A 114,936-nucleotide genomic window follows, 5' to 3' on the forward strand; every position below is an offset into this window, starting at 1 on the left:
CCATCCCCCCGACCGGCATGCTGTGGGTGAGGTCGCGCTGGGGCGCGCGCGCCCGCCGGGGTGCGAGCGCGACGAAGGGCAGGCAGCGCAGCGCCCAGGTGACGGCGGCGGATATGGCGACGGCGGCGGCGACGTAGCCCGTGTTGTCAGGCACGGGCCGCCTCCCCTCGCGAGGCTACGGCGCGGCGGGCCAGGAGAGCGGTGGTGAACAGACCCAGTGCGGCGAGCAGCATCTGTCCCGGCAGCAGGAAACGGGCAACCAGTGCGCACACCAGAGCCAGGACGGGGGTGGGGATGTCACGCCGGGCGAGGAAGGCATCGACGGCCAGGACGATGAACAAGGCGGTCAGCGCGAAGTCCAGACCGGCCAATTGTGCGGGGACCAGGGCACCGAAGAACGCGCCGAGGGTCGCGCCGGCTACCCAGTAGATCTGGCAGAGCCCTTGCAGCCAGACGATCCGTCGGCCGCTCCAGGACTGGGCGGCCTCACCGGTGGTCAGGGCGTAGGCCTCGTCGGTCATCGTGTAGGTGCTGTAGGCCTTGCCGAACCGGCTGCCGACTCGGTGCAGGGGGAAGGACAGGGCGTAGAAGACGTGCCGGAAGTTCACCAGGAACGCCGTGAGCGCGATCTGGGCCAGTGGCGTCGCCGCGGTGACGAGGCCGACGAGGAGGAATTCCAGCGAGCCCGCGTACACGAAAGCGGTGATCACCGGCGCCCACCACCAGGCCAGCCCTGCGTGGACGACGAGCACACCGAAGGCTATCCCCAGCGGGAACAGGGCCAGACCCACGGAGCTGGAGTCTTTGAGAGCTGCCCGGAAATCGGACCCGGCGGGAGGCGGAGCGGGAGGGACAGCGGGTGCGGTGGTGCCCTGGTGACGGCGTTCCAGGACCGCATCTGACGCGGTGTTCATGCAGCAATTTTAGGTGTTTCGTCGCGTAATTTGGTTTCCGATCATTCCTCCTACCATGCAGTATGGGATACTTTGTTACATGGATGACGTCGATCGTGAAATTTTGTTTCATCTGCGTCAGGACGGGCGCCTGAGCAACGTCGAACTGGCCAAACGCGTCGGCCTGACACCGCCACCGTGCCTGCGCCGGGTCAAACGTTTGGAAGACGAAGGAATCATCACCGGCTACCGGGCCCGCATAGACCCCACCGCGACCGGCCGGAACTTCGAAGTCATGGCTGCCGTGGAGATCGGCGTCAACGACCTCCAGACCGTCGAAGAACTGGAAACCGCCATCGCCTCCTACGACGAGGTCATCGAGTTCCACCGCCTCTTCGGCCGCCCCGACTACTTCATCCGCATCGCCGTCACCGACCATGCCGCCTACGAGACGTTCCTGACCAACAAACTCATCGGACTACGCGCCGTCACCCGCGTCGACTCCCACCTCGTCATGAAGAAAATCAAGACGGACGACTGAACGCCCGGGGTGCCGCCGGAGCAAGGACGCAGGGCCTCGGAACGCCTGGTGCGTCATCCGTGCCCGGCGGGAACCTCGCCGGCGCGGTCGGCCGCAGCCTTGGCGAGGACTGCGGAGGTGCCGACAACCGTCCCGGCCGGGCCCGCCTCCCCTGCTTCGGTGAGGACCGTACGTTCACCGAGGAACGCGTACGTGCTCCGGTCGAAGACCCACTGCGTCTGCCGCCCGTGCGTCGTACGGGCGACGGCGATGCCCTCACGACCCGTCGCGTCGGTCGCCGAACGGACCACCGTGACCCCGGGGATCTTCGCGGCGGCCTTGTAGAGCGCGGCGCTGACCTGCGGTGGCGCCCATGTCTCGGCCAGCAGGTCACCGATCGCGGCGAATGCCCGCTGATCGGGGTCCGAGCCCGGGCTCCATCCTTGTCCGCGGGTCTCGCCCCGGACCAGCTCCAGCAGGGCGACAGGGTCGGTGGGCAGCGATGCGACGTACTGGTGGGTCGGGTCGCTGATCGACGGGCCCTTGCTCAGAGTGGTCGGCCGGGGTGTCGCCCCTGGACCGTCCAACGCGTAGACAGGTGCGTCGTCGGCACCGAGCGGTGTGTCCGGCCGGCCCTCCTCGCGCAGCAGGCCCGGACGGCTGCCGTCGGCGGACAGCCATACCTGCCGTGTGTGCACGGGAGCCAGGGCCAGGGAACCTCCTGCGGCGCTCTGTGCGGCGTAGGCGACCTTGCTCTCGACGTACACGTATTGGTCGGCGCGGACCGCCGGCTGCCTCTGTGCCGCGGCGGCGAGGGCGATGCGGTCGAGGAGCCCGGCCGCTTCAGGTGCGCGGGCGGCGTCGTCACCGGGGGCCGCAGGGGCCTGGTGCCCGGGCGTGTCCACGAGATTCTCCGCCACGATACCGCCGATCGCCAGGGCGCAGGCGGCCGCCGGGGCCATGACCCGCAAGACCAGGCGCCGCCGCGCATGCGGGCGTGAGGCACGAGGGGCGAGGCTCCCCCGCGGTTCGGGGAAGTCGGCCTTGTGCAGCAGTGCTTCCTTCAGGAGCATTTCACGGTCGGGATCCAGGCCGGGGACCGGCGGTGGGGGCAGCAGGGCGGCGAGACCGAGGCGTTCGGCCTCCTCGGGCTCGGCCCCGTGGAGCGGACGGCGCCGCGGGGTGGTGTTCATCCGTGGTTCTCCTGGGTCAAGGGCCGCGCCACGGTGAGGCGGCCCGGTCCGGGCTCGTCGAGAGGCTGGGTGAAGGGCTTGGCGGCGGGCTCAGTGAAGGGCTTGGCACGGGGCTTGCCGAGGGGATCGCCCGCACGGGGCTTGCCGAGGGGATCTTCCTTCGCACGCGGCCTGCCGAGGGGATCGTCCAGCGTCTCGACGCGGGTGGCGGGACCTTCCCCGGACGCCGGGCGAGTCCGCTCGGCTCCCGTCCGCGGATTCTGCGAGCGCGCGGCGCGGGCTTCGGCGTCCGCGAGTTCACGCAACCGGGTACGGGCGCGGGAAAGGCGCGAGCGGACCGTGCCGACGGGCACGCCGAGCGCCTCGGCCGCGGCCGCGTAGTCCAGGCCCGCCCACACCACGAGGGTGAAGACCTCCCGGTCGCGGCGGCGCAGGCGGGCGAGTGCGGCGTGCGCGGCGCGCAGTTGCTCGGTGTCCGCGAGGTGGGCGACGAGATCGTCGGCGAAGTCGGGAATCGAGCCGCGTTCCGGGAGGCGGGCGAGCGCGATGTCCCGGCGGCGGCGCGCGCGGGCGTTGCGGCGCATGATGTTGGTGGCGATTCCCAGCAGCCACGGGCGCAGGCTGTCCCCGTCGGGCCGCACGCCTTCCCGGCCGCGCCATGCCTCCAGGAAGGTTGCCGAGACCACGTCTTCAGCCTCCGCCCAGTCGCCCGTCACCCGCAGGGCGTAGCGGTACAGCACTTGGGCGTGCTCGTCGTACAGCTCCGCCAAGGCGTCGCGGTCTCCGCGGCGGAAGCGGTGCCTCATCAGTGATTCCACGTTCTGCTCTGTCACGTCCGCCGCGCGGGTTCCGGTGATGTGCACCACACGATTGATGTGCACCACACGACCCGTGCAGGCCGCGGACTCGCGTTCCGAGTGACGCAGCCCACAGGAACTCCCGTGCCCTGCGGCGCAGTGCAGATCATGACCACTTCTTCCGTACCCCGCCGGAGCGTCCTGCGGGTCCTGACCGTCGCTGCCGCCCTGGTCGGCTGCGCGACTCCTGCCCTGGACGCCACGGCCCCGGGCGCCGCGGCCTTCGCCGCGGCGCCGAAGACGTACAGTCTCACGATCCGTCACCTCGACCGCGCCGGCAGCTCGACGGGGGCGTACGACACCACCGTCACCGGCATCTCGGGCCCCGGCGCCGGCGAGTCCGTCAATCCGCACGACGCCTCCGGCACGACCACCGTGCGCCTGCCCAAGGGCCGCTACCTGCTCGACAGTTACCTGACCACCGGCAACGCCGCGGACGGCACGGACTGGATCGTCCAACCGCGCCTCGATCTCGACCGCGACACCACCGTGACCGTCGACGCGCGCACCACAGCACCCGTCGATGTGCGGCCACCCGACCGCTCCGCGACGTTCCTGCACGGCATGATGGCCACCGAGGTCAAGCACAACGGCACCACCCGCCTCATCAACCGGATGATCGCCGCACCGAGCCTGCGCGTCGCCCATCTGGGCCCCGATGCTGAGCCCGGGGCGGTGAAACAGTGGTACGACGCGTACTGGACGACCAAGTCCGCCGACTACGCACTCGGATACGTCTTCACCGGGCCCCGCGCCCTGACCGGGCTCACCCGGCACCCCTCCACGACGGACCGGGCCACCGTGGAGGTCCGCGGTGGTGCCCGGCCGGGCACCACCGGGACCGCGACCGTCGACCTGCAGCCGAGCGCCGGACCGACGGTGGGCCTCACCGGGCGCCTGACGGTCCCCGGCACGGCCACCTACTTCGTCACGCCGGAACGCGGCACGTGGGACATCACCTACTGGGCCCCCACCGCTCCCGGTGCGCCCGCGAAGCGCTACAGCGCCGACAACGTCGCCGTGCGCGCCGGAACCACAACCACCCACACCTTCGACAACGCCCCCACCAGCCCCGCTCGCACCAGCCGGCCGCTCGCTACCCCTGCCACCGCTGGAACTTCAACACGCGGGACGTGACAAGGAAGCGGCCGGAACAGCCAGGACGGCTGGGGTGGCCGCCAGGGCCACCCCGCGGTCAGCGAGTGTCGGTACGTTTTTCGAGGCGGGTGCCATGGCGAAGGGTGATCGACATCAGGTCACTGGGAGCGTCCAGCTCCAGCCGGTGCCAGCGGCCACGGGGGACGATCGCGGCGGTGCCCGGCTGCAACTGCACCATGTCCTCGCCGTCGTCGGGCCTGACGGGACGGAAGTAGAGGCGGACACCGCCGGTCAGGCAGCAGACCGCCTCCTCGGCCTGCGGGTGCATCTCCCAGTGGTCGGCGTGAACGTCGGCGTCGGTCTCCACGTGGAACGTGGCGATCTGCCAGGCGCCGGAGTCGCCGTTCGTCATCCGGCGTTCGGCGGCTCGGACACCGCCGTCGGGGTGGATGTGCAGCGCGGCGGCGAACAGGTCGATGGGCGAGAGAGGTGTCGTCGTCATGACGGCGTTCCTTCCAGTTGATTCCTTGCGGTAGCGGCGTGTTGCGGTGCATGCGTTACGGCCTGGCGGCGGGGCAGCACGCTGATCGCCACGAGGGCCGCGAGAACGAAAAGGACGGCGGCGATGGCAAGGCCCAGGGTGTAGCCGTCGTTGATCGCGGCGGGGTCGGTTGCCGTGCCGGTGCGGTGTGCGGCGATGGTGGCCAGGGCGGCCAGGCCGATACAGCCGCCGAGCTGGCGGGAGCTGTTCATGAGGCCGGAGGCCATGCCGGCCTCATGGGGAGCGACGCCGGTGGTTGCGGCGACGACGATCGGGGCGATGACCAGTCCGACACCGAGGCCGGTGATGATGCACGGGCCGAGCACGTCGGTGAGGAAGCCGCCGTCGGGGCTGCTGAAGGCGAACCAGGTCAGGCCCGCGGCGGCCAGCAGAGCGCCGGGCACCAGGGACGTACGAGGAGTACGTGCCGCAGTGACGCGGGTCGCAACGAGGGTGCCCGCGACCAGGCTTACGGAGAAGGGCAGGAAGGCGGCACCGGTTGCTGCGGCTCCCATGCCCAGAACCTGCTGCATGTACAGGGACACGAAGTAGAACGACGCGAACTGCCCGGCCGTGGAGAAGAAGACCAGCACGTTGGCGCCGGCAACCCAGCGGCTGCGCAGCAGGCCGAGACGCAACAGCGGTGCGGTGGCCCTGGATTCCGTGACGACGAAGCCGGCCAGGAGAACGGCCCCTGCGACGAGCATTGTCCATGTGGCCGAGGAGTCCCATCCTTGGGCGTCGGTACGCACGATACCGGTGACCAGCAGCCCGACTCCCCCGGTGGCCAGGACGGCACCGAGCGCATCCAGTCTCTCGCGCCGGGCGGGGCGTGCTTCGGCGGGCATACCTGCACGGACCAGCGCGAGAGCCACCGCGACGATGGGCAGATTGATCAGCATCACCCAGCGCCAGCCCGCGTACTGGGTCAGCAGCCCGCCCGCCAGCACGCCCAGTGCTCCGCCTGCGGCGTTCACCCCGCTCCACACTCCGAGTGCGCGCACGCGCTGCGGGCCCTCGGGGAAGGTGGTGGTGAGCATCGCCAGCGCGGCCGGGGTGGCCGCGGCGGCCCCCAGGCCCTGGCCGGCGCGCGCGGCGATCAGCTGCCAGGGCGCCTGAGCGACCCCGCCCGCCAGTGAGCACAGCCCGAAGACGGCCAAGCCCAGTACGAACAGCCGTCGTCGGCCGTAGAGGTCACACGCGCGGCCTCCCAGGAGCAGAAATCCGCCGAGCGTGAGCGCGTAGACATGCACGATCCACGACAGGTCGCGCGGCGCGAACCCCAGCGCGGCGCGGATCGCGGGCAGGGCGACGTTGACCACGGATAAGTCCAGGGCGACGGCGAACTGGGCGACAGCCACGGCTGCCAGCACCACTTCAGGGCGCCCTCGCGAGTTTTTATACATGTATGGAAACTAGCGCCAGGGAACCGATCTTGTCCACACCTGAGGGATGATGAAGGCATGCCGCAAACGTCAGCACCGCGCAAAACCCTCGGCCGGCCTCCCCGCATCTCCCGAGAGGAGGTCGTCACAACAGCCCGCCGGATCGTGGACACGGAAGGCGTGCACCGACTGACCATGCGACGGCTGGCCACGGAGATCGGCAGTACGCCCATGGCGCTCTACCACCACGTCCGCAACAAGGAAGAACTACTCGTCCTCCTGCTGGACGACTACGCCGCGCGAACGCTGCACCGACCCGAACTACCCGCTCAGCCCCGCGAGCAGGTCATCGCCGCCGCTGCCACGATCCACGAGGTGCTCGCCGCCTGCCCGTGGATCGTGGAAGTACTGACCGCCGACGACCTCATGGCCGCCTCCGCCCTCTGGTTCGTCGAGCAGATCGTTGACGGCCTGATCGGATGCGGCCTGTCCTCCGAGCGCGCAGTACACGGCTACCGCGCAATCTGGTACTACACCGCCGGAGAGATCGTGGTCCGCGCGACAGCGGCCCGGCGGCGCACGGACGACACCCGCCCCACCTACCGGGAACAAGTCTTCACCGATCTCGACCCGACCGAGCTGCCCCGCTTGGCACAGGTCGCGGACCACTGGTCATCACTGACCGCAGAAGACACCTACCTCGACGGGCTCCGAGCCCTGGTGGACGGCCTCCTGGCCCCCCGTTAACCCCATTGCCGAACTGGACGCCCACCGTCAGCCGGGAGTCGCTCCCGCCGGACAGTGCGAACCGGATCCAACTCGGCTACGAACGGCGGGAGTTCCGAGGCTCGTACGATGGTGTCCGACGTGCCGTCCATCGTGCACTCGGTCTCGCCCACGAATCCCTCCCGAGCCGGACCGCTCTCCGACCCGCCCGGCTCCCCCAACTCCCCGGGAGGACCGACGCGTGCCCGAATCGGTCGATACCCCGTCTCCGGTCTCTCGGACAGAAGACGCTCGGGCCGACCGCCGGCGAGAGGGTCGATCATGGCGGTCCTTGGGCGAACCGGCAACCCGCAGGCCCAGTCGTTGCGGGACATGACGTTGGTGACACAAGCCGATGCCGGTGAAACCGCAATGCGTTCGACGCGTATCGGTCGGGTAGCATGCAGATCATGTCGAGTCCTGAGTCAGACGAGGCGGGGGCTTTCGGTCACGCCGTCAGCCCCCTGAACCACTGAGCTCATAGCCTTCCGTCGGGCCGCATTCTGCGGTCGGACGAGTGGTCCTTCAGGGGCTGGTCGCGGTGACGAGATGATCTTCTCGCGCTTCTCCTCGCCTCGGAGCCACTCGATGCCTCTTCCGCTGTACCTGCTTGCCGTGGCGGTCTTCGCCATGAGCACCTCGGAATTCATGCTCGCCGGCCTCCTGCCGGACATCGCCTCGGATCTCGACGTCAGCGTCGGGACAACAGGAGCACTCACCTCGGCCTTCGCGATCGGTATGATCGTCGGCGCCCCCCTTGTCGCCGCACTTGCCCGCAACTGGCCCAGGCGCTCCAGCCTGCTCGGGTTCATCCTCGCTTTCGCAGCAGCTCACGCCGTGGGCTCCATCACCACGAGCTTCCCACTCCTGTTCGCTACCCGGGTCGTTGCCGCGCTCGCGAACGCAGGGTTCCTCGCTGTCGCTCTGACGGCTGCCGCCGCGTTGGTCTCGCCCGACAAGAAGGGACGTGCGCCGGCCGTGCTGCTGTCAGGCACGACGGTGGCCACGATCGCCGGTGTCCCTGGTGGTTCTGTGCTCGGCGCCTTGCTCGGATGGCGGGCCACATTCTGGGCTGTTGCCGCTCTCTGTCTGCCCGCAGCTCTCGGCATCCTGCAGGGCATCCCGGCAGAACACGTAAAGGAACAGGCGACTCGCGGGCCGGCCTTGCGAGCGGAGCTCGCCCAGTTGGCAATGCCGCGGTTGATCCTGGTGATGTTGCTGGGCACGCTGGTGAATGCAGCCACCTTCGCCCGTTTCACTTTCCTCGCCCCCGTCGTGACCGGCACCGCCGGGCTGAGTGAGCTGTGGGTCTCTATCGCCTTGGTGCTCTTCGGTATCGGTTCTTTCGTCGGAGTCACCGTCGCCGGTCGCTTGTCCGACAAGAACCCCGGCGCGGTCATCGCGGTCAGTGGTCCGCTGCTGCTGATCGGGTGGCCGGCCCTGGCCGTGCCGGCCGATGAGCCGGTTGCTCTGCTTGCCCTCGTGTTCGTCCAGGGTGTCCTGTCGTTCGCGCTGGGCAGCACCCTGATCACGCGGGTCCTTTACGAGGCCGCGGGAGCCTCCACCATGGCCGGTTCGTATGCGACCGCGGCACTCAACGTCGGCGCCTCCGTCGGCCCCCTCATCGCCGCGACCACCCTCAATTCCGGAGCCGGGAACCTCGGGCCGCTGTGGTCGAGCGGATTCCTGATCGCCATTGCGCTCCTCATCGCATTCCCCTTCCGCGCGGTGATCACGGCCTGCTCGAGCACCGAGGTGCTCCAATGACGCACACGAACGCGCCCTTGAACATCGACGGACACCGAAGGCTCGTCGAACAATGCCGTACCCGTCCCATTCCCACGTCGCCGCCGAGGCCGGCGTCTCCCGCGCCTGCCTCCCAAAGGAAAGAACCACTACGACCAGTACGGCGAAGCCGGGCTGTGAGATCGTCCCAGCGTTCCGCACTCCTCACCGACTCACGTCGGTCAGCCAGGACTCGCAGGGCTCCAGGTGCCACCAGGTGGTGTGCTCCAGTGCCCCGGACGCGAGGTCGAAGGACAGCAGGCTCGCGGGGGCCCGCAGTTGGACGCCGTGGCACGGGGTCTCGATGCCGGCGGGTGTTTCGATGTCCGGCATCTCGGGACGGGCGGCGAGCGGGGCCTGGCCGTAGCCATTCGGGGTGGTGACGTCGGACGCGAACGCGAGTCGGCGCCCTCCCAAGCGCTGGACCGGCTGGACTTCGGGCGCAGCCGCTCCACCCCGTCGATCGATGCCAGGAAGGTTCGACGGCCTCGGCGTCAAGCGCCGCTCGGTTACCCGGGCTGCCGGGCGGGCCGGGGCCGCAGCTCATGTGGTCCCGGCCCGCCGGACTCAGGGGCGCCAGACAGGTGCCGGCCTCAGGGGCGCCAGGAAGGGACCGACAGAGTCTTGCCCGTTTCGATGTACGACTTGAGGTTGGACAGGACGAAGTTCCAGCCGCCCGTGATCTGGCGCAGCTCCTGCTCGTCGCACAGGTTGACGTGCGTCACGGTGAGCTGGACGGTCTCGCCGTACGGCTTGAGTTCGAAGGTGACCCGGGACGGGCCGTGGGGGCGTTCCTCGTCGGGGCCGGTCCAGGTCAGTACCAGGCGGCGCAGCGCCTCGATCTCGACGACGGTGCCGATGACGTCGTCGATGCCGGACTCGTCCAGGCGGCGGTGGGCCCAGGCGGAACCGGGCTGCCAGTCGGAGACGGAGATCTCGTCGAAGCGGTACCAGCTCAGGCCGCCACCCGCACGAACTCCCAACACATGACGGTCCATCAGCCGACTACACTCAAAAACAGGCTCCTGACCAGCAGCGATAGCGATCTGCAACTGGAGCGCTAGGCAGCGAAGTCGACGTTGGCGCAGTACTCGTAAGCAGCCTGCCGACTGCCCAGGTCCACGATCGTTTCGTCCCAGGCAAAGTCAAGGACCTGATAGTCGCCAACCGCCCAGGAGCCGACGATGCGGTCCCAGCGGCGCACGTGTTCATCGACCGGTAGTCCACCACCCGCCGCAACGGCCTCGGCGCCTGGGGCTGATCGAGAGGGTGGGGCTCCACCCGGGTCTCGCGGCCCTCACGGTTCAGACGCCCCACCGGCCGCAGCTTCCACCTCACCGCGTGAAGATGAAGCCGCTCCCCGACCTGTCCAGCCTGAAGCCGAAGGTGCCCACAGCCATTGATGGACACTCTTATATTTCACTAAGAACCACCCCCTAGCGTCTCGTTCATGATGACGCAACGTGGTGCAGTCGGATCTGTTGTCCTCACGGCCGTCGCCCTGACGGCCGGCGCCGGGGTCGCCGCCGCGGCTCCCGCCCCCGCCAAGGCCGCCGCCGTGTCCGATGGCAAGGTCACGGACAATCTGTACATGTCGCTCGGCGATTTCGAGGATGCCGCGTCCGGCGAGAACCCGAAGGTCAAGGCCATGATTGACCGTTCGGACATCGGCGGCGTGCAGGTGGTGGTGCCCTGGAAGGCCCTTGAGGGGAAGAAGGGTGAGTACAAGTGGTCGCGGCTGGACAATGCCCTGACGTATCTCCAGGAACGTCACAAGAAGCTGTTCGTCCAGGTCCAGGACCGGTTCTTCGACGTAGCCATGAAGGACGCCAATGTCCCCCAGTATGTGAAGGATGAGGGTGGGGTCGCGCCGACGATCGATGAAAACCCTGACAACCCCACCACCCGCGGCGCCATGGTCGCGCAGTGGAACAAGGAGGTGCGAGCAGACTTCCAGGCCATGCTGAAGGCGATGGCGCAGAAGTTCGACGGCAAGCTCGCCGGCGTGAACCTTCCGGAGACCGCGGTCGAGGTGGACACCAAGACGGATCGGACCAAGTACACCTCGAAGTCCTACATCGATGCCGAGATCGACAACATGCGCTACGGCAAGAAGGTCTTCGCCAAGACGCAGTTCATCCAGTACATCAACTTCCTGCCGGATGACGACGACCACAAGCGCATGAAGGAGATGTTCGACCTCGCCAGGGACAAGAAGATCGGCATCGGAGGACCGGACACCCTGCCGGACCGGAAGTACCAGATGGAGAACTCCTACAAGTTCCTCCACGAATACAAGGACACCCTCCCCCTCGTCGCGATGGCCGTCCAGGAACCCGACATCAACGCCAAGGACCCCAAAACAGATAAGCCGTACACCCGCGAACGGTTCACGGACTTCGCCCACGACTACCTCGGTGCGCGCCAGATGTTCTGGACCACCGAAGCAGACTGGCTGCAGAAGCCCGCGGCATGACACGTACACGAGTGCGGCTGCTCAAACCCGTGTGAGTGACCGAGCGCTCCCGGAGTGACACAGTCTCACCGTGCGATCCGCAGATGATCAACGGGAATTGCGCAGCAGAGTCGCTCCCGGACTCATAGCAGCCCCGGCCGCTCTCCTTCGTGGAGGGCGGCCGGGGCCTGCTGTCCCCGGCACGGCCACAGCCCACAGCGCTTCGAAGTTGCTGGGGACGAGCAGGGCGTCGTGAGTGACACGGTTCTTCAGCTGCTGGTGCGGGATGATGTCGCGGCTCCCCAGGAGCATGAGGTAGTCGGGGACGGCCGCGCGGCAGACGGGCGTCGGCGGCGTCCTTGTTCTGCCGCGCATCGGCCGGATCCGTCACCGCCGGAGCATTGTGCCGGGCCATGTCGTCCACCTGCCGAGGTCGTCGACAGTGGTGTCGGCGTCGCGTTCCCGATCGGCTTCGACCAGCCCGGTGAGGGCGTCACGTACCGACGTCAGGCCGCGTCCGTGTACCCCTTGTGCCGCATGGCGGTAGAGCTCGCGGCCACGGTCTTGGTCGAGCTCATGTGCGCAGCACCTTCTCGGCACACGCTCTTGGACACACACGCTCTTGCCGGTTCAGCTCTTCAGCTGCCGGTTCAGGTCTTCAGCGCGGCCAGGCAGAACTGGACCAGCCCGGCGTCGACGTCCTTGATGATTCTCTTCATCTCCGCCCACGGCGGGTGGAAGCTCGCGGCCTCCGAAGCGGGGTCCTCCTTGCCCCACTCGATGGTGAAGGCAAGGACCTTGCCCTTGCTGTCGTCGACGATGTGCCGGGAATACGCGTAGTCGTCGCTGGTCCCACAGGTCGCGTACAGGTGGAAGCCGGACATCGGCTTGTATGTGGCGGCACGGACGCGGTGCAGCCCCGCGCAGAATTCCTTGGCCAGTTCGAGGGCGGTCTCCTCGTCGTTCTTCGGGATGTACTCCGCGTACGCGGTGTCGTGGGGCAGGCCGCGCTTCCCGTTGTAGTGGGGGTTGCGGAAGTTCTGGTCGGGGTCGACCGACTGGTTCTCGTCGTCGCCCCAGATGTAGAGCATGTCCTCGGAGTAGCTGTGCACGTCGACGAACCACCGGGTACCCGGGTAGGTGTCCAGCAGCCAGCGGACGTTGCGCGTCTCGGGTTCGGAGAACGGGTGCGGGCCCTGGTACGTCTGATAGTCGCACGGGTCGTCGGAGACCCGGAGAACGGCGGCCGGGGCGAACGCGGTGGCGAAATCGAAAAGGAAGTCGAAGTTGCGGTTGATGTCGACGCCGATGCAGGCCGGACCGCCGCTCGCGTGGGCCCGGTTGCGGTTCTTCCGCCACATCGGGTCGGCGGTCTGGCTGTAGTGGCGGCCGTCGGGGTTGACGAGCGGGAAGACGACGACAGACAGCCCGTCCAGCAGGGACCGGACCTGCGCCGCGTCGAACCGCGCGCCGCCGTAGGCGAGCCCGGTGCCGCGGTCGTACGCCTCCAGGAGATCGGCCGCCAAGTGGATGAGGACTTCGCAGCTGCCCCATTCACGAGCATGCACCCCGCCCGTCAGGACGACACAGTCCTTGCCTCCGTCAGGGGTGGAACCGACTTCGAGGGCGTGACACGTCACGCCCTCGACCGACCGCTCAGGGAGCGTGACGAGCCGGCTCAGCTCCGGGTACGCGCCTGCCAGGCGGACCACGGCCGAATCGACCTCGGTAGTGTTGAAGTACTTCGTGTTGGCCGGCATGGGAACCTCACCGGATCAGTCCTCGACCTTGTCGCCGAGCCCGCGCGGAACGGCCGACGGGTCGGCGAACCGGTCGCCCTCCCCGACCTCGGCCTGGCGGGCCTTGCCCACGGCGGTGGCGTCGCCCACCACCGTCACGGTCACTCCCGGCTGCTCCAGCGCCTCGGCCTTCCGCGCGCTCACGTAGGCGTCGATGCCGACACTGCCGTCCGCATGGGTGCGGGGGCGGCCCCCGACATCGGGGCGCTCGTCGCGGAGGACGGCGCGGAGCGTCTCCTCATCCTTCGCGTTCACGCGGACACGAAGGATTTTGTCTTGGTAGTTCTTGTCGTGGTGGTTCTCGTCGGAGGGCATGGCCTCACACCCCTCGCTGGGTCTCTGCTCTCATGGTGCGCCCTGTGACGGGAGTGGTGTCAAGCGAGGCGGGATTCGGTTATCGCCCGCAACAAAACGGAGTTGCGCGCGCCGCGGGCTCCGGCGCGCGGAACAACGGAACAGTTGTTACTGCAGGTCGTCTTCCTGACGGCCTGAGAGCGGCACGACGTCGTCCGCAGAAGCCGGTGCCCAGGAACGGGTCCCCTTCAATGCCCGATTCAATGCCCGATTCAATGCCCGAGGTGTGGCTCAGCAGCTGCTGGACGGTGATCGCAGCGGCGGCCGCCATCTCTCACGCGGAAGCCGGGCAAAATACCGGCGCACCGGAGCGTCGAGCTCCACAAGCCCGTGTCCACGAGCTGGAGCACCGACGTCGCGGTCCTTGCCAGGGTGATCCGACCGATCTGGAACACCGAGTCGGCCGGGTCACCACCTGGCCACTCGTACTGAGCACACCGGCCGCCGCCTCGGTGATCTCGCGGTCGGCGAGAACCGCCACTTCGTCACTTGTACGCCCGGCACCACGTGTTCGGCTGCCAGGTCGGCCGGACGGCCTGTCAGTTCTCCCCCTCAGGGCGCACGCTCTCCCTGACCTTCTCGATGCCTTTCCACTTCCCTCACCGTACGGACGAGTTCGAAACCGAGGTCTACTCGCGGAGTAGAGGCGATGGATAGGCTCAGACCCCTTGTCGCGTGCGGTCATGGTTGCCGCGGCCGCCTTCCCGGCCCGTTCCCAGCAGCAGGCCATCAAGGATCCGCTCGTACATGAGGCGTGCAGCCTTTCCCGTAAGACCGTCGAAAAATCGGGGCACTCCACGCAAGCGCACATCGGCGGACCACACGACGCGGCACCATCGTGCGCCCGCCTCTCCGGTAACTGGCCGCAGTGCGATCTCGGCCCAGCCCTGGACCACACGCCCTCGCTTCTCCACCCGGCAGTAGCCGGGAACGGCGCGGGACCGGGGCGGCTCCCATCGCACGACCTCCATGGGGTCGTCGAAGGCGACGGGGCCGAGACGGGTGCGGGCGACGAACCGCGTTCCCGAACGGGCGGATGGCGGAGTGATCACCTCGACGGTGGTGAACGGCACGTGGGCGGCGTGCCCCTCCCAGTGTGTGAGTCGTTCCCAGGCGGTCCCGGCCGGCAGCGGGACCTCTCGTACGATCCGGAAGAAGGCCACGCCCCTACCCAGCCGCCGGTCGTCCTCAGCGGAGGCCGCGCGCGAGCGGGTGTCGCGGCTCGTACAGACGTAGCTCGCCCCCACCCGGGAGGCGGAGGGTGGTGAGCAGCCCCCACCCTTCGTCGCTGACCGGCTGGGTGAAGTCCACACCCCGCGCGGACAGCTCTTCCACGGTCCGCCGGATGTCGTCGCACATCAGGAACAGCTCGTGGCCACCGGATGCGTCGGACGGGTGTACCGCGGCCTCGGCGGGCGGCAGCTCGAAGATCAGCCACCCGCGGCCGGCGTCGACGCACAGGAAGCCGAGCACGTCCCGGAGGAAGGCCCGGTCGGCCTCGGCATCCTGGCTGAACACGACGACGTGCGCGCCACTGATCATGTCTCCGCCCTCGCTGCCGGCTCGGGAAGCCTCAAGCCTTCGGCCCTCACCGTAAGGAGCAGGACGGGCTGGCGCCACCGGGGAGTGCTCCGGATGCGGCGGCCGCGCAAGGTCCCACCTGTCACCCCACATCGCCAGTGGCTGGATACGTGTCGCGTGTTGGTGTCGCGTACCGGTGCCGCGTGTCGGTGGATCACCGCGACACGCGAGGCGTTCGCCGTCTCCGTGACCACCCACGTGTTCGTGCCCCGGCCGTGCCATGGCCAGGCGCCCGGGCTCGGCTACGGTCGTCACCGACCCCACCACCGGCATGTTCGCTGCCGCCGGCGGTGAAGCCCTCAATGGCAAGAACGCCCACCTCACTCCGGCACTCGCTACACCGATCGGCTCTCCTGCCACACCTCCGGACCAGGCCCGCAGCATGACGTCGCCGATCTTGGACCGGCCGCCGCTTTCCACAGCCACGCTTACGCGGGCCCCGATGTCGCGTCCAGGGCGCCGGCCTCACCACCGCCGTCCAAGACCTCTGCCGGGTACGTGGTCGCTGTCCGGCGACTGTGAGGGTGGCATCCCACGCGGCCGGTCAGAACATGGTGCGGTCAGATGGCGCGGGGCAGCTACCCGGCCCGGGGCAGGCTCGAACACCGGCGTCCACAGGGCGGTCAGCGCACTGTCGGCTGTCAGCTGTCGGCATCGGGAGTCCGGCTCGGTTCACCGGTGGCACCGTGCCACTCGCTTCCGACCACACGCTCAGCTTGCAGCGCGCGTTTTCCGGGAGGGCGCAGAAGCCTGCGCCGTCCCGGTCCACTCTTCAAGCGACGCCCACACGGAGCAAAGCGATCCGTGACGTGCGCGAGGGACCGGCCGGCGGCGGGCCGTCCGGTCGCCCACCCCACCTTGGCTCAGGAATCGGAGGACGGCTTCGGCACGTAGAAGTCCGTGGTGGCGGATGTCATCGCCGCGACGGTTCCGGCGGGCGTGCCGTAGTCCGCGTTCGCCTTTCCCCAGGCCTCGCTGCTGGCGGCCAGGAACAAGCGTGCCTCCTCGGACTCGCTCCATGCCTGCGTCGCCTCGCGGTCGAACGCTTCGCCCTCGGTGAGGTACATCGAGAGGCTGACGAGGCCCAGGTCCCAGCCGACACCGGTGGCGCCGGGCCCGTAGGTGTCCCAGAACGCAGGGTCGACGATGGCCGTGTGCTCCAGTTCGAGGAGAGTGCGCTCCTCGCCCTCGGGCGTCAGGCGCACCTCGACCTCGCTGAGGTCGCCCTCCTTGGGCTCTCCGAAGATCCAGCTGACCCGCAGCAGCCGGGGTGGCTCGCAGCGCAGCACCTCGCCGCCCGCGTTCCCCTCCAACTGGTACCGGCCGCCGGGCTTGAGCTCACCCGTGACGGGCAGGAACCAGCGTCCGAGGCGCTCCGGGTCGGTGCATGCCTCCCAGACGTCGTGGACGGCGGCGTCGTAGGTGCGCCGCATGACGATGCTGCGGCCTGTGCCCTTGGGGGTCTCGGTGTCCCGCACCTGGCGGTGCATGGCGTTGATCAGGTCGATGACGTCAGCCATCTAGGGTCTCCTCTTTCTCTTTTCCGGCAGTTTTCTCTTTTCCGGCAGTACGATCCCCCGCACTGCGATCGCCGCCCCCTTGTGTGCCGTCATGCGGCCGCCGGGCCCGCTTACCCCTGGCGAGTTCGGAGCCGAGCGCGTCGAGGCGCTGTTCCCAGAAACCGCGGAAGCGCTCAAGCCAGACGTCCACCTCGCGCAGCGGCGCTGCATCGATCGTGTAGAGCCGACGCGCACCCTCAGCGCGTACTGTCGTGAACCCGCTCTCACGCAGGACCCGCAGATGCTGGGAGACGGCCGGCTGGGATATCGCGAACTCTTCCCGGATCGAAGCGGTCACCGCCCCGGAGGTCCGCTCGCCTTCGGCCAGCAGTTCCAGGATGCGACGCCGGATCGGGTCCCCCAGCACATCAAATGCCTGCATGACTCATATCATGCAAGCCATTTCTTATATAAGACAACGCTTATTTAAAGGGGTCACCGGCCGGCGCGAGAAGGGCGGAGTGGCTGCTGTCCCGGCTCCTCACCACTCCCGCCCCGTCCCGATACTCCCCCCTACTCCCCTACTCCCCCAAAGGCCCTCCTCCAGCACCCTGATCCACCCGCCCGCTCGAAGGGGCACCTGCCGCGCCACGTGGCGCAAGGCGATCCTTGACGCAGTCCCGGGCCTGGTCAATCGCGTGATCGCTGAACCACCATCAGTTCGCTTTCGCAGGTCAGCGGTGGTGCCGGTGCAACCCTGAACCGGTGTAACCCGCGGTGCACGCCTCAGCGCCCCCTCCGTACCCGCGGCTCTGGTTGCGCCACGCTGACCGACCGCAAGGCTCCGGTTCGACGCCGCATCGCAGAACCGCCGTGGAATCGCAGAATCAGTGGCACCCTCCCCTGCCGCGACCTTCTTGTCACCGCGGCCGTCACCACACGGACTGTTGCGAGCGCCCGGCCGGCCCCCGGCGCCTCGCCTGACGCATCGCTGGAGTGCCGGCGATCGCCTCATCGCTGTCGTGGTGAAGTAATCGAACAGACACCGAGTGGGCCGGACCCGGCTACCACTCACACAGCTCCATCGGCCATACTGCCCGCCGTGGACCACCGCATAGGCCAGAACACCCCACCCGCGTACGCCGCCGGAACCGATCCGGCGTTCATCCCCGGCCTGACGCCGCCGCGCCCTGCCGAAGCGAAGGAGCGTCTGCCGGTACCGGCAGACGCCGTACCAGGTGCCGGCACCGCACCAGAGCCGCAAGCAGAAACGGAGGCACCCGAAGCAGCGGAGGCGACTGCCGCCGAAGAGGAACCCCGGCCGGCGGCCGACGGTCCGGCCTTCGAGGTGTCCGACCGACGCGGCTCGATCACCGTCGACAGCACCGGCGTCACGCTCCAGTTGGACGGGGAAACGGCCGAGTTCGACTGGGCGGAGATCGGCGCGGTGGAGACGAACACCCCCCGGTTCGGCCGGCAGATCACCGTCACCGTCCACACCACCAACCACCACAGCTACAACGTCCGCATCGAGGCACCCAACCGGAACCTGCTCAAGCAGTGGGTGACGGAACTGGACACTGTGCTCGACTCCTACTTCGAAGCAGAGAGCAAGTCCGCCGACTGACCAACAGCGCAACCGCGCCTCACCGTCCGCCGCGGCGCGAGCGCCGCACCCCAGACCGGCATGGCCGTGCCTGGCAAACCCGTCCGATGTGCCCGGGCTCGGCACGACCGCTCCGGGATGTCTCGCGACAGATCCGGCACTGTCGCGGAGGGGCATCAGGCGTCCAGGACCGGGGGGGGGGGGGGGAAAAAAGACTGGACCGCCACGCGGGTGGAACCGAAGCCGACCTCCCTCCGGTCTGTGGGCCACCGCAGCTCCGCCCAAGACGGCAACGCGGAACGCTCGCGACGAACCAGGGGCCGGACCGTATGGCCCGCGTGCCGGCCAGTGCACCGCCTGCGCCGCGGCACCCGCCCACCATCGTCGCCGATTCGTCGCTTCCCACAACCAGCAACGGAACGCGCGTACTGCATGTCGGGCGCGCCCACGACCGGCCGGCTGTGCCGCGGCCTGATCAGCACCCTCCAGGCTGCCCTGCGGACACGGCAAGGGGCGCGACCGACCATGACGTCTACGCGTTCGAGGAGGGTGATCTGCCTCGTCGCCTGTGGCGCATCACCCAGAGCCTGTGTCGATGAGCGCCGCCCGATGCCGAGGCCGACCTCACCGTCGACGGCACCGGACTGCCGTGCGTCACGCTCTTGCTCCGCTGCCCCAGTCGGCGGTTCTCGTCCCGTCACGCCTCCTCAAGGACGTACAAGGCAATGTCGGCCAGCAGGGCGCGGACCGGTGAGCCCCAAGCGGTTCCCGCCCCCCTTGTCGCGGAGGTAACCCTGCCCTCCAGCACTCCCCTCCGCAGCCAGGCCCGGATCAGCTGCGCCCGGCACTGGGCCGGCCCACGAGCGCCTCGTGACTGCCGGACCACCCAGACCAGACACCCGCCCAGCCCGGCGCCCCATCACGGTCCCCCGTGACAGGCCCGAATCCCGCCGGTCCAGGCACTGCTACAGCGAGCAGCCACCGCGAGCAGTGCCGTAGCGCAATGAACGAGACCCTCAACCACTCCAACCCCGTGATCGAGGGCGGACCGGCCCAGCACGCACCCCCTGTTTCGGCCAAGATGCAGTGCAACACGAGCGCCGGTACGGGACGGGCGCTGCCCCTTGCCCCTTGCCCCTTGCCCCTGCCGAGGGCCACCTCCCGCAAGATGACTGGTATTACTGATACATGCAGGAAGAGACCGCACAGGGCGCGATCGACACGTTCATCTCCTCGTTCAACGCCTCGGACGACAAGTACGTGACCAGTCTGCTGGCCCAGGCCCTGACCTCGGACGTGATCCTTTGGGGGCCGCTGGGACGCAGTGAAGGCATCGCGGCAGTCGAGCGCTTCGTCCTGGACATCCGGCGCCATCCAGCAGGAACCGGCACGATGACTCGCTGCTCAGAAGTGGACATGCCCGATGAGTGGGCTCGGTACCAGTGGGCCTTCACCACCCCTGACGGCGGCCCCCGCCTCGCCGGAACCGACGTCGTCCACCTGCGGCGCAACCTCATCGACCAGATCATCGTCTTCGCAGGGGACACCCGGCCTCTCCCCTGAACCCCCACGCGCTTGCTCCGTCGTCGCGACCACCGGCGCAACAGCGCCGCCGGCTGGTCAGGCCATGACCTGGGACCGGACATTCGTGGAGCCGGAGCGCGCATGCGATGACCGTCTCTTGGCGGCGGTGCCGGCCGCGGCCGGCACCGCTGGACACACGGCGTCACACCCGGGGGCGGGAACCTGACGCTGATTAGGTACCTCATCGGTTCCACGGGAGCAACTGACCTCAGCCGCCGTCACCTGCTCAGGCAGGGCACCCCGCCTGGCGAAGATCCACGGGCAAGGCCGCAGCAGCAAGGCCCGGGCCCGGTCGGCAAACTGACGGCGGGTAGGGTCGCAGCTGTTTGGCCAGGACTCGACAGCCGGAGCCGTAGTGAACCACCCGCAGCAGCCTGCGACGCCGCCGCCCTACCGCCCCTCGGCGTTCGACCCGGACGCGACCGAGGTCCTCTCCCCGGGAGCCTGGCAGCAGTACGGCCACGTGCCGCCCGAGGACCTGGCCGGCACGACCAAGCCGTTGCCGCGCATCGACCCCGGACCGGCGCAGCCCCGCGAGCCCGGCCAGCCGGCTCGCCGGCCCCGACGAGTGTGGATACCCGTCGCAGCCATCGCGGCTTGCGCGGCCGCCGGTCTCGCGGTCGGCGCACTGGTACTCGGCGATGAAGAACAGGGGGCGGCTCCCGCGGCGCGGTCACCAGAACCCGCCGTCCCGGCCACGCCCGGCTCCGCCGCTCCCTCCCCGTCGAACGCTCCTTCGGCAGCCCCCAGCCCGCCCGCCGCCGTACTCCTGGGCGGGCCGTACATGCTGATCAGCGACACCGGCAAGGCCGCGGACGTCACGGCGGCCTCCCGCGACAACGGCGCGGTAGTCATCGCCTACCAGCCCACCGGCAACCCCAACCAGCGATGGACCCTCACCGAAGCAGGTGGCGGCTACGTCCGTATCACGGCCGTCCACTCCGCCAAATGCCTCCAGGCCGACGCCACCTCACCCGCGGGCGGGATCACCCAACAGCCGTGCGCCGGAACCGATACCCAGCAGTGGCGGGTGGCTGCCGACGGCAGCACCTACACACTGACTCTCAAGGCCTCCGGACAGACCCTGGACATCGGCCCCGGGGACATCCTGCGCCTTCAGCGGCCAGGAGCCGGACCAGCGCGGAAATGGTCCGTCAGGAATCCCTGAGCGAGCCGACGCGAGAGCCTTCAGCGGTCGTACCGCGCAGCCCCCAGTGAAGAAGGGTCTCCACACATCGGCGTACGGCACCGCGCCATCGCGTCCCTCAAGACCGGCCGGGTACCGCACCTCGTGCGAACAGGATCGTCACGTCGAAGACGATGCAGTGCGCGGGCAGGGGTTCCGCGAGCGAGCCGGGGCACGTCGCGTCGGCCAGCGACCGCGCCGACCGCGCGGCCTTGCAGCGCCTCGAAGGACAGTGCGCCAGCGACCCACACCACCAGTTCCCCGTCCGCGGCCAGGGCCTGGGGCAGCTACTGGGTTGCGGCGACCAGGTCGGGGAAGCGGGACTGGATGAGCGCACCGCAGCGCGCCGCGACTGCAGCAGTACGGCGCCGCCGGCCTGGCGAAGGGTGAAGACGAGGCACCCGTATCCGCCGAGTGCAGGCTCGAAAGCCGGGCCACCCGGCGGCACACCGGGCCCCGGACGCTCGTCGCGCGCCTGGGCGAGCATCGGTTCCACCGGAGGTGTCAGCGCCACCATGTCGTCCTGGTCGCACCCGAGGGCAAGCCGAGGTGTCCCACCTGGATAAGGGCTTGCCAAAGAACGAGGTGTGGTTTCCGGTCCTGCGGTTCGTTGATCTGATATTGGCATATCAAGTGCGGTCTTGGATCAACTCGCCGCGAAGTTCGCGGTGTTGTTTGCGCACCTGGACGAGCGGCAGCGGCGTCTGCTGGTGGGAGCCGAGGCCCGGTTGCTGGGACGCGGCGGGATCCGGGTCGTCGCATCCGCGGCCGGGATGAGTGAAGCCACGGCCCGCAAGGGCATGCGCAAGCTGGTTGAACCGGATATGTGGGGCGACCTGATGTCACCGTCGTGCTGGACGGCGAAGTCCACCGGGAAGCTCGCCGAAGAGCTGACCCGGCAGGGACGCCCGGATAGGTGCCGACGTCGCCGGTGACCTGCTACGTAAGGAGGGCTTCAGTCTGCAGGCCCCTCCAATGTCCTCGAGGGCGCCCTACACGTGGACCGGGACGCCCAGGTCCGCTACATCAACAACCCGGCCAAGGACCACATCACCGCCGGCGACCCGGTGATCAGCGTGGACACCGAGAAGAAGGAGTTGGTCGGCGACTACAAAAACGGCGGCCGCGAATGGCGGCCCGCAGGCCAGCCGGTCGAGGTCAGAACCCATGACTTCCTCGACCGGCAGGGGCCGGGCTGGGCAAATCCCGTACAGCTTCCACGACATCGCCGCCAACACCGGCTGGGTCATCGTGAACAGCATCGCCGCGACCACCGCCCGCACTGGCCTGGCCTGGCCTGGCCTGGCCTGGCCATCGAGCGGGCCTTCGCACGAGCGCATCCGGTGCGCGCCGGGCGTCTACCGCCGCCCACGGCTGTGCCGCACGGGCCCGCGCCTATGCGGCACAGCGGCTTCCTCACGACTTCCTCAAGGGCTTGAGAAGACCCCGAGAAGGCTCTTCTCGGCCTTTCATGGCCAAAAATACTCTCCACAAGACCTTCACACAGGCCATTGAATGCCCGTGACCAACACTGATCACTCATCAACGCATCAGTGCACTCTTCACATTTGGGAGACACCCCATGAGACGACTCCGCACCGCGGGTCTGGCACTTCTCGGCGCGACGCTCGTCGCCTCCGTCACGGCGAGCCCGGCCCAGGCGTCGCCGGGCGAGACCCGCACGGTGTGCGCCGATTCGATGACCCCGGACGGCTGGGTCGATGTGAACTGGGGCACCAGCGCCTCGTGCCGCGTGATGGGCGGCTCGAACATCAAGATGATCAAGCAATTGGACGGTCTCCCCGTCGGCACCCAGGTCAACGCCTGCGCCAGCGCGCAACCGCCGAAGGGCTGGACCAAGGTCCAGACCTACTACAGCGGCGGCTGCGTCGTCTTCGTCAACTCCTCCTTCACGCCGAACGCTTGGCTGCTGCAGAAGACCTCCTGACCGGAGGGCGGGAAGGGTGTGGCGCTCAGTCAAGCAGCCGTCACCGACGAGCTCACCCGGTCCGGGCGCGGGCGTGCGACCTGGTCGTACGGGTCGGAGCGGATACGGGCGCGCAGCACGTCGTCTGGCGACGTATCGGCGGGCACGACATCCTCACCAGCCCGTGACGCGCCCACGAACGGTGACTGCCGGACCCCCTCCCCTGGATGGGGGGGTCCGGCAGTCGCTCGTCAGCCTGGGAACGGCCAAGTCGCTCCGCTTCGGAAGGCTGAGCGGCACGGCTCTGTCGAAGCGGCGTACCCGCGCCGCGGACAGTTCCTGAGCGTCCCCGATCGAGGTTATCCACAGGCCGGGACGTGATCGGCGGTTCCTTCGTACCCTGTTACTCAAGTCGATCACATGGGGGGTGTGCGGGGTGCGATACGGCGTGGTGGAGGAGCTCGAAGTCGAGGTCGTGGCGCAGTTGCCCGGCGACGAGGCCCGATGGGGAGTCATAGCGCTCGTGGAGGCCGTCCGGATGGATCCTCGAGCCGGGCCGGCGTCACCCGGTCACCGCGCGGCTGTGCGCCGGATCGTTCGCGCTGGAGGCCCTCGGACCCGCCCCGCCGGCCCGTACGGCAGACTCGGCAGACTCCTGCCGCGACCACAGCCCGGCCGCCTTGCACCCTCGGCCAAGGACTTCGCACCCTCATCACCCCCACCACCGAGCCACCCGGGGCCGCATCGGGCGTGGAGGAACACTCCGATGCCGCGGCGGAGGCGGCTTGCCGTTTCACCGGGGCCGCGCACCCCATGGGTTGAGCACCCTCGCCATCGAGGATGCCGTGGAGGCGATCTACGCCCTCGTGGAGGGCGCGTTCTCCCGTGGACCTGCACTCCGCACGGCTCCGCGCCCCGATTACGGCTTCGACCGCCTCGCTGCTCAAGCGCCTCGCGCGAACCCAGGAGGGATGGCCAGACCGCCCGCCGTGGTCACTGCCGCCCGTACGAGGGGGACGCCGGCTCGGTCCCGGCCGACAGCACGACGGCCGCAGGGGATAACAGCGTCCCGGTCTGCGGGCACCAGTTTCCTCCGGCTTCGCCGCCGCCGGCCGGTTTGCTCCACCTGGGATCAGCAGTACATCAGCGCCGAAGCCAGCGGTGGAGGATGCCTTGCCCTTGTCGGCCTTCGGTGGTCGGCGCTGCTGAGGGTCCTCCGGTGGAGTGGGTAGAGGCGGTCGGGGCGGTGTCCTGGGCATGGGCGGGATCGGGGGAGCTGCCAGCGCACGTGGTACTGGAGGCGGGGCAGGGCGGGGAAGCAGCCTCTGCACTGTTGCCGCATTCTCGGCGGGCGGGGCCTCGGCGGCAGCATCGCGGGCGCTGGGGTGTTTCCCAGCTCCGTGCCGCGGTCGAGCGTGTGCTGGGCATCGCCCCGAACGAAAGGCTTCGGGCGCGCCGACCGGGGAGGGTGGGGCGTGGTGACGGCGGGCGGCGTTCTGGGGATGGTCCGGGGTTCTGATCATCTCAAGGCCTGGCGCCCAGCATGATCCCGCGTGGGCGCGTACCGCAGGGGCTGGACACCGGGTGGGTGGGGATGGCCTCGGTCGAGCGGACCCCGTATCCGCGGTTCAAACGGCTGATCACCGTGCGCGAGCTGCATGTGTTCTTCACCGCCCGAGAAGGAACAGGCCTGGGCGGAGGAGGTCACGGACTCCGACGAGCATCAGCCCGCGCTGCTGCCGGCGTTGAAGTTAGTCGTACCAGCGGATCGGCTGCTGCCCGAAGCCGCACGACATCCCGGACCAGGTTACGGAGTTCGTGCGCCGGGCTACGGAACTCCCGGAGGACACCTTGCCTGCGTACGCCTCCGGCCGTACGGCCGAGCGGCACCGTTCGTGGGTGCGGGAGCAGTGCGGGACGCGCTACGACGGGCCGGCCGCCCGGGCTCTGGCCGAGGAGACGATGCGGATCGGGGCGGCGGCGAAGAACAACCCGGCGGACCTGATCAACATCGCGTTGGAGAAGCTGGTGGAGGCCGCGTTGGAGAAGCTGGTGAGGCCGGACTGGAGATCCCGCGGTTCTCCCCCTTGGACGCGATGGCCTCCGCGGTACGGGCCCGGGTGAACGAGGAGATCCTGGCCGGGATCCGGGAGCGGATGAGTGAGGACGAACGGTGCGGGCTGTTGAGCCCGGTCGACGTGGTCGGGTTGGACGGCAAGTCGCTGTTCAACGCGCTGAAGCAGAACCCGGGCCGGGCAACTTGGTCGAACTTCAAGCGGTTGAAGAGTCACCTGGAGTGGGTCGACGAACTGGGCGAGAGCGGCAAGTGGATCCAGGGGGTGGCCACCGGGAAGGTCGTGGACTTCGCCGGCGAGGCGGAGGCCCAGGACGCGGCCACGCTCAAGGACTACACCGCGGACCGGCGGGTCGCGCTGATTGCCTGCCTGGCGGCGAAGGCCCGGATGCGGGCCCGGGAGGACCTGACGACGATGTTCTGCAAGCGGATGGCCGCGAAGGCGAAGAAGAGGCCCTCGAGGAACTGGAGGAGATCCGGCGCCAGCAGCAGGAGATCGTGGAGGCGCAGCAACTTCAGGAGTAGGCGGCAGAGGCTTGACCAGCCAAGCGGGCGGGACCTCGACGTTACTTCCCGCACTTGACCTTGAAGCCGTCCAGCAGAGCCTTGCCGGCATCGGAGTTGTCACGCACGTACGCGCTACCGCTGATGCTGATCGAGGTTTCGCTGCTTGAGATGGACTCGCTGCCGGTCCGCTTGTTGCGGCTGTCGTCTCCGGCGACCGTCCAGATGATCTGGGACTGATCCTTGTTGAACTCGCCGGTGCTGGTCACGCCCGGCTTCTCGTAGACACCATCGCAGCTGTACTCATGATGCGAGACAGTGTTGCCCTTGACGACCAGCTGGCCGAGGTCGGACGTGCCGTTGACGTCCTTGACGTAGTAGGTACCGTCGAGCTTGCTGGCGCTGTCGCTGCTTCCGCTGCAGGCCGTGAGTATGAGTGAGCCCGCGGCCAGGGCCGCGATGGACACGGTCATCTTGGCCCGCGTCCTACGTGCGGTCCTGGTGATGCTCATGGTGCTCTCCTTTCATTCGTCCTGGATAGTCGGTTTGAGATAGAAGTCCAGTCAAAATACCCTATGGATAGGTGACTTTGGCTGACCGGGACCACCTATCAGGCGCCTTCTCGGAGGTTGCCGAGCCGATGCCCAGTCAGCGCTAGTTGTTCTGACCGCATAGGTTCACCGGTTCGCTCGGGCCGCAGTGGCGAGTGGGCGTCCGCCCCAGCGGATGCCTCTCTCGCTGCGGATGCGAGCGCGTTCCTTACGTTCGGCGGCCAGGACGTCGCGGTGGCGGGCGTTGGCGTTGCGCCAGCGGAGGTAGGCATGCAGGGCCCGGGCCTGGACCGTGTGGTTGGGGTGGTGGGAGTTGGCGATGGTGAACTGCCGCAGCGGTCCGAAGTGGGCCTCGATCGGGTTGGCCCAGGAGGCGTAGGTCGGGGTGAAGCACAGTTCGACCTTGTTCTTCTTCGCCCAGCGGCGGATGTCCGCGCCGGTGTGGGCGGAGAGGTTGTCCAGAATGATGTAGATCGGGGCGCCGTCGGGCCGGGCGGCGCGGATCGACTTCAGTGCGGCCAGGCTGTTGGCGGTGCCCTTGCAGCGGCGGTTGACGCCCCACAGTGTGTCGTCGCCGACGGAGTAGCAGCCGTGGAAGTAGGTGATGCCGTGGGTGCGGCGGAAGGTCGCCGGCAGCCGGTCGGGCCTGCCCTGCTTCGCCCAGCAGGAGCCGGCGGTGGGCCGGATCCCCAGGGGTCCGAACTCGTCGAAGGCAAAGACCCGGTCCGGGAAGCGTTCCACAACATGCTCGATCCGGTCGAGCTTGGCGTTGCGGTCGGGGTCGGGGGACTCCTTCCAGGTCTTGGTGCGCTGGAAGGTGATGCCGCGGCGCCGGAGCAGGCAGCGTAAGGCCTCCCGGCCGATACGGATGATGCGTCCGTGTACTTTCCGCAGGTAGTCGGCGAGTTTGCGTACCGACCAGCGGGTGAAGGGCTGGCTGGGCTTGGCGGGGCGGGTGGTGGCCGTCTGGACGACGAAGTCCTCGTCGTCAGGGGTGAGCAGGCGGGGACGGCCTCCCGCCCATCGAGGGTCCGGGCAGGCCAGACCGATCTCGTTGAACCGGTGGATCACATCCCGCACGGTGTCCTCGTCGGCCTGGACCAACCGGGCGATCACCGGCACCCGGTTCCCGCCGGCGGACGCCAACAACATCATTGCCCGCCGGTAGCGCACCGAGCTGGTGCTGCCCCGGCGGACGATCTGCTGCAGCTTCTGTCCTTCCTGATCGGTCAGTCTGCGGACCCGCACAGGCTCGGCCACCACACCTCCAGCAGTCGGAATGGACGTCACCACCCATCCAACCGCGCCACCCGCCAATCCGGTGAACCTATGCGGTCACAGCACTAGCTGGGTGCGGTCCCCACCGTCTGGACCGCGGCACAGCCCGGCCCCGACCGGCCCGTGCTCGCCGGCCACTGGACCTTCTCGGTGTCCCGCTGGGGCCCTGCCGCCGAGAACAGGACCCCGGGGCGGCTGGCGGACTTCGTGCGCGCCGTACTCGCCGGCGAACTCCTTGCGCACCGGGTGATCCGTCGCGCCCGCGACGACTGGTCCACCCGTCCGGGCTGGCCCTGGGTCTGGGCGACACCGGCCGACATCGCTCGCCTTATCTGGGGTGAATCGCCGTTGTGGGAGGTCAGAGCTTGAACGCCGTGTCAGGTAAGTCGGGCCGTCGAGGGCGTCGAGGGCGTCGAGGGCGTCGAGGGCGTCGAGGGCGTCGAGGGCGTCGACGACGAACTGGGACGCGGGGCATCGCTTCAAACTCGTCTCGTGAGTCGTCGTTCAGCACCGTGTGCGTTTCAGGTGATGGATGCTCAGCGATGGCTGGTCGCGCCGGTCAGTCGATGCCTTCGATGATGCGGAAGTCACGCTCGACGCCGTCGGGGAGGGCCACGAGCGCCTTCTGGTATGCCTCGCTCTCGTATGCCGCGACGGCTTGTTCAAAGCTGTCGAATTCGACCAGAACGACGCGTTGCGTGATTCCGGCTTCGTGGGCTACGACTCGACCGCCACGGGACAGGGTGCGCCCGCCCCCAGCCCGGACAGCCGGACCGGCCAGCCTTTCGTAGGCAGTCAGCCTCTCAGGGTCGGAAATGGCGGGGTAGACACTGGCCCAGTAGCCCTTGGCCATGGAAACCTCCTGTGTTCGGCCGGACACGTCTGACTGACTTCGGATTGACACTCAGATCGATCGATCCCGGCATGCGCAGGTTAGGGCTCGATGTGCGGTCGGGGGAAAGACCGGTACGGGATAGACTCAGAACGGATCGTTATCAATCGGCAGGGAGGGCACGTGGCGCCGGATACGGTGAGTCTGCGGTACTTCCTGGTGCTGGCACAGGAGTTGAACTTCACACGCGCGGCCGCACGGATCGGTATCGCGCAGCCCGCACTCAGCGCCCGGATGCGCCGATTGGAGGCGGAACTCGGTACGGCCCTGCTGATCCGCGACACGCGTAGCGTCGCATTGACCACGGCCGGTGCGGCTTTGGCGGAATCCGCGCCGCCCGCGCTGGCGGCGCTGGACCGGGCGTGGGACACCGCCCGGAGCGCGGCAGCCGGTGAACTGGGCACGCTGCGCATCGGATACAGCCTCAGCACCGGGGCCGAGACGGCACCGGCCCTGGTGGACAGACTGAATCGCGACAACAGCGGACTCGAGGTCAGCGCGGTCCCGATGGCGACACCGGAGATCTCCCCCGCGGTCGCCGACGGCCGCATCGACGCCGGGATCACCCGCGGTGAACAGCCGGGCCGTGGCGTGCGCCGGTTCCTGCTGCGGCGTGCGCGCGTCGGGGTCCAGCTGGCGCAGCACCATCCGCTGGCCGAACGCCCGGAGATCGAGATCGCCGACGCGGCCGCGTATCCGCTGCGACTACCGGACCCTGCGGCCAACCCCGTAATCCACGATCAGCTGTCCGCGCTGTTCCGAGACATCCGACCACACCCCCGATTCCACACGCCCGCAGTCTCTTTCGACATGTCTCAGCGCGACCTGCGCGACGGGGTCACCCTCGCCCCGGCCGGAAAAGCCGCAGCCACGGCACAACCGGCCGGTCTCACCTGGCGACCGCTGCGGGGCGCGCCCAGCCTGACGTTCCACCTGGTCCTCCCACGCGAGCAGTCACCACTACACCGCCGCATCCGTGCCGTAGCCAAAACCCTGACGCACGAGCTGCACTGGCTGCCGGACTGACGCGCAAGAGGTCAAGCGAGACGGACGTCTGCGGCGGCGAGGCCGGAGACCCCTGCGCCCGGCGGACTTCGACGCCCTGCAGCGCCGCTTGGCCTACCAGCGGCCCTCGCCGTACCCATACCCGCTCAACGCGGCGATCTGGTCAGTCGACCTGGCCCGCAGTTCCCCGGCCCTCCTCGACCTCATCGAAACGCAGCAGCAGGAAGCCGAGGGCCCGTACGCTGAGACAGGCGAATGGGCGACAGGATTACTGATCACTCAGTGCGGGCCGCATTCGTCCCGCTGACCTTAGCTCGGGAACCGCAGGGCGTCGGCGCCGTAGGCAAGATGCTCCCCGCGGCAAACGGGGTCGTCTCGCTGCGTGCCCGGCGTCTTCCGTGTCCTTGTGGTGCGTCCTGGTCAGAGCGGGGGGCGGAGTGGAGTCGGGAGGCCGGCCGCTCAGTCGGCGGTGGGCCAGTCCCAGCCGAGCTGGAGGAAGAGGCCGAGGCGGTCGGAGACGCAGCGCATCTCCTGGATGAGGCCGCCGACGACGGTGAAGATGAAGATCGCCTCGTTCTCGAAGGCGCGGCCGGTGGGCACGGGCATCCGCGGATGCGTGCCGGAGCTGGTGCCGCTCTGAGTGATGCGGGCGACGACCTTCTCGCCCTCGGCGATGAGCTCCTCGACCGTGGCGTGGTAGGGCTTCAGCGCCTCGAGCTGCACGGCGATGGCGGCGAATGCGGCACCGGGCTCGTCCGGTTCGCCGTGAACGACCTTGTTGTGGTCGACCACATCGGCCGCCAGGTAGTCCCCGAGATCCGCGAGGCGGCCCTCGTTGAGGGCGGTGAAGAAGTCGCCGACCAGCTGCTTGTTCCGTTGCGTGTCCACTCCGAACCTCTTTCCTTACGGTGTAAGTCTGCGTTGGCCGTTACTATTGCCTTACGGCGTAAGAAAGTCAAGGAGAGTCCGCAATGGAGCCGACCGGCAAGCGCGCAGCACTGACCCGGGAGAAGGTGCTGCGTGCAGCCCTGGACGTCACCGACCGCGATGGCATCGACAAGCTGTCCATGCGCCGGCTCGGTGCGGAACTCGGCGTCGAGGCGATGTCGCTCTACCACTACCTGCCGAACAAGGCCGCCCTGCTGGACGGCCTGGTCGAGCTGGTCACCTCCGCCGTGCGCCCGGACAACGACTCACCGGCCGACCAGTGGCCCCGGCGGCTGCGGAACTTCGCCGTCGCCCTCCGAGCCGAACTCCTGCGCCACCCCGGAGTGATCCCGCTCGTCGCCACCCGCCCCGCCCGCTCCGTTGCCGCGCTGCAAGCGGTGGAGGACACCGCGGCAGCCCTCGGGCGCGCCGGAATCCCACCCCTCGACGCACTGCGCGTCATCAACTCCGTCGCGACCCTGGTGACCGGACACTGCCTCGCCGAGGCCTCGGGCACCCCCGGCCACCCCGAGCAGAGCACCGAGGACACACCCGACCTCGCGGCCTTCCCCGTACTGGCCGCCGCCGTCGCCTCAGGACTCGGCACCCCCCAGGATCACCAAGCCCGCTTCGACCTCGCGCTGGACGCCCTCCTCGACGGCCTCCAGCGCGGCCGGGCCTCTACCCGTATGAAGAACCGACCGACAACTGACCTGGCCTGACATCGTGGCCGAGCGGGCACGGTCATCTCGGAAGCACACGGTCCGGCAACCAGTAGCGCTGCCATCACCCGGACCTGTAGGCGGTGACGAAGACCAGGTTCGGGGCGGGGCTGGGCGGAGCTGGGCGTAGGCCGGGCAGTGGCCGGGCTGGACGACGGGGGGCCAGTCACTGGAGCAGGCACTGAACGCGGCCGGTCTCCCCCGAGGCGTACGGTTTCGTGCCGGCAGTGCAACGGTCGGGCAGGGGTCGGGCAGTTCGCCGAGAGCAGCGCGGAGCCCCTCATAAATAGGCCGAACACCCTTGACCGCCTCCGCCGCGTCCTCGACCGGCACAAGGCGCACATCGGAGTGCCCCTTCGGTTCACGGTCCCCCGGCCCCATCCGTCCACCGCACCCGGGTGAAGGCTTGGGGTAGCCGGTAGTGCGCGCACAACTGTCCGCCCGCCCCGGTGCAACAGCGCTCAGGCTGTCCACCCGTCCGCGGGGTACGGGTCCGTTGGCCGGGCGGACAAGCGGGGTGCCCTCGCCTCGTCGTACCCGGTCGCCGACCTGAGGGCGGGGAGCCGGACGGCCGCCCTGCCCCCTCCAACTCCACCGCTGCAGCGGGGACTTCACGGGTCGCTCCGGTACGGCGCACGACACGCGCGAGTCGCTCGCCGCGCCGCCGGCAACGGCGACGGCAAGAGCGCGCCGACTCTGCACGCCGCGCACCGGATTCGGGCGGCTTCCCGCACCGGCAGTTGTCCACAGACCTCCGGCACTCGTGCGGCCACCCCGTCGACCCGGGCACGGCGCTCGGGCCGCACCTGTACGCACTCGGCGTCGCTGGTGCACCGAGTCCCTGCCGGGACCGCCGAGCGCCTGTAGTACGGTCCTTCGGCTTCCCGTACGGGACGATCGAATGTGGCACGAGTGACGTAACCGCCTTACGCTGGCCGTGAGCTTCCTTGCGTCCACCGGCTGCCTTCCGTGAACGGCACCGTGCAGTGGGAGGTGCTCCCGTGTCCTCGTTCATGCGCGCTCACCGTGTCCCGGCCTCCGCAGCGAGCCAAGGCGAGGGGACGTGGACGATGCACGGCCCGGCGATCACCAGACGCGGCGGCATGACGGAGCGGGGAGCCCGTGCGCTTGCCGACCGCGCTTTGGCGGCGCTGGGCAGGGCGGGTTCGGCGCGGGCACGGGCATCGGCCGGACGTCCTGTAGAACGCCGTGCACCGGACAGGGGTGTTGTACCGGACAGGGGCGTTGTACCGGCGAACGGTGGACGGCCTCTGGATCTCCCGGTGCGCACGGAGATGGAAGGGGCCTTCGGGCACGACTTCACCGGTGTACGCGTCCACAGCGGGCATGAGGCTTCCGGGCTGGCCCAGGCCTTGGGGGCACGGGCGTACAGCCTCGGGCGGGACATCGTTCTCGGCCGCGGAGAATCCGTACACGGCACTGCGGGCCGGCATCTCCTGGCGCACGAACTCGCTCACGTCGTCCAGTACGACGCTTCGGGCCGCGTGATCGTCGCACGCCAGGAGAGGCCGGGGCGGGACGGACGGACCGATTCCCAGATCCGCAGCGAACTCGAAAAACGGACCGGCAAGACCTTCGCCGAGCTCGTCCTGGAACTCGGCCGGGGCCCGCTGGACCCCAGCCGTATCTCCCCCCGCGATCTGGAGAAGGAGCTGGAGAGGAGGGGCACCCTGCGCCACGTGGAGATGGACACCAAGGAGCCCGTCGTCATCGACAACGTCCTCGTCCCGCACCCGTATCAGGAGAACCGGTTCGTCAGCGAAGGCAGGGTCGGCCCCGCATCCAAGATCGATGCGGACAAGGCTGCCGGCGAGCAGGCTGTCAGGGACACCTTCGTCTCCGGCATGGCCACGGGGCTGGCCGGCATGAAGCCGGGCAGTGCGTCCGAAGGTCTCGTGAAGCCGGCCCCCGGGGCCCGAGGGGCTCGCAGCACCGGCGGTCCCGTGACCACGGCTCCGCAATCCCGCTACGTCCGGGTCTCGAATCCCGGACTTGTCGCCCGCTACGAGCGGCTCGCCAACGAACAGCTGCCGGGTGTCATCAACCAGACCCTGGCCGCGGAACGGCCCATCCCGACTGCAGGCCGGGCACGGCTCACCGAGCTCGGCATAGACTTCGGGGCGCTGCGCACAGAGGTCGGCGACGCCCCCACGCTGACCCCGCAGCAGCGAGCCAGAGCCAACACCATCCTGCGCGAGGCTCGTGATCTGGCACGCGAGGACTTCAGCGGCCTGCAGCGCAAGGTGATGCGTCGGCTGCGGAGGGAACCGGCCCTTCAAGCCGTGGAGAACCAGCTCGCCGCTGCAGGCGACGCGCGGCTCAACCCGACCGGCACACTGCAGATCAAGGTCTTCCGCGCCGACGGCACAGAGGGATTCGAGCCGCTCAACCTCGAACACCGGATACGCCTGTCGGACAACCCATGGCTGGCCAAGAATAGCCAGAACATCCTCCTGACCGACGCGCCGCAGAACCAGCAGTATCTGGAAGCACTGAGGAGGCAGGGGTCGGTCTGGCCGACCGACCCGGTGGAAGCCTTCGTGGTCCGGCACCAGCTCAACGACGAAGGCGTCGACTTCGCCCCCGGAACGCGTTGACCGACAGGCAAGCGTCACAAGGGCCGGTGTTCACCGAGCCTTGACCGGCGCACGACGCGTTAGCGACCAGCTCCTGCCGTGGCCGGCGATCGGTGCTCCCTCGCCGGTCCCGGCTCACCGGTCCTGGCGGTGCCGCCACACCTCGTACAGCGGCCAGTAGTACGGCGACGTCTGGTCGACGGTAGCGTCGAGGGCGTCCAGCAGTGCGTCACCACGGTGGTCGTCGCGAAGAGCCAGTTGCACCGCGGCAGTGACCCGTACGGCCTCTTCAATGTCGGAGAGGCAGGCGGCCAGGGCATCACAGGGGGCGGGGTCGCCGGCCCGGGCTCGCAGGAGGGTCCGGCAAGCGACCTCCCGGACCCGGGCGTCCGCGTCCCGGGTGCAGGCGATGACGGCGGCCAGGGCGCCACTGTTCCCTTGCTGGACCTGCCAGCCCAGGCCACCGACCGCCCAAGACCGCACCTTGGCATCAGGGTGACGGGTGAGGGCGGGCAGAGGCTTCCCGGCGCGCGGGTCCATGGCATCGGCCAGGCCGGCGGCGAGGGGCCGCATCACGCGAGGGTCCTCCTCCTGCTCCACCCAGGGGAGGAAGAGGTCGACGAGCGGGGCGTCGAAGGGAAGTTCCTCGTCCTCGCCGCTTTCGTCGTAAAGGTTGATGCAACGCAGCACTTCCGCGCCGAAGTAACGCGCCAGCGGGTCGGGGTGGTGGCGAAGAGCGGCTGCGGCGTCCCAGACGGGCGGCAATGCCGGGCCCTTGCGTCCGGCAGCCGCGACGACGGCCGCTCCCCACACGGGGTGGTCGACCTCGGGCTCGGCCATGGCGCGGTCCAGCAGTTCGGCGAAGGGCGTGGCGATGCCGAGGCACGATTCCAGGTGGGTGAGGATCGCGGTGTGGCCGTCGCGGACGATCTGCTCGCCGATCATCAGCTCGCGGCAGATCTCACCGTCGCCGTCGCGAACAGTTCGCCGGTAGACCCCCGCTTGGGTGCCGGTCGTGTGCCAGTGGCGGGCCAGTGCGAGGGCGTCGCGGCCCTCGCGGTCTGCGAGCTTGGGGTCAGCCCCGGCGAAGTGCAGAGCGGTGGCGATGTCGTGGGCGCCGCGGTCGACGGCGCGCAGCAGGGGTGTGCGACCGTCGGCGCCGATGCCGTCCAGGTCGAGTGCGTCGAGATCTGCCAGCTTCAGCAGGGCATCGAGGACCTGGTGGTCGAGAGCGTCCACGGCCAGGCGCAGGGCGGCTGCGACGTGCGGACCGCGCGCGTGAGGGGTGCCGTAGTCCTGCTGGAGCAGAGCGGCCACTGCCTTGGTATCGCCGTTGCGGACTGCCGTGAGGAGCGGGTGTTCGGGGGAAGCCATGCGCACAGGAGGTGGAGGAGCCTTTCGGGGACTTCGGGAACTTCGGGGACTTCGGGAATGGGGTACGGCTGCTCCCGCGACAGCGGGTCACGGGCGGCGGCGAGGTCGCCGCCACGGACCGAGCCGTGGACGGTCCGGACGGTATTGAAGCATGATCGCTCCAGCTCCAGCCGTGGTGTCCGGCTTGCGCCGCAAGTGGCCGCTCCTCCGGTGCTTCCCGACCGCGATACGCACCGCGCCTGGGCACATCCGCCAGCGGCAAGGAGCCCGGCACGGTCGGTCTGCTGACGAGACCCTTGGGAGCTCGCGAGGCGGGCTCAGGACGCAAGTACCCCCTGGTCACGGCAGCTGCTTCCTAGGCGATCAGCTGGTCCAGTATTCCGGCCACCTCCGCCGGCCGCAGGAGGAAACCCACGTGACTGGTGCCCATGGTGTGCACGTCATACGGGTTCTCAGGCGTCAGCGCGTCAGCCTCGGCGATCAGACGGTCCTGCGTCGCCACGGGAAGCGTGCGGTCGCCGGTGAGGCGGATGCAGGTGCGGGCGATCGTTCCCCAGGTGTCGGCGTGCCCCCGGGCATCGGCCGTCATGACGGCAAGGGACTCGTCGGGCTGGGGGATGTTGAGGAAAGCACGGAACTGTTCGTCGGTGCCGTCCCCCATGATCGCCGCCTTGTGGGCGCTGAGCAGGGTGGGGTCGGCAGTGCGGTAGTTGGCCCGCCCGAGGCCGGGTGCGGCCGGATCACCCACGTACTCGACGGGGCCCGACCGCTGTACGTCGACGGCTCGGTCGCCCAGGCGTCGAGATCCTGGGGGCCTGGTAGGCCGCCGGGTACTGCGCGTCGAACCCGTGGCCCGGCAGGTCGACGGCGGAGCTGCGGTGCCCCAGCAACGCCAGCTCCCGCTGGACGGCGCCCACATGGACGAACCGGAGCCGGACCCGTGAACCAGCACGAACGTAGGCCGGCGGGGTGAGCACCCATGATCGGGATCGTAGCGACCACACCTCGGCATAGCTTCTGAACTTCGGCGCCGGCCGGACCGCTACTTCAGTTGCGGTCTCTCCAGCACCTCGACCACCAGGTCCTGACCCGCCTGCTGCAGGAAGCCGGACCCGCCCGGAACTACCGCCGGCCGGCGGCCTGCTCGAGCAGCCAGCTCTGAGCTGCTTCCAGGGCTTCGTCCCGGTTGCCTGTCGCTGGGCGTGGGTCGGCGGCGATCTCTTTATCCGGTGGAATCGCCGCGTCGTATGTACGACCTGTCCGGTCGGCGTCCTTGACTTCCGTGAGGACCAGCCTGGCTCCGTCGGACAGGCGGTACGTCTGGTTTCCCGTGGGGACACCATTGGTGCGCTCACCGAAGAATTGTGTACGGGGGCGTGCTCGGAAGGCCACCGCGACCGCTTCCCCCGCACTGGCTGTCCGGTTACTGGTCAAGACGGCAACTGGTGGGGCGCCTTGGGTGACAGGCCGGCTGTCTCCCCAGCCGGTCGGCTCGCCGTCTGCGTACGGGGCGCCGCGTTTGATCGACCAAACCGTTTTCCTGCCGTCGGCATCCACGAACATGCCGACCTTGCCATCGCCCAGGACAGGCCCCACGACGGCCAGCATCGGCCACATGTTGCCGCCTGTGTCCGAGCGTAGATCCACCACCCAGCCGCAGACGCCGGTCCGATCCGCCTTCGCCACGATCTCCCGGCCTTGCCGTACGTACTCGTCGTACGTCTTCTGAGACCCCTGCACCCCGGGGAGAGAAACATACCCGATGCCGGATTTCAGTGAACGGCCCTGCGGGCCTTCGAAAGAGACCACAGAAGGTTCCGGACTATTTTTATCCGGCTCCGGCTCCGGCTCCAAGAAACGACTGTGTCCATCGCCCAGGGAGTACAAAGCCCAGTCGATGGCGCCATAGGTGTCCGCAGGTTTCTGTGCACCGTGGGCGTGCGCGAACGCTTGGCCGCGCACGTCCCCCCAGTCAACCTGGTGACGGAGAAGAGAATGCTTCTCCATGATGCTCAGCGCTTCCGACAAGTAGGTCTGTGCACTGGGCGACATCTCGGCACCTGGTGGATCAGCCGAGCGGCTCGTACATCCCGTAGCCACGATCACCATCCCGGCCAGCGCAGCACAGGCCGCCGTGCACAGTAAACCGCCCTGCCTCATCCGTCCCCCCTCACAGGCTCTCAGCTCACAAGCCAATCTAATGAGGTTCTCCCTGTAGGTGTTCCAGCGGTAGCTCACTGTGACAGCACCGGCCCTCGGCAGCAACATGCGCGGGCCGTGGCCCCAGCCGTCCACGGCGCGGACCTCGTGCGCCGCGAGTCACGACACCGTGAGGACACCGCCCTCCATCGCGCCCGAGCAAGCCTCGCGAGGTTTCCCCGCGTCCTTGCCCCGGTCGTCGTCACGCCTTGATGCCCGGCGGGATCACCCGGGTGCCGCGCGTGCCCTACCGGCGTGGCGTGCCGGGCCGGTCGACGCTTGACGGGTAGTACCGTTCGAGCCGGGAGATTCCATGAAACGTCAGGTCAACCGATGTGCCTCTGCCGCGCTGGCCATCATGCTGGGCGGGGCCGGACTGACCGGGTGCTCGTCGAACAAGCCTGCCGGTTCCGCCGCGTCCTCGGCCGCGTCCGCAGCCAGGTCGGGGGCGTCCGCCGTCGCCTCCGCCGCCAGCAGTGCGGCAGCCTCCGCGGTCTCCTCGGCAGTCGCCTCCGCCGAGGCGGCCGCCGAGGCCGCCCTGGCGAAAGTCAAGGGCGGCCTCAACGCCAAGGCGGACGTCACTCTCGGCACCGTCGTGTCCAGCTCCGGCGGCCATGCCGAGGTCCCGGTGAACGTCACCAACCACGACACGAAGGCCAGGCGCTACACCATCCTGATCAACTTCAATGACCCGTCAGGCAACCTGCTCGACATGACCGTCCTCGACATCCCCGAGACCGCCGCGGGCGGCACCGCCCATGCCACTGCCCGGAGCAACAGGAACCTGACAGGCACGATCACCGCCGAAGTCCGCAACGCAGTGCGGTACTGACGCCTCACATCACAAACCAAGACCGACACCAGGGCAGGCGGGTCCATCCCGATGCACTGCCCGGCGAATCCTGGGGCACTGCACGGCCCGATAAGGGCCGCATCCGAACGGCGGATGGCTGCCGCGCCAGCCTCGCCTGCCCGGGGCAGGTTGCACCGACGACGGCTCCGGGCAGGCACCGGGCAGTCCCTCGCACGCACGGGAAGAGCTTGCCATCGGGTCCAGCGACCCTATGCCGCAATGCATGGCTATGGCCAACGCATCGGCTTCGTCCGGAGCCCACGAGGCGGCGCCCGACCGCCGTCGTGACACCTGCGTCCGGCTCCCATACCCCGGCAATTACGCGCCGCGACTCCCCGCCGCCTGCATTGCACAGCACGCGGTCAACCGCAGCGCCCCCCGGTTCTCAGTCGAGATCACCGGCCTGCCCATGCCGCTCGCCATGGCGGCCATCACCCGTATGGACTACCCGATATGCCGAAGAGGAGGGATCACCGTACGAGTGTCGGTCCAGATGTCCGCCTTGCCGAACATCTGCTCCCCTCGTGAAGGTCGCCATGAACCCTCTCCGCACCCACGCCTTCGTCGCGGCAGCGGCACCCGTGGCCCTGCTGATCGACCTGGCAGCCCCGGTCGCGGCTGCGGACGAGCCGCTGCCGAGCACACCCGAAGTCCCGCGCGCGGTATGTGACACGCCGGCTGTCAACGCGGTCCTCACCGCCCAGGGAGGCATCGCGCTCAGGAAATGCAGCGACGCGAAGGTGACAACGTCTGCCGACCGCACGCCAACACGGCGTGCGGTCGGCAGAGCCGTGCCGGGACCAGGGGATCTGCCAGCCCGGTAAACCCAGCCGGGTCGTACACGAGCCGCTTCGCTCGCCGTACGAGGTAGGAGGTAGGCGGCGCGCGCATTCTCAGCCGTCGCGGCGGCGCGCCATGCACCGCCTTGCGGCGAGCAGCACACCGCGATCAGTTGACAACGTCAACCATTGAGGTTTACCTTCACCACATTACTTGAGTGCATGAACCATCCATGCCCTTAAATTGTTGCGCTCGCCCTCTGGAGCCCTTCATGACTTCCGCGCTTTTCGTCGTCACCGGCGCCGACCACTGGACGCTGGCTGACGGCACCCCGCACCCGACCGGATTCTGGGCGGAAGAGCTCGCCGAACCCCATCGGATCTTCCGCGAGGCGGGCTACCGGATCACCGTCGCGACGCCCGGCGGCGTCGCCGCTCCCGCCGACCCGGCCGGCCTGAGCGCCGAAGCCAACGGCGGCCGGGAGCGGGCCGGCCGTCTCGCCGCCTATCTCGACGCCATGAAGGACGACCTCGGCACCCCGGCGGCGCTGGAGGATGTCGATCCGGACGACTACGACCTCGTCTTCTACCCCGGGGGCCACGGCCCGATGGAGGACCTCGCGCTCGACTCCGTCTCCGGCCGGATCCTCACCCGTACGCTCGACTCGGGCAAACCGCTCGCCGTGGTCTGCCATGCTCCTGCCGCGTTGCTCGCCGCTCGCCGTGAGGACGGCAGCTGGCCATTCGCCGGATACCGGATGACTGCGTTCAGCAATGCCGAGGAGATAGCGGCCGGCTTCGCCGACCGAGCCCGCTGGCTGCTTGAGGACCGCCTGAAGGAGCTCGGCGCCGAGTTCGTCGCCGCGGAGCCGTTCAGCCCGCACATCGTCATCGACCGCAACCTCTACACGGGCCAGAACCCGGCCTCTTCCGCAGAGCTCGCCCACGCCTTGGTCGCCGCGCGGGCCGCCGCAGAGAACGCGAAAGCGAATGCGGAAGCGAATGCGGAAGCGAATGCGGAAGCGAATGCGGAAGCGAACCTGGAAGCGAACGCCGGACCGGATGTCGTGCCGGCCACGGATCCGGCCACCACGGTTGCCCGGCTGCGGGACGGGTTCGCCACCGGTCGTACCAAGCCGCTCGCCTGGCGGCTCAGCCAGCTGCACGGCCTGCGCGCACTGCTCACGGAACAGACCGACGTGCTCCTGGCCGCCCTCCGTGCCGACCTGGGCAAGGGCCCTAAGGAGGCGTACCGCACCGAGATCGGCTTTACGCTGAACGAGTTGGACCACACCGTCGCGCACCTGGCGGAGTGGCTCGCTCCACGGCCGGCGCCCGTACCGGAGGCCTTCCAGCCGGCCGAAGCGCGAGTGGTCCGTGATCCGCTCGGTGTGGTGCTGGTCATCGCACCGTGGAACTATCCGCTGCAACTCGCGCTGACCCCGGTGGTGGGTGCGCTCGCCGCGGGCAATGCGGTCGTGGTCAAACCCAGCGAACTGGCGCCGGCGACGTCGGCAGCCCTGGCCCGGCTGCTGCCGCGGTACCTCGACCCGCGGGCCGTCGCCGTCGTGGAGGGCGCCGTCCCGGAGACCACTGCGCTGCTGGAGGAGCGTTTCGACCACATCTTCTACACCGGCAACGGCACGGTCGGACGCATCGTGATGGCCGCAGCCGCCCGGAACCTCACTCCCGTAACCCTGGAACTGGGCGGCAAGAGCCCCGTGCTGGTCGAGCCCGACGTCGACCTGGAGGCCACCGCCCAGCGGATCGTCCGCGGCAAGTTCCTCAACGCGGGCCAGACGTGCGTCGCGCCCGACTACGTACTGGCCATCGGCAACACCGCCACCGCGCTCGAAGAGCACCTGGCCGCAGCGGTCCGAGCGCAATACGGCCAGGACCCCTCGAACGACGAGGAGTACGGGCGGATCGTCAACGAGCGGCACTTCGACAGGCTGACCGGGCTTCTGGGCGAGGGCCGCATCGTCACCGGCGGAGGGCACGACCGGGCGGACCGCTACCTCGCCCCGACCGTGCTCGCGGACGTTTCCCCGGAGGCACCGGTGATGCGGGAGGAGATATTCGGGCCGATCCTGCCGGTGATCGGCGTGCCCGACCTGGACGCGGCGATCGCCTTCGTCAACGGGCGCGACAAGCCCCTCGCCCTGTACGCCTTCACCGACTCGCCGCGAACCAAGCAGCGGCTGGCCGACGAGACCTCCTCCGGCGCCCTGGTCTTCGGTCTGCCGGTCTCCCACCTTGCCGTACCCGACCTGCCGTTCGGCGGCGTGGGCGAGAGCGGGATGGGCCGATACCACGGCGAGTACTCCATCGAGACCTTCAGTCACACCAAGGCCGTACTCGACAAGCCGCCGGCCTGAACCCCACTCCCTCGCTCCCCCGCTCCCCCGCCTCTCCGCCTCTCCGTTTCCCTCGCGCCTGCGCAACTCGGGACACTCCTACCAGAAGGACATCCGACATGAACCCGGCCCACCACGTCACGGCCGTCGCGACCGAGACCGCCAGATTCGTCGCCACGGTGAGGGGAGCCGATCCCGCCACCCCGGTGGCGTCCTGCCCCGGCTGGACCCTGGCCGACCTGACACGCCACACCGGCAGCGTGCACCGCTGGTTCACCGTCCTGCTGAGCCGGCGCATCCAGCAGCCGCCGACCAGTCGCGAGGTGGACCTGCACCTGCCGGAGCAGGCCGACGCCTATCCGGACTGGCTGGTCGCAAGTGCCGCGGAGGCCGCCCAGGTGTTCGCCGCCACGGATCCGGACGCACCGATGTGGGCCTGGGGGCGCGACCAGCACGCCCGGTTCTGGGTCCGCCGCATGCTCTTCGAAACGCTCGTGCACCGAGCCGATGCCGAACTCGCGCTCGGGCTCACGCCGCACATCGACCACGCACTGGCGGCGGACGGCATCGACGAGTTCCTCACCAACCTGCCGTTCGCTTCCTTCTTCGCACCCGGGACCGCCGAACTGCGCGGCCCTGACCGGACCATTCGCTTCAGCTGCACGGACGGCGACGAGGACTGGGTGGTCCGCCTGCAGCCCGACGGATTCGGGCTGGTGCCCGACGATGCCCAGGCCCGTACGGCTGCGGCGGACGCCACCGTCCGGGGGACAGCCGCGGACCTTCTCCTGCTCCTCTACGGCCGTCTGAACCGCAACAGCGACGCCTTCCAGTTGCTCGGCGATGAGGATCTGATCGCCCACTGGTTCACTCACTCGGCCTTCTGACGGCCGCTTCTCGGACAGCCCCGGAACCCCGCCCCCGCGATCGGGCGGAGGCGCAGGGGCGGGGTTCCGGTGGTCTGCCGGGGAGCGGGCGCAAGCGTCCTCCTCCGGTCAGGCCTGGCCGGGCCGGGGCGGACGCGGCTGGGGGAAGGCGGTGCGCAGGTCCTCCGTGTGCCGGGTGCCCGCCGCGTCGCCGGCCCCGGCCGGTTTGACCACGGCGAGAGGGGCGTAGTGGTAGTCGGTGCCGTGCGGTTCCCTCGGCAACGGGTTGCCCTGGGGGTCGGCCGGCCATTCCACGTCACCGGTGACGACGCGGGCGGGGATGAGCCAGTAGTCACCGCTGTGGTACCGGCAGGGCTTCGCGGGGTCCTCCGGCGAGAAGCGCACTGCGATCCCGTCCTCCAGGGTGAGCCAGGTGCCCTCCACGACGGGGAGGGCTCCGTTTCCTCCCTCCGCCTGCCCTGTCGGCGTGGCCGTCTCCGCCGACTTGCCGGCCGCGGCGGCCGCGGCGGCCGTGCCGTTCGGCGACTCCTCCGTCGGGCGGTGGTCCCATCTGCGCAGCACCGGGTGGAGCGCCGGGTCGGTGCCGGCGCCCGGCCACTGCGGGTCCTGGGCGGGGGCGGCGTCCAGGAACACGTGCCGGGCGGTGTGGTCGATGTCCGTCACCCGGTAGAGGCGTGTGCGGCCCGGGGCGGCGTCATCGTCAGGGGCGGTGTCGTCGGCGGTGCGGCAGATCACGGCGTCGTCGACGATCTCGACCATGTCGCCGGTGTCCAGTCCGAGGCCGCCGTCGCGCCCGAGCGTGCCGACTTCGACCACGGATCCGTTGACGGACAGGACGGGGAGGGCGACGGAGGCGTTCTCACGCGACCATTTGAAGGTCGCGGTGCCGGCCGGGCCGCCGCGGTGGATCTCGACGCGGTAGAGCTGGTTCTCCGGTCCCCGGTAGCCGGGGCCGGGCGGAAGGCCGCGGTCGCCGTCCTCGGCCCGGGATTCCCCGGCCTTGGCCTCGAGGCGGGGGCGGGGCCCGAGCCTGTCGGCCAGCCGTCCCCTCAGGAACGAGACGGGAGAGAAGGGCGAGCCGGCTGCGTCCGTGAAGAAGTCCCCGGTCAGGGGCATCCAGTCGAGCTGCCAGACGACTCTGGTCCGTACGGCCGTGTCGGGTCCGTGGGGGCCCAGGGCGACCTCGCGGATCGCGGGGACGTCGGCGGCCGTGACGAGGCGCTCCCACACGCGGAGGTAGACCAGGAACGTCTCCTCGGGCAGGGCCTTGTGCGTGTCACGGGCGGGATCGAGGTGGCCGTCGGGCTGGTTCCAGTAGTCGGTGCCCTTGGGGCACTCGCACAGGATGCCGTCGACGTACATGTTGCCGCCCGTGACGGCGAATGTGCCGCCGGCGAAGGAGACGGAGAAGCCGCCCGGGGAGCTTCCGTCGGCGGGGGCCGGGAAGGCGGCGGGTCCGAAGATGTCGGCGGCCAGGGTGCGCAGGTGATGCAGCAGGATGGCGGTCTGCTCGTTGATGTCGGCGTCGAGCTGGACGCGCCCCTGCTGGGAGAGGACGGCGGAGAAGCGGCGGGCCGCGTCGAAGGTGACGCGTGAGAAGTCGCCTTGCATGGTGGTGGACTCCGTGGCGGGGCGGTGGGTCAGGTGGCGAACAGGACGGTGGCGTCGCAACCGGCGGGGGTGTATTCGGCGAGGCGCGTGCGGAGGTTGTCCTCGCGCTGCGGCTGGAAGAGGTCGTGCAGGGCTCCGGGTTCCGCTCCGTCCTGGGCTCCGCGGCGTACGGAGTCGGGAGAGCCGTCGGCGAGCTGGAGGTAGCCGGGGGTTCCGTAGCGGGTGCTGGTGAAGCGCAGGGAGGCGGCGGCCGGGTCGCCGGAGTGTTCGGGTTCGCAGTGGAAGCGCTGCGGTGTGCGGGAGGCCGGGGGCAGCCAGCTGAACCGTACGCAGCCTGCGGAGCGGCGGGCGACGTGGACGTCGCCGTCGAGGAGGCAGTCCTCGACGAGGCCGGCCGCGTGGACGCGGACGGTCCCGATGACGGTGGTGCGGCGGGCATGGAGGACGGCGTGGGCGTGCCGGCCCTCGGGTCCGGTGAGGGCGGCCAGGTCCCGGTCCGTGGCGTCGAGCACGCTGTCGGAGAACCACAGCTGGTTGGGTTCGGCCGACTCTTCGGCGTGGGTGACCGTGACGGTGCCGAGGATGCTGTGCTCGGCCTGGACGCAGGCGGGCGTGTCGATGAGTTCGAGCCCGGGTTCCTCCGGTTCCTGCGGCCGGCAGTGCTCGTCCAGGTCCCAGCCGGGCACCAGGGTGCAGTGGCGGAGGGTCAGCTGTCCGACCTCGCCCCGGACCTGGACGCTGCGGCCGGTGACGAGCAGCCCGTCGAGGGTGATCCGGGGCGGGGGTCCGTCGCCGTCCCCGGTGCCCACGATGCGCAGGGCGTCGGGGCGGTTTCCGGTCCAGTCGAGGAGCCGCAGGACGGGGCGGGAGCCGTCCGCCGCCCGCAGGACGAGGTGCTCGCCCCGGTCGAGCCGGATCTCCAGGACGTCCTGGTGGACAGCGTTGCCGTTGATCTCGATGGTGTCGGAGGGGGGTGGCGGGGGGTCGGCGGGGACGGGCGGGCGTTTGCGGGCCGGTGTGCGGGCCGTGGTCCGCACCGGGCGCTCCGCACGGCGTCGGCGCTCCTCCCAGCGCCTGGTGTCGTCGCGCCACTGTTCCAGGTCGGCACGGCGCTGTTCGAGTGCGTCGGTGATGCGCTCGTGTGCGCAGCCGGGGCCGACACGGTACGGGGTGCGGGCGCCGGGGGCGGCCGGAGGGCCGGGCCGGGGGTATTCGCCGCCGCCCAGGTCGGCCGGGAAACCGTGGTGGTACGTCACCCAGAGGCCGCTCTCGGGGGCGTCGCGGGGGGCGAAGGCGATGCGGCCGAGGACCGGGTCGACGGCGATCTGCCCGGGGGTGCTCCGGTGGGCCCACCCGGACAGGTCGGCGGCCACGATGCGGCGGAGGGGGACGGGTTCGCCGTCCGGGTCCCCCACCCACAGGCACAGGCTCTTGCCGGGGCCGTAGTGGTCGTGGAGGCGGGCGGCCAGGGTCCGTCTGCCGAGGGGCGCGGGGACGTTGGTCTCGTCGGCGATGTGGCAGGGCGAGGGTTCGGTGACGGGGCGGGTGAAGAGCCGGGTGTCGTTGCCCAGCACGCTGAAGGTGTAGCGGTTGCGGGCCCGGTCCAGGCAGTGGGCGGGGGCCCGGGTGACGGAGTGGGCGCTCAGCCGCCACACGTGGAGGACGACCCCGGGGATGTTGTAGCGGCCGGAGCGGCGGGCCGCTCCGGTGCGCGCCACCTCGGCGGTGCGCGCCAGGTCGTCGAACGGCCCGCCGAGACGGTCGAGCGCCTCGGTGCGGCGCAGGTCCGCGAGGCCGCCGCGGCGCAGCCTGCGGCGGGCCGCCGCGTCGTCCGCCGTGTACCGGCGGACCGGCTGGGTGACGGCGAGGAGACGGCGGTACTCGACGGCGCGCGCGGGCAGGTCGGCCACGTCGCGGGCCAGGTCTTCCAGAAGGGCGAGGGTGCCCTTGCGGCGGCGGTTGGCCACAGTGGAGGCCACTTCGCGGCGGGGAACGGCGGAGGCGAGGAGGCGGTGGGCTTCCTCCGTTCCGGAGGGCGGCATGGCGGCGACGCCGGGCGGCGGGCGGTAGCCGACGAGTTCGCCGAGGTAGGGGACGACCCAGTCCGCGCAGGTTTCGATGAACCAGTCGGCGTACATGCGCTCGATGTCGGCTTCGACGACGCCGGCCTGTTCGGCGATGACCGAGAGCAGGGCGCGCAGTTGCCCGCCGTTGCCGGCATCGCGGCGCCGGTGGACGGCGGGCAGCAGGTCGTACAGCTGATCGGGGTTCACGGGATCCTCCGCAGAACGAGCGTTTCGGGCACGGCGGGGTCGAGGACGACCAGCTGGGCGGCGCGCGGGCCCTGGTGTACCACCAGGCTCCGGCCGAGGTCCTCCGGGCCGATGCCGGGCCGTACCCCGGGGTTGAGGGCGATGAGCTCCTCAAGAGTGAGCCCGTGCCGCAGGGCGACGGCGGTGAGGGTGTCGGACTGGGAGACGGTGTGAAGGCTCGGGCCGTGCCTGGCCGGTTCGGCGGCGACCCAGCCGGTGGCGTTGGTGAGCTGTCGCGCCAGGCCGCTCAGGGCGACGGTGTCGATGTCGTCGGGGATGCCTCCGAAGACGTCGACGGCCACGTGTCCGACGCCCGGGACCGCCTGGGCCGCGGCGACGGCCGCACTCACGTGGACGGGCCGGCCGAGTTCGGCCGCCGCGAAGCCGAGTGCGTCGTACAAGGCGCGGCGCACGGCAGGTTCGACGTTCTCCCACAGGTAGCCGGGCAGGACGCTCACTCCTGCCCACAGAGCGAGGAGGACGCGCTCGCGGAGGTCGACGCGGACGGGCAGGGCGGGTTCCCCGTACTGCTGGAGGGCTGTGCGGAGCGCGGCCGTCAGGGGTGATCCGGCGTCGAGGGGGACGTCGCCGGCGGCGGCGACGGTGACGTGGACGATCCGGCTCGTTGCGCCGGTGAGGTGCTGTGCCGACGCCTTGCCGATGCCGGCGAAGGCGAGGGCGAAGTCCTCGTAGTCACGCAGGGACACCAGCCGGTCGAGGGCGCGCAGGCGCAGCGGCACACGGGCCCGTGCCGCCGTGGCGTCGTCGGCGTCGGTGCCACCGGTCGCGGGCAGGGGGTTGGTGACGGCGCTGACACCCAGGGGTCTGCTGACCACCTGGTTGACCGCGCCGGCGGGGACGTTGCCGGCGCTGCCACTGCCTACGCGGTACTCGGCGGTGACGTTCTCGTTCCCCGTCGGGATGCGCCTGCCGTGCTTGCCGTCCCCGAAGCGCACGCACGCGGCTCCGTCGGGGCCTGTGCGGAGGTAGTGGCCGGTGCCGGTGGGTCCGAGGTCGGCGAGGTCGGCGCACCGGGGCCAGGCGATGCCGCCCACGCGGACGGTCAGAGTGTCGGCGGCACCGGTGGGTGTGGCGGCGGGAAGGCTGGTGAGGGGCGAGCGGCGCAGGACGAACGTCTGTCCGGCCTGCGCCGCGTCGCCGCTGCCCAGGACCTCGCGGCAGCTTTCGCCCGCCGTGGCGGGAACGACGTTGCCGTGGACGACGACCGTGTCCCGCCGGTAGGTGTAGGCGAGTTCGGTGGTCAGGACGAGCGTGGTGCACAACCGGTCGCCGGGCTTCATGTCCTGGGTGTCCTGGAGGACTCCCGCGATCATGACCAGCTCGGTGCCCCGTACGCCGGTGGTGCGCGGCACGTCGGTGCGCTCCCCCGAGACGATCAGCCATCGACCGGGGCTCAGGCCCTCGAAGGTGTCGTCGAGTTCGATCTTTTTCCCGGAGACCCGGTCGTCCAGGGGGGTTTCAGCGGTGGTCAGGGGCTCTCCCGCAGCCCAGACGGTCACGAGGCGGCGGGCTTCCCCGACCCGGTAGTCGCCGGACAAGCTCTTGGTGAGGGTCAGGCGCGTCACCTTGAAGGCCAGGCCACCGTCCACGACGGAGAGTTGAACCACATCTTTGACGTCGCGGAGGTGCACCCTGTTCTCGCCGGCCTTCTCCACCACGATCCGGCTGCCGGGCAGGATCGTGTCGTACACGGCGTCGAGGGTCAGCTGGTCGGCGGCGTGATCGTCCACGTTGAGCAGGGGCATTTCGAACTCGGGCTTGCCGGGCCCACCAGCCTCGGGGTTGGCCCGGGGTGCGAGCGTCGCGCCGCACAGGGCGGCTTTGACGCGGAGCCACTGGATGCCTGTGAGCGGCGGGGGCCCGGTGAGGTCGGCGGTGCTCATGGCCTGGTAGAGCTGTCCGGCGAGCTGGGGCCGGGTTGCGGCCAGGAGCCTGGGGAGGGCGTCGGATCCGGGCCCGAGGAGGGCGTCGACGGGGGTGGCGATGTCGCGGGGGCCGGCCGGGGGCCGGGAGGGCGGGCGGTTGAGTGCGGCGAGCGCGGGGGTGAGGCGGAGGAGGGCGTCGTCGGCAACGGTCTCGTCGCCGCCTTGTGCGGTGCGGCCTGCAGGGCCTTCGGTGAGCTCGTGCAGGGCGAAGAGGTCGGGCGAGCCGGTGGCGCGGGCTGCCATGTCCCGGACGAGGCGGCCCGCTTCGGCGACCGGGGTGAGCCAGTCAGTGATCGGTTTCCGTCCGGCGGCGCCTGCGACGGCCAGTTGTTCGTCGATGCGGTTGAGCGGTCCGGAGAGGTCGTCGAGGAAGCTGTCGGGGCGCGGGGGGTTGTTGCGGTCGATGTGGTGGTGCTTCGCCTCGAGCACCGCGTGGCGCAGCACGGCGTGGCGCAGGGTGTCGAAATGAACCGTGTCCGGGTCTGCGACGTCGCCGGGATCGTCGGGGGGCGCCGGTGGGGCCGGTTCCTCGGGGACGGCCGGTCCGGGAGTGCCGCCCGGTTCCCGGGTTTCATCCGGTTCAGGGGTGACGACCTCGTGTGACCGGTCGTCGGGGGGTGGCCCGGGGATGGGGGTGATGACCGTCGGTGCCTCGGAGTCGGGGCGGGGCGGAAGGCCGGGGGCTCCGGGGGCGGCGAAGCGGGGCGCCTCGTCGGGCGGCGGCGGAACGGGGGCGATGGGCGGGACGGGGGCGACAGGCGGGACGGGCGCGACGGGAACCGGCTTCGGGCGATTGCGCTCCGCTTCGTCAGTGGCGTCGAGGAGGGCTTGGAAGACGGCCGCGTAGTCGCGGATGGTGCTCGGCAGTTCGAGCATCACGGTGGTGCGGTTCGCCGCAGGGTCGGGCTGCGTGCTGTAGACCGTGCGGACGCTGCCCTGTCCCGTGGCGGCGAAGAGGAAGAGCAGGCGGTCTCCGGGGCGTAGTCCGGGGTGGATACCGGCCAGTTCCACGGCCGGTGTCTTCAGGGCGGTGTCCGGGTCGATGACGGGCGCGGCGGTGCGGCGCACCGGGAGCCGGTTCCACTCGGCCCGGGCGTCGACCGCCTCCGACGTCTCGAAGGTCTGGGGCAGTTGTCCGGGGGCGGGTGTGCTCTTCACCTGGGATCCGGCGGGAATGGTGGTCCGGGTGCCGGGGTCGAGGGTGTAGGCGAGGTAGGTGCCGGCGGCCAGGGCGGGACGGGGCCGGTGGCCGACGAGCCGCCCGAGCCGGGTCAGGGAGTCCGGTTCGGTGGCGGTGGCCAGGTACGCCTCGTTGGCGATGCGCTCCTGGTAGAAGGTGAGGACGTCGGCGATGACGGCCCAGCCGTCGAGCAGGGCGATCGAGAAGTCGTCCGGCGTGCGGTGTGTCAGGCCGGCGAGCGCCTGATGCCGGGCGTCGGAGAGCCGGGCCAGCATGGTGTCGAGGAACTGGCCGTGGGTGCCGGCGCGGTAGGCGATGGCGGGCAGTCCGGGCCGGTTCCAGACCCGGACGGGAGTGGTGACGCGGCAGCCGCAGGGGCAGGTGGGGCCGCTCATCGTCCTCCTTGCAGGGTGAGGGTGAGGCGTCCGTGCTCGGGGTGGGCGGGGTCGTCGTCCAGCCGGGCGATCTCCAGGGGCCGGACGGAGAGGGAGCCGGAGGGGGGCAGGTCCCTCCCCGTGTCGTCGCCGTGGCGGCGCAGCCGGGTCACCTCGGCGCAGCGGACCCCGGGTACGGCGAGCACGGCGGCGATCAGGCGGCTGATGTGGACGGGGGTGCCGAAGCTCAGGGCGTCGGGGTCGAAGAATCCGGAGCGGCCGTCGGGCCGGCGTCCCGGTCGCAGGGTCCGCAGCACTTCCTGCCCCACGTGGGCCGCGACGAAGGAGGGGTCCACCTGGACGGTGAGGTCCAGGTCCAGGGGGACGGTGACGGCGGGGCCGGTGACCACGTCGTGTCCGATGCGCCGGTAGGGGTGCATGGCCTGGCGTACGTCGTCGAGCAGGTGGGACGGTGCTTCGGGGGTGCCGAGGGCGTCGACGGCGATGTCGGCCTCGTACCAGCTTCCCGTCCAGCGGAGGGTCGCCGCCGTGCGCTGGACGCCGGGCCGTGCGCCGGCTAGGGCCGCGTAGTCCTCTGCGGTGACGGCTCGCCGGAGCTGCTGGAAGGGTTCGCGGGGGGCCAGGCGGCGGACGGTGTCGACGGGTTCGGGGTCGGTGCCGCCGGTGGCGGGCAGGGGGTTGCGGACCCGCAGGACGCGCGGTGCGGTGGCGGTGCGGAAGGCGACGCGGTTGATGGCTTCGGCTCCGATGTTGCCCGCGCGGCCGTTGCCGGTGCCGTAGTGGGCCGTCAGTGCGGTGCCCGGCAGGGGTGCGGTGCCCGTCCGGCCGTCGCCGAACCGCAGGCTGGTGACGCCGTCGTCGTCGGTCTCGGGGACCACGTGACGGTCGCGGGGGCCGCTGGCCAGGAGGTCGCGCCGGGGCGTCCACTCGGTGCCCGGGGGGTCCGTGGTGCCCGCCTGCTGCGGCTGGGGGTCGTCCGCGCGGACGGTCAGGACGGGCAGGGCCCGGCGCGGTGCGGTGCGGAGGGCGTGGCGTGCGGGGCCGTACCGGGCGGGGCTGTCGGGGTCGATGCTCCTCCACGCCTCTTCGCCCCAGGTCTGGCGGATCTCCCAGCCGATGTCCGCGGAGCCGAGGACGCGTCCGGAACGGGCCTGCCGGACCAGTGTGTCCAGGCGGCTCAGCCGGGGGGCGAGGAGGTGGTCGAAGCGCGAGAGCAGCCCGTCCAGGACGCGGCCCGGGTCCTGGTCCGTGGACAGGCCCTTCGTCGCGGTGGTGCCGAACAGCGTCTCCAGGAAGGCCCGGTCGTCCGCGGGGAGGGGGCCGGGAGTGCTCCGGAGGGCGCGGATGCGGCGGCGGGTCCGTTCCGGCAGGGCCGCGAGTGCCCGGGCCTGGGCGGCGGCGACGGCGCCGGGTGCGGGGAAGGGCGCGGACCGGGTGATGTTCCTGCCGCCGAGGGTGTGGACGAACGCCGGGGCGGGCTCCGGTGCCGGGTCGGGGGCGGGGCAGCCGAAGTCCGGAGGCGTGCAGTCGCGCGGGGCGGCGGGGCCGGGCGGTGCGGTGAACCGCTCTCCTGCGGCGCCGGGTTCCCAGGTGTTGAGGAGGCCGTGTTCGACGAGGACGGTGTTGCCGCGCGCCACGGCCACCGGGCGGTCCTCGCAGTCGGGTGCCGTGCGGGCGCTGACGCACAGGGGGAAGGCGAGGGCGTCCTCGGCGGCCCAGGCGACCTCGACGACGGGGATGTCGCCGAGCGGGTCGGTGCCGGGCGTGACGCGGGTGAGGCGGACCGCCTGCCGGTGCCCGGGGTCGGCGTCGGCTTCGGCCCCGGTGGCGGGGCCGCGTTCCTCTTCGAGGACGAGGACGTCGCCGGGGACGAGGCGCAGGAGGCGTTCGGTGCCGTCCTTGCCGGTCCATTGGTCGCGGAGGGTGGCTTCGGTGGCGCCCGCGGGCAGTCGGCACTCTTCGCCTCCCCACGTCCACAGTTCGATGCGGTTGTGGCCCGGGCGCAGGTGGATGGGCCGGGTCTGCTGCAGGGGTCGGGTCTGCTGCAGGGGCCGGAAGCAGACCCTGCCTTGTGCGGCCAGTTCCCTTGAGGGGATCACGGCTCCGGTTCCGGAGAGCCGCTCGGGCGGCACGACGGCGAAGGCCACGTCGTGGGGGGACAGGGTGAGGTCCTCGTCCGTCTCGACGCAGACGAAGGTCCGGGCCGCGCATCCTTCGTGCATGGCGTAGTCGACGAGCCGGGCGTGACGGCGTACGGAGGTGCGCAGGCGCGCGGTGTCGAGGTAGGCCTCGGTGGCGACGGCGTCCTGCTGGTAGCTGAGCCGGTCACCGACGTAGGCGAGGAGTTCGACGAGGGTGAGGCCGAGGTCGGGGGCGTGCTGTTCGGACCAGTCGGGCATGGTCAGCGCGAACCGGTCCAGCAGCAGGCGGCGGAAGCTCGTGTAGTCCTTGGCCAGGTAGTCGATGGCCGGACCGGCAGTGGGGGCCGGCGGTGGGCAGGGAGGCGGGCCGCTTCCGCAGTCCGCGGTGTCCGCCTGCGGCAGCCGGAAGGTGAAGGTGTGCGCGGCGTAGCGGGGGTCGATGCCGTCGCCGGTCACGTGCAGCCGGTAGGGGGAGGTGTCGCCGGGGTAGTCGAGGGTGAGGTGCAGCCGGCTGCCGCGCTCTTCCCCGGTGTCTGCGGCGGGGTACACGGTGACGACCCGGATGCCGGTCGTGCGGAGGCCGCCTTCGATGCGGAAGCTGCGGGCGTCCAGGTCGCCGGGCGGGGTGCCGAAGAACTCGACGGTGAGGCTGCGGCGGTCGCTGCCGGCCGTGATGTGGTCGATGCCCGCGAGGCCCTGGGCGCGGGCCCGCGCCCGGCGGGGGGCGTCGTCGCAGAGCGGCATGCCGGTCATGCGGCCGTCCCGCCGTCGAGGCGGACGGCGCGGAGCTCGCCGGTGGCGGTGAGCCGGTAGCTCAGCGAGACGCGCAGGGTGGACTCTTCGGCCGTGACGGTGAGCGACTCGACGGTGAGCAGGTCGCCGAGCCAGCGTTGCAGGGCGGCCTGGGCGGTCATCTGGACGGTCGCCGTCAGTTCGGGCCCGTTCGGGTCGAAGACGAGGTCGAGCAGGCCGCAGCCGAAGTCCGGCCGGTTCACTCGCTCTCCGGGCGCGGTGAAGAGGACCTGCTCGACCATGCCGCGGACGTGGTCGGCGTGGTCGGCGGCGGCGGTGCGGCCGCGGTCGTCGACGCGGTAGGGGAAGGCGATGTTCATCGGTGCTCAGAGACCCTTCACCTTGAGCTGCATCATCTGGACCATCGGCGGTCCCGGCGCGGGCACCCCCGTGCCGGCGCCGGGGCTCGGCGGCGGCGCCGGCTGGAGCACGACGGGCTGGCCGAAGACGCGCACCTTGGCCGAGAACTGCTGCCACTGCACGGTGGTGCAGAACGGGTTGCCGGTGGGGGCCAGTGCGCAGCCCGCGACGAGCCAGGTGTCCAGGGCCGTGGCGACCGGCTGCATGCCGGTGCACACCTTCTGCTGGGCCGGTACCGGGAGGGTCACCGTGCCCGGCGGGTGGGCGCACATCACGCTCGCTCCGAAGTGGAGGATCAGTCCGGGCATCCGCCGCTCCTCACACCAGGACCGTCAGGGCTTCGCCGTTGATGCTCACCAGCGGGCCCCGCAGCGTGATGGACGCCTGCCCGGGGCCGCAGGTGAGCTCGATGCCCGTCGCGTCGATGGTGATGGAGGGGCCCACCGGGCCGAACTGCAGCTTGACGCCGCCCGTCGGGGCGTCGCTGAGGACGAGGGCGTTCTGCTGCGGTGTCGACAGGACGACCTGGGCGGTGCCGGCGGGCGTGGCGGCGGCTGCCAGGGGGACGTCCTGCGGCCCGTCGCGCCAGAACCCGACCCACACGGGCCGGCCGGGGTCCCCTTCCAGGAACTGCACCCACACCCCGGAGCGGACCAGCGGGACGACGTACATCCCGCTGCCGGTGCCCGCCAGGGGCGTCAGGGGCGAGGCCCACACGGTGACGTCGCCGAGCACGTCGGGCACCCGGACGTAGAGCCGGCCCTGCTGCAGGGGGTCCTCGTTGGATTCGACGACGCCCTGGTAGAGGCTGTGGAAGCGGGGCGCGGCCGGAGCGGTCATGGAATCACCACCGGTGTGTTGGAGACGAACCCCTCGCGGACGAGGCTGAAGCTCTGCCGGTACTCGCCGCGTTTGATCTCGTGGGTCACGCTGCGCACGTAGTACAGGCCGTCGTGGGCCGGGCCTGCGCCCCGCACGCCCACCAGCCCGCGGGCCTTCAGGACGTGCCCGTAGCGCAGGACGTCGAGGCTGCCCTGGGCCGTGACGGCGTCCCGGGTCTCCGCGGTGCGGGAGAGCCCGAGCAGGAGCTTGTCCGGCAGCGATCGCCCGGTCAGGTCGGGCAGGGGCTTGCGGGTGAGGGCGGGGGCGGGGCGCACGGCGAGGGGCGGGCGGAGCAGGGAGACGTCGGGCACGGGGACCGGGACGGTGGTCTTGACGACGGGCAGGGTGACGTCGACGGTGTACTCCGTGGCGGACAGGCCGTCGTAGGCGAACCTCAGGGATTCGACGTTGGTGGCGGCGTCGCTGTTGACGGTGAGCGCCGGCTGGGGCACGCCGGTGCGCGCTTCGGGACCCCAGTAGGCGATGTTGGCGCCCGGCAGGGGGCCCGGTTCGATGAAGAACACGTATCCGGACTGCTTCGCGAGTTTCTGGAGGTAGGCCAGATCGGTGTCCGCCTGGACGGGTTCCTCGCCGCCGGGCAGGGGCAGGGCGTCGATCACCGGAGGGACGGCCACGGGGATGATCCCGTACTCGATGTACCGGGCGCACACCATGGACACGCGGAGGTGGCGCGGCTGGCCCGTGAAGGAGGCCCGCCGGTGCTCCAGCCGCATCAGGAGCGACAGGTCTTCTCCCGTAAGAGTGAGGGTGGCGCCGCCCGGCCCGGTCCCGGGGTCCAGCTCGTGACGGGTGATCACACCGTCCATGAGGACGTGGGGCACGCCCGAGACCACCGCCACGACGATCACTCGCTTCGTGGGGTCCAGGAGGCCCGTCGGCAGCAGCACGCGCGTGAGGGGCGAGTCCTTGCTGACGGCGAGGGTGAGCTGGAAACCGCTGGCCGCGTCGCTGCTCGTGGTCACCTGCACCGACTGGAGGGCGTCGGTGAGGATCGCGGGGGCGGGCACGGCCACCTTCTCCCCCACGAGCAGCATCAGCTGCAGGCTGCTGGTCATGCCGGTCCGTCCACCGGCCCCGACGAGGTGGTGCCCGAGGGCAGGGTGATGCGCAGGCGGCGTCCGGGCACCGCCGTCAGCTCCTCCGGCCGCAGGACGCGGTGGGCGTCGGCGATCAGCCAGGCCTGTGCCGGGTCCCCGAGGTGGCGGGCGGCGATCCGGTCGAGCCGGTCGCCGGGCCGCACGACGTGTTCGCGTACGGTGACCAGTTCGCCGGGCCGGGGCAGGAAGCGCCGCCGCACGTAGGTGACGACACGTCCGTCCGGTGCGGTCCACGTCGCGGTGGGGAGGGCGTGGTAGCGGCTCGTGGGATCGAACATCACTGCCTTCCTCGGGGTTCCCGGCGCTCAGACACCGGTGAGCCCGACGGCTCCGGGCCCGTTGCCGGTGAGGCTCGCGAGACGTTCCTTCTCCTGGTGGTAGCGCAGGTAGAGCGCCCCGGCCTTGTGCCCGGACGCGACGTCGTCGGTGGTGAGGGTGCGGGCGGACAGGCCGACCTTGGCCCGGATCGGGTTCAGGTCGCCGTCGTACGCCTCCTCGGTGACGGTGAACTCGGTGATCCGCACCGGCAGGACCCGGCGCGTTCCCAGGACCAGCACCGGCAGTGGTGCCTCCACCGGCGCGATCTCGATCATCCCGAGGCCGGCGAGCTCCCGCTCGTGGATCAGCTGCGCGCTCGCCGGGTAGACGGCCGTTTCCAGGGCAGCCAGCGTGGCGGAGAGCCCGTCCCGCCCGGCCGGGTCCGGGCGGCCGGCCCCGGGCTGGTCGAGCGCGTCGAACTCGGCGTCGAACCGGAACGTCTCGCGTGGCGGGCCCTTGAGCCGCAGGGCCTCCAGCCGGTCCCCGGCGTCCTCCCCCACGCCCCGGGGCTGGAGCGTGCGCGTGAGGGTGTCGGGGTTGTACTGGAACGGCGCCACGCGCAGCACGCGGCCCTGCTCGGGGTCGAGGAAGACGAACCCGCCGCGGAGGGTCGAGGGGGTGGTCACCGGGCGGCCCCCTTCGTCCGGCCGGGTGTGCCCGCGGCGGGGGCGCCGTCCGGGGCGGGGTTCCGCCCGCCCGCCGTACGGGGCTCCCCGGCCGCGCGGAGACTGCTGTGGACCGCCCGGGCGATGCGCCGCCCGAAGACGGCCGGATCGGCGTCCGCCGGTACTGGTGGCGCGCCTTCCCGGCGCGCCCGGCGGCTGCGGTACGGGGCGCCGGGCGCCCGGGACAGCAGCGCGCCGAGCTCTTCCTCCAGCGCGGAGCGCAGGGCGGGGGCGTCGTGCCGGTGGACGCCCTCCAGCACCAGCCGCCCGATGCGCAGTTCGATCCTCATACGCTCATCTCCGGCGCTCCCTGCTGTCCGTCCCAGGCGAAGTCGGCCTCGGACAACGGCATCTCCAGCTTGCGCAGTTCGGTCCGGGCGGCGGCCAGGACCGCGGGCATGCCGATCGGCCCTCCGGCCGAGGCGGCGGCGAAGGCGGCGTTGAGGGCGATGTTGCGGATCATGCCCCCGCTCAGGGGGAGGGCCGCCAGCCGGTCGGTGTCCAGGCCGTCCACAGGGGCGTGCCGGGGGAACGCGCGCTCCCACATGGCACGGCGCTCGTCGGGGCCGGGAAAGCCGAACGGGACGATGAAGCGCAGCCTGCGCAGGAACGCGGTGTCGAGCGCCCGCCGCTGGTTGGTCGCCAGGATCGCCAGCCCCCGGTAGGCCTCCATGCGCTGGAGCAGGTAGCTGACCTCGATGTTGGCGTAGCGGTCGTGGGAGTCCTTGACGTCGCTGCGCTTGCCGAAGAGCGCGTCCGCCTCGTCGAACAGCAGGATGGCACCGCCGGGCTCGGCGGCGTCGAAGAGCCGGCGCAGGTTCTTCTCGGTCTCGCCGATGTACTTGCTGACGGCCGCCGACAGGTCGACGCGGTACAGGTCCAGGCGCAGGTGCCGGGCCAGGACCTCGGCGGCCATGGTCTTGCCCGTGCCGCTGGGACCGGTGAAGAGCACGCTGATCCCGAGCCCCCGCCGGATCCGGTCCCCGAACCCCCACCGGTGGTAGACGGTGTTGCGCTGCGCGACCTGGTCCGCGACCTGCCGCAGGAGCGCCGTCTCCTGGGCGGGCAGCACGATGTCGTCCCAGCCGACCCGGGGTTCGAGCCGCTGCGCCAGGGGGCCCAGGCGCGGCCGGGTCCGGGCCCGGCAGGCGTGCCAGGCCGCCTCGGCGTCCGCACCGTGGACGGTCGTGATCTCGTGGATCGCGGGCAGGTCCAGCGCGAACTGACCGGCCAGGCGGTCCGCTTCCTCCGGTGGGAAGGCCGTGCGCCATGCCGCGGCGCGTTCGCCGGGCGGGGGCGGTGCGATGTCCACGCCGGCCGTGACGGCGGCCAGCTCCGGGCGGCTCTCCCGGGTGGCGACCATGCACGGTCCGCCGCTGCGGTCGAGGAAGCGCCGCAGGCGCCCGGTGGTGTCCGCGGTTCCCTCCCCGGTCTCGTCCTCCATGTCGAGGAGGAGCGCCAGGGGCAGCAGGAGCGCCTCGCGCTGCCAGAGCCGGGCGACGGTGTCGAGGTCCGCCGCGGCCTCGGGCAGCAGCGCGGCGGGCAGCCCGTACAGCAGGTGCCCGGTGGCCTCGGCCGCACGGGCGGCGACCGACCGCTTTCCTTCCCGGTCCGGGCCGAGGAGCTGGATGACGGGGAGCCGCCCGCCCGGCTCCACCGGCTGCCGCCAGTGGGCCACGGTCTCTTCGACCGCCGCCTGCCGGGAGGCGGGCGGGTCTTCCGGGGCGGGGGCGGCATCCGGGGAGACGAGGGTGACGAGGGGTTCGAGGCGGTCATCGAGGTAGTCGAGTCCCCGGAGGTGGTTCACGATCCGCTCGTCGGCGCACAGCGGGCTGGTGACGAGGGCTTGTCCGGCCGAGCGGTCGGCCTCCACGAGCCGCCAGTAGCGCAGGCCCCTGTAGGGCGAGAGGACGTCCCACGCCGGGCCGGGCAGGAGGGACAGGGCCAGGGCGAACGTCGGGAAGGGAAGGGCCGGGTCGCCCTGGGCCCGGGCGCACAGCTCGGCGATGCCCGGGTCCAGCTCCGGGGCCGCGCACAGGAGGAGCGTGTGCTGTTCGAACGCCGACAGGGCGAGCAGGCGGCCGAGGCCGACCAGGGCGGGCGGCGGTTCGGCCTCTGCCGCGCGTTCCATCGCCTCCCGCGCCGCGGAGAGTTCGGTGTCGCCGTCCGGGCTCCCGGCGCCGGATCGGCGGTCGCCGGGTCCGCCGCCGCCCTCCGCGCCGCGGCGGCTGAGCAGGAGCCGCAGCCACTGCAGGGCTGCGGTCAAGTACTGGTTGTTGCGGGCTTCCCACTCCTCCCGCCCGGTCCCGGTCATGTCACCTCCACCGCCATGTCGGCGAGGAACCCGGGCGGTGCGGCCGCCGGGTCGGCGACGGGGCTGTCGACGCCGTCGACGCGCAGCCGGACCACGAACCGGCCGGTGCGCGGCGGCACGAAGCGGAACTTCAGGGTCTCCTCGCTGTCGCCGGAGAACGCCTCGGCCTCGACGGGCGTGTCGCCGACCAGCAACTGGGCCCGCTGGCCGGCGAGCACGGGAGGTGTGCAGGAGACCGTGACCCGTACCCGCCCGTGCCCGTCGCGCTGCACGGACTGCGGCAGCCCGCCGGGACGGGGCGCGATCGCGAGGGGGACGGGCCCGGTCACCAGCCGTGTGCCGTCGTCCGCGGTCAGCACCACCACCGCCGACCACGTGCCCGCGGCGATGCCGGGCCCCGTGAGGGTGGCGTGCACCTCGCCGCCGTTCTTCGCCTGCGTGGGCAGGATGACGCTTCCGAACAGCGGGTGGGTGAGGTGTACGGCCGGAACGCCGTCGTCGAGCCGGCTGCCGTGGAGGACGAGCGTGGCACCGGCCTGCGCCGCGGGCGGCGTCACCGTGGAGAGCACCGGCTCGGGCACCGCGGTGTCGGCGGCGGTCTCGGCTCCGCGGTCGTCGGTGCCGCGGCGCAGTACGGGCAAGGGGGTTCTGGGCGGTTTGGCGCTCTCCAGGAGGACGATGCGCGCCTCGTAGGCGACCGACATGCGGTACTGGCTCTGGAAGGCGCTCCAGAGCTTGGAGATGTCGTCGACGGTCAGGTTGACCGGGGTGACGCGCACCGGTTCCGGCTGCCGTTGGAGGTCGCCGGGCGCGGGGAAGTGGTCGAGGTCGGCCGGACGCAGTTCGCAGTGGTCGTGGAGGGCCGCCATGGCGGCGCCGAGGATCCGGTGGGCGAGCGCGTCGCGGGCGTCCCCGCTCGTGTAGGGGGTGAGCAGGTAGTGCAGGACCAGGGGCAGGGCCGGGCGGCCGGTCTCGCCGGGCCTGGTCCCGGGCGGGTCCATGGTGCGCCAGCTGCCGTCGACCGCCGTGCGGTACAGGAAGACGTTGAGGGCGGCGGCGGGACGGTCGGCGGCCACCTCGTCGGGCGGGCTCATGGTGACCGTGGCACCGTTGATCTTGCCGATGGCGCTCTGGAGGACGACCGTCAGCGCGTGGGTGACGGCTGCCACGGCGGAGTCGCTCATGCCCGGCCCCGCAGGTATTCGTCGAGGCTGAGCATGGGTCGGCGCCGGTCGGCGGCCGGGCCTGCCGGGGGCCGGTCGGTCGCGCGGACCTCCAGCCGGTCGATGCTGATGTGCACGACGGTTTCGGCGGTGCGGTCCGGGGCGGGTGCCGTTGCACGGGCCCGTGCGCCCGGCCTGCCAGGGGTGTCCGTCTTCCCGGTCTGCCGGGGCCGGGTTTGCGGGTGGTCCGGCGGCGCGCCCGGCGTGAACGGGCGTACGGGGTGGGCCGTCGGGGGGCGGTGCGGCGCGTGCGGGAACGGCGGTCCCGCCGGGTGGACGGCGTCGGCTGCGGCGGAGACGGTTCCCGTCGTCCCTCCCGCTTCCGTCGTCCCTCCCTCTTCCGTCGTCCCTCGCGCTTCCGGCGGGCCAGGGGGGACGGTGGCCGACGCCGGACGTGACGGGCCGGCTGCGGCGGCGCCCCGCGGGGAGCGACGCCGTACGGGCTCCGGGCCGGTGTCGGGCAGGGTTTCCCGGACGGGATGCCGCGGGGCAGGTTCCGGTGCGGCGGGTGGAGTTGAAGGACTCCTCGGCTCCCGTCGTCCCTGCGTGGCTGCCGCCCCGGCTCTGCCGCTCCGCGCCGTCTCGTCGTAGGGCCGCGCGAGGGCGCGGTGCGGCACGGGCTCCGCCCTCAGGGCCGGCGGCTCCACAGCCCCGGGCGCACGGCCCGCGCCGGGAGTGACCGGGCTGCCGGGGGCCGGCGGGGCGGATCGCTCCTCCCCCGCCACCGTGACCGTTCCGGGCGGCGGCTCGTCGTACGGCGCGGGTACGAGCGTGCTCTCCTGCCGCAGCAGCCGGGGCGTCTCCGGGTCGAAGAGCGTCGGCAGCCTCGGCCGGAGACCGGGCCCGGGCACGCCGAGCAGGCGGCCGACGAAGTCGCTCATCCCGCCGCCTCCAGGTAGAAGCGGCGCCGGGCCGGGCTGACGGCGAGCACGTCCGGTTCCGTCCAGCCGTAGGCGTGAGCCAGCGTGTGCACGTCGTGCAGGAGCCGGCGCGCGTACCTCTCGACCGCTGCCCACAGGTGCTCGGCGATGTCGAACGCGGCGGGCCATGCGTGCCGGCAGGAGGGGCAGGTCAGGTCCAGCACGGTGTCGGCGCCCGGGTCGAGGTCGGCGAGCCTGCCGCCGACGGCCTCGACCACGGCGTCGGGGAGGGGCCGGACGTCGGGCACCGCGCGGACGACGCAGCGGCTCACCAGGTCGCGGCGGGCCTCCGGGCCGGCGGGGTCGACGGCCAGCAGGTCGCGCAGGGTCAGCGCCCGGTAGGTCACCTCGTGTCCGGCGGCCCGGAGCCGGCCGGTGCGGGGCGGGGCGGCAGCCGGTACGGACGGCTCCGGCGGCCGCAGCTCGGCCGTGCCGACCGTGATGTCGAGGGGCTCGGCGCACGCGGGGCACTCGGCGCCGCACGGGAAGCTCCCGCCGAAGGACCGTTCCACCAGGCCGAGGAGCAGGGCGTGGACGGCGGCCAGGGAGCGGTCCGGGACGGGTTCCCCGGGCGGCGCCGCGGCCGTGGCGAGCAGCAGGGCCCGGGTGCGCGGGTCCTGCCCGCTCCCGGCCTCCCACACCGCCAGGAGCCGCTCCTCGGTGAGCTCGTGCACCCCTTGCCTCACCCCGACGCGGTGTCCGTGAACTGCGGATCCTGCGGCGGGTTGGTGCGCTCGCGCACCCAGCCGTGGTGCTCCAGCTTGATGTGCTCGAACGCGACCGCGTTGGCGTTGGCGTCGAGGTCGGGAAGCGCCTGGTACTCCGAGACCCAGCACTTGTGCACGGAGTACGAGAGCACCTGCTGGCCGCCTTCGTCGAAGACGTCGATGACGAGGTCGCGGCGGAAGTCCTTCAGGGAGGTCTCCAGGCCGCCGGAGGAGTTACGGAAGCTCCAGACCCGGTTGGCCCACTCCTCGAAGACGGTGTCCACCGTGCAGCCGCGCTCCAGGGTGATGGCCTCGTACTCGGTGCGGCCGGGCAGCTTGTGGCTCGTTCCGGGGTCTCCCCCGTCCCGGTGCTTGATCACCTCGGTGGTCCGCTTGAGACCGCTGACCTTGCTGATTCCGGCGATGTATTCGGTGGTGCCGCTGAACTTCACGCGGAAGCGGAAGTTCTTGAAGGGGTCACGGCGCGTGATCTCCGGCATCGGTCCTCCTCCCCGTCTAGACCTGGACCTGGCCGGCCAGCTGCTGGATGTCGATGATCACGAACTCCGCCGGTTTGAGCGGTGCGAACCCGACGTGGATGTGCACGATCCCGCGGTCGATGTCGTTCTGCGGGTTGTTCTCGCGGTCGCACTTGACGAGGTAGGCCTCGGCGGGCGTACGGCCCTGGAACGCGCCCTCGCGGAAGAGGGAGTTCATGAAGGCCCCGATGTTGAGGCGGATGGACGCCCAGAGCGGTTCGTCGTTCGGTTCGAACACCACCCACTGGGTTCCCCGGTAGAGGCTCTCCTCGATGAAGAGGGCGAGGCGGCGGACCGGGAGGTACTTCCATTCGTCGGCCAGTTGATCGGCCCCGCGCAGGGTGCGAGCGCCCCAGGCCACGGGCCCCACCGCGGGGAACTGCCGCAGGCAGTTCACCCCGAGGGGGTTGAGGATGCCGTTCTCGCCGTCCGACATCGGCACTTCCAGGCCCCGCACGCCGTTGAGCGACGCGTCCGTGCCGGCCGGCGCCTTCCAGACGCCCCGCTGCACGTCGGTGCGGGCGATGACGCCAGCCATGACGCCACAGGGCGGGAACGGGCGCTCGGCACCGTTGAGCAGCGGGTCGGGAAGGACGACGCGGGGGAAGTAGAACGCTGCGTTGCGGGCGGGTTCCCCCAGTACAGGCAGGTCCTTCTTGGCGAGGTCACTGATCCTCGGCAGCGCTCCCCCCTCACCCGCGGTCCAGTCCGACTGAGGATCGACCAGCAGCACGGCGCGCCGGTCCTCACAGAACTTGGCGGCTTCGTCCAGTACCCCCGACGGCAGGTTCCCGGCACTCGGGAGGCACAGCAGGTTGAAGATGTCGGCCTTGCGAAGGGCCTGGATGCCCGTCTTATCGGCCGCATCTCCTGTGTAGTTCGAGGCTGTCAGAGGACCTGTGCTGTCCTGGCCGTGCTGAGCCTGCGTGAACCAGGGTTTGGAATCCTTCGGAGGCGGCTTGTCGCCTTTGGGCTGATCCCCCAGGGGTGCGGTGTTGGGCGGCGGATCGCCGTTCGCAGTCGGAGGCCCCGGCGTATCCTTCGTGGCGGGCACCACGGTGACGAGGCGCGACGACTTCAAAAGGTTGTCGAGGCTGCGCGGATCGCCGTCAACAGTGCTGACGTTGAGGTACTGCTCCTCCGTACCCGTTTCGGTGTCGAGGATGGTCAGGTTGAAGACCTCGGGTGCCCCCTTCGGGGTTTCCACACGAGCCCGGAGGTTGTTTCCCCAAGCCCCGGGGCTGATGGCCTGCACGACTCTGCGAGGGTCCTGGGCGCCCCCGGAGGCACCGCCATCGCCGAGGGGGAGGGTCGCCTTCGCCCCGCCGGTCCCGACCAACCGCACGATCTCGGCCTCGCTGCCCCCGTTCTGGTAGAACTGGTAGACCGCGTAGCTCATGGGGCTGCCTTGGTCCAGCCCACCGAAGTACGTCTCGTAGTCGGCCCAGCTGGTGATGCGCACCGGTTCGTCGACGGGTCCGCGCGGCGCGCCGCCGACAAAGGCGGCGATGGACGTGGGCACCCCGGTGATCGTGCGAACGGAACTCTTGACCTCTTGGATGTAGACGCCCGGGTACGTGGTGTTCACAGGCAAGGGGAGCCTCTTTTCTCCGGCGCCGAAGGAACAGCCGCAAGGGGCGGGCCGTCACTGGGCGGCGGCCACCGAAGATCACCGTAAGCGACCAACCCGGCTCCCCGGTCGGCGCGCACACCGGCGCCTCCTACGATCAGGTGATCGCGACGCGGCCGATCGGCCGCGGTCAGTCACACAGGTCGCTGGGCTCGTGAACGACCTGGACACCGAACCAGCGCAGCCGCAGGAGCTCGGCGAATCTCTTGTTGGAGACCATGTACCGGTACGGGAGCCCGCACTCCTGCGCCACGCGCTGGTGCCGCTGCACCTGCTCGTCGAGTCCGTCCGCGCGCCACTTCGCCCAGAACCTGTCCTCGTCCAGCCCCTTCGCCAGGGAGCCGTAGCCGCACTTGCACTCGTAGACGGTGTTCCCCCTGATGGCGTCGTAGACGACTCCCCGCGGGTCGCCGGGCGGCATCACCCGTACCTCGTTCTCGGTCCCGGTCACCATCTGGCAGTACAGCGTTGCCGCGGGGTCGTTTCCGCGCCTCGATGACCGTGCGGTCCCGCCTCCCCTGCCACTCCAGCGCCTCGCCCATCTCGCCGTAGCCGGGATCCGTGTACTCGACGGCCGGCGACGCAGCACCCGGTACAGGCGGACGGCCGGGGGCCGTCCGGACGGAAGGCAACTGCACAGGAGGCTGCCGCACGGCAGGCGGCTGCAACCGCTGTACGTGCACCGGAGGCTCGTCCTCCGCACACGCGCAGCCGGGATGGACCGTACCGCCGCAGCGCGCCAGCCGGCCCGGCGGGGACCTGCGCGTCACCCGGGGCCCGGTACCGGCGGCCACCGCCCGCACGGCCTCGTCGACCTCCCGCTCCTCCGCCCCGTCGGGGTCGCTGAGCCGCAGCGCACCCACCCGGCCGCTACCGGCTTCTCCGCCGCCGTTCTGCATGACGTGCACCAGCTCATGGGCGAGGACGCTCCGGCCCCGCTCCGAAGCGGGGTCGTAGGCTCCGCGGGCGAAGGCGATGTCACGCCCGACGGTGTACGCCGTGGCCTGCAGCAATGCCGCCGACGTCTGCGCCGTCCGCCCCGTGTGGACCCGCACCCGGGAGAAGTCACCTCCCAGGCACCTCTCCATGTCCCTGCGGATGCCGGTGTCGAGCGGGCGCCCCTGCTGCCCCGACAGCAACCGTCCCACACCGCTTCGGGCCCCTCGCTCCCGGCGTAGGGAGGCAGGCTGCGGGCAGCGACTGCTCCCGGCCCGCGCAAGGCGCGTGACGTGTGCGTCCGCGGCCGGCGCCTCGGGACGCCGGGCCCGGACTCGTTCGGTCTCCATGCCGGCCTCCCGGAAAACCGAAGCCGGACGGGCCGCCCCGGCCCACGCTCCCCACGATAGTTCCGGCGCGTGGGAGCGGCACGCCGGACCGGTGGCGACCGGTGCCGCAGCCCCCGCCCCTCCGATGGGAGGGCACCGACCGGACAGGGCAGGGCGTGACCGAAGACACGTTCTCTCTTCAACCGGGCACCTGGAAACACCAGCACCAGATCCGCTAGACAGACTTCCGGAACCAGTAACTTCCGCCTCACAGAAGTGAGTTGGATCGCCAGAAGCTCGGCGCACGACAGTGCGCCACCCGATGCACGGGAGAGACATGAGGCGATTACTCCGCCCCTTTTCGAAGCAGCGCGCGAAACCGGCGGCACGATCCGCGAGAAGGCCGCGCCGGCGGCCGGCCGCCGGGCTCACCGCCCTGGTGACGGTCGTCGCGTCGGCGGCCATCGCGGCCCTGCCGCCGGCGCCCGCGCAGGCGTCACCGCTCCGCAGCACCCCGGTCATCACGTACAACATGCTCGGCGCCAAAAGCGGCCAGGACAGCAAGTGGACGACCACGATCGGCAATTACATCCAGGCCGCCGAGATCGTGACCCTGCAGGAGGCAGGTCCGACGCCGCCCGGCAGGTTCCAGGGCACCATCCCCGTTCCGGGACTGCCACAGGTCGGCCGCGCGGGATACGTCCAGCACCACCGCTGGGAGTACAGGTCCGCGGACTACGAGGTCTATTTCCTGCAGACCGACACCATGGCCGGGCGCTACGAGGGCGGCCGCAACAACGTCGCCGTCGTCACACAGCGCACACCGGACGCGGTGACCGCCATACCCAGCCCCGTCACCGGCGGGCGGGCCGCCCTCGGGGTGCTGTTCGGCGACGACTGGTACTTCACCTTCCACGCCCGGCCCACCAGCAGGCAGAACCCGACCAACGAGTCGGACGTGATGCTCGCCCGCATCGCGGCCTTCGTGAACCAGGTGCCCGGCCGGTCGTGGACCGTCGGGGCCGACTTCAACACCGAGCCGGGCAGCTTCGCACTGCCGCCCGGCGCCCACATCTACAACACCGGTCAGCCCACCCACGAGGGCCGCCGCGAGCTGGACTACATCGTGGCGTCCGCCAATATCCCGGACCACCCGAGACGGCGGCTCAACGGCGCCTCCGCGGACCACTACGCCGTGGCCGTCGGCGCCATGCGCGCGGGCGGCGAGCCGAAGCCCCTGTTCACCAGCCCCCGCCACATCGAGAACATGCAGAGCGGCGGGGCGCTGGAGGCTCTGGGCGGAGGCGTGTTCAACGGGCTGCCCGCCGTGACCAACCAGCGCAACGGAGGGTTCGGCCAGCGCTGGGACCTCGAATTCAACGGGACCGACACCGTCCGCGTCCGGCTCCCCAAGGGCAGGTGCCTCAGCAGCCTGCTGGACCGCCGGGAGCACGGCAAGCCCCTCATGTTCGACTGCGGTTCGAGCGGCAGCCTCGAATCCTGGCGGCTGCTCTCGTTCGGCAACGAGCAGTACCAGATCCGTAACATCCCGCTCGGACTGTGCCTGGACGCGGGCAGGGCGACCAGCCCGCGTGACCTCTCCGGCCTGGAGCTGAACCCCTGCAAGGCGAAGGACAGCCAGCACTGGTTCCTCGCTCCCCCGGCCGACTCCGCCCCCAAGACCAACTTCTTCTCCGGCGACGTGCGCATCGCCCACCCCGACCCCTTCGGGCTGGAGAACGTCCGCACCGGCCGGATGCTGGCCGGCGAGCCCCGCGGGCTCAGCGGCACCCGCGTGCGCGCCTATCCGCACCGCACCCGGCCCACGCCCAACGAGGAGAAGTGGATCCCCGAGTGGGTCGACACCAACCGGCTGCGGCTGCGCGACGCGGCGACCGGCCTCTGCGTCGAGACGGACGCGAACGTCCCGAACGACGGGCTCCTCGGCCTCGACCTGCGAGCCTGCAACGGCTCCCGCGCCCAGACCTGGCACGTGGAACCGGCCCCCGAGAACACCTTCCGGCTCCGCAACGGCCGGCGTGTCCTCGGCTCTGAGCCCTGCCTGGATGTGGACCAGTTGGCCGCCAACACCGGCACGGACATCGCCAACACCACCCAGTGCGAAAGCGGCCGCGCCTCCCAGCGCTGGTTCTTCGCCCCCTTCGACGCCTCCGCGGGACCCGACGAGACGGGAGACTGATACCTGCGGTGCCCTCGATGCTGCCCGGCGGCCGGTGAAGCCGCCGGGCACCATCGCATCCCGGACCGCCTGCAAACGCCCGCATCGGTGGCCACTCACCGCACGACCTTGCGCCATCTCGGCGACGGCGACCAGCAGGCGGCCGGTCAGCAAGAGGATCAGGGAACCCCCCGTAACGAGTGGTGGATGCTGCCGTGGTGGTCGTTCACCAGGTCGTCAGCACCACCCGGTGCGGGTCCACAGGGTCGGTGACCAGTTTCAGGAGTGTCCGGCAGCTCCGGGCGAGGTCCGCGACGCAGAGCGCGGCGTTCAGCGGGTGGAGGCGCGGGTCCGGGCGGCGGTAGGCGAGGCGGCGGCGCAGGGAGTCGAGTCCCGTCGTCACCTGTCCGCCGTGGTCCTTGTATCTGGCCTCGGCGACCGACAGCAGCGTCTCGGCATCGCGGACAAGGCTGGCGGTGACCCTGGCGATCTCGGCCGGGTCGATGCTGCCGCCGTCGACCACCGGGCGCAGACCGGCGGCGATCCTCTGCTCAATCGCTTCGATATGCAGCGTGACGGGTCCGTCGGGGCCGTCCGCACGAACGCGACGGTCCCCGGGCGTCTTGGCGGCGGAGGTGGGAGAGGTGGTCATCGGCGTGGGTTCCTCGATGTAGGCACGGCTGCTGTGAGAAGGAGACGGCGGGCCGCCGTCCACGTCACCGAAGAGGAGGCGGTCCGCCGCATGTGGGAGTCAACCGCCGGATCAGGCCGCAGGGGCAGGAAGAAGGCATGCCTCGTTGCCGATGGCGATCAGGAAGTTTTGACCCTTCCGTGACATCGACTGCTCACCTGTTCCTCGCTACGTTCGACAAGTGAGAGAGAACGCGATCCTCCGGAAACGCATGGCCGACCTCGGCCTGTCCAGGCCCGAGTTGGCGCGCGAGATGAACGTGGTGCTCAAGCACCTCACCGGCAGGCACGGCACCTTCTCCGAGCGCACGATCCACGACCTGCTCACCCGCACCCGAACGCCACGGTCGAGAACCGCGCTCGCGCTGGAGACCATCTTCGACTGCCCCGTCGCGGACCTCGGCTTCGTGCCGCCGGCCCGGCACCACCAGCAACACCTGGAGCACCCCGTGAAGCGTCGCGCCTTCCTCGTCGCCGCCCCCATAGCCGCCGCAGCCACCGCAGGCGTCACCCCGCCACGCCCGGAGAGCGTCCCGTACCGGATCGGCGCGGCCGACGTCGAGCGCCTGGAGCAGCTGCACGACCAGGCCATCGACGCCGATGACCGGGCCGGCGGCAACGAGGCCACCGAGCGCCGCTGCGCCGCCCTCGCCGAGGAAGCCCTGGAGATGCAGCGGGAGGGCAGTGCCGGCGGACGGGTCCGCTCCCGGCTCTACGCGCTGGCCGCTTCTCTGACCGACTCGGCGATGTGGGCCGCCATCGACGACCGCCGTACCGACGCCGCCCAGGCCCACCTCCACCATGCCGTCACCCTCGCCTCCCTCTCCGGCGACCAGGCCGTACAGATCCGCGTGTGGGGGCACGCCGCCGCCCTGTACCGGCAGATGGGCCGCTACACCGACTCCACCGCCGCGGCCAAAGCCGCCCGCGCCGTTCCCCTCTGCCGCACCGACCCGTTCTACGCCTCGATGACACGGGCACGGCTGTCCCTCCACCAGGCCCACACCGGCAGCCGCACCGACGTCCTGCGCAGCCTCGATCAGGCCCGCAAAGACCTCTCCCGTACCGACCACGCCGAACGCCGGCCCCGGTGGACCGGGTTCTACGACGGCGCGGAGATCGAGCTGCTCGCCCTCCAGGCCCACACGGAGATGGGCCGCTGGCAGGAAGCCGAGGCCCGCGCCCATCACGCGCTCGCGCTCCTGCGCCCCAACATGGTCCGCAACCGGGCGCTGACCACTGCCTACCTGGCGGGCGCTCAGCTACGGCAGGGCGAAGCCGGGCTCGCGGTCGCCACGGCGAAGTCCGTGCCGTCCGCCGCCGTGCACGGACGGGTCGCGCACCTGCTGGGCACCTTCACCACCCGCCTCATTGCCACCGCCCCGGCCAGCTCCCACACCCAGGAGTGGACCGCCTACCGGAAGGACATCCTCTGTGCTTGACCGCCTCGAGTTCCACCGTAGCCATGACGTGGACGACGTCCGCCGGACAATCCTCGACCTCCACGTCGAAGTCCGCGGGGACTTCGGGCTCCTCGACCGCCCGTTCAACACGGTCGAACGGTTCGACGAGCGCCTGCTCGCCTACGCCCAGCGTCCCGGGTGGGAGACCGTCGTCGCCCGCACTCCCGGCAGGGAGCCGGTGGGCTTCTGCTTCGGCACACCGCTCGCACCCGCCACCGGCTGGTGGACCTCGATGCTCACCCCGCTGCCCGACGGCTACACCGCCGAGACCGGCACCAGGACGTTCGCGTTCCAGGAAATCTGTGTGCGCAAGGCCTGGCGGGGACGAGGCGTCGCTCGCCGTCTCCACGACGAGCTTCTCGCCGGGCACGCTGAGGAGCGTGTCACACTGCTGGTGAACCCGGACGCCGGCGGCGGCAAGCTCAAGGCCGTCTACGAAAGCTGGGGATATCAGGAGATCGGCAAGCAGCAGCCGTTCGAGGACTCACCGAAGTTCTCCGTGATGATGCGCCCACTGCGGCACGGCTGACGTCACACAGCCGGGCGGGGAGCTACAGCGGGACACAGCCAGGTGCGCTCGGCGGTCTGGCACTGAAGGGGTAGCCGGCAGGCGACGACCTGCTCGTCCGGGAGCTGCAGCCGTACCGGCGGTTCCGGGGACCGATCCGGTACCTGGCCGCGGACAGCTGTGGCGATGGACCGTCGGATCTCGGACATGGGATCGTTGACGGCTGTGAGCAGAACCGACTTCCTGGCACACGCACCGCAGTACTCAACCACTGGCGAGCTCCTTGCAGCCGCTGCGCGGCAACGGGGCATGGATGTGGAAGTGCTCCCTACCCGTGGCGGTGCAGGCGGGCTGAGAGGGAGACAGGGGGTCACTACTTCGGCGGGCCGCTGTTCGCCGCCGGAATCGCTGACGAACTTGAAGTCGCCCTACTGGAGCCGACAGACGACTGGCTGTCGTCCCTGCCACATGAGTACACCCTACGGAACATCGCGTCCTCCACATTGAGCGAGGCTCGGCGCCTGACCCGGCCCGCCTTCGTGAAGCCACCGAGCGACAAAAGCTTTCCAGCCGCAGTCCATACTGATGGCAGCACGCTGCCCCGCACAACGGAGCTGCCGTCAGACACTCCTGTTCAGATCAGTGATGTCGTCACGTGGGTCAGAGAGTTCCGCCTCTTTGTGCTGGACGGCGAATGCCGTACAGGAAGTCAGTACGCAGCCTTCGGGCGCATGGACTCGGCTCCGCTGCACGGCCATCCTGACGAGGAAGTCGTCAGAGAGTTCGCAAACAATCTGCTGGCCGCGCACGGCCACACACTGCCCAGCGCGGTTGCACTCGACGTGGGTCTCCTGTCGGCATCTGGCGGTGGCACCAACGGCTGGGCCGTGGTCGAGGCCAACATGGCTTGGTTCGCCAACTGCTACGCATCGGATCCGGGTCACGCCCTCGACGTGGTGCTGCGAGCGGCCGGCCCACGGTCACGGCTGGCTGCACGGGACCGCGGGTTCTGCCGCTACCTCAAGGACGCATGAGCAAGTCAGCCGAGAATCGGCTCCAGCTGGCCGGAGCCGTCTTCTCAAAGTCCAAGAACTTCCCAGCAGATCGGCAACCCCACATGGTTGTACCGCGCGGCACCGATCCCTTCCCTGGCGCGTGCGCGGTCGTGTCCTTCTGCCTCCGCGTCGCCGGAGTTCTCCGCAGCCGCCGGCTCCGGGGCATTATCGAGGGAAGACCGCACCGTCACCGAGCCCCAGGACCCGTGCCAGGCCTCGTGGATCAGGAGCAGTTCGGGGCGACCGGAAGCATCCGACTCGGACGACACGGGAGGCACTGGGGATATCGACATGGTCATCTACCGTTTCATGTCCGTACCGGGCCGGAGTCACGGCTGCATGGCAGGCCATGCTGATCACCGTCGGACAGCGGGGTGACGGGCCGCAGCCTGGACCACCTGTGCGGCGACAGGAGTAGACCCTCGTGCGCGGGCGAGTTCCTTGAACAGGCTGCGCAGGTCGCCTGAGCTCAGCCCGACTTCGACGTCCCACGGGGACGGAGGAGAAGAACCCCGCCATTACGCCAGCGGGGGCGGAAGAGGGGGCGCCCTGGACGACGACTGCGTGGATGCCGGGCCTGCGCAGCTCCGTACCGACGTGGTGATGATCAGTGGCCCGGCCCATGCGCACCGGGGCAGTTCCAGGGCGACCGGGGCGAGTTTCGCCCTCCCCTCTCCGCCGCCGGGCACCGTGGGAACCGGCCGTGTTCGCCCGGCCGGCCGGTCTCGCGATCGGCTGAGACGGCAAGGCCACCGTGCCCGGGGCGCGCATCGTGAGCCGGGGTGTGACCCAGTGCGTCGGTGATGTCCACAAGCATCGCTAACCGGAATTCACCGGGGTGGATCAGGCAACTCGCCTGGGTAGCCCATAGGACGGGCGAAAGCGAGGAAAGCGGCGCCGTCCGCGAGGTCATGCTCCGAGGCTGGGCGGCGCCCACAGGGAGGCTCCCGTGGCCGCACTGGACACGATCATCCGATATCTCACCGCTGTCATCGCCGTATTCACGGGCATCTACAGCACCTCGCTCCTCGCCTTGGGTATCGCCCTCACCCGCCGCACCGACGGCTCGCTGCGCGGACAGCTGAGACGGGCACACGAGCCGCCCGTCGCGCTTCCCGCCGGCTGGAACGTCTTCGCCCTCGTCCCCTGCCTGAACGAGGAGCGCGTCATCGCCAGCACACTGGGCTGCCTGCTCGACGGACAGCCGGGCGTACGCATCGTCGTCGTCGACGACGGCAGTAACGACGCCACCTCCCGCATCGTGCATGCCGTCGGCGGTAACCGCGTCACCCTGGTCCGCAGGACGTCGCCCGACGCGCGGCAGGGCAAGGGCGCCGCCCTCAACGCCGGACTGCGCACCGTGCGCGAACACGCCGCGAAGGAAGGCCTGGATACGAGCCGGGTACTCGTCTGCGTGCTGGATGCCGACGGCCGGATGACGCCGGGCGCCGCGAGCCGGGTGACGCAGCGGTTCGCGGACCCGGCGGTGGGCGGGGCCCAGTTGGCGGTGCGCATCCGCGGCAGACATCGCTGGGTGCTGCGGTTACAGGACCTCGAGTTCTGGGCCCTGAGCGCGCTGACCCAGTTCGGCCGGATCGCCACCGGCACGGTGAGCATGGGCGGCAACGGCCAGTTCAGCCGGCTCTCCGCCCTCGACAGCATCGGGCCACGCCCCTGGTCGGACTCCCTGACCGAGGACCTCGACCTGGGCATCAGCCTCGCGACCCGGGGATGGACGGTCACCTCCACCACCACGGCCTTCGTCTCCCAGCAAGGCCTGACCAGCCCGCGCCGCCTGCTGCGTCAGCGCGCCCGCTGGTACCACGGCCACATGAGCGCCATCAGGCGCCTGCCGGAGCTCTGGGCCCGTCCCGCCGTCGGCCTCCGGGGCCGCCTCGAACTCACCGGCTACCTGCTCGTCCCGTACCTCGTCGTCCTCCCTGCCTCGGTCGTCCAGCATTACGCGCTCCTTCGCGCGTGGTGCGGGAACGGCGCCGGAATGCCCCGCTTCGTGCCGGGCCCGGTGTGGCTGAACGTCCTGGTCTTGCAGTCGCTGCCGTTCATTGCCTGCCTGGTTTCAGCGTTGCTCTACTGGTACCGCACCGACGACCTGTCTTTCTGGAAGGCGGTCTGCTGGTCTCCCGCCGTCATGGTGTGCCTGTACCTCGGTTTCGCGGCCGGCTGGCGCGCTCTGTGGCAGATCCTCGCTCGGCGCAGGCACTGGACCAAGACCGAACGCGCGGTGGAGACGCCCGTCACGAGCGAGGCACCCGCACTCGCCTCCGCACCCTCGCCCGTCCGGACAACCAACGATGCCCCGCGGACTCCGTGACTGAGGTTCGGAGGGTTGTGGAGTCATCCGATACCTGGAGACAACCCTCGCGCGCTCCCGTGGGACGCCGGCGGCTTCATGGGACGCCTGCCTCCCATAAAAACTCGGGTCGCGCTGTCGACTGCCTCTGCGGCCGCCGGTTCCGGAGCGTCGTCCGCCTGCTCGGCGTACGCGTCTCGTCGCACTGTCCGGTGCCGAGCGGCCACCCCCGGGCGAAGTGCCCACGGAGCACGGCAAGTTCGGCGCTTCGGGTACACAACGTTGCCTCCGGCGATCGGCCGGACTCACCCTGTCCTTCCATCCTCCGCTCCAGCATCCTGTGGCCTGCAAGGCACGCACGACACGCACCCGCTCCGAGCGAAGGGAAGCAGGAACGATGAAGAAGTCCTCCTGGCTGATGACGGTGCTGGGCGTCAGCGGCCTCATGGCCGGCAGCCTCCTGACGGCCTCGTCCGCGGCTGCGGGCCCGGGCGGCACATCCGTCGTGGCCGAGCGGCACCTCACGACCTCGCAGGACGTGGTCAGACAGACCTCGTCCGGGGTGCTGCTCAGCATCACGGGCGGGGTGCCCACGACGGTGATCTCGGAGACGGTGCCCGCCGGTTCGTGGGTACTGTCCTCCAACGCGACGCTGGTCAGCTGGGAACCGAGCGACTACACCCGCTGCACGCTCTACGCGGGCGAGACCGCGGTCGGCGGAGCGACCAGCATGATCGGCAACGCCTCCACGGGCGCGGGCAGCGGGGTGTACGCGGCCACGGTCTCCGCCCAGGGCGCCTTCTCCAGTACGGGCCCGACGACCGTCAGCCTGCGGTGCGGACACGACACCAACCGGAACCGGGCTCCCTACGTGGACCCGGGCGCGACCCTGTGGCTCCACCGGAGCGACGGTCTGGGCCAGCCCAAGCGGTAGCCGGTCCCAGCCGGCCGGCAAGTACCTCTCACCGACCGCACCATCCCCTCCTCAATCGCGCCGACCGTACGCGGCAGCGCTTCGACGGCAACCGCGCCCCGTCCGCCGTGACGTGGAAGCCGATGATGCTGTACGGGGGCCACGGACGCAGCGGACTGTTGCGAGACGCGTCGGCGATGCGGACGGCATCGTGGTCGGCGTCCAGCAGAGGGCTCTTGATGCCCAAGGCTGCTCGCAGCTTCACCGGTCACCCTGTCCACCTGGGGAAACAGGCTGTGAGCCTCACAGCTCACAGCCTGCTGGAGATGCCATCCGAGCCCGACGACGGCCTTCGCAGCCGCCGGAGACAGGTGGACCTGCATCCGTCAATCCGTCAATCCGTCAATCCGTCAGACAGGCAGTACCCCGATCACCTGCCTCGGGAAAGCGGGACGAACACATCACGCGATCCGGCCAGCTTCCACAGCGTTTTGCAACCGAGGAAACTCACATCGTCACAGTTCAGCGCCCTATCCACACTGGCTTAAATACGCCCTCCGTATTCACCCGTTGGTGGCGGCCGTGACGGACCGTCCTCCTGGCAGGGTCTGGCAGGGTTGGACGGGACCCGGGACCGGGGCCCTACCGACAGGAGGAGCGCGATGGCCGATCCGGCGGCGACGGCAGACGTACAGGACTTTGTGAAGTTCTGTGTCCCACTCACCGGCTTCACCGCATTCGATCTGTACGCGACCGATATGGCCGGGGCGTATTTGGACACCGCGCGCGGCCAGGTGGGGCCGGGGCCCTTCGAGACGTTCTGGACCGCGTGGAAACAGGCGGTCACGGACGGCGGCGGGCCGCAGGACCTGACGCCCACCCACCGGGAGGTGGCCCGCGCCCTGGTCTACCTCTGGTACACCGGCGCCTGGCCCCGGCTGGCCCCCGCCGCCCACGCCGACCTGCGGCGCGAGAAGGCGAACACGGAGTTCGTCGTGGCACCTGAGGCCTACGTGGAGGGGCTGGTGTGGCGGACCTTCCACGGCCATCCCGCGGGCGCCAAACCGCCCGGCTTCGGCACCTGGGGAGTCAGGCCGCCCGCACCGCCCGAGGTCCAGGAGCTGCGCACCGGACTCGGCGTGCGCGACGTCGCCTACCGCACCGGCCTCGGTGCCGAGGTCTCGCCCGAGGACATCCCCGCCCACCTGCTGCCCGGCTTCCGGGCCGGGCGTCATGTCCCCCCGTCCGAGGTCCCCGTGGCCACGGCCCCCGGCACCGTCGAGGAGGGCAGGGCATGACCGAGCACGTCACTGCCGACGCCGCGGCCCGCCGCCGCTACGACGTCGTCATCGTCGGCGCCGGCTGGGCCGGCAGCGCGCTCGCCCAGCGGCTGGGCGACAAGGGCTGGCAGGTCCTTGTCCTGGAGGCCGGAAACGGCGACACCGACACCTGGCCCGGCTTCCTGGACACGCTCTCCACCTTCCGCTCCGCCGTCGCGAAGGTGCCCAACTCCGCCTACCGCCCCAACGCCGCCGCGCCCTCGCCCAACGTCCTGGACCTCGCACCGGTGCGCAACCCCCGCCCCGGAGAGCCGGAGTTCACCGCGGGCGGCTACTTCGTCCAGAACGGGCCGCTGCCGTACGGCACTGATTACCTGCGCGCTCTGGGCGGTACCGCCATGCACTGGCTGGGGGCCGTCCCCCGCATGCGCGACGAGGACTTCGAGACCCGCACCCGCTACGGGTACGGACGCGACTGGCCCATCAGCGCCGCGGAGCTCCAGCCCTGGTACGCCGAGGCCGAACGGCTCCTGGGCGTCGCCGGGAACGGGCAGGAGCAGCACGACCTCGGCGTCGTCCACGACTCCCGCTACGAGTACCCGATGCAGGAGATCCCGCGCAGCTACATCGACCGGTACTGCAAAGAGGCGGTGGAGGGGGAGGTCATCACCGATCCGGTGGCCGAGCGGGACTACGTGCTGAGCCTCTACGGCCTGCCGCAGGCCCGCAACTCCACGCCCAACCCCCGCTACCGTCCCAATGCCCCCTACCGGGTCCAGGGTGCGGTCGGTCTGCCGAACTTCGGCGAGCGGTGCGTGGGCAACGCCAGCTGCGTACCGATCTGTCCCGTCCAGGCGAAGTCCCTTCCCCTGCGTATCCAAGCGGCTTTCCCGGGCTCCGTCACGGTGGCGAACCGCTGTGTGGTCACCCGGGTGCGCAGGTCGGGTGTGCGCAGCGTGTCCGGGGTGGAGTACCGCACGTACGCCGACCCGGCCTCGCCCGTCAGTCGCTCGTACGTCGTCGAGGCCGACATGGTGGTGCTGGCCGCCCACGCCATCGAGAACGCCCGGCTGCTGCTCTTCTCGGAGCTGGCCAACGGGAGCGGCCAGGTGGGGCGGAACCTCATGGACCACCCCACCGTGCTCAGCTGGGCCCTCGGTGCGGAGGGGAAGGGGCCGGTCGGGCCGTTCCGGGGGCCGGGGCACACCTCCGGCTGGGAGGTCTTCCGTTTCGGCGAAGGGCGCCGGCGCCGGGCTCCTTTCCGCATCGAGATCGGCAACTGGGGCTGGGGCTGGGCCACCGGGGCGCCGATGAGCAACGTCGCCACCGCCCTGGGCATCGGCGGCGACGAGCACGGCGAAGTGCGGCCGGACGGTGTCTTCGGCCCGGAGCTGCGCCGGCTGCTGGGTTCCAGCGTCGGCCGCCAGCTGCAGTTGCAGCTCGCCGTGGAGCAGTCGGCCGACCCCGGAAACCGTGTCACCCTCGATACCCGGCGCCGCGACGCCATGGGAAACCCGCGCCCCGTCATCACCTATGACCTCAGCGAGCACGTACGCGATGGCGCACTGGCCGCCCGGGCGGTGGCCGGGGAGATCTTCCGCCGCATGGGAGCGGACGACTTCACCAACCATGCGCCACGGGACGGTGTCCCCCCGCTGGGGCACTTCGTCCACAAGGGTGCGGACCTGGCCTACAGCGGGGCAGGCCACGGGGCCGGTACCCACATCATGGGCAGCGACCCGGCGACCTCGGTGGTCGACGCGGACCAGAAGACCCACGAGTTCGACAACCTCTACGCCGTGGGCTGCGGCAGCATGGCATCCGTCGGCACCAGCAACCCCACGCTCACCATGATGGCGCTGGCCCTGCGCAGCGCCGAACGGATCCACGACTCCCTGGCCGCCGCCCGCCGGCCCTTCGTGATCCGCACCCCCGACACGACGGAGGCGACGGCGTGATCACCGCGACCGAACTGCACGAGAGGGGCTTCCGCGTCCCGCGGGACCTCGGCGAACTGCGCACCTTCCTCCAGGCCGCGATGGAAGTCGAGCACCTGACCATCCCCGTCTACATGACCGGGATGTACACCATCCGCCCCGGCACGAACCGCACCGCCTACTTCGCCATCCGCAGCGTCCTGATGGAGGAGATGCTGCACATGACGCTGGCCGCCAACCTCCTCAACGCAGTCGGCGGCAGTCCCCGGGTGGGCCGCGCCGAGTTCGTAGGGAAGTACCCGGCCAAGCTCCCCTTCAGCAGCGACGACCTCCCCCCGGTGCCGCTGCTGCACTTCTCGCCCGAGGCGCTGAAGACGTTCCTGCGCATCGAGCAGCCCCGCTCGATGACACCTCCGCCGCAGGAGGGCTCCGGATGGACCTCCATCGGCCAGTTCTACGACGCCCTGCGGCAGGGCCTGCTGCAGATCGTGGACAGGGAAGGCGAGCACACGGTCTTCCCTCCGGGCCGCGAGCACCTCCAGGTGGGCCCGGACGACTTCTACAACTCCGGTGGCGAGGTCTTCGCCGTCCACGACACCAAGTCCGCCCTCCTGGCACTGCGGGTGATCAGCGAGCAGGGCGAGGGCGTGAGCGACACCATCTGGGACAGCAACGATCTGATCTTCAAGGAGGAGCGGACGCTCGCCCACTACTTCCGCTTCAACGAGATCTACACGGGCCGCAGCTACGGCCCGCACGACCGGCCCAAGGACCTGCCCAGCGGACCGCTGATCGACGTCAGCTGGGAGGACACCCATCCCATCCACGGCGACTCGAAGGTTGCCGACTACGAGCGGTTCGCCGCGACCAGCGACGTCTACGCCCAGGCCGTGGAGTTCAACTCCCGGTACGCGGCCCTGCTCACCTGCCTGGACCGTGCGTTCAACGGCAAGCCCCGCGTGATGGCCCTGGCGGTGCCCACCATGCTGGAGCTGCGCGACCGGGCCGAACAGCTCCACCACAACCCCCACCCCGATCCGGCGCTGGCGGCGCTCGGCATCTTCGCCGGCCCCACCTTCGAGCTCGGCCGGCCCCAGTTCGACGCCGCCGCGCAAGCCGTAGATGCCGACATCGCCCTGGCCGGCCTCGAAACCGGCGAGCCCGTTGACCTGTCCGCCCTCACTCCTGCCACTAGCGAGACGTTCGCCTGAGCGGACGTAGTAGCGGCACGTTCTCGGCCTGGGCTCGCCTGTGCCGCTTCGGCCGGCCGAGTGTGATCGCCCTGGCGGCTGTCACCCGTTCCTCAGCCTTACCGTCGGCCCGGTTGCGTGCCGCACTCGTCGCGCGTTTTGCCACCTGCGCCGGGCTGCGCGGCCCTGTCTTCGTCTCCCGAGCCGGGTGAGCCGGGCCGGGTGGACAGGGTTCGTAAGGGCTACGAGGAGACCTCCGGCTCGTGGTGGTCGGTGCGTGCCGGTCACAGACTCCGCAGGAAGGGGAGCGAGGGCATGAAGAAGTACTCGCCGCCCTTCATGGTCACCGCCTGAGCCACGGCAGGGACTTCCTTGCCCTCCTCCTCGCCCCACACCTGTGGCCAGGTCGCCGGGGGGCGATCGCCTTGCCCGATGACCTGGTCGAGGCCGGGTCTCGGCTCGCTGCCGTGCGCTGGGAAGTCGGCGAAGTTGACCCAGTTCTTCTGCGTGAACTCAAATTGATCGAGCAGGCTGGAGTTGAAGGCCATGAAGAGCAGACCGACGCCGCTCTCGGGAAGATCGCCGTCGGATCGCTCCCCGTAGGTTTGCCCGCGCCGTGCCATCAGATGGGTGCTCTCGTCCGAGTCTGACTCGAAATCGCCGGACCCGCGCGGGTTGGTCTTGCGAATGTGCGCCTGGAACGGACACTTGTCGGCGCCGGCATCGTCGGCGTAGGTGAAGTTGTTCGTCACCGGCACGTGTGCTCCGGGCGCGGGCTCCAGTGTGAGCGGAGTACCGTCCTTGAAGCGGCCGACGAGCATCGCACCGGCCCGCTCCCGGTCGCCGTCCTTGAGGTTCAACGCATTGGCGAGGTCGTCTTCTGCCTGCCTGAACGCCCGGACGTTCTGTTCCAGCTTGCGCAGCACGAAGTAGCTGCCGAAGTCCGTCACTTTGTTGGGAGCCAGCCGATCCTCGACGAGTACGCGTTCCAGCGGCTGCTTCGGATCCCATATGGAGGTGCCGCCCTTCTGGCTCTCTTCTTCCTCCAGGTCCTCTTTGAGGAACAGCGGCTGGCTGCGGCCGTCGACATAGCCGAAGTGCTCGATCCCACGACCGGCCGCATCGCGCAGGCCGAGGCCTGTCTCCCTGCCGATCACACTGATCGAGCTCGTCCGCAGACCCTCGATCTCCTGGAGTTTGGCGTCCACCGAGCCGGGGTCGGCGCCGCCGACCAGGACGATGGCGTGGATCTCCTTCTGATAGGCGTCCTCCCACTGTGTGGTCGGCGGGTCTTTCAGATGAGCCCCCTTCATCCCCCTTTTGAATGCCTCATCCTCGAAAGCCTCGTCGATGGCTTGCTCGGACAGGCCCAGCCGGAGGTATCCGTCCTTCGTCAGCCCGACCCCTACATAGGGTGATGTGTCTGTGTCTGACGCACCGTTCGACCCATTCTGCTTGTGGTCCTTCACCTCCTGAAGATGTGTCTTGGCCGACTTCATCAGCGGGGCCAGCCTGGTCAGGAACGTCCGGGCTTCCGTCGGGTCTTCCGGCCCCTTGTCGAACTGCAGCAGCAGGATGCCAAGGTGATCGCGCACGTGACCCTTCAGGATATTTGCCTGCAGATTCTGCAGCATCGTGTCGGCATCGCCGGTGGCGTTCTTCCACGACAGGGGATTTTTGAGATCGACGGGCATGCCGGCCCCTTTCATCGAGTCTGGAGCGTGACGTCTTGCGGGCCGGCCTGCGGGGTGGCCGATGCCCGAACGGAGGCTCTCACCGCGAAGAAGTCCGTCTGACCTGGATCAGTCGGAGGCAGCAGAAGGCTGTCGTGGACGGTGCAGGACCTGACGTCCAGCGTGGTGGATTCTTTGGTGATGCGCGACCTGGCTATCGCATCCTCAGTCGACCCCGACTGCCGACTTGCGTCCACCTGACCACGAAGCTGCCCGACGGTGTTGCGAGTGAAGGCAGCTCCAGGAGCGCCGTCACTCTTCTACGGCCACCTCCGCGAAGGCTTGCCCCCTTCGGTTCGCACTCCTACGAGCCGCGGCCGAACAGGTGAAAGCGATAGCGGCTGACAGGGGAACTCCTAGCGGGCGCGCGCCGTGTTTCACAATGAATCAGGATCCCCGCGAGCGAGAGGGAGTGCGCTGTGTCCACAGTTCTCAACTACCGAAGCAATGCGATCGTCGAACTGATGCGGGCACCCGCCGAGGAACACGACGAGCTGTGGCTCAAAAACGCGTTGCAGCAGGCGGTCCTGCTCGAGCTGGCGACGCTTCCTCCCTACTTGTGCGGCCTCTGGTCGATCGAGGATCCGGACCGTGACGGCGCCGTCTCCGAAACGATCAAGGAAATCATCTTTGATGAGATGTCCCATATGGGCCTGGTCTGCAACATGCTCACCACCATCGGCGGCGCCCCCCGCATCGCCGACGCGGCACTGGTGCCGAAGTACCCCGGGCCTCTGCCCGGCGGTGTACGGCCCGAGCTCTCCGTTTCCCTCACCGGACTGACCAGGGAATCGGTCGACATGTACTCCCAGATCGAGAGGCCCGACGACCCCGTCGTCGAGGACGCGGAAGTCCACACGTCCATCGGAGCCTTCTACACACAAATCCTTGAAGCGTTCCGGAACCAGCCGCAGCTCATCAAGGGAACCAAGCAGGTCACCAGGAACATGTCGTCCCACGGCAAGGGCAACGACGTCGTCGCACTCACATCACTGGATGAAGTAGAGGCTGCCATCACCATCATCAAGGAACAGGGTGAAGGCACTGCCGCGTCGCCGGACAACCCGTTCCCGGGGCAGCCGGGGGAGCTGGCCCACTTCTACTCCTTCCGGGAGATCTTCCACGGCCGAAAACTGATCCTGGTGTCAAGCGACCCACAGAAATTCGACTTCCAGGGCGACGAGATTCCCATGCCACGGACCTCCCGCATGGGCACCGTCCCCAGCGGTGGCTGGGAACAGGGAGGGGTTCCGGTCCCCAGTGAAGCACGCGAGCCCCTTGATGCCTTCAATCACCACTACAGTGCGATGCTTCGGCTCCTCGAACAGGCCTGGCAGACGGATCCGTCGAGCACGCCGACACCGGCACAATTGCTGAGCAAAGCCGTCGGGGAGATGCGCCAGCTGGAGGATCCGGCACGGCAGCTGATGCAGATCCCGCTGCCGGACGGCAGCGGGCTGGCTTTTGGGCCGGAATTCCGGTACGTCGAGGCCGGAGGGTGACAGAGAAGGCTGTCTCGCCGGCCCCCGCCGAGGACCTGCGTCGTGCTGGAAGGGCCACCTCGCCCGTGCTGACGGAAGTCGTCGTCGGCCAGGTAGAGCAGTTCGGAGGGGGCTTGCCGGGACAGTACGTTGACCGCGGCCCGGTAGTCCGTGCCGGTGTTGTCCACGAGGTGGATCTGGTAATGCGGCGTGTCGCTGCTCCCTTCGCGGCGCCGTTCGACGGCGCGGCAGGCGAGGACGCCGTATCTCGCGATGGGAGCGCAGCCCGTCAGCGTCATGCGGCAATACCCCACCAGACCGCCCACGGTACGAACGCGACCGCGGCCAGCCCGACGGGGGCCAGGCGCAGCCAGGCTGCCCGGCTCGGTGCCGGCCGTCGGCGGCTGAGTGCGGCTGCCGAGACGCAGGCGGACACCACCACGGCGGCAGCGAGCCCCTGCACCATCAGCCAGACCACTGGACGGCCCCGCACAACGGGCGCCGCCGCCCCGTCCCCCACGACGAAGACGGCGAGCGGGCAGGCTACCGCCGCCATGACCGCCAGCAGGCCGAGCCCGGCCAGCCATCGCACCGGCCGAAGGACCGGGCCTCGGCGCAGGAGGGCGCTCACCGGATAGGCGGCGAAGCCGAGGACCAGCAGTGCCGGGGCGAGCCAGGCATACCAGGCGTGGCCCGGCACAGGGGTGGTGGCGAGCGCCTGTACGGGGGCGGGGGCGGTGCTCGATTCCGGTGGGTTGCCGGCGGCGACGGCCCGCACCCATGAGGTCATGGTCTGTGCATAACCCGGGGCCAGCTCTCCCAGCTTCTTGCCGTGGAAGAGGGGGCCGCCGATCCGGTCGAACCCGTCCGACGTGCGGTGCCCGTTGTGCGCACCGCCGGTGACGAAGCCGATGACCGCGTGCCGGTTGCCCGACCGGGCCAGGGTCTCATGAAAGATCTGTGCGCTCTCCTGGGGCGGCACCTGTGTGTCGTGCTCGCCCCACAGCGCCAGCACCGGCGTTCGGTGGAGTCGCTCGAGCACCGGCACGGGGTCGTGACCGGCCGCGGGGAACAGGCCGGTGGCGCCCATGAATCGGGTGGCGGGGCCGGCGATGGTGCGACGGAACGGTCCGCCCGTCCCCTGGTGGTGCAGATGCGTGGTGAGGTTCCAGGCCTGGGTGCGCAGCGGGTCGTAGCCGGACCCGCCGATGGTGACGACGAACGCGACGTCGGACGTGCGCGCCGCGGCCAACGGCGCGACCCAGCCGCCCTCACTGAACCCCCATATCCCGACCTGGCGTGGGTTCACTCCGCTCCTCGCCCGCAACAACTGCACTCCGGCGAGCGCGTCGTCGGCCAGCAGTCCGAAATCCCGGTGGAGGAAGGAGTAGCCGACGGTCCGCTTGTCGTAGACGAGCGTGGTGATCCCGGCCCGGGCGAACGCCTCGGCCTCCTGCCGGTACTCCTCCCGGGGCCCGGGGCCCGAGCCGCCGACGAGCACGATGCCGGGCCCTGGGCCGGGTGCTCCGTTCTTGCTGAGGACGGTGCCGTGCAGGACGAGCCCGTCACCGCCCCGGAAGGCGACCTCCTGGCGGACCAGCCCGTCCCCTGCGGCGTAGGCCCCTGGCGCGGCCGGCAGGAGGAGGGCGCCGGCCAGCACCGCGGCCAGGACTGCCATGACGGGGCGTATCAGTGATGCGGACGTAGCCGGGAGCGGCACGGCGTGCGTCCCCTTTCGTTGTCGGTGGGGCTACTTCATTGAAGGTGGAGCCACTTCGTCGTCGGTGGGGTCGCGCGGTCAGTCGGTCTCGGGAATTCCGAGCAGCCGGACGAGCACGGTCCGCTTCTCGGGCGCGTCCCCTCCCTCCGGGTCCGAGTACCGGTAGAGGAGAGCGATGTACTCCTCGAAGAACGCGCGCAGCTGATCGGGGTCGACCCGGAGCGTGGCGCGCGAGAAGAGCGCCGCGTCCGCCCAGGGCCCCAGGGTGTCGCGCGCCTCCTCGAACCGCTGGGCGGAGTCGATCAGTTCGGCCAGGTTCAGCCGGTGCATCTCGGTCAGCGCCTCACGCATTTCCGGCGTCTGCCGGCTGTACGGAGGGAACCGCCGGTCCCCCGGCACTGTCCGCCACCACCGCTCCCTCCCCTTCGCCAGGTCCGGGACCTCCTCGACGAAGCCGTGCTTGGCCAGCTGCCGCAAGTGATAGCTGATCAGCCCCGTGCTCTCACCCAACTCGCGGGCGAGCGCGGCCGAGTTCGCGGGGCCCCGGCGCAGGCATTGTTCGATCTTCTGCCGCATCGGGTGCGCGAGGGCGCGCAGCGCGTCGACATCGGCGATCTCCTGGGCAGGCGGTTGTCCGGGCATGCCGGAAGGCTACGAGTTGCAAAGAGGATTTGCAAGGAACCTTTGCAACTCTGGGGCGCGAACCGTGCCACCCCCGTTCCCGCCATGCACCCGTCTGCCTCGCAGCGCTCGGCATCGCCTACCACCGGAGTACAAAATCGTCACAGATAGAACAGATAGAACAGATTACCCAAAATGATCAATAGGGCACCTGTCTGCAGACAGAGCAGCCGCGCCGTGATCGTGACCGCCCCTCTCCCTCTCCCCCATCACGAGGGGGCGTCACGTTCGGAAAGAAGCAACGATGCATGATGCCGGGCAGTACGAACGCTACGCCGGTGGGTCCCCCGAGGCCGAGCGCATCCTCGTCGAGCGGCTCGTCCACGACCTCATGCGGGTGCAGATCAAGGTCAAGAAGCGCAGCGGAGCCGCCGCCATCGCGCGGACCTTCCACGCGAAGGCGGTCCTCGGTGTCGAGAACGCCCGGCTGACCATCCGCGACGACCTCCCCGGCGATCTGCGGGCCGGCTTCGTACAGCCCGGAGCGGAGTACCCCGTCACCGTCCGGCTGTCCAACGCGAGCGGGGCACGGCAACCCGACCACGCCCCCGACCTGCGAGGGGCGGCGCTGCGGATCCGGACCGGGCCGGAGGAGTCCCACGACCTCCTGATGACCAGTTTCCCGGTCTCCCACGCCCGCAACGCCCACGAGTTCGTGGCGTTCGCGAAGGCCATGGCCGGGGCCGACTCGATGCCCCGCAAGGCCTTCGCTCTGTTCGTCAAGCTGCCCCTGGCCGTGGGCAGGCCCACGGCCAGGCGCATGCGCCGCAACGTACGCGCCGGAACTCGGCACACCGTGCGCAGCCTCGCATTCGAGACGTACTGGAGCCGTGGAGCCGTCCTCTGGGGCGGCGCCGGGCCCGTGCGCTACCAGCTCCGCCCCGCCCCGGACGCACCCTCAGCAGCCGCACCTCCCCCTTCCCGCACCGACCCCGACCACCTGCGGCACGAGCTCGCCCAGCGCCTGCGCACGGCGGACATCGTCTTCGAGCTGTGCGTGCAACGCTACGTGGACAGCAGGCTCACACCCGTCGAGGACGGCGCGGCCGAGTGGAAGGAGTCCGCAACGCCGGTGATCCCCGTGGCGACACTGACCGTCCCGCGCCAGGACCTGGACGCCTCCCCGGCACGTGCCACCGCCACCCGGGTCGAGCAGCTCGCCTTCAACCCGTGGAACACCACCGAGGACTTCCGCCCCTTGGGCAACCTCAACCGGGCCCGCAAAGCCGCCTACGAGGCCAGCAGCGCCCTTCGCCTGGGGCACCGCTTCGTCACCGAAGAACCCCGCCGCAACGCCGTACTCGGCGTCCCGCTGCGCGCCGGCTTCCGCGCCCTCAACCGGTTCGTTCCCTGGTACCGGCTGCCGACCCGGCTCGGCCTGCTCAACCTCGTCGCGCTCCGCCAGACCCTGCGCCGCGAGAACCTGATCGACGCTGAGGTCCACCAGGCTCCGCCGAAGACGCAGCCGGTGCCTCCGCCCGTCGAGGAGCAGCTACGGGTGGAGCGCAGCTACGACGGTACGTACAACGACCTGTCCGCTCCGAAGATGGGCGCCGTCGGCGCCACGTTCGGCCGCAACCTCGCACCGGTCTACCGCCCCGACCTGTTCGACAGCCCCAATCCCGTCACCGTCAGCAGACAGCTGCTCCACCGTGACGCCTTCATCCCCGCCCGGTCGCTGAACATCCTGGCCGCCGCGTGGATCCAGTTCCAAGTGCACGACTGGGTCAACCACCAGCGCTACCCCGCCGGCACGCGGAGCGTGGAAGTGCCGCTCCCGCCCGGCATGACCTGGCGCAACTCTCCCGGCGGACCGCCCGAGAACGTCATGCGGTTCGCTGAGAACAAGGGCGTGCAGCCGCCCGGCGGCCTCGCGCCGCCGGCTCTCTTCGGCAATGTCGCCTCCCACTGGTGGGACGGTTCGGAGGTCTACGGCGGCGACCAGCAGTCCGCGATGTCGCTGCGCGAGCCGGGCGGCGGCGCGGCACTGCGCCTGGAGGACGGGCACCTGCCACTCGGCCCCGACGGCATCCCGCTGACCGGGTTCAGGGAGAGCTGGTGGCTCGGCCTCAGTGCCATGCACACGGTCTTCGCACGCGAACACAACACCGTGTGCGAAGCACTGCGGCGGGAATACCCGCACATGGACCAGAACCGGGTGTACCACACGGCGCGCCTCATCGTCTCCGCCCTCATCGCCAAGATCCACACCGTGGAATGGACCCCCGCGATCCTGGCGACGGAGACGATCGAGATCTCCTTGCGGACCAACTGGCAGGGCCCTCCGAAGAACTGGCTCACCCAGCTGGGTCTGTGGATGTTCGAGGCGCACTCGCTCACCGGCATCCCCGAAACCCTGCCCGACCACCACGCCGCCCCGTACTCCCTCACCGAGGACTTCGTCACCGTCTACCGGATGCACCCGCTGATCCCGGACGACTTCGAAATCGTCGACCACAAGTTCGGGCACCGGATCGACACCCTGGACTTCAACGCCGTGCAGGGTTCCGCCGCGGAGCCCCTCATCCGCAAGACCGGGCTGGCGAACGCGCTGTACTCACTCGGAATCGCCAACCCCGGGGCGATCACCCTGCACAACTTTCCTCGCGCCCTGCAGGCCTTCGAACGGGACGGTGAGGTGATCGACCTGTCCGTGGTCGATCTGGTGCGCACCCGGCGCCGCGGCGTCCCTCGTTACAACGACTTCCGCAGCGGCCTGCACAAGCCGCGCATCAAGCGGTTCGAGGAGCTGTCCAGCGAGCCGGAGACCCTCGCACGGCTGAAGGACGTCTACCGCACCGTCGACGACATCGACACCATGGTCGGCCTCTTCGCCGAGAACCCGCCCGAGGGCTTCGGCTTCAGCGACACGGCCTTCCGCATCTTCATCGTGATGGCCAGCAGGCGGCTGCAGAGCGACCGCTTCCTCACCGTCGACTTCCGCCCCGAGGTGTACACGCCGCTCGGCATGGACTGGATCGAGCGCAACGGCATGACGAGCGTCCTGTTGCGGCACTGCCCCGAGCTGGCGAGCTTCCTGCCCCGCTCGGCCAACGCGTTCGCGCCGTGGCGCCCCGTCGAGCCCGCCCGGAACAACTCCGGGCCCGGCAGCGAATAGGGAGGGGGCGGATTCGGCCGTCGTCGGCAGCGACGGTGCGCGGCCTACCCGGTCGTGTGCCACCGCTGATCGTGCAGTCGGTGGTCCTCGGTCAGCCCGTTGCGGAAGAAGTGCTCGTAGTAGTCGTTCTCGACGTGATGCGCCTGCAGCCAGACCCCTGGGGCGTGGATCGTGTCGCAGTGTGCGGGAAACCGCCCATGGGTCTCGTAGATGTAGGTGCAGATGTCGCGTGTGCACGCGATGACGTCGGCGGAGTAGTTGCTGGCCTGGCTCAGGTACTGGGACCCGAACTCGCCCTGGTAGATGCGTGCGAACAGCCCTTCGTCGGAGTAGATGCCCTTCGGCCCGAACTTGTCCGCCACGACGGCGTCGACCGCGTCGGCCATCGAGGCGTAGTTCGGCGGGCACATCGCCTTGATCAGGTGCTCTCCGTCGTGGCGCAGGCCCACGGTGGTCGCTCGCAGGTCGGAGAAGCGGGGCAGGGGCACGTGCCACCGCAGGAGGTCCGCGGGTTTCCAGCGAGGGGTGGACCAGTCGAAGCCGAGCATCGCACCGTAGGTCTTACGGAACTTGGGGTCGCCCAGCATCACCGGCGGGGCGAGCGATGCGTGGATCCACGCGCCGAGGCCCATGGCGTCGGCGGTGAGCATGAGGTTCTGCAGCAGCAGGTCCGCCTCGATCTGTGTGCGCATCGCCCAGATGGCGCCGAGGGGGAGCTTGATGTCCTTGTTCAGGAATCCCGACTTCATCCACTTCTTCACACCCGCGGGGCGGTAGAAGTTGCGGTCGTCGACGATGGTGGGCCGTGCTCCCTCGGGCTGGGTGAGCAGGTACATCATTCCGTTGATGTACTGCCGGGAGAGGTCGACCACCGGGAACAGGACGGTGGTGCCCGGCAGGTTCGACAGGAACCGGTTGGAGTCGAGGTAGGCCGGGAAGTCCCGGTTCCCGTGCGGCACGTCGATGCGGTGGTCGAGCAGTCGTACCTTCGCCTCGGCCGCACGCGCGCACAGGGTCTCGGTGTCGAACGCCGCCGGTGAGCCCTCGGCAGGAGGAGGGAGTTTGCGCAGGAAGTAGGTGCCGGTGTCGTTGATCAGGAAGAAGTGCGTGCCCTGAGCGTTGTCGGGGCTGCCTGCGGTCCGCCCGGCCATGTTGAGATTCGGCTTGGCCATGATCGGCTTGCCGTCGCGGGGGTCGGCGAACGGGCGGTCCGGCATGGTGAGGCCGGTGCATCCCGTCATGGCGATCAGGAGAGCCTCTTCGAGCTCTGTCAGGGGTGTGCGTGGCTGTGTGGAGGCCCAGCTCATCGAGCCGGCCTCGACCGAACTGCCACGGCTGACCCGGTGGGTGCGGCGACGCCAGACCGAGGTGAGCAGCGGCCGGGCCATGAGGGCGTCGAGGCCGGCGTGGCCGTATGTCTGCATGGGCCGGGTCCTCCCTGGTACGGGCATGGATTGCGGATCGCGGAATGCGGAATGCGGGTCGTTGACGGACGGGAAGCCGGGACGGTAACCGGGACGAAATCGGGGACCGGTCGACCGGCTACGGGCTACGGGCTACGGGCTACGGGCTACGGGCTACGGGCTACGGGCTACGGGCTACGGGCTACGGAAGCGTGCTTCGACGGTCTCGACAAGGCCGGCGATCACTCCGTCGGGCGAAGGACTGTAGTGCGGGACCGCCCATCGCGTGATCCTGGCGTCGATGAGGGTGGGCCGGCCGGAGGACAGCGCCGCCCGGAAAGACTCGGCGCCGCACGCCCGCGCGTAGGCGGCGAGGACGCGGCCTGCTCGTGCCGGGTGATGACCGGCCGGATCCGCTTCGAGTGTTTGAGCGCCAGCATCAGGCCGGCGGCGTTCTCGCCCGCACCGCCGAAGGCAGCCTGTACGCCGATGCCTTCCAGCCCCCTGACGATGGCCTCGTAAACCCTCATCGGCGCTCCTCGTTCATGCCTTGGAGACCCTGCCGGTCGCACATCGAGCCTTACCTTGACCCATGAGAGCGGTTTCTGACGTAGGGATGCCGGCATCCATTTGGATGCCGCAAGCCACCCGCACGGCCCATAGCGTGCCGCCCTCCGGAGAAAATGCTCCGACACCATCCGAGGGACTCGTCATCCGCATTTCGTATTACGACGGATACGCAACGGGCAGTGATATGCCAGCCGTGCGGGCGAAGGGGCGTCGCCCATTCCATGCCACTCCGCTCCACTCCACTCCACTCCACTCCGCTCCACTCCACTCCGCTCCAGTCCAGTCCAGTCCAGTCCACCAACAGGAGGTCCACACCATGAGCGGGACGTCCGCCGCCCCCGGGGATTCCCCGGAGGCGCTCCCCGACTGCGCCACCGATCCCGTCGCGTCCCTGGTGGCCGAGTTCGTGGACAAGCGGATGGGAGGCAGGATCGCCCAGGGGCAGGACCCGGTCCTGCGGCCGGTCTTCGTCAAGTTCCACGGTGCCGCCCGCGGCGTGCTCACCGTCGACCCCGCTCTCCCACCCGGTCTGTGCATCGGATTCCTCCGGGCCGCGAAGGAGCAGAAGGGCCTCACGGCCTGGGTGCGCTTTTCCAGCGACGTCCTTCCGGACCGGCCGGACCTGCGCAGGACCGCCGGTGTCGGCATCAAACTGTTCGGTGTGCCCGGCCCGAAGCTGATGGAGCAGGAGAGCCGGGCGGACACTCAGGACCTGGTCCTGCAGAACCACGACGTCTTCTTCGTCGACACCGTCCGGGACATGTGCGAGTTCGAGCGGGACCCCGTGGCCTACCGGCGCGACCATCCTGTCACCGACCGGATCCTGCGGGAGATGCGCAAGCCCGAGGAGAGCGTACTGACCGCCACGTACTGGGGTGTGCTCCCGTACGCCTTCGGCACGGACCGGCACGTGAAGTACAAGCTCGTACCGGCCGGCTGCGCGCAGGGCGACCCGCACGCCACTCCGGCGGACGAGAACCCCTCCTTCCTCCGCGGTGATCTGCAGTACCGGCTGGCCGCCGGCGAGGCCGCCTTCGATCTGCTGCTGCAGTTCCGCACGGACCCGGACAGCATGCCGCTGGACCGCGCGACCGTACGCTGGGAGGAATCGCTGAGCGCCCCGGTGAAGGTGGCGAGGCTGACCCTGCACCGGCAGGAGGTCACGGCCCGCGGCCAGGAGGCCTACGGGGACAACTTCGCCTGCAACCCCTGGCACAGCCTGCCCGAGCACCAGCCGGTCGGCAGCCTCGGCGAGGCCCGCAAGATCGTCTACGCCGCCTCCGCCACCCGCCGCCGCGACGCGAACGGGGTTCCGGTGGTGGAGCCCGGCCCGGCGCGGCCGGCGTCCACCGAAGCGCCCGGCCGTGACACCCGCATCGTCCGGGCCGCGATCCACCCCGCGATCGGAGTGGCCCGGATCGGCGACAGCGCCGAGGAGTTCTTCCTCGGCCCTGAGGTGGAAGACGTCCCTCCGCTGCCGACCGGCAGCTACAAGGACGCGACCGGCGCCCTCAAACGCCAGGCGGCCCGCTTCCGCGTGTACGGCTACAACGCCGCCGGCGAGGTGGTCGCCGAGCTCACCTCGGACAGCGCCGACCTCAAGTGGACCGTGCACGTGGCCAACAAAAAGGCCGCCTGGTACCAGTTCCAGCTGGCACTGGACATCCCGGAAGCGGCCCAGGCCCCCGCCACCGCGCTGCGCAACGCCGACGTCCCGCAAACCGAACGGCACCGCCTCGTCATCGACCCCGGGCCCCGGTCCATCCGCGGCAGCAACCGCTCGGGCAAGCCCGAGTACGTCTTCGACACCGGCACCTTCATGGACAGGCCGGTCTACCTGGGCGAGCTGCGCACGGATACCGCCGGCCGGCTGCTCTTCCTCGGTGGCCGCGGGGTCTCGGCCTCCATCACCAACACCCCGGCAGGGCACTTCGCCAACAACGACACCTGGCACGACGACATCTCCGACGGTCCCGTGACCGCCGAGGTCCGCATCGACGGGCGCCCCGTGCCGGTCGGCCCCGCCTGGGTCGTGGTCGCTCCCCCGAACTACGCGCCGGAGCTCAAGTCGGTACGCACGATGTACGACCTCCTGCGCGACCTCTTCGTGTCCGCGGGCACCCTCGCACCTCCGAAGGAGGTCTCCTTCACCCGCGAGGTGCTGCCGCTGCTGCGGCGACTGTGCGACCTCCAGTGGGTCAACCACGGCTTCGCGGCCCACTTCGGACACGCCGGACGCGAGCACCTCCTCGCACCCGAGCGGCTCGCCCGGCTGGCCGCCCCCAGCGACCACCCCGGCGACCCGGGCGACCGCAACGCCGAACTGCGCCACCAGATCTGGGCGACGATGCGCGACATGGACCGCGACGCCGCCTCCCCCGTTCCCTGGCCCGCGATCTACGGGGACGCCATGGGCACGCGCCCTCCCTCGCCGCGGCAGCACCTGGCCCTCACTCCGCTGCAGTACCGGCTGCTCGACCGCTGGGCCGCAGGGGACTTCCACGCCGACTACGACCCGGCCGCCACGCCGCCCGCGTCCCTCGACGACCTGCCCCTGGCCGAGCGGCCCCGGGCGCTGGACCGGGCCGTCCTGTCCTTCTGCCTGGCCGACGCCTTCCACCCGGGCTGCGAGTTCACCTGGCCGATGCGCCACCTGACCATGTACACCGCCCCCTTCCGGCTGCGGCACCGCGACCCCGCCGAACCCGAACCCTCGTACGGGCCGACCCTCACGCCCCAGCAAGCAGTCGCGGACGACGGCCCCCTGCACGCACAAGCGCCGGGAGACCTCACCCGGTGGATGGCCGTTCCCTGGCAGACCGACACCGCCCGCTGCCGGTCCGGCTACAACCACCGCTACGACCTCTACCTGCCGACCTTCTGGCCGGCACGAGTGCCCAACCACGTCCTCACGGAGGCGGACTACAAGACGGCCGTCGACACCACGCTCACCCCCGAGGAGCGCCGGACCGCCTTCGAGAACCGCGCCGTGTGGGACAGGTGGCTGCCCGCCACCAGCCCCGCCGCCCAGATGAACGCCATGGTCAAGGACTTCGGCAAGCTCGGCCTCGTCGAACGGCGCGAGGGACCGGCCGACGACCCGGAGCTGCCCCGGGCCATGCTGGTGGAGTCCGAAGTGAGCTTCACCCCGAGCACGCCCCCGCCCGACCGGCGAAACCTGGTGTTCCTGCACGTGCCCGAGGCCGCCGACCCCGCCCGCCGGGACGAAGCGGTGGACGCCGCCCTGCGCACGGTGGACCGCCCCGACGAGGAGGTGCTGGCGGGCTACTACGAGAAGATCGTCCGCTACCCGGACCGGCGGTGAACACCCGCACCGCGCCCTCGACGGGCGGGCGCTTCGAAGTGGTCGTGGCCGGCGGCGGCCCCGCGGGCGCCGTGGCAGCCCTGGTCCTGGCCCGGGCCGGCCGCCGCGTCCTCCTCGTCGACGACCACGCCGACCCGTCCGACCCGTCCGGGGCGAACGACCTGTCCGTGGCGAACGGGGCGACCGACCCGTCCGGGGCGAACGCACGGTTCACCATCGGGGAGACACTGCCGCCCGCGGCCCGGCCGCTCCTGCACGACCTGGGCCTGTGGCCGCACGTCACGGCCGACCGGCACCTGCGATCCACCGGAATCCTCGCCTCCTGGGGATCGCCGGAGCTCTACGACCGCAGCGACGTCCTCGACCCGAACGGCCACGGCCGCCATCTCGACCGGGCCCGTTTCGACGCCTCGCTGCGCAGTGCCGCCCTCGCCGCGGGCGCCGGGTTCCGCCGGGCCGCCGTCGTACGCCACCACGCCCGGGGATCCGAACAGCAGCTCCTGCTGCGCCGGGGCGGCGCCGTCGAGGAACTGCTCTGCGACTGGGTCGTCGACGCGACCGGCCGCCGCTGCATCATCGGCCGCCGCCGGGCCGCCCGGCACCGCCAGGACCGGCTCATCGCCGCCTACGCCCTCTTCGACCGCCGCATGCCGCACGCCCGGGGCTCGGACGAGGATCTGCGCACGCTCGTCGAGGCGGTGCCCGGCGGCTGGTGGTACACCGTCAGGATCCCCGCCGGCCGGCTCGTGGCGCATCTGACCGACGCCGACCTCGCCCCTCCCGCGCTGCGCACGCCCACCGGATTCCTGGCCCACGCCGCTCGCACCGTGCACCTGCGGACCCGGCTGGAGGGCTATGCCCCTCCCCCGGCCGCTCCGCACTGGACCGCCGCTCACGGCTTGCGCCTCTCGCCACCTGCGGGGGCGGGGTGGCTCGCCACCGGGGACGCCGCCCTCGCCTTCGACCCGCTCTCCTCCCAGGGCATCCTCACCGCCCTGCACACCGGGGCCCACGCAGGCCGCACCGCCGACCTGTGCCTGCGCGGCACCGTCGCCGAGGCCCTCACCCAGTACACCGCGTTCCTCGACGGCATCGCCGACGCCTACCTCGGCCACCACGCGTACTACTACGGCCAGGAACGGCGCTGGCCCGCACACCCTTTCTGGAAGCGCCGTACGAACTCCTCCCTCTCCCCCATGGCTCCCGAGCAACGCCCGGCATGACGGTCCGAGGCTGCCCGGGCCCCGCCTGCCCGGCCCGTGCCGGACGGGCGTCCCCGGCCCGGGCCCGGCCCCCGACGGGGGCCCGGCCGCCGCCGGGCCCGCAATGCAGATACTGGTCGGGCCGAATGCACGGCTCTCACCTGCGGTTCCCGTGACCTGCCGGCGGCCGGCGAGTTCGTCGTGGTGTCGCTACGTGTGTGCCGGTTCACCCGCACGGAAGGCTTCTGCTCGCGTCAGACGTTCGCCGGACAAATACCGAGGCCCACTCGTCGCTTCGGTCGGCCATCCGCAACGTACCGGCGCCGCACCATCGTTCAGAGCTTCAGGTGTGCCAGATCGACCGCGGCGGCCATCGCCTTCGTTCCCTCGTCGTTGAGGTGCAGGTGGTCGCCGCTGTCGTAGGCCGGGAGGATCCGCTCCGGGTCGGCCGGGTCCTCGACCGCTGCGGCGACGTCCGTCACGGCGTCGAAGACGTCGGTCGTGCGGATCCAGTCGTTGACCTTGCGTCGGACGGCCCGGCCTTCCTCGGTGTCGTAGCCCTCGAAGACGGTGCCTGCGTAGGGGCCGATCGTGTGGGCGATGACGGTGAGTCCGGCCTCGTGCAGCCTGCGGGCCAACTCGGTGTACCCGTCGACGAGCTCATCGACGGTGGGCAGCGGCTGCGGGGAGTGCGGGTCGATGGAGCCGGGGTGGCCGAGGTCGTTCAGGCCGAAGTTGAGCAGGACGTGGGTGGCACCGGGGACGTCGATGACATCGCGCTGCAGGCGTGCGAAGGCGTGTTCACCGATCTCGTCGGTCAGGAGCCGGTTCCCGGAGATGCCCTGATTGACGACCCAGCCGCGCTCCAGGCGACGGTTGAGCTGGTCGGGGAAGCGGCTGTTGGAGCCGGGGGTGGTGCCCGCGCCCTCCATCCACGAGTCGCCGAAGGCCACCGCGACCGCAGTGCCCTCGGGGGCGAGGACATCGATGCCGGAGACGAAGTAGCGGGAGAGCACCAGCTCTTCCGCGCCGTCCAGGGAACGGGCGGCAGTCACGTCGCCCGGGGCGACGAAGCCGGTCTCGGAGGCGATCGCGGAGAAGGCCGCGAGCCCCGTGTCGTGCGGGAAGTACAGGCTGAGGGCGAGCTCCTCTCCCGCGGACACCCGGCCCGGCACCGGGTCGCTCACGCCTTCCTCACCGGCCGCGAGGGTGAACTCGCTCTTCCCTCCGAAGGTGAGCAGGGCCGAAGTCTCCGGATCGGTGCCGTGACCCTCGGTGCGCCGTGCCAGGCGTGCGGCGCCGATGGTCAGCGGTGCCTTGCCGTATCTATTGCTGAGACGGATGCGAACGGCTTCGCCACCGCCGTCCAGGCGCAGGACCTGGCGTACGGTCTGGTCGGTGAAGTTCCGTGACGGGAAGAGCTGGTAGTTCTCGTAAGGGCTGATCAGAGCGGAGCGGAAGCCTGCCACCCAGTGCGATGTCATAGTCATGCCAGTGCAAACAGCAGGCGTGTGGATCTTGTTCCGGCCGGGGCCGTCTTGTGTGAGAGCGCGCCCCATGCGGTAGTCCGGGGGCCGGGCCCGCAACTCCCCTGTGACAGGCGCTTCTGATCGATGTATCCCCGGTCACCTTCCGGAACGGCATGGGGTAGAGGACCCCATCCACGCGACAGCCCGTCCTCACCGGGCGATGGATGGGACCATCGAATCCAGGCCGTCCTGAGGAGGGGGACCCCTATGGGTGCAGGAGCCGACAAGGCCGGTGACGACATGGTCGTGGGCCGGACGAACGAAAGCGAAAAGCGGACCGTCCTCGTCGCCAAAGGCAGTGACGCAGACGGCTACAGCGAGGACTACGTACTGCGTGTGGCCATCGAGAACGACCGGGTTCTCAGGGACGTTCCGGAGGGCGTCGACGCGGTTCACGCGGCAGGCACCGTCGCCCTGCCCACCGGCGGGGCTCTGGGTACCCTTCCGCCGGGCAACGGCCTCGTCGCCGTCGGAGCGAACGGCGTGGTCGGCTACGTACATGACGCGCCCCGCGACAAGCCGCAGGAGCAGCAAGTGCACGCGGGCATTCTCGGTGCCGGCACCACTGCCTTGCCCGGGGTCTTCGGCCGCGGCGCTCCCGGGGTGGTCGGCTACTCGCAGGACGCGGCCAGGGACGTCGCCTGGGAGGCAGCCGATCCGTCGGCTGTGTGCGGGCGCGCCACAGGTATCGGTGTCCGCGGGAAAGGCGATGACGGTGGGGTCCGCGGGGAGAGCGAGAACAATTTCGGGGTCGAAGGGACAAGCATCCTCGCCTCCGGCGTCCGCGGTGCGAGCGAACAGGCCGCCGGCGTCTTCGGGGAGGGCTCTCCCGGCGTGATGGGCAACGGCCTCGGCAATGGCAACGGTGGGATGTTCGAGTCGGAGAAGGGGGCGCAATTGCGGCTCCCTCCCCGCCGGCTGGGTCCCCTTGGTCCGAGTGTGCCGACCACGCCCCAGGCGGTCCTCGTCAACGAACGCCAGCACGGCCCCAAGCTCCCCAAGAACGGTCAGGCCGGTGAATTCACCACGCTTGACGACCCGGCGGGGACATGCACGCTCTGGTTCTGCGTCAGCGGCCCCGGCCCGGGACCGGCGCGCTGGGCCCAGGTTCTGCTGGGGCCTCCGTTCGACGGGCGGGCCTGAATGCAGCGGCCTTACTTGAGAGAGCGCATGCGGCGATGACGATCAGAGTGTGGAAGGTGCCGTCGGGGTTCGTACTCCGGATCCTGGAGCCGTTCCCCGACGGAGTCGAATCCCGTCGGAGTGAGTTTCGTCTACGTGCTTGACGCCCGGTCCGGATGGGCGGGCCGTCGATCAGCTGAGCCTGCGCCATCGGTAGCCTGCGTCGTCATGACACGCTCTTGGATGTTGCCGGCGTTGCTCGTGGGTTGCGGCGTGCTCGTTGCGGCCATGCTGGTCGTCAGGGGCTCGCCCGGCGTGGCCGTACCCCTGCTGGTGGTGTTCGTCCTGCTCGCGGGGCTGCACTCGCCACTGGCGTTCCCGCGGTCGATCGGTGCGCAGGAGGCGCAAGAGCGCAGCGCGGTGGACGGCCGGCCGATCGTCTATTGGCGGGCGGGATGTAAGTACTGCCTGCGGCTGCGGATCGGATTGGGCCGCAAAGCCCGTCGGCTGCACTGGGTCGACATCTGGCGCGACCCGGCCGGGGCGGCGGCGGTGCGGGCAGCCGCCAACGGCGACGAGACCGTACCGACCGTCGTGGTGGCGGGCCGGCCGTACGTCAACCCCAGCCTTGAATGGGTGCGCGCGCAGCTCTCCTACGTGGGAGCGCGTGCGCGCAGTCGCTGAGGCTGCGATCCGCCCCACCGACGAGAACACGTGGGCAGCAGACTTGCGACCAGCACCAGCTCGTCGACCGTGGCAGCCTGTTTTGGCGCGTCGCGGCCCCGGGATCAATACGGACGTCCTCCACCGCGGTGGTGCGGCAGGGCCGGGCGGCGGCCGGCACGGGGCGGGGCGGGCTGCCGGCGGAGCGAGAGTGCTCATGTCCATCGGCCGCCACTTCTCACGAGGCGGCGGCCGATGGACAGGTCCGGAACCCTCCGCCGATCAGGAGCTGCCCGATTTCACAGGCCGTGCGCTCCGGACGGCCGAGAGCTCCTGATCGGCTCGGGGGCGGCTTCGCAGTGCGAAGAGGCAGAGCAGGAGCAGTGCCAGGGCGGGCAGGGCGATGGCCAGGGCGAGCATCGGGGCATCAGGGGATCCCGGGATGCCCGTGAGGGCGGTGTAGCAGGCTCCCGACGCCATCTGCAGGAAGAAGAACAACCCCGAAGCGGCGCCGGCGTGCTCGCCCTCGTACCGCATCATCCCGGCCTGGCAGGTGGGGAACAGCGCTCCTACGCCCAGCATGCACACGGCCATCGGCACGACGATGCTCAGCGTGCTGTGCGGCCACAGGCGCACCGTGACCGGCATCAGCGCGGCGGTGCCCGCCGCCACCGCGGCGGCGGTGCGCGCGATGAACTCCAGCGACCGCGTCCTGCCCAGCCTCTTCGCCGTGGTGCTGCCGGCGACGTAGCCCGTGATCACCAGTGTGTACAGCACTCCGTAGAGGGTGGGCGAAGCGCCCAGCCGCAGCTGGAGGAGGTCGCTGGAGTAGGTGGTGAAGGTGAAGTAGGTGCACCAGGCGAGGCTGATGGCAGTGGCGAACACCGTGAAGTCACGGTTGGCGAGGACCGTGCGGTACGCCCTGCCCAGCCCGGCGAGCCCTCCCTGCGGCCGCACGGGAGCGGCCGGGGCCCCCTCGGCGTCCGTTGCGGTGCCGGTGTCGTCGGCCGGCAGGAGCTTGGCGACCGCGACGGCGGCGACGGCCCCGAGTACGGCCATGAAGGCGAACAGCACGCGCCAGGAGGTGTGTTCCACGGCCATGCCCGCCAGCGGGGGCGACGCGGCCGGGGTCACCGCGATCACTGTGGAGAGTGCGGTCAGCATGGACAGCCGCTGTTCCTTGGGCAGCGCCCGCTGCACCCACAACCGGGAGATCACCGTGCCCGTACCGGCGCCGAGTGCCTGCAGCACCCGGCCCGCCACGAAGACCCCGTACACGGGGGCCAGCAGGCAGAGCACGGACGCACCGGTGAAGAGGACGAGGCCGGTCAGCTGGACCCGCCGGGAGCCGTAGCGGTCCGCCAGATTGCCGGTGAGGATCATGCACACGGCGTACGCGGCCATGTAGCCGACGAGTGAGCTGCTGGTGCTGCCCGGACCGACCCCGAAGGACTTGCCGATGGCGGGCAGGGCGGGAACGTAGGCGGCGAGGGCCAGTTGCGGCACGAAGACCAGTGACATCAGGCAGACGGCCAGCCCCCGCGGCAGTCCGGCCTGCTTCACGCGACGGCCCCTACCAGGAGCCGGTCCGAGGCCGGTACGAGCTGCGCCGCCACCTTGGCGGCCTGCCGCGCGACCAGCTCCATCGAGCTCACGTGGAAGTGCTCGCCCGAGGCCAGGTCGCCGAGCACGTAGAGCCGGGGGAACACCGTCCCCGCGGACCCGCGCACCTGGTTGGTCCCGGGGTCGACCCGGATGCCTCCCAGCGGGTGGGAGACGAAGGTGCCGTTGCGGACGAGCCGCGACGTCAGCGAGGAGGCGGATGCGGCGGCCGTGTTGTTCGTGCGCCCCACCGCGTTGACGACCGCGTCGAAGTGCTCGGTGCGCCCGTCGGCGAAGGTCGCGGTGAAGCCGCCGCCCGCGGTCGCCTTGACGTGGGTGATGCCTCTGGCGAAGTCGAGCCGGCCCGCCTCATGGAGGCCGAGCAGCCGGTGCGCATTGGTCACCGGCATCGGATTGCGCAGGCAGTTGTACGTCCGGTAGTGCTCCCGCAGGAAGAGGCGGCGGCTCGCCTCGGGAAGAGCCCGCCACAGCTCGGAGTAGAACGGCGTGAGGGCACCGACGCAACGCTGCGCCAGGCCGCCGGGAAGCGGGTTCTCCAGTCGGTGGCGCATCAGGTCGGGCGCGGACCAGGAATCGGTGTACGGGAACAGCGCCTCGCGCATGCTTGTCCCGCTCAGCCGGAGGGTGGCGTCGACGAGTTCGTGAATGCCGCGCAGGCTGACGGTGCCGCGAGCGAATAACCGGCGGACACCGGCCAGCAATTCCGGCAGTTCGCCGGTACCGAGGTCGGTGCGGACATCCGGGATCATCCCGGACCGCGAGGCGAGGGTGATCCGGCGCTCCTGCCCGGCGTCCGCCAGGACGACGGCCACGTCGATCGCCGTCAGCCCGGCCCCCAGCACCAGGACCTCCGCGCTCCGGTCGACCTCGTCCAGCGAGCTGACCAGGGGGTACGGCTGGGCGACGAAGCCGGCGGACCCGTTGAGCCCGTAGACATCGGACGGTGCGATGGCGCCGATCGCGAGGACGACCTCGTCGGCGACGAAGCGCTCACCGTCGGCGGTGGTCAGGAGGTAGGTGTCGCTTCCCCCGGCCCCCGCCGTCCCCCCGGTGCCCCCGGCTTCCACCGCTTCCACGGCCAGGTCGACGACGGCCGACGGTACGAGCGTCACCTGCGCCCCGAGCAGCCGCAGGTCCTCCCGGGACTGGGAGAAGACGTTCTCCAGGTACTGTCCGAACAGCGTGCGGGAGACGAAGTGCGAACGCGGCGTGTGCCGCGCCTCCGGGTCGCCGGCCTGGCCGGCCGAGGTCTGCCGGTAGAGCCAGCGCCGGAACTGTCCCGGGTCGCCGTAGTCCACGGACATGGCGGAATAGGGCCGGTTGAGCAAAGCGGTGTCGGCGTCCTCGGCATAGGCGATGCCGGGGCCGAAGCTCTTCCCTGGTTCGAAGACGATGACATCCGCCGCCGCGCCGGCCACGTCGCCCGACAACTGCCGGGCGTACGCTGCGAGGAACGCGGTGCACGCGGCACCGCCTCCGACGACGGCGATGGTTCTTTTCTTCAACACTGCTGCTCCGGTGTGTGGTGGACACGTCCCTCGACACGAGCGGCGGTCCGGCATCGGTGAGAGGGAACGCGAGGGATCACGGTGTTCTTTCCGGCTGCGGGGCCTCCGGCAGTCGGCTCCACGGGAATTCCGGCATGCGTATCCAGCCGGTACCTCAACTCCCCTGGCGAGAGGCGATGTCGTACCCGGCCGGTAAGGCTCACCTCACCAGTTCGGGAGGAGGTTCCACAGTGACGGAGGCCATAATTCCCCCACCGGGTTTCACCGACCCCGTTTCCGGCGGTACACGGAGCCCGATCGTCCGGTCCATGGCCCTGCCCACGGCCTCCGGAGCCGCCTGAACCCACCCGTCGGGATGTGGTGGAAGCCCGGCGGACACCGGCATCCCGTGCAGGGTCGGGTCAGCGCTCCGGGGCGTATCGCCGCGGGGCCTCTCGTACCGTTTCGGTCTTGCTCTCGCCCCGCGGCGCCAGGGCGCCGAGCGATGCCGGGGTCACCGACTCGGCGCCGGCACCGAAGCGGTGCCGGACCGCCTCCCGCGTGTCGGAGAACCCGAAGCCGTCCGTGCCGATGGAGGTCCGGTCCTGCTCGGCCCGGCGACGCGACCGGTCCTCCACGCCTCGTGAAACTCGGCGCCCGTCGTGTCATCCGGCAAGCCGTCCTGGTCGACGGTGTGCAGGTACATGGCCGGCACAGCCTACTGCCGCACGGGGCGGGGCGGTGGGCGGCCTTGGCCGGCCGCCCCGGCAGTGCTCGTCCGGCTCCTGGGGCGTCTGTTACTGGAAAACCCGCTGGGCAGAGGTCGTGCTGCCGCGCGCCTGCCGCCGTGCCCACCGGCCGTCTTCCGCGTCTGGCTGGAATGCAGCAGACTGCGGCCCGTTCACCGGACTCACCGGCACGGAAGAGGCGCAGATCATGGGCAGGCACTCCGGCGGGAACGCGTCCCAAGAGGACTGGGACCCGAACAAGCACGGCGGCGGCAACGGCGAGCCCGCCTCGGACGGCAGCACCCCGCCCGGGGGCGGGAACCACCGCAAGGACGACGAGGAGTGACCGACCCGGACTTCACCGCGCTCCGGACCTCAGCGGTGCACAAGCTCGCCGCGGCGGGCTGCTTCGACCGGGCCCCATGGGCCCGCGAGGCGGTATTGACGATCAAACGCGAGCGGTTCGTTCCCCACGACATCTGGGTGTGGGCCGGCAGCGGCTACCGCGCCGTGTCCTGCCCTGCTGACCCGCAGGCGTGGGCGGCGGCCGTCTACGACCCCGTCAAAGCAGTCGTCACCCAGATCGACGACGGCGAGCACGACCCGCGCACCACGACCGGCACAGTGTGCGGTGCCGCGACCTCGTCGGTCTCCGCCCTGGACATCGTCTGCATCAAGCTCGGCTTCCTCGGCCTGGAGGCCGGCCACAAGGTACTCGACGTCGGCGCCGGATCGGGCGTGAACACCGCGCTGCTGGAAGAGCGCGCCGGCCCCGGAAACGTCGTCACGATCGAAGTCGACCAGGGCCTGGCCGAGCAGGCCGAGCGCAACCTGCGCGCCGCCGGGTACACCGCCCGGGTCGTCTGCGGCGACGGCGAGAAGGGGTTCGCCGAGGAGGCCCTGTACGACCGGTTGATCTGCACCGCGGCCGCGCGACGCATCCCCCGGGCGTGGCGGGAGCAGGTCCGGCCGGGCGGCATCATCCTGACTCCTTACGGGTCGCTGTTCTCCAGCAGCGGGCTTCTTCGCCTGGCGGTCGGCCCGGACGGCGCAGCGGAGGGACGGTTCGTGCACACGGCCTCGTACATGTGGCTGCGCGCGCACCGGGCTCCGGGCGGGCGTCCGCCACGCGATGGGGAGGAGCGGCTGAGTGCGTCCCCCGCCGACCCGGACAAGGTCCTTGACGGCGACTGGCACGCGGACTTTGCCATCGGCCAGCTGGTTCCCGGGCTGACGATGCAGCGCACGACCGGCGCGGGCGATCACCGCATCCTGCTGTGGGACGGTGCGGACTCGTTCGCGTCCGTGTGCTGTGACGGCTGGGACGAGGGTGACAGTGTCCTGGAGCAGGGTCCGCGATCGCTGTGGGGCGAGGTCCTGACGGCCCGCTCGTGGTGGGACGAGCACGGGCGCCCAGAGATCACCCGGTTCGGGCTGACCGTCACCGCCGGCGGAGAGCACCACACCTGGCTCGACGCGCCCGAGAACCGACTCCCCCGCGGCAGGACCTGATCGAGCGCCGGCGCAGGCGGCTTCCGACTCTTCCGCCTGCGCTGCCCAGGCCGGGTCGCACGCATGCACCGCGACGCCCAACCCGATCGCGCCCACAGCACTGAAGCGCCGCCGCATGACCCCCGCGACGGCGGCGCACGACTGACCGTCCAGGACGCCCGGTTCACGGGGAGCCGGGGCTGCTCGCGATGTCGTCGGGCCGGGCGTGCCCCTCAGTGCGGCGGCGGTTGGAACGGCGGGCGACCGGTACCGGCGGCGGTCCGGCCTGCCGTCGGTCACGGGAACGAGAAGGCGGTGCAAGGGTGGAGCGGGCTGCCGGGCTGTCCGGCTGCCGACCTCAGAGCTCGTTGTCGGGGTCATGATCAGATGCGAGGTAGGCTCCCCGGGGTAAAAGGAAGGCTTTGTTCTGGGGAGGGCCTGTGAATCGCCGCCGGGCTGTTGGTGTCGTTGCCGTCGGACTGTTTGCCCTGACAGCGTGTTCCGGCTCCGGCCAGTCCGTGAAGTTCGGCGAGACGGCAACCGTAAAGGGGGAACGAGCCGGCACCGTCGGCGTGACCGTCGTAGAGGTGGAGAAGGGCAGCAATGCCGACCTCTCCGGGCTCAAGGACGCGTCGAAGTACGCGGACAAGACGCCGTACTACGTGCACTTCAAGCTGACGAAGACCGCTGAGGGGAACGACGATGACACCTCGTCACAATTCGAGGTCTACGACGGTGGAAAGCAGCTGACGGAGCTGATGGTCCTCACCACCCTCGACCCCACGGGGGATCCGTCCAAACCTCTGGTCACCCGCCGTTTCGAGCGGTGCAAGGATGCCGACGACACCGCGTACAAGGCGGCTGCCGAGGGGCAGAGCGTCGACGGATGTGCGGTCTTCCTCGCCGACAAGAGCACCGGAGCGCCAACGACGGTGAAGTGGACACGTCGCAGCGACACCCTCGCCACCTGGAAATGACCAGGTGACCACCCTGTCGACCCGCCGTCGGCAGCAGTGAGCTCCCCGCCGGCGTGGAGCAGCGGTGTGCTGCGGCTGCGCGACATGCCGCTGCCCGACTTCGACGACCTGCGGCACACCGCCGAATACGCCGAAGCGCACGACGGGCCGTCTCAATCCACTTCTTCTTGATCCGCTCTCGGAGAGCGCCTTAGGGTTACCGGTCATGGAGTTGACCCCCCGCCTGCTCGAGCAGTTCGTGGTGCTCGCCGAGGAGCAGCACTTCGGGCATGCGGCCCGCCGGCTGTCGATGAGCCAGCCGCCGCTCAGCCAGGCGATCCAGCGGCTGGAGCGCGGCCTTGGCGTACTGCTGCTGGAGCGCACCAGCCGGGGCGTGCAGTTGACGGCGGCGGGGGCGGCCTTCGCGGCGGATGCCGAGCGGATGCTGGAGGCGCAGCACGCCGCCGTGGCGCGGGTCCGGCGCATATCCCGGGGCGTCGAGGGCACGGTTCAGCTCGGCTGTGTGAGCAGCCTGGGCTACTGGCATCTGCCCCGGCTGCTCGCGGTGGCCGCCCGGGAGGTGCCGGACCTCCGGCTGCACGTCCGCCAGCGGGCCTCTGCCGAGTTGGCCGAGCAGGTCCGGGGTGGGTCGGTGGACCTGGCGCTGGTCCGGCTGCCGGTCACGGACCTGGCGGATTTGGAGGTTCGGGAGGTGGCCGAGGAGCGTACCGTGCTGGCTGTCCCGCTCGGCCATCCACTCGCCGGGGCCGCCTCGGTGCCGCTCTCCCGGCTCGGTGACGAGGAGTTCGTCACGGCCGCCCCGCAGGCCATGCCCCAGATCCGCGAGGTGATCCAGGCTGCCTGCCGGGAGGCCGGCTTCATCCCGCGCAGCCGCGCCCAGGCCGAGGACCTGACCAGCATGCTGGGCTACACCGCGGCCGGAGTGTGCTTGAGCTTCGTCCCGGAGCGGATCGCGGCGCTCGGACACCCCATGGTTCGCTTCATCCCGATCGAGAGCGGTGCCGACCGGTTGGTGACCAGGGTGGCGGCGCTCAGCCGCCCGGCCGCCGACCCCGCTGTCGCCACCCTGCTGAAGCTGATGCAGCGTCATCGCCCCGAGATCGAGGGTGACGGGGCAGCGCACGTGCAGGAGCTGCAGGAAGGGGCGGGTGGGAGTGGTCAGGAGGCCGGCGACCGCTCCGGCCTCTCTGATCCGCGCGGTCCCCGTACCGTCCGGTAGCCGCCCGGCGCCCGGCTCCTGTTCTTCCGCCTGTCATCTCGGTGACCAGGTGCGCCGTCCCCTTGACGAGCGCTTCCTGCAGCCGGTCGGCACCGGCGCCGGGGTTCTCGCGATGCAGCGCCGCCGGACCAGAGCGGTAGACGATCAGCTGCGATTCCGGGATTCCGGGCCCGGAGGGGTGCGGCGGCGGCGTTCAGCGCTGTGCGCGGGTGCGGCGCTCCGGGCAAGGTCCCGCTGTGAGCGCTCCGGGCAAGGTCCGCAGAGGTGCATCGCGGTCCTTCCCGGAGGCGGCGTTTCCGTAGGGATGCCGGGCAGCGGCAGTTCCGTGAGTCACCAGGCGAGCGGTGAGGCGCCCAGGGGTTCCGCTGTGCGATTCAGGCGCGGTGCCAGTGAGGAGTAGTCCACCTGGGTCGGCAGATAGCAGACCTCGCCGTACGGGCCGTGCACGGTGGCCAGCTCGGTGCCGGGTCGTGTGGGGTCGGGGGCGGGCAGTCCGTCCGCTTGTCCTCGTGGCAGCAGCCCGAGGTCCTGCACCCACATGCACACCCTCGCCAGGTCGACATGGACCCGGTAGCTGCCGCCTTCCCGGGCTCGGCGGCGCAGTGCCTCCAGCGCTCCGGTGGCCCCGAGTACGGCGGCGAGATAGTCGTTGAGCAAGTAGGTCGGGGGCAGCCGGGGTGCGTCGAAGGAACCCTCTTCGGCGGCGAAACCGGTGGCGGCGGAGGCCAGTTGATCGAAACCGCCCCGCTGCGCCCACGGGCCCCGGGTGCCCCAGCCGTGGAAGTCCAGCACGACCAGCCCGGGCCGCCGCTCGGCCAGCGCCTTCGGGCCGAAACCCTTGGTGTCCAGGTTCAGGTAGTTGCTGACGTAGAGGTCGGCGCCGGCCAGGGTGGACCAGAAGGCGGCGGCCTGGGCCGGGTCGGTCAGGTCGCAGAAGGCGGCGCGCTTGCCTATGCCGGTCTCGACGATCATGCCGACCGGGTCCGGGTGGCCGGGGGCGGACAGGTGCAGCACGTCGGCGCCCAGTTCCGCGGTGATCCGCGCGGCGATCGGGCCGGCGATCACATGGGTGTTGTCCAGCACCCGGACCCCGGCCAGTGGCAGGCTGCCGTCCGCCGCCGGGAACGGCTCCGGCACGCTCTCGCCCAGCTTCTCGATCCGGATCAGCGGTTCGTCGGCCAGCAGCCGCCCCTGCGGGTGCCGGCGCCACTCGTCCTGGGTCCGTACGGCGATCGCGGTGCCGCCCCGCTCGCAGATCGCCTCCTCAAGGTGTAGCGCGTCCCACTGGGCGACGGCAGCGGCGATCCGCTCCCGGTCCGGCGGGCAGTCGAGGACCTGGCAGGCGATGTCCCGCAGGTGCGGGTAGGAGAACAGTACGTAGACGGAGCGGCCGTCGGCGGCGCGGTAGAAGTCGCTGTTGCCCAGCAGGTTGGGGTCGTCCTGCATGTGCGTGACCGGGACGCCCCGCATCCGGGTGTAGAACACCGCCATCAGCTGGCGCACTGCCGCCTCCACGGAGACCGTGATGTCCTGCGCTGCGCCGCCGCGCTGCCGGTGGACGGCCGCGGCTTCGGTGCCCAGCGCGGCCAGTGCGGCCGCTGCGGCGTCGCCGATCCGGTGTACCGAGGGTGTCACGGGATCAGCACCGGTGATCTTCACTGTGCCGCCGGTGTCGTGGGCCGTGATGCCCAACTCCCGGTACAGGCTCTCCAGGGCGCCGTACGCGGTGCTGCTGCTCGGCTGCTGTTCGCTCGGCTGCTGTTCGAAGGTCATGTCAGCTTTCCTCATCGGCTCTCCTCAAGGGACTACGGGCCGCGACGGGCGCGGCGGCCGGCCCTCGCCGGGCGGCCTCCAACAGCACAGCGAACTCGACTCATTACGTCCAATATCAGTTCGCTGAATCACCGATATCCCCAGCCATATGAGCCGAGTCGGCGCCTCGGAGCTATATCCCCTGCCATATCGATACGGCGTCCAACAAATATTGGACGGCTCCGGCGCCCGAAGGATTTCCTGGAGGCCGGAACGAGGCAGTACGGCACGGCTCTCCAGCCATCCGTACCGCACGGCTGCGTTTACCGCACCGCTGCCCGTATCACCCGACCCGACGCCCCGCCCCTACCGCCCGCCACCGCCACCCGCCCCCAGGAGGAACCGAATGATGTCCGAGAAGCCGAGCGTCCCGTCCGGCCGAGGACTCCTCGCCGGAGTACGCGTCATCGAACTGGCCAGCGTCATCATGGCCCCGTACGCCGCCCAGCAACTCGGCGACCTGGGCGCGGACGTCATCAAGGTCGAGCCGCCCACCGGCGACATGACGCGCCATTACCCGCCGCGGCGCCACCCCGGCATGGGCGGCCCGGCGCTGAACCTGAACCGCAACAAGCGCAGCGCCGCCATCGACCTCAAGGCCCCGCACGGCCGTGATGCCCTGCTCGCCCTGCTGCGCACCGCCGACGTCTTCATCACCAACCTGCGCCCGCAGGCCCTGGAGAAGCTCCGCCTCGGCTACGACGAGGTCGCGGCCGTCAACCCCCGGCTGATCTACGCATGCGCCCAGGGATTCCGCAGCGACAGCCGCTACGGCACCCACGCCGCCTACGACGACATCATCCAGGCGGCCAGCGGCCTGGTCTGGCTCAACCACAAGGTCTCCGGCCAACCGCACTACGTCCCCACCGTGCTGGCCGACAAGATCTGCGGCATGCAGATCGCCCAGTCGGTACTGGCCGCGCTGCACTACCGGGAGCACGGCGGCACCGGCCAGCACATCGAGGTCCCCATGGCCGACACCATGCTCGCCTTCAACCTGGTCGAGCACCTGGGAGCGGCCGCCCTGGAGGCCGACGGGGAGTTCGGCTCGGCCCGCTCGCTCAGCCCGCAGCGCCGCGCCCAGCGCACCGCCGACGGCTGGATGTGCATCCTGCCGCACAGCGACCGCAACTGGCGGGACTTCACCGCCTTCGTAGGCCGCCCCGAACTGGCCGACGACCCGCGCTTCTCCACCGGTCCCGACCGGGCCCGCAACGCCGACCAGTTCTATCCGCTGCTGGCCGGGCTGACCCCGCACCGCACCAGCGCCGAGTGGCAGGAGTTCTGCGACCGTGCGGGCATCGCCGCCGCCCCGGTGCTCGACCTGGAGGCCGCAGCCACCACCGCGTACGCGCGCGAGGGCGGTCTCCTGCAGGAGGCCGAACACCCCACCGAGGGCCGCTACCGGGTCATCGGCCGCCCGGTCCGCTACTCGGCCGACCCGGAACCGGAGCTGCGGCCCTGCCCGGGCATCGGCCAGCACACCGACGAGGTCCTCCGCGAAGCCGGCTTCGACCCCTCCCTTCTACGCCCCGCCAATTGACCGGGTTTTCCGTACGGAAAAGAAATTCACCATTGATTCACCAATCCGGGAGCGAATGAACCATGTCTTCTCCGACGCCATCACCTCTCGTATTCCCCGACGTCACCCTGCCCGAATCGGCCCTTTCTCTGCGCAGCGAGGTCCGTGCCTTTCTCGCCGAGGAGCACGCCCGCGGCACCGTGCTCGGCCGCCCCGACTCCTGGCTGGCCGGCTGGGATGACGGCTTCAGCCGCCGCCTCGCCGGGCGCGGCTGGGTCGGCATGGCCCTGCCCACCGAGTACGGCGGCGCCGGCCGCGGCTTCCTGGAGCGCTACGTGGTGATCGAGGAACTGCTCGCCGCCGGCGCCCCGGTCAGCGCGCACTGGGTCTCCGACCGGCAGGCCGGACCTTCTGTCCTCCAGCACGGCACCGAGGAGCAGCGCCGCTTCTTCCTGCCGAGGATCGCCGCCGGGCAGTGCTTCTTCTCCATCGGCATGAGCGAGAAGAGCAGCGGATCCGACCTCGCCTCGGTCGCCACGCGCGCCGAACGCACCGCCGGGGGATGGCGGTTGACCGGCACCAAGATGTGGACCGGCGGCGCCCACGTCAACGACTACGCCATCGTGCTGGCCCGCACCGACGAGACCGGGGAGAAGCACGCGGGCCTCAGTCAGTTCATCGTCGACCTGCGTGCCCCGGGCGTACGCATCGAGCCGATCCGTCTGATGAGCGGCGAGCACCGCTTCAACGCCCTCCACCTCGAAGGCGCCGACGTCCCCGACGGCATGTTGCTCGGACGGCAGGGCGACGGCTGGAAGCAGGTCACCGGCGAACTGGCCTTCGAACGCAGCGGCCCGGAACGCTACCTCTCCACCTTCCCACTGCTGGTTTCCCTGCTCCGCGAACTCGAACAGCGCGCAGCGACCGCAGAACAGCTCCGTCAGGTCGGCATCCTGACGGCCCGCCTTCACAGCGTCCGCCGGCTGTCCCTCGGTGTGGCCGCCGCGCTGGATGCCGGAGCCTCGCCCGACACCCGGGCCGCCCTGGTCAAGGACCTCGGCACGCGGCTGGAGGGCGCGCTCGTCGACACCGTGCGCAGCGTCCTGCCGACCCCGGCCGACCCGCACGCCACCCCCGGCACCCACTCCGAACTCCTCGCCTTCGCCCTGCTCCACAGCCCGGGCTACACCCTGCGCGGCGGCACCAACGAAATCCTTCGCGGCATCATCACTCGCGGTCTGGAGCGGCACTGATGAACACCCACACGGTCCACACCCACACCATCCACAGTCACACGATCCACACCGACACCCCCGTCATCCCGGCCGACGACTACGACACCACCGCCTTCTACGCGGCCCCGGACACCATCGCCACCGTCACCCACACCACCGCCCCGGACGCCGTACCCCTCCCCTCCCCCACCGCCTCCACCGCCGATGTCCTCGCCGCCGTCCAGGAGGCAGGACGCCGCGCCGTCCCCGCACCGTTCGCCGAAACCGCGCTGGTCGCCCGCCCGCTCCTACGCCGTGTCGGCCTCCCCGTCCCCGGCGGCGCCCTCACCTACGCCATCGCCCCCGAGCTGACGATCCGATACGCCCGCCCGGCCGCTTCGGCCGTCGGCTCGGCCGGCTGCTCCGGCGAGGACGACACGCTGCTCGTCACCGGCACCCTGCGCCGCGTCCCCTGGGCCCGCGCCGCCACCGCCGTGATCGTCCTGGCCACCGCCCCCTCCGGCCCCGTGCTGTTCACCCTCGACCCGGACCGGACTGTCCTCACCCCCGGCGGCAACCTCGCCGACGAACCCCGCGACGACCTGCACCTCACCGCCCTGGAGATCCCCGCCTCACAGGTCCGCCGGATCCCCCGGCACCTGCTCGACGAGGCCGAGCACCGCGCGGCTCTGGCCCGGGCCGCCCTGATCGCCGGAGCCGCCGAACGCTGCACCGAACTGACCGTCGCCCACACCACCGCCCGCACCCAGTTCGGCCGTCCGCTCAGCCGTTTCCAGGCCGTCAAACAGGAGCAGGCTCGCCTGATCGAAGAGACCGCCCTGGTCAGCGCCGCCGTCCAGGCCGCCGCCGTGCCCCTGGACACCGGCGGCCCAGCCGCGACATTCGCCGTCGCCGCTGCCAAGACCCAGGCATCCGCCTCCGCCGCCGAGATCGCCCGGATAGCCCACCAGCTGCACGGCGCCATCGGCATCACGCGCCTCAGCCCGCTCCACCTCGCCACCACACGGCTGTGGTCCTGGCGCGACGAGGACGGCGACGAAAACAGCTGGGCCGTCCGCCTGGCCCGATCCGTCACCGCCACCACCCTCTGGCCCGCCCTCACCACCACGCCCTGACGCGGCGCCACCTCCCCCTGCCGTGCCGTACCGCAGCGGCTGCCGGATTCCCAGCCCGCCCGGCCCCCCTGGTCGTCCGCGGAAGCCACGTGGCGCCGCTGCCGGACGGCACAGAGGCCACGCCGGGCGCCGTTGCTGCCCGGGCTCCGGCGAGGACCCGGGCCTACCGTGTGGGCCGTGAGTATCGAGCGCAGGCGCAATGTGCAGCTGACAGGATGGAGGGACGGGCAGGGCCGCCTCCAGCGCCGTCGGCCCGGCCCGGATTCCGAACGCAGAAATCGCCAAGGTCAGCGGCGTACCGGGCAAGCTCACCGAAGGGGCGGTCCGCAAGTAGCACTCCGGGAGATCCGAGGGTCCCGTGCCGCCCAGTGGGTGGCCTCACCCGGGTCAGCGGCCGCCCCGCCGCCGATCCGGGTTCGCCCGTCCGCACGCCCGGAAGAGGATGCCTGCTGCAGCCTCAGCTCCCTGCCGGCTTCCCGTCCTTCCACGAGCTCTGCCGCGCACGCTGCGTCCACTGGGTCCAGCTGTCCTCTCCCATGGGGCAGACGCCGAAGATGCTGCCAGTAGCGCCTTGAGTAGCTGTACTTCAGCTGATCGCACGTGCCGGCGAAGGCAAGTGCGCAGGCGTACGCGTGGAAAGCGGTACAGCACCGCACGGTCGGGCGAGAATCGGACACAGGTCGGACACGGCTCCGTCGTCATTCGGTCGCAGTTTGATCATGGTCGAGCAAACGGCCGATTTTCGCCATGGTCATGCTCATAGGCTTCCGGCCGGTTCGTAAGTAGTTCACCGTTCAACCCCGGCGATCGATGCCGGGCAGCACCCTAGGGGATCCCCATGTCCATTCGTCATGTCGTCGCGGCCGCACTGGTCGTCTCCGGCGCACTCGCACTGACCGCCTGCGGGCCCACCGAGGACGGCGGCAAGGACGACGCCAAGGGTTCGGCGAGCGCGGCGCCGTCGCAGCCCACTGGGGGCAAGGGCGACAAGGGCGACAAGGGCAAGGACGGCTACAAGGACCCGTGCGCACCGCTGCCCAAGGGCCACAAGCTCATCAAGGTGAACGTCGTCGAAGGCGCGATGAACAACATCGTCGCGCAGGACGCCAAGGTGTCCTGCAACACGAAGATGGACGAAGGCGCCTTCTACCGCCCCGAGGGCGCGACGAACACCTACGCGTTCGACAACGACCACGCGAAGGTGACCGTCATCGGCCAGGACGGCCCCGAGGTCCGCCCGGCGCGGCCGACCGACAAGGTCCTCTCCGGAATCGGCCACGTCAAGGAGTGCGCGGACCCCAACCACGAGCAGTACGACAATCAGAGCAAGGCGGACCACAAGGAATGGTGCGCCGGCCAGAACTACTACAACGTGACGCTCGGCCCGGGCAACAAGATCACCGAGATGGTCGAGCTCTCCGGCTCGTGACGCCCCGGGGATGCCGTGGGGCCCGGCACCAACCGGTCCCCACGGCATCCCTCACGTCGTGAGCGGCACGCTCCCGTAGCCGGGTACTGGGCATCCGCTCAGGGTTGGATCAGGGTCCGGTCGGGGCGATCACGGATGAGCAACGGAAGCCGTCCCCAGCAGAGTTGGCCTTGCCATCAGGACCCGTCAACGCTGCGCTGGAGGAACCTCGATGCGTAAACGCCTCGCCCTCACCGCCCTCGCCCTGGCCACCGCCGTCACCGCTGTCACCGCTGTCACCGCCGGTGCGGCAGCACCCGCGACCGCCACCCGGCCGGACCCCGTGCGGCAGGGACTGGAGACGCTGGTGCGCTCCGATCACGCACCCGGTGCGCTGGCGAGCATGATGGACCGTAACGGAAACGTCCGTACCTACACCGCGGGGGTCGGGGACCGCGACACGCATGCGACGGTGCTCCGGGACGGCCAGGTGCGGATCGGCAGCATCACCAAGACCTTCACCGCGGTGGTCGTGCTGCAACTGGTCGGCGAGGGGAAGATCGGGCTCGGTGACTCGGTCGAGAGCCACCTGCCGGGCCTCGTGCGCGGGAAGGGGATCGACGGGCAGAAGATCACGGTGCGTCAGCTCCTGCAGCACACCAGCGGACTCCCCGACTACGAAGAGGACGTCACCGACGACATCCTCGAACGCCGCTACCTCTCCCCCCGCGACGCCCTGGACGTCGCCCTGAAACACGAAGCTGTCTTCGCCCCCGGAACGAAAGGCGAGTGGGGATACAGCAGCACGAACTACCTGGTGGCCGGGCTGATCGTGCAGAAGGTCACCGGACGGCCCCTCGCCGAGCAGATCGACCAGCGCGTCATCCAGCCCATCGGGCTGCGCAACACCTACTTCCCCGCTCCCGGCGAGACGACCATCCGTGAACGCCACCCCCGGGGCTACCGTCAGGGAACCACGGACGCGGATCTGCGCGACGTCACCGAGATCGACCCCTCCGCGTCGTGGGCGGGAGGCGCTATGGTCTCCACCACCTCCGACCTCAACCGCTTCTTCTCCGAGCTGCTGAAGGGCGAGGGCGAGGGCAACCGCCTCCTCGAAGAGGACCAGCTCAAGCAGATGCGCACCACCGTTGACATGAAGGTGGAGGGCTACGGCGCCGGCCTCGGAATCATCAGCATGCCCCTGTCGTGCCGCCCTGGCGACAACCGCATCGCCTGGGGTCACAGCGGTGGCATCCCCGGCTACGGGACCTGGGCCGCGGCCACCGACGACGGCCGCGCCGCCAGTGTCGCGATGACCCTTGAACCGAAGACCGGCCAAGCCATGGGGCATCTTGAGGAAGCCGTGAAAGCGGGCCTGTGCCGCTGAACCACCCCTGGATGGAGTCCTCAACAACACGGCTCGCGGGCTTCGCCGACAGATCCGCACGCAGGCGAGTTCAAGGAACGCTTCGCAGAGATGGGCCTCACGGCCCGCGGCGACCGCGTACGGGTGACTGGCGGGCGTTTGCCCCGGAGGGGCGCCCTCGGCAAGACCCGAGGATGATTGGCCTGGGCCTCTGGGCCTCTGGGCCTCTCCGCGCCGACCGTCGCCGTCGCCCGTGTGGCCCGTGGCAGGGGCCGTGTTGAACCGGCGTAGAGCCCAGCAGCCCAGCAGCCCAGCAGCCCAGCAGCCCAGCGACACTATGCGGTATGAATCGAGTACCCGACGACGAGATGGTCCTCGTCCCGGCGGTTCCCTGATGACCAGGACCCCGGAGGAAGGCCGCGCTCTCGCGCTCACGCCGGCTCGGCACACCATCGACAGCCTCATCGACGCCGCGCGGGTTGTCGCGATCGAGTTCCGGACCATCGCCGCCGCCAACGGCTACTGGCGCGGCTGACTCCTGAGCCTGCGGCAGACTGCGGCCTGTTCGTAGGTGGAATCGCGCGGAGCAGGACGGCGGGCAGGGCCTTGGTGGTGCGCTCAGTGATCTTTCACGGTGAGGCCGACGTGCTGTGCCAGGACGGGTGCCAGGTCGAACAGCTGGGCCGTGCTGATCGTCGCGCCGTTCAGGGAACCGATCCCGGAGGCGATGGCCAGCGCGGTGGCTTCGCGCAGGTCGACCCTGGTCAGCGTGGCCTTGTCGAACCGTGCCCGGTCCAGGGTCGAGCCGGGGAAGCTGACGTCGGCCAGTTCCGCCCCGCCGAAGTCCACGTCGCGCAGGAGGCAGTCGACGAAGACGACGTCCTTCAGCGAGGTCGCGCGCAGGTTGACCGAGTCGAATTTGCACTGATGGAAGACGACGCGGCGCATTTCGCTGCCGTGGATCTCCGTACCGGCGAAGACTCCGGCGATGCATTCACTGTCCAGCCAGGTGGTCTGGGCGAGGTTGGTGCCAACCAGGCGGACGGTGTGCAGCCATACCTCGTCGAACCGTGAGCGCCGCAGGCGGCCGCGGTCGAAGGTGGCCGAGGAGAAGGCCGACTGGCTGAAGAGGGAACTGCCTGCTTCCGCGTCCTGGAAGGCGGAGCCGTCGAAGTGGAGCCATTCGTAGGCGCCCGCCTGTTCGAGCTCGCCGGTGAAGGACTCAAGGTGTTGCGCGTACGGCAGTGCGGCCAGGTCACGGGGGGCGTGGACTCCCATGGGTTCCTTCCGGGCGGGGAGGGTGGACAGCCCTCACCATGACCCTGAGGGCCGGTGGTGAGGGGAAGGGCTCCATGCTGACGCCGTTCGCCTGGTTTTGCCCAATCGGCGCACGCCCGGGAAACCCCTTCGAAAGCCGATCGACCACCACCTTAAAATCTCCACAAATGCAATAAATGGGGCATTCGATCATGCTGCTGCTGTGATCTTTTTCAGCCCATGAACGGCAAGCGCGCCCGTCCCGGCCCCCTTTCGGACGACCAAAGGACCTGCTGCACCAGGAACTTGAGACTCAGGGCGCTTCGGCCCGCCGACCGGACACGCCCGGAGACGGGTTTCCCTGAAATTGATTCTGCGCTCCGCCCCATGATCGCCGGATCTGCGGATCTCGCACACGGGCCGTTCTGGGCAAACGGAAGAGATCGTCGGCGTGACGACGATGAGGATGATGTTGGTCAGGGGGTCATGCCCGCGAACATGGGCCGGGCGTGTTCTCCACCGAGGCCGACCAGTGGGGCGGCGACGGCGCTCAGGACGCTCTGCACGGTGCCCAGGAGGCGGAACCGGTTCCGGCGGCCCGGCCTGGGCTGCGCTGTCCTTGAGCGGTTGATCCTCGTGCGACGCCTGGTTCATGACCCTAGGAAGACCAGGCCGGCCCCCGCATCGGCCCCCAAGAACGGAACCTTGCCCTCCGCCATCCTTAAAGGCCGGAGGCCCGCAGCAACAGGGCGTCAAACGACAGACCACAGACCGCAGACCGCAGACCGCAGACCGCAGACCGCAGACCGCAGACCCCGGATCCCGAGCGAAAATTCCGGCGAACCGGCCCCGCCACGGCGTGGGGTGGGTTGCGCACCTACGTCTACGCCATGAGGACACCGGCCCGGTGGAGAAGGTTCGGTGGTGCGCTTGCCCACCGGGCGCCGGGAACATCGAGGGTGCCGGCGGCGCCTCGCTGACGGCGTGGGCGGAGTCCAGCAGGCAGCGCCATCGGCGTTGCCCTGGGCCAGCCGGACCGGCGCGCAGCCGCACTCCCCCAGGCCGTCGGGCCCCAGAGGGCTCTGCCCGTGCGTGCCGTGAGCGCCGTCTCATCCCCGGAGAAAGGCCCCGGGGGCCGCGGGGCAAGGCCCCGCGGCCCCCGGCCGCTGTTTACCAGCGCCAGTAGCCGTGCGAGATCCAGCCGGACACACCGGTGTTCACGTCGTAGACCTTGTCCCACTGACCGTCGCCCGAGACATCACGGTGCGCCAGGCG

Annotated in this window: 96 protein-coding genes and 5 pseudogenes (1 of these 101 cut by a window edge); 46 read left to right on the top strand and 55 right to left on the bottom strand. The window is 70.4% G+C overall.

All coding sequences use genetic code 11. The features are described 5' to 3' along the window. Positions 1-146: 146 nt before the first annotated feature. A complete protein-coding gene (locus tag ACOTKD_RS00445) occupies positions 147-791 on the bottom strand; it encodes an AzlC family ABC transporter permease (RefSeq protein WP_424886773.1) in 645 nt (214 codons plus the stop codon). A 202-nt stretch (positions 792-993) separates the two neighbouring features. Between ACOTKD_RS00445 and ACOTKD_RS00450 the strand changes: the two genes are divergently transcribed. Next, positions 994-1,434 carry an Lrp/AsnC family transcriptional regulator gene (locus ACOTKD_RS00450; RefSeq protein ID WP_424886774.1) on the top strand — a complete coding sequence of 147 codons (441 nt, stop codon included), beginning with the start codon at positions 994-996 and terminating at the stop codon, positions 1,432-1,434. 53 nt (positions 1,435-1,487) lie between these two features. Here ACOTKD_RS00450 and ACOTKD_RS00455 read toward each other — a convergent pair whose 3' ends face one another. Then, positions 1,488-2,606 (bottom strand): CU044_5270 family protein, encoded by a 1,119-nt coding sequence (locus ACOTKD_RS00455; RefSeq protein WP_424886775.1) that lies wholly within the window; start codon positions 2,604-2,606, stop codon positions 1,488-1,490. Beyond that, positions 2,603-3,412, bottom strand: coding sequence for an RNA polymerase sigma factor (locus ACOTKD_RS00460; RefSeq protein ID WP_424886776.1), 810 nt, complete (start codon positions 3,410-3,412; stop codon positions 2,603-2,605). The genes ACOTKD_RS00455 and ACOTKD_RS00460 overlap by 4 nt, the downstream gene beginning before the upstream one ends. 159 nt (positions 3,413-3,571) lie before the next feature. On the opposite strand from ACOTKD_RS00460, the gene ACOTKD_RS00465 reads away from it, so the two are divergent. Then, complete coding sequence (locus tag ACOTKD_RS00465) at positions 3,572-4,600, top strand: hypothetical protein (protein ID WP_424886777.1); 1,029 nt, start codon at positions 3,572-3,574, stop codon at positions 4,598-4,600. 58 nt (positions 4,601-4,658) lie between these two features. Here the strand turns inward: ACOTKD_RS00465 and ACOTKD_RS00470 are convergent, their stop codons facing one another. Together ACOTKD_RS00470 and ACOTKD_RS00475 are read right to left on the bottom strand one after the other, a co-directional pair. Continuing rightward, complete coding sequence (locus ACOTKD_RS00470; protein ID WP_424886778.1) at positions 4,659-5,063, bottom strand: cupin; 405 nt, start codon at positions 5,061-5,063, stop codon at positions 4,659-4,661. Then, a complete protein-coding gene (locus tag ACOTKD_RS00475) occupies positions 5,060-6,508 on the bottom strand; it encodes an MFS transporter (protein ID WP_424886779.1) in 1,449 nt (482 codons plus the stop codon). The genes ACOTKD_RS00470 and ACOTKD_RS00475 overlap by 4 nt, the downstream gene beginning before the upstream one ends. A gap of 57 nt (positions 6,509-6,565) precedes the next feature. Here ACOTKD_RS00475 and ACOTKD_RS00480 point away from each other — a divergent pair, with 57 nt between their 5' ends. The 3 genes and pseudogenes from ACOTKD_RS00480 to ACOTKD_RS00490 all read left to right on the top strand — a co-directional run. Next, positions 6,566-7,234 carry a TetR/AcrR family transcriptional regulator gene (locus ACOTKD_RS00480; protein WP_424886780.1) on the top strand — a complete coding sequence of 223 codons (669 nt, stop codon included), beginning with the start codon at positions 6,566-6,568 and terminating at the stop codon, positions 7,232-7,234. A gap of 606 nt (positions 7,235-7,840) precedes the next feature. Continuing rightward, positions 7,841-9,019 carry a Cmx/CmrA family chloramphenicol efflux MFS transporter gene (locus ACOTKD_RS00485; RefSeq protein ID WP_424886781.1) on the top strand — a complete coding sequence of 393 codons (1,179 nt, stop codon included), beginning with the start codon at positions 7,841-7,843 and terminating at the stop codon, positions 9,017-9,019. Beyond that, positions 9,016-9,175: pseudogene (locus ACOTKD_RS00490) on the top strand (IS481 family transposase); the annotation flags it as partial. The gene ACOTKD_RS00485 and the pseudogene ACOTKD_RS00490, both read left to right, overlap by 4 nt. Positions 9,176-9,202: 27 nt before the next feature. Here ACOTKD_RS00490 and ACOTKD_RS00495 read toward each other — a convergent pair. From ACOTKD_RS00495 to ACOTKD_RS00505, 3 genes are all read right to left on the bottom strand, one after another. Continuing rightward, the gene (locus ACOTKD_RS00495) at positions 9,203-9,454 is read right to left on the bottom strand and encodes a hypothetical protein (protein WP_424886782.1); all 252 of its coding nucleotides are present in this window, start codon (positions 9,452-9,454) and stop codon (positions 9,203-9,205) included. A 176-nt stretch (positions 9,455-9,630) separates the two neighbouring features. Further along, the gene (locus tag ACOTKD_RS00500) at positions 9,631-10,035 is read right to left on the bottom strand and encodes an SRPBCC domain-containing protein (protein ID WP_424886783.1); all 405 of its coding nucleotides are present in this window, start codon (positions 10,033-10,035) and stop codon (positions 9,631-9,633) included. Positions 10,036-10,097: 62 nt separating this feature from the next. Next, positions 10,098-10,241: a hypothetical protein gene (locus ACOTKD_RS00505; RefSeq protein WP_424886784.1), complete on the bottom strand. Its 144-nt coding sequence runs from the start codon at positions 10,239-10,241 to the stop codon at positions 10,098-10,100. Between the two features lie 246 nt (positions 10,242-10,487). Here ACOTKD_RS00505 and ACOTKD_RS00510 point away from each other — a divergent pair, with 246 nt between their 5' ends. After that, on the top strand, positions 10,488-11,513 hold the full coding sequence (locus tag ACOTKD_RS00510; protein WP_424886785.1) for a hypothetical protein: 1,026 nt from the start codon (positions 10,488-10,490) through the stop codon (positions 11,511-11,513). Positions 11,514-11,600: 87 nt separating this feature from the next. Here the strand turns inward: ACOTKD_RS00510 and ACOTKD_RS00515 are convergent, their stop codons facing one another. The 7 genes from ACOTKD_RS00515 to ACOTKD_RS00545 form a co-directional block, all read right to left on the bottom strand. Next, positions 11,601-11,867, bottom strand: a complete 267-nt coding sequence (locus tag ACOTKD_RS00515; protein WP_424886786.1) for a hypothetical protein — start codon at positions 11,865-11,867, stop codon at positions 11,601-11,603. Between the two features lie 275 nt (positions 11,868-12,142). Next, positions 12,143-13,252: a M14 family metallopeptidase gene (locus tag ACOTKD_RS00520; protein WP_424886787.1), complete on the bottom strand. Its 1,110-nt coding sequence runs from the start codon at positions 13,250-13,252 to the stop codon at positions 12,143-12,145. A gap of 15 nt (positions 13,253-13,267) precedes the next feature. Beyond that, positions 13,268-13,606 (bottom strand): hypothetical protein, encoded by a 339-nt coding sequence (locus ACOTKD_RS00525; protein WP_424886788.1) that lies wholly within the window; start codon positions 13,604-13,606, stop codon positions 13,268-13,270. A 698-nt stretch (positions 13,607-14,304) separates the two neighbouring features. Further along, positions 14,305-14,808, bottom strand: a complete 504-nt coding sequence (locus ACOTKD_RS00530; RefSeq protein WP_424886789.1) for an SRPBCC family protein — start codon at positions 14,806-14,808, stop codon at positions 14,305-14,307. Positions 14,809-14,833: 25 nt separating this feature from the next. Further along, the gene (locus ACOTKD_RS00535) at positions 14,834-15,187 is read right to left on the bottom strand and encodes a VOC family protein (RefSeq protein ID WP_424886790.1); all 354 of its coding nucleotides are present in this window, start codon (positions 15,185-15,187) and stop codon (positions 14,834-14,836) included. A 902-nt stretch (positions 15,188-16,089) separates the two neighbouring features. Beyond that, the gene (locus ACOTKD_RS00540) at positions 16,090-16,746 is read right to left on the bottom strand and encodes an SRPBCC family protein (protein WP_424886791.1); all 657 of its coding nucleotides are present in this window, start codon (positions 16,744-16,746) and stop codon (positions 16,090-16,092) included. Further along, positions 16,739-17,167 (bottom strand): ArsR/SmtB family transcription factor, encoded by a 429-nt coding sequence (locus tag ACOTKD_RS00545; RefSeq protein ID WP_424886792.1) that lies wholly within the window; start codon positions 17,165-17,167, stop codon positions 16,739-16,741. Before ACOTKD_RS00545 ends, ACOTKD_RS00540 begins: the two co-directional genes overlap by 8 nt. Before the next feature lie 660 nt (positions 17,168-17,827). On the opposite strand from ACOTKD_RS00545, the gene ACOTKD_RS00550 reads away from it, so the two are divergent. The 7 genes and pseudogenes from ACOTKD_RS00550 (at position 17,828) to ACOTKD_RS00580 (ending at position 25,685) form a co-directional block, all read left to right on the top strand. Next, entirely contained in the window at positions 17,828-18,352 is a 525-nt protein-coding gene (locus ACOTKD_RS00550; protein ID WP_424886793.1) for a hypothetical protein, read from the top strand. Positions 18,353-19,519: 1,167 nt separating this feature from the next. Continuing rightward, on the top strand, positions 19,520-19,894 hold the full coding sequence (locus ACOTKD_RS00555; protein WP_424886794.1) for a nuclear transport factor 2 family protein: 375 nt from the start codon (positions 19,520-19,522) through the stop codon (positions 19,892-19,894). Between the two features lie 376 nt (positions 19,895-20,270). Beyond that, a complete protein-coding gene (locus ACOTKD_RS00560; RefSeq protein WP_424886795.1) occupies positions 20,271-21,083 on the top strand; it encodes an RICIN domain-containing protein in 813 nt (270 codons plus the stop codon). Between the two features lie 638 nt (positions 21,084-21,721). Then, positions 21,722-22,379: pseudogene (locus ACOTKD_RS00565) on the top strand (ISAzo13-like element transposase-related protein); the annotation flags it as partial. A 304-nt stretch (positions 22,380-22,683) separates the two neighbouring features. Continuing rightward, a complete protein-coding gene (locus tag ACOTKD_RS00570) occupies positions 22,684-23,049 on the top strand; it encodes a hypothetical protein (RefSeq protein ID WP_424886796.1) in 366 nt (121 codons plus the stop codon). A 1,746-nt stretch (positions 23,050-24,795) separates the two neighbouring features. Further along, positions 24,796-25,152 carry a DUF4158 domain-containing protein gene (locus ACOTKD_RS00575; protein ID WP_424887346.1) on the top strand — a complete coding sequence of 119 codons (357 nt, stop codon included), beginning with the start codon at positions 24,796-24,798 and terminating at the stop codon, positions 25,150-25,152. Further along, complete coding sequence (locus ACOTKD_RS00580; RefSeq protein ID WP_424886797.1) at positions 25,149-25,685, top strand: hypothetical protein; 537 nt, start codon at positions 25,149-25,151, stop codon at positions 25,683-25,685. The genes ACOTKD_RS00575 and ACOTKD_RS00580 overlap by 4 nt, the downstream gene beginning before the upstream one ends. Here the strand turns inward: ACOTKD_RS00580 and ACOTKD_RS00585 are convergent. The 3 genes from ACOTKD_RS00585 to ACOTKD_RS00595 form a co-directional block, all read right to left on the bottom strand. Next, the gene (locus ACOTKD_RS00585; protein ID WP_424886798.1) at positions 25,669-26,118 is read right to left on the bottom strand and encodes a hypothetical protein; all 450 of its coding nucleotides are present in this window, start codon (positions 26,116-26,118) and stop codon (positions 25,669-25,671) included. The genes ACOTKD_RS00580 and ACOTKD_RS00585 overlap by 17 nt on opposite strands. A gap of 165 nt (positions 26,119-26,283) precedes the next feature. After that, positions 26,284-27,417, bottom strand: coding sequence for an IS630 family transposase (locus tag ACOTKD_RS00590; RefSeq protein ID WP_424886799.1), 1,134 nt, complete (start codon positions 27,415-27,417; stop codon positions 26,284-26,286). Positions 27,418-27,994: 577 nt separating this feature from the next. Further along, on the bottom strand, positions 27,995-28,288 hold the full coding sequence (locus ACOTKD_RS00595; RefSeq protein ID WP_424886800.1) for a DUF1330 domain-containing protein: 294 nt from the start codon (positions 28,286-28,288) through the stop codon (positions 27,995-27,997). Positions 28,289-28,450: 162 nt separating this feature from the next. Between ACOTKD_RS00595 and ACOTKD_RS00600 the strand changes: the two genes are divergently transcribed. Then, complete coding sequence (locus ACOTKD_RS00600; protein ID WP_424886801.1) at positions 28,451-29,353, top strand: LysR family transcriptional regulator; 903 nt, start codon at positions 28,451-28,453, stop codon at positions 29,351-29,353. A 438-nt stretch (positions 29,354-29,791) separates the two neighbouring features. On the opposite strand, the gene ACOTKD_RS00605 is transcribed toward ACOTKD_RS00600, so the two are convergent. After that, the gene (locus ACOTKD_RS00605) at positions 29,792-30,220 is read right to left on the bottom strand and encodes an ester cyclase (RefSeq protein ID WP_424886802.1); all 429 of its coding nucleotides are present in this window, start codon (positions 30,218-30,220) and stop codon (positions 29,792-29,794) included. Between the two features lie 83 nt (positions 30,221-30,303). Between ACOTKD_RS00605 and ACOTKD_RS00610 the strand changes: the two genes are divergently transcribed. Continuing rightward, the gene (locus tag ACOTKD_RS00610; RefSeq protein ID WP_424886803.1) at positions 30,304-30,981 is read left to right on the top strand and encodes a TetR/AcrR family transcriptional regulator C-terminal domain-containing protein; all 678 of its coding nucleotides are present in this window, start codon (positions 30,304-30,306) and stop codon (positions 30,979-30,981) included. A 1,103-nt stretch (positions 30,982-32,084) separates the two neighbouring features. Beyond that, a complete protein-coding gene (locus tag ACOTKD_RS00615) occupies positions 32,085-33,599 on the top strand; it encodes a DUF4157 domain-containing protein (RefSeq protein ID WP_424887347.1) in 1,515 nt (504 codons plus the stop codon). 114 nt (positions 33,600-33,713) lie between these two features. Here ACOTKD_RS00615 and ACOTKD_RS00620 read toward each other — a convergent pair whose 3' ends face one another. The 3 genes from ACOTKD_RS00620 to ACOTKD_RS00630 all read right to left on the bottom strand — a co-directional run bounded on the left by ACOTKD_RS00620 (position 33,714) and on the right by ACOTKD_RS00630 (position 37,061). After that, positions 33,714-34,952: a HEAT repeat domain-containing protein gene (locus ACOTKD_RS00620; RefSeq protein ID WP_424886804.1), complete on the bottom strand. Its 1,239-nt coding sequence runs from the start codon at positions 34,950-34,952 to the stop codon at positions 33,714-33,716. Positions 34,953-35,307: 355 nt separating this feature from the next. Next, on the bottom strand, positions 35,308-35,700 hold the full coding sequence (locus ACOTKD_RS00625) for a hypothetical protein (protein ID WP_424886805.1): 393 nt from the start codon (positions 35,698-35,700) through the stop codon (positions 35,308-35,310). Between the two features lie 374 nt (positions 35,701-36,074). Then, positions 36,075-37,061 (bottom strand): S41 family peptidase, encoded by a 987-nt coding sequence (locus ACOTKD_RS00630; RefSeq protein ID WP_424886806.1) that lies wholly within the window; start codon positions 37,059-37,061, stop codon positions 36,075-36,077. A 403-nt stretch (positions 37,062-37,464) separates the two neighbouring features. On the opposite strand from ACOTKD_RS00630, the gene ACOTKD_RS00635 reads away from it, so the two are divergent. The 4 genes and pseudogenes from ACOTKD_RS00635 (at position 37,465) to ACOTKD_RS00650 (ending at position 42,027) form a co-directional block, all read left to right on the top strand. Continuing rightward, positions 37,465-37,983 (top strand): hypothetical protein, encoded by a 519-nt coding sequence (locus ACOTKD_RS00635; RefSeq protein ID WP_424886807.1) that lies wholly within the window; start codon positions 37,465-37,467, stop codon positions 37,981-37,983. A 1,072-nt stretch (positions 37,984-39,055) separates the two neighbouring features. After that, positions 39,056-39,739 (top strand): annotated as a pseudogene (locus tag ACOTKD_RS00640) (type 1 glutamine amidotransferase domain-containing protein); the annotation flags it as partial. An 84-nt stretch (positions 39,740-39,823) separates the two neighbouring features. Beyond that, positions 39,824-41,161, top strand: a complete 1,338-nt coding sequence (locus tag ACOTKD_RS00645) for an aldehyde dehydrogenase family protein (RefSeq protein ID WP_424887348.1) — start codon at positions 39,824-39,826, stop codon at positions 41,159-41,161. A gap of 98 nt (positions 41,162-41,259) precedes the next feature. Beyond that, on the top strand, positions 41,260-42,027 hold the full coding sequence (locus ACOTKD_RS00650; RefSeq protein WP_424886808.1) for a maleylpyruvate isomerase family mycothiol-dependent enzyme: 768 nt from the start codon (positions 41,260-41,262) through the stop codon (positions 42,025-42,027). Positions 42,028-42,135: 108 nt separating this feature from the next. Here the strand turns inward: ACOTKD_RS00650 and ACOTKD_RS00655 are convergent, their stop codons facing one another. The 19 genes and pseudogenes from ACOTKD_RS00655 to ACOTKD_RS00745 all read right to left on the bottom strand — a co-directional run. Further along, positions 42,136-43,638, bottom strand: a complete 1,503-nt coding sequence (locus ACOTKD_RS00655) for a DUF6519 domain-containing protein (RefSeq protein ID WP_424886809.1) — start codon at positions 43,636-43,638, stop codon at positions 42,136-42,138. A gap of 29 nt (positions 43,639-43,667) precedes the next feature. After that, positions 43,668-45,911 carry a hypothetical protein gene (locus ACOTKD_RS00660; RefSeq protein ID WP_424886810.1) on the bottom strand — a complete coding sequence of 748 codons (2,244 nt, stop codon included), beginning with the start codon at positions 45,909-45,911 and terminating at the stop codon, positions 43,668-43,670. After that, positions 45,908-49,471 carry a putative baseplate assembly protein gene (locus ACOTKD_RS00665; protein WP_424886811.1) on the bottom strand — a complete coding sequence of 1,188 codons (3,564 nt, stop codon included), beginning with the start codon at positions 49,469-49,471 and terminating at the stop codon, positions 45,908-45,910. Before ACOTKD_RS00665 ends, ACOTKD_RS00660 begins: the two co-directional genes overlap by 4 nt. Next, entirely contained in the window at positions 49,468-52,365 is a 2,898-nt protein-coding gene (locus ACOTKD_RS00670; protein ID WP_424886812.1) for a putative baseplate assembly protein, read from the bottom strand. The genes ACOTKD_RS00665 and ACOTKD_RS00670 overlap by 4 nt, the downstream gene beginning before the upstream one ends. Then, the gene (locus ACOTKD_RS00675) at positions 52,362-52,724 is read right to left on the bottom strand and encodes a GPW/gp25 family protein (RefSeq protein WP_424886813.1); all 363 of its coding nucleotides are present in this window, start codon (positions 52,722-52,724) and stop codon (positions 52,362-52,364) included. Before ACOTKD_RS00675 ends, ACOTKD_RS00670 begins: the two co-directional genes overlap by 4 nt. A gap of 6 nt (positions 52,725-52,730) precedes the next feature. After that, complete coding sequence (locus ACOTKD_RS00680) at positions 52,731-53,072, bottom strand: hypothetical protein (protein ID WP_424886814.1); 342 nt, start codon at positions 53,070-53,072, stop codon at positions 52,731-52,733. A gap of 10 nt (positions 53,073-53,082) precedes the next feature. After that, positions 53,083-53,604, bottom strand: a complete 522-nt coding sequence (locus tag ACOTKD_RS00685) for a phage baseplate assembly protein V (protein WP_424886815.1) — start codon at positions 53,602-53,604, stop codon at positions 53,083-53,085. Beyond that, positions 53,601-54,722, bottom strand: coding sequence for a hypothetical protein (locus ACOTKD_RS00690; RefSeq protein ID WP_424886816.1), 1,122 nt, complete (start codon positions 54,720-54,722; stop codon positions 53,601-53,603). The genes ACOTKD_RS00685 and ACOTKD_RS00690 overlap by 4 nt, the downstream gene beginning before the upstream one ends. Next, positions 54,719-55,042: a LysM domain-containing protein gene (locus ACOTKD_RS00695; protein WP_424886817.1), complete on the bottom strand. Its 324-nt coding sequence runs from the start codon at positions 55,040-55,042 to the stop codon at positions 54,719-54,721. The genes ACOTKD_RS00690 and ACOTKD_RS00695 overlap by 4 nt, the downstream gene beginning before the upstream one ends. 27 nt (positions 55,043-55,069) lie before the next feature. Beyond that, positions 55,070-55,708 (bottom strand): hypothetical protein, encoded by a 639-nt coding sequence (locus ACOTKD_RS00700; protein WP_424886818.1) that lies wholly within the window; start codon positions 55,706-55,708, stop codon positions 55,070-55,072. Continuing rightward, positions 55,705-56,037 (bottom strand): hypothetical protein, encoded by a 333-nt coding sequence (locus ACOTKD_RS00705; RefSeq protein WP_424886819.1) that lies wholly within the window; start codon positions 56,035-56,037, stop codon positions 55,705-55,707. The genes ACOTKD_RS00700 and ACOTKD_RS00705 overlap by 4 nt, the downstream gene beginning before the upstream one ends. Further along, positions 56,034-58,061: an ATP-binding protein gene (locus ACOTKD_RS00710; protein WP_424886820.1), complete on the bottom strand. Its 2,028-nt coding sequence runs from the start codon at positions 58,059-58,061 to the stop codon at positions 56,034-56,036. The genes ACOTKD_RS00705 and ACOTKD_RS00710 overlap by 4 nt, the downstream gene beginning before the upstream one ends. Continuing rightward, complete coding sequence (locus tag ACOTKD_RS00715; protein ID WP_424886821.1) at positions 58,058-59,245, bottom strand: DUF4255 domain-containing protein; 1,188 nt, start codon at positions 59,243-59,245, stop codon at positions 58,058-58,060. Before ACOTKD_RS00715 ends, ACOTKD_RS00710 begins: the two co-directional genes overlap by 4 nt. Beyond that, positions 59,242-60,165 (bottom strand): hypothetical protein, encoded by a 924-nt coding sequence (locus tag ACOTKD_RS00720; RefSeq protein ID WP_424886822.1) that lies wholly within the window; start codon positions 60,163-60,165, stop codon positions 59,242-59,244. Before ACOTKD_RS00720 ends, ACOTKD_RS00715 begins: the two co-directional genes overlap by 4 nt. Further along, positions 60,162-60,878, bottom strand: coding sequence for a hypothetical protein (locus tag ACOTKD_RS00725; protein WP_424886823.1), 717 nt, complete (start codon positions 60,876-60,878; stop codon positions 60,162-60,164). The genes ACOTKD_RS00720 and ACOTKD_RS00725 overlap by 4 nt, the downstream gene beginning before the upstream one ends. 8 nt (positions 60,879-60,886) lie before the next feature. Further along, complete coding sequence (locus ACOTKD_RS00730) at positions 60,887-61,411, bottom strand: phage tail protein (protein WP_424886824.1); 525 nt, start codon at positions 61,409-61,411, stop codon at positions 60,887-60,889. A 16-nt stretch (positions 61,412-61,427) separates the two neighbouring features. Next, positions 61,428-63,038, bottom strand: coding sequence for a phage tail sheath family protein (locus ACOTKD_RS00735; protein ID WP_424887349.1), 1,611 nt, complete (start codon positions 63,036-63,038; stop codon positions 61,428-61,430). A 172-nt stretch (positions 63,039-63,210) separates the two neighbouring features. Then, a complete protein-coding gene (locus ACOTKD_RS00740) occupies positions 63,211-63,534 on the bottom strand; it encodes a hypothetical protein (protein ID WP_424886825.1) in 324 nt (107 codons plus the stop codon). Between the two features lie 439 nt (positions 63,535-63,973). Next, positions 63,974-64,879: pseudogene (locus ACOTKD_RS00745) on the bottom strand (DUF4157 domain-containing protein); the annotation flags it as partial. Here ACOTKD_RS00745 and ACOTKD_RS00750 point away from each other — a divergent pair. Beyond that, complete coding sequence (locus tag ACOTKD_RS00750) at positions 64,785-66,545, top strand: ricin-type beta-trefoil lectin domain protein (protein WP_424886826.1); 1,761 nt, start codon at positions 64,785-64,787, stop codon at positions 66,543-66,545. The pseudogene ACOTKD_RS00745 and the gene ACOTKD_RS00750 sit on opposite strands and share 95 nt — an antisense overlap. Before the next feature lie 205 nt (positions 66,546-66,750). Here the strand turns inward: ACOTKD_RS00750 and ACOTKD_RS00755 are convergent, their stop codons facing one another. Beyond that, on the bottom strand, positions 66,751-67,176 hold the full coding sequence (locus tag ACOTKD_RS00755; RefSeq protein WP_424886827.1) for a hypothetical protein: 426 nt from the start codon (positions 67,174-67,176) through the stop codon (positions 66,751-66,753). A gap of 220 nt (positions 67,177-67,396) precedes the next feature. On the opposite strand from ACOTKD_RS00755, the gene ACOTKD_RS00760 reads away from it, so the two are divergent. The 8 genes from ACOTKD_RS00760 (at position 67,397) to ACOTKD_RS00795 (ending at position 77,892) form a co-directional block, all read left to right on the top strand. Then, positions 67,397-68,656, top strand: coding sequence for a hypothetical protein (locus tag ACOTKD_RS00760; RefSeq protein ID WP_424886828.1), 1,260 nt, complete (start codon positions 67,397-67,399; stop codon positions 68,654-68,656). Then, positions 68,649-69,206 (top strand): GNAT family N-acetyltransferase, encoded by a 558-nt coding sequence (locus ACOTKD_RS00765; RefSeq protein WP_424886829.1) that lies wholly within the window; start codon positions 68,649-68,651, stop codon positions 69,204-69,206. Before ACOTKD_RS00760 ends, ACOTKD_RS00765 begins: the two co-directional genes overlap by 8 nt. Before the next feature lie 467 nt (positions 69,207-69,673). Then, entirely contained in the window at positions 69,674-70,219 is a 546-nt protein-coding gene (locus tag ACOTKD_RS00770) for an ATP-grasp domain-containing protein (protein WP_424887350.1), read from the top strand. 970 nt (positions 70,220-71,189) lie between these two features. Then, the gene (locus ACOTKD_RS00775) at positions 71,190-72,572 is read left to right on the top strand and encodes a glycosyltransferase family 2 protein (RefSeq protein ID WP_424886830.1); all 1,383 of its coding nucleotides are present in this window, start codon (positions 71,190-71,192) and stop codon (positions 72,570-72,572) included. 376 nt (positions 72,573-72,948) lie between these two features. After that, the gene (locus ACOTKD_RS00780; RefSeq protein ID WP_424886831.1) at positions 72,949-73,485 is read left to right on the top strand and encodes a hypothetical protein; all 537 of its coding nucleotides are present in this window, start codon (positions 72,949-72,951) and stop codon (positions 73,483-73,485) included. Between the two features lie 641 nt (positions 73,486-74,126). Beyond that, positions 74,127-74,762 carry a hypothetical protein gene (locus ACOTKD_RS00785; RefSeq protein ID WP_424886832.1) on the top strand — a complete coding sequence of 212 codons (636 nt, stop codon included), beginning with the start codon at positions 74,127-74,129 and terminating at the stop codon, positions 74,760-74,762. Further along, positions 74,759-76,702, top strand: coding sequence for a GMC family oxidoreductase (locus ACOTKD_RS00790; protein WP_424886833.1), 1,944 nt, complete (start codon positions 74,759-74,761; stop codon positions 76,700-76,702). Before ACOTKD_RS00785 ends, ACOTKD_RS00790 begins: the two co-directional genes overlap by 4 nt. After that, positions 76,699-77,892, top strand: a complete 1,194-nt coding sequence (locus ACOTKD_RS00795) for a ferritin-like domain-containing protein (RefSeq protein WP_424886834.1) — start codon at positions 76,699-76,701, stop codon at positions 77,890-77,892. The genes ACOTKD_RS00790 and ACOTKD_RS00795 overlap by 4 nt, the downstream gene beginning before the upstream one ends. A 263-nt stretch (positions 77,893-78,155) precedes the next feature. On the opposite strand, the gene ACOTKD_RS00800 is transcribed toward ACOTKD_RS00795, so the two are convergent. After that, positions 78,156-79,565, bottom strand: a complete 1,410-nt coding sequence (locus tag ACOTKD_RS00800; RefSeq protein ID WP_424886835.1) for a Dyp-type peroxidase — start codon at positions 79,563-79,565, stop codon at positions 78,156-78,158. A 458-nt stretch (positions 79,566-80,023) separates the two neighbouring features. On the opposite strand from ACOTKD_RS00800, the gene ACOTKD_RS00805 reads away from it, so the two are divergent. Then, on the top strand, positions 80,024-81,106 hold the full coding sequence (locus ACOTKD_RS00805; protein WP_424886836.1) for a ferritin-like domain-containing protein: 1,083 nt from the start codon (positions 80,024-80,026) through the stop codon (positions 81,104-81,106). 80 nt (positions 81,107-81,186) lie between these two features. On the opposite strand, the pseudogene ACOTKD_RS00810 reads toward ACOTKD_RS00805, so the two are convergent. From ACOTKD_RS00810 to ACOTKD_RS00820, 3 genes and pseudogenes are all read right to left on the bottom strand, one after another. Then, positions 81,187-81,384: pseudogene (locus tag ACOTKD_RS00810) on the bottom strand (DUF2278 family protein); the annotation flags it as partial. Continuing rightward, positions 81,381-82,763, bottom strand: coding sequence for an alpha/beta hydrolase family protein (locus ACOTKD_RS00815; protein ID WP_424886837.1), 1,383 nt, complete (start codon positions 82,761-82,763; stop codon positions 81,381-81,383). The pseudogene ACOTKD_RS00810 and the gene ACOTKD_RS00815, both read right to left, overlap by 4 nt. A gap of 120 nt (positions 82,764-82,883) precedes the next feature. Beyond that, entirely contained in the window at positions 82,884-83,447 is a 564-nt protein-coding gene (locus tag ACOTKD_RS00820) for an ArsR/SmtB family transcription factor (RefSeq protein ID WP_424886838.1), read from the bottom strand. Positions 83,448-83,730: 283 nt separating this feature from the next. Here ACOTKD_RS00820 and ACOTKD_RS00825 point away from each other — a divergent pair, with 283 nt between their 5' ends. Continuing rightward, on the top strand, positions 83,731-86,604 hold the full coding sequence (locus tag ACOTKD_RS00825; protein WP_424886839.1) for a peroxidase family protein: 2,874 nt from the start codon (positions 83,731-83,733) through the stop codon (positions 86,602-86,604). A 44-nt stretch (positions 86,605-86,648) separates the two neighbouring features. On the opposite strand, the gene ACOTKD_RS00830 is transcribed toward ACOTKD_RS00825, so the two are convergent. Together ACOTKD_RS00830 and ACOTKD_RS00835 are read right to left on the bottom strand one after the other, a co-directional pair. Then, the gene (locus ACOTKD_RS00830; RefSeq protein WP_424886841.1) at positions 86,649-88,028 is read right to left on the bottom strand and encodes a hypothetical protein; all 1,380 of its coding nucleotides are present in this window, start codon (positions 88,026-88,028) and stop codon (positions 86,649-86,651) included. A gap of 221 nt (positions 88,029-88,249) precedes the next feature. After that, on the bottom strand, positions 88,250-88,705 hold the full coding sequence (locus ACOTKD_RS00835; RefSeq protein ID WP_424886842.1) for a thiamine pyrophosphate-binding protein: 456 nt from the start codon (positions 88,703-88,705) through the stop codon (positions 88,250-88,252). 188 nt (positions 88,706-88,893) lie between these two features. Here ACOTKD_RS00835 and ACOTKD_RS00840 point away from each other — a divergent pair, with 188 nt between their 5' ends. Together ACOTKD_RS00840 and ACOTKD_RS00845 are read left to right on the top strand one after the other, a co-directional pair. After that, entirely contained in the window at positions 88,894-91,902 is a 3,009-nt protein-coding gene (locus ACOTKD_RS00840) for a LodA/GoxA family CTQ-dependent oxidase (RefSeq protein ID WP_424886843.1), read from the top strand. Continuing rightward, the gene (locus tag ACOTKD_RS00845) at positions 91,899-93,125 is read left to right on the top strand and encodes an FAD-dependent monooxygenase (RefSeq protein ID WP_424886844.1); all 1,227 of its coding nucleotides are present in this window, start codon (positions 91,899-91,901) and stop codon (positions 93,123-93,125) included. Before ACOTKD_RS00840 ends, ACOTKD_RS00845 begins: the two co-directional genes overlap by 4 nt. A 314-nt stretch (positions 93,126-93,439) precedes the next feature. On the opposite strand, the gene ACOTKD_RS00850 is transcribed toward ACOTKD_RS00845, so the two are convergent. Next, on the bottom strand, positions 93,440-94,573 hold the full coding sequence (locus tag ACOTKD_RS00850) for an SGNH/GDSL hydrolase family protein (protein ID WP_424886845.1): 1,134 nt from the start codon (positions 94,571-94,573) through the stop codon (positions 93,440-93,442). Between the two features lie 267 nt (positions 94,574-94,840). Here ACOTKD_RS00850 and ACOTKD_RS00855 point away from each other — a divergent pair, with 267 nt between their 5' ends. Both ACOTKD_RS00855 and ACOTKD_RS00860 read left to right on the top strand, forming a co-directional pair. Then, the gene (locus ACOTKD_RS00855; protein ID WP_424886846.1) at positions 94,841-95,776 is read left to right on the top strand and encodes a hypothetical protein; all 936 of its coding nucleotides are present in this window, start codon (positions 94,841-94,843) and stop codon (positions 95,774-95,776) included. Positions 95,777-95,983: 207 nt separating this feature from the next. Beyond that, on the top strand, positions 95,984-96,439 hold the full coding sequence (locus tag ACOTKD_RS00860) for a glutaredoxin domain-containing protein (protein WP_424886847.1): 456 nt from the start codon (positions 95,984-95,986) through the stop codon (positions 96,437-96,439). Between the two features lie 261 nt (positions 96,440-96,700). On the opposite strand, the gene ACOTKD_RS00865 is transcribed toward ACOTKD_RS00860, so the two are convergent. From ACOTKD_RS00865 to ACOTKD_RS00875, 3 genes are all read right to left on the bottom strand, one after another. Continuing rightward, entirely contained in the window at positions 96,701-97,981 is a 1,281-nt protein-coding gene (locus ACOTKD_RS00865) for an MFS transporter (protein WP_424886848.1), read from the bottom strand. Beyond that, positions 97,978-99,546 (bottom strand): FAD/NAD(P)-binding protein, encoded by a 1,569-nt coding sequence (locus ACOTKD_RS00870; RefSeq protein WP_424886849.1) that lies wholly within the window; start codon positions 99,544-99,546, stop codon positions 97,978-97,980. The genes ACOTKD_RS00865 and ACOTKD_RS00870 overlap by 4 nt, the downstream gene beginning before the upstream one ends. A 404-nt stretch (positions 99,547-99,950) precedes the next feature. Further along, the gene (locus tag ACOTKD_RS00875; protein WP_424886850.1) at positions 99,951-100,166 is read right to left on the bottom strand and encodes a hypothetical protein; all 216 of its coding nucleotides are present in this window, start codon (positions 100,164-100,166) and stop codon (positions 99,951-99,953) included. Positions 100,167-100,464: 298 nt separating this feature from the next. On the opposite strand from ACOTKD_RS00875, the gene ACOTKD_RS00880 reads away from it, so the two are divergent. From ACOTKD_RS00880 to ACOTKD_RS00900, 5 genes are all read left to right on the top strand, one after another. Further along, a complete protein-coding gene (locus ACOTKD_RS00880; RefSeq protein WP_424886851.1) occupies positions 100,465-100,602 on the top strand; it encodes a hypothetical protein in 138 nt (45 codons plus the stop codon). Further along, positions 100,599-101,768, top strand: a complete 1,170-nt coding sequence (locus ACOTKD_RS00885; protein WP_424886852.1) for a methyltransferase domain-containing protein — start codon at positions 100,599-100,601, stop codon at positions 101,766-101,768. The genes ACOTKD_RS00880 and ACOTKD_RS00885 overlap by 4 nt, the downstream gene beginning before the upstream one ends. A gap of 551 nt (positions 101,769-102,319) precedes the next feature. Continuing rightward, entirely contained in the window at positions 102,320-102,724 is a 405-nt protein-coding gene (locus ACOTKD_RS00890) for a hypothetical protein (RefSeq protein ID WP_424886853.1), read from the top strand. A gap of 36 nt (positions 102,725-102,760) precedes the next feature. Beyond that, positions 102,761-102,895 (top strand): hypothetical protein, encoded by a 135-nt coding sequence (locus ACOTKD_RS00895; RefSeq protein WP_424886854.1) that lies wholly within the window; start codon positions 102,761-102,763, stop codon positions 102,893-102,895. 34 nt (positions 102,896-102,929) lie between these two features. Further along, complete coding sequence (locus ACOTKD_RS00900) at positions 102,930-103,943, top strand: LysR family transcriptional regulator (protein WP_424886855.1); 1,014 nt, start codon at positions 102,930-102,932, stop codon at positions 103,941-103,943. A gap of 330 nt (positions 103,944-104,273) precedes the next feature. On the opposite strand, the gene ACOTKD_RS00905 is transcribed toward ACOTKD_RS00900, so the two are convergent. Beyond that, complete coding sequence (locus tag ACOTKD_RS00905; protein WP_424886856.1) at positions 104,274-105,731, bottom strand: CoA transferase; 1,458 nt, start codon at positions 105,729-105,731, stop codon at positions 104,274-104,276. Positions 105,732-106,104: 373 nt separating this feature from the next. Here ACOTKD_RS00905 and ACOTKD_RS00910 point away from each other — a divergent pair, with 373 nt between their 5' ends. The 6 genes from ACOTKD_RS00910 (at position 106,105) to ACOTKD_RS00935 (ending at position 112,939) form a co-directional block, all read left to right on the top strand. After that, on the top strand, positions 106,105-107,298 hold the full coding sequence (locus ACOTKD_RS00910; protein WP_424886857.1) for a CaiB/BaiF CoA transferase family protein: 1,194 nt from the start codon (positions 106,105-106,107) through the stop codon (positions 107,296-107,298). A 62-nt stretch (positions 107,299-107,360) separates the two neighbouring features. Beyond that, complete coding sequence (locus ACOTKD_RS00915; protein WP_424886858.1) at positions 107,361-108,530, top strand: acyl-CoA dehydrogenase family protein; 1,170 nt, start codon at positions 107,361-107,363, stop codon at positions 108,528-108,530. After that, positions 108,530-109,627, top strand: coding sequence for an acyl-CoA dehydrogenase family protein (locus ACOTKD_RS00920; protein ID WP_424886859.1), 1,098 nt, complete (start codon positions 108,530-108,532; stop codon positions 109,625-109,627). The genes ACOTKD_RS00915 and ACOTKD_RS00920 overlap by 1 nt, the downstream gene beginning before the upstream one ends. 838 nt (positions 109,628-110,465) lie before the next feature. Further along, entirely contained in the window at positions 110,466-111,056 is a 591-nt protein-coding gene (locus tag ACOTKD_RS00925) for a hypothetical protein (protein WP_424886860.1), read from the top strand. Between the two features lie 211 nt (positions 111,057-111,267). Further along, on the top strand, positions 111,268-112,425 hold the full coding sequence (locus tag ACOTKD_RS00930; RefSeq protein WP_424886861.1) for a serine hydrolase domain-containing protein: 1,158 nt from the start codon (positions 111,268-111,270) through the stop codon (positions 112,423-112,425). Between the two features lie 373 nt (positions 112,426-112,798). Further along, positions 112,799-112,939, top strand: coding sequence for a hexameric tyrosine-coordinated heme protein (locus ACOTKD_RS00935; protein ID WP_424886862.1), 141 nt, complete (start codon positions 112,799-112,801; stop codon positions 112,937-112,939). 83 nt (positions 112,940-113,022) lie between these two features. On the opposite strand, the gene ACOTKD_RS00940 is transcribed toward ACOTKD_RS00935, so the two are convergent. Both ACOTKD_RS00940 and ACOTKD_RS00945 read right to left on the bottom strand, forming a co-directional pair. Next, positions 113,023-113,682: a pentapeptide repeat-containing protein gene (locus ACOTKD_RS00940; RefSeq protein ID WP_424886863.1), complete on the bottom strand. Its 660-nt coding sequence runs from the start codon at positions 113,680-113,682 to the stop codon at positions 113,023-113,025. A 1,149-nt stretch (positions 113,683-114,831) separates the two neighbouring features. Next, positions 114,832-114,936 carry the final stretch of an SH3 domain-containing protein gene (locus tag ACOTKD_RS00945; protein WP_424886864.1) on the bottom strand. Its footprint extends 207 nt past the window's final position, so 105 of the gene's 312 nt are visible here — the last part of the coding sequence; the start codon falls outside the window, past its right edge; its stop codon occupies positions 114,832-114,834.

The organism is Streptomyces sp. XH2 (assembly GCF_049725035.1).
GTDB lineage: Bacteria > Actinomycetota > Actinomycetes > Streptomycetales > Streptomycetaceae > Streptomyces > Streptomyces roseoverticillatus.

Excerpts from the sequence above, each read along its gene's own strand:
- ACOTKD_RS00485 (WP_424886781.1), top strand. The coding sequence starts at position 7,841 with ATGCCTCTTCCGCTGTACCTGCTTGCCGTGGCGGTCTTCGCCATGAGC.
- ACOTKD_RS00540 (WP_424886791.1), bottom strand. The coding sequence starts at position 16,746 with ATGGCTGACGTCATCGACCTGATCAACGCCATGCACCGCCAGGTGCGG.
- ACOTKD_RS00665 (WP_424886811.1), bottom strand. The coding sequence starts at position 49,471 with ATGAGCGGCCCCACCTGCCCCTGCGGCTGCCGCGTCACCACTCCCGTC.
- ACOTKD_RS00630 (WP_424886806.1), bottom strand. The coding sequence starts at position 37,061 with ATGGTGATCGTGGCTACGGGATGTACGAGCCGCTCGGCTGATCCACCA.
- ACOTKD_RS00585 (WP_424886798.1), bottom strand. The coding sequence starts at position 26,118 with ATGAGCATCACCAGGACCGCACGTAGGACGCGGGCCAAGATGACCGTG.
- ACOTKD_RS00730 (WP_424886824.1), bottom strand. The coding sequence starts at position 61,411 with ATGCCGGAGATCACGCGCCGTGACCCCTTCAAGAACTTCCGCTTCCGC.
- ACOTKD_RS00915 (WP_424886858.1), top strand. The coding sequence starts at position 107,361 with ATGTCTTCTCCGACGCCATCACCTCTCGTATTCCCCGACGTCACCCTG.
- ACOTKD_RS00675 (WP_424886813.1), bottom strand. The coding sequence starts at position 52,724 with ATGAACATCGCCTTCCCCTACCGCGTCGACGACCGCGGCCGCACCGCC.
- ACOTKD_RS00510 (WP_424886785.1), top strand. The coding sequence starts at position 10,488 with ATGATGACGCAACGTGGTGCAGTCGGATCTGTTGTCCTCACGGCCGTC.
- ACOTKD_RS00615 (WP_424887347.1), top strand. The coding sequence starts at position 32,085 with ATGACGGAGCGGGGAGCCCGTGCGCTTGCCGACCGCGCTTTGGCGGCG.
- ACOTKD_RS00780 (WP_424886831.1), top strand. The coding sequence starts at position 72,949 with ATGAAGAAGTCCTCCTGGCTGATGACGGTGCTGGGCGTCAGCGGCCTC.
- ACOTKD_RS00830 (WP_424886841.1), bottom strand. The coding sequence starts at position 88,028 with ATGCAGACATACGGCCACGCCGGCCTCGACGCCCTCATGGCCCGGCCG.
- ACOTKD_RS00515 (WP_424886786.1), bottom strand. The coding sequence starts at position 11,867 with ATGCGCGGCAGAACAAGGACGCCGCCGACGCCCGTCTGCCGCGCGGCC.
- ACOTKD_RS00840 (WP_424886843.1), top strand. The coding sequence starts at position 88,894 with ATGAGCGGGACGTCCGCCGCCCCCGGGGATTCCCCGGAGGCGCTCCCC.
- ACOTKD_RS00460 (WP_424886776.1), bottom strand. The coding sequence starts at position 3,412 with ATGAGGCACCGCTTCCGCCGCGGAGACCGCGACGCCTTGGCGGAGCTG.
- ACOTKD_RS00925 (WP_424886860.1), top strand. The coding sequence starts at position 110,466 with ATGTCCATTCGTCATGTCGTCGCGGCCGCACTGGTCGTCTCCGGCGCA.
- ACOTKD_RS00860 (WP_424886847.1), top strand. The coding sequence starts at position 95,984 with ATGACACGCTCTTGGATGTTGCCGGCGTTGCTCGTGGGTTGCGGCGTG.
- ACOTKD_RS00800 (WP_424886835.1), bottom strand. The coding sequence starts at position 79,565 with ATGCCCGTCGATCTCAAAAATCCCCTGTCGTGGAAGAACGCCACCGGC.
- ACOTKD_RS00595 (WP_424886800.1), bottom strand. The coding sequence starts at position 28,288 with ATGGCCAAGGGCTACTGGGCCAGTGTCTACCCCGCCATTTCCGACCCT.
- ACOTKD_RS00755 (WP_424886827.1), bottom strand. The coding sequence starts at position 67,176 with ATGACCACCTCTCCCACCTCCGCCGCCAAGACGCCCGGGGACCGTCGC.
- ACOTKD_RS00525 (WP_424886788.1), bottom strand. The coding sequence starts at position 13,606 with ATGCCCTCCGACGAGAACCACCACGACAAGAACTACCAAGACAAAATC.
- ACOTKD_RS00500 (WP_424886783.1), bottom strand. The coding sequence starts at position 10,035 with ATGGACCGTCATGTGTTGGGAGTTCGTGCGGGTGGCGGCCTGAGCTGG.
- ACOTKD_RS00455 (WP_424886775.1), bottom strand. The coding sequence starts at position 2,606 with ATGAACACCACCCCGCGGCGCCGTCCGCTCCACGGGGCCGAGCCCGAG.
- ACOTKD_RS00670 (WP_424886812.1), bottom strand. The coding sequence starts at position 52,365 with ATGACCGGCATGCCGCTCTGCGACGACGCCCCCCGCCGGGCGCGGGCC.
- ACOTKD_RS00570 (WP_424886796.1), top strand. The coding sequence starts at position 22,684 with ATGAGACGACTCCGCACCGCGGGTCTGGCACTTCTCGGCGCGACGCTC.
- ACOTKD_RS00705 (WP_424886819.1), bottom strand. The coding sequence starts at position 56,037 with ATGAGGATCGAACTGCGCATCGGGCGGCTGGTGCTGGAGGGCGTCCAC.
- ACOTKD_RS00880 (WP_424886851.1), top strand. The coding sequence starts at position 100,465 with ATGGGCAGGCACTCCGGCGGGAACGCGTCCCAAGAGGACTGGGACCCG.
- ACOTKD_RS00930 (WP_424886861.1), top strand. The coding sequence starts at position 111,268 with ATGCGTAAACGCCTCGCCCTCACCGCCCTCGCCCTGGCCACCGCCGTC.
- ACOTKD_RS00655 (WP_424886809.1), bottom strand. The coding sequence starts at position 43,638 with ATGCAAGGCGACTTCTCACGCGTCACCTTCGACGCGGCCCGCCGCTTC.
- ACOTKD_RS00635 (WP_424886807.1), top strand. The coding sequence starts at position 37,465 with ATGAAACGTCAGGTCAACCGATGTGCCTCTGCCGCGCTGGCCATCATG.
- ACOTKD_RS00535 (WP_424886790.1), bottom strand. The coding sequence starts at position 15,187 with ATGATCAGTGGCGCGCACGTCGTCGTGTTCAGCCAGGATGCCGAGGCC.
- ACOTKD_RS00475 (WP_424886779.1), bottom strand. The coding sequence starts at position 6,508 with ATGTATAAAAACTCGCGAGGGCGCCCTGAAGTGGTGCTGGCAGCCGTG.
- ACOTKD_RS00480 (WP_424886780.1), top strand. The coding sequence starts at position 6,566 with ATGCCGCAAACGTCAGCACCGCGCAAAACCCTCGGCCGGCCTCCCCGC.
- ACOTKD_RS00450 (WP_424886774.1), top strand. The coding sequence starts at position 994 with ATGGATGACGTCGATCGTGAAATTTTGTTTCATCTGCGTCAGGACGGG.
- ACOTKD_RS00715 (WP_424886821.1), bottom strand. The coding sequence starts at position 59,245 with ATGAGCGACTCCGCCGTGGCAGCCGTCACCCACGCGCTGACGGTCGTC.
- ACOTKD_RS00935 (WP_424886862.1), top strand. The coding sequence starts at position 112,799 with ATGACCAGGACCCCGGAGGAAGGCCGCGCTCTCGCGCTCACGCCGGCT.
- ACOTKD_RS00465 (WP_424886777.1), top strand. The coding sequence starts at position 3,572 with ATGACCACTTCTTCCGTACCCCGCCGGAGCGTCCTGCGGGTCCTGACC.
- ACOTKD_RS00710 (WP_424886820.1), bottom strand. The coding sequence starts at position 58,061 with ATGACCGGGACCGGGCGGGAGGAGTGGGAAGCCCGCAACAACCAGTAC.
- ACOTKD_RS00470 (WP_424886778.1), bottom strand. The coding sequence starts at position 5,063 with ATGACGACGACACCTCTCTCGCCCATCGACCTGTTCGCCGCCGCGCTG.
- ACOTKD_RS00740 (WP_424886825.1), bottom strand. The coding sequence starts at position 63,534 with ATGGTGACCGGGACCGAGAACGAGGTACGGGTGATGCCGCCCGGCGAC.
- ACOTKD_RS00910 (WP_424886857.1), top strand. The coding sequence starts at position 106,105 with ATGTCCGAGAAGCCGAGCGTCCCGTCCGGCCGAGGACTCCTCGCCGGA.
- ACOTKD_RS00835 (WP_424886842.1), bottom strand. The coding sequence starts at position 88,705 with ATGGTGTCGGAGCATTTTCTCCGGAGGGCGGCACGCTATGGGCCGTGC.
- ACOTKD_RS00820 (WP_424886838.1), bottom strand. The coding sequence starts at position 83,447 with ATGCCCGGACAACCGCCTGCCCAGGAGATCGCCGATGTCGACGCGCTG.
- ACOTKD_RS00815 (WP_424886837.1), bottom strand. The coding sequence starts at position 82,763 with ATGGCAGTCCTGGCCGCGGTGCTGGCCGGCGCCCTCCTCCTGCCGGCC.
- ACOTKD_RS00785 (WP_424886832.1), top strand. The coding sequence starts at position 74,127 with ATGGCCGATCCGGCGGCGACGGCAGACGTACAGGACTTTGTGAAGTTC.
- ACOTKD_RS00940 (WP_424886863.1), bottom strand. The coding sequence starts at position 113,682 with ATGGGAGTCCACGCCCCCCGTGACCTGGCCGCACTGCCGTACGCGCAA.
- ACOTKD_RS00685 (WP_424886815.1), bottom strand. The coding sequence starts at position 53,604 with ATGACCGCTCCGGCCGCGCCCCGCTTCCACAGCCTCTACCAGGGCGTC.
- ACOTKD_RS00905 (WP_424886856.1), bottom strand. The coding sequence starts at position 105,731 with ATGAGGAAAGCTGACATGACCTTCGAACAGCAGCCGAGCGAACAGCAG.
- ACOTKD_RS00855 (WP_424886846.1), top strand. The coding sequence starts at position 94,841 with ATGGGTGCAGGAGCCGACAAGGCCGGTGACGACATGGTCGTGGGCCGG.
- ACOTKD_RS00520 (WP_424886787.1), bottom strand. The coding sequence starts at position 13,252 with ATGCCGGCCAACACGAAGTACTTCAACACTACCGAGGTCGATTCGGCC.
- ACOTKD_RS00650 (WP_424886808.1), top strand. The coding sequence starts at position 41,260 with ATGAACCCGGCCCACCACGTCACGGCCGTCGCGACCGAGACCGCCAGA.
- ACOTKD_RS00790 (WP_424886833.1), top strand. The coding sequence starts at position 74,759 with ATGACCGAGCACGTCACTGCCGACGCCGCGGCCCGCCGCCGCTACGAC.
- ACOTKD_RS00900 (WP_424886855.1), top strand. The coding sequence starts at position 102,930 with ATGGAGTTGACCCCCCGCCTGCTCGAGCAGTTCGTGGTGCTCGCCGAG.
- ACOTKD_RS00545 (WP_424886792.1), bottom strand. The coding sequence starts at position 17,167 with ATGCAGGCATTTGATGTGCTGGGGGACCCGATCCGGCGTCGCATCCTG.
- ACOTKD_RS00610 (WP_424886803.1), top strand. The coding sequence starts at position 30,304 with ATGGAGCCGACCGGCAAGCGCGCAGCACTGACCCGGGAGAAGGTGCTG.
- ACOTKD_RS00825 (WP_424886839.1), top strand. The coding sequence starts at position 83,731 with ATGCATGATGCCGGGCAGTACGAACGCTACGCCGGTGGGTCCCCCGAG.
- ACOTKD_RS00555 (WP_424886794.1), top strand. The coding sequence starts at position 19,520 with ATGCAGGAAGAGACCGCACAGGGCGCGATCGACACGTTCATCTCCTCG.
- ACOTKD_RS00920 (WP_424886859.1), top strand. The coding sequence starts at position 108,530 with ATGAACACCCACACGGTCCACACCCACACCATCCACAGTCACACGATC.
- ACOTKD_RS00680 (WP_424886814.1), bottom strand. The coding sequence starts at position 53,072 with ATGCCCGGACTGATCCTCCACTTCGGAGCGAGCGTGATGTGCGCCCAC.
- ACOTKD_RS00695 (WP_424886817.1), bottom strand. The coding sequence starts at position 55,042 with ATGTTCGATCCCACGAGCCGCTACCACGCCCTCCCCACCGCGACGTGG.
- ACOTKD_RS00620 (WP_424886804.1), bottom strand. The coding sequence starts at position 34,952 with ATGGCTTCCCCCGAACACCCGCTCCTCACGGCAGTCCGCAACGGCGAT.
- ACOTKD_RS00720 (WP_424886822.1), bottom strand. The coding sequence starts at position 60,165 with ATGAGCGACTTCGTCGGCCGCCTGCTCGGCGTGCCCGGGCCCGGTCTC.
- ACOTKD_RS00690 (WP_424886816.1), bottom strand. The coding sequence starts at position 54,722 with ATGACCAGCAGCCTGCAGCTGATGCTGCTCGTGGGGGAGAAGGTGGCC.